The organism is Rhodococcus parequi (genome assembly GCF_046042785.1).
GTDB lineage: Bacteria > Actinomycetota > Actinomycetes > Mycobacteriales > Mycobacteriaceae > Prescottella > Prescottella parequi.
Genome location: NZ_JBDLNV010000004.1, coordinates 1 through 113143 on the forward strand (window position 1 = coordinate 1; position 113143 = coordinate 113143).

The following is a 113143-nucleotide window of genomic DNA, read 5'->3' on the forward strand; positions in this document are numbered from 1 at the left end:
GCGGTGTCGGCGGCCGCCTGCGTGATGGTGGTCGCGGCCGCCCTGGGCGCGGTCGTCGGCAGCGCGGTCCACGACGCGGCGTCCGCCGGCGGGTCCACGCTGTGGCCGATGGCGCTGGTGCTCGCGATGTCGGCGTTCGTGGCCGTCGCGGCCTTCGTGGTCGACGCGCTTCGCATCGGCCCGCCCGGCGCGTTCCTCCCACTGCTCGCGGTGGAGATCGCGTCGGCCCTGCCCGCGGCCGGCGTTCCCGTCGGCCACGTCGTCGGCTGGACCGCGATCGGCGCGGTCACCGCGGTGCCCGTCGCGATGTCGGGGTGGGTGCTGCGGCCGCGGACCCCCGAACGCACCGCGGTCGCGTCGGCGATCGCGGCGGTCGACGCCTTCGACCACGATCGGACGTCGCCGGGGCGACGCCACGCCGCCGTCAAGGCCGTGCACGCCGCGTGGCAGTGCCTGCACGACGCGGACATCGCCGCCCGACGCGACCACCCCCTCACCCGGGACCTGCTCACGGCTCAGGACCGCTGCGTCTCGCTGCTGCACGGCACCGCGGCGGTCCTCGATGCCGACGGCGAGGACCTGTCGCGGCGCGTCCCCTCTCCCCGCCCGACCCTCCGATTCCGGTTCGGTCGCGCGGCACACCTGCGGGGCCGGTCGACACTGATCGTGGTGCGCCTGCTGGTCGCCTGTCCGGCGGCGGGCGGGATCGCGATGATTCTCGATGTCGCACGGCCGGATTGGGCGGTCATCACCGCGGCCATGATCCTGCACCAGGGTCCGGACCGGATCCTGGGGACATATCGGGCGGTGCATCGCTTCGCGGGGACGGTGCTGGGCCTGGTCATCCTCGCCGCGCTCACCCCGTTCGACCCGAGCGGCGCTGCGCTCGTGCTCGTGCTGGCCGCGTCGATGGCCGGCATCCAGGCATACCTCGTCCGCAACTACGGACTGGCGATGGTGTTCATCACGATCCTCGCGCTGTTACTCGGCGCTCTCGGGTCGCCGGACGACCTGACCGGGGTGACCCGCGATCGCCTGCTCGAGACGGTGATCGGTGTCCTCGTCGCGGTCGTCGTGCTGTGGAAGACGCTGCCCTCGTCGTACCGCCGGATCCTCGACGACGCCGACGCTCGGGTCGCGGGCACGATCGAACGGATCGAGTCTGCCTCCACGCCCGCCGAGGCGCGTGAACTGCGACGCGGGCTCGAGTTCGATCTGCACTCGGCGACGACGGCCGCGCTGGTGGCCGCGCACACCGACCCCGGATGGACCGAGACGCGGTGGGCACGCCATCACGCCCTCAACGAGGCCGGCTACCGCGCGCTCGCACCGTCCGGCGACGGCCCCTCGGGGTGAGCTGGGCGATGACCAAGCTGTCCCGGGGAGAGCGGCGTTGCGCTTCGGCGAGGCCGGTCCCGGCCAGGCCGCGCGGTGGTGGCGCCGCAGCACGATCGCGGATCGGACCGGTATGTCCGAGGGACGGCGTCGGGGCCGCGCGGCGAACCACGCGGCCCCGACGACGGGTCGAATCTAGGTGCCCGACGGCACGATCAGGACCGGGCAGTCGGCGGTGTGCAGCATCGCCCTGCTGGTGGAACCCAGCAGCATGCCCTTGAAGCCGCCGCGGCCGCGGGTACCGACGACGATCAGCTGGGCCTGCTCGGCGTACTCGCTCAGCACCCGCACCGGACGGTCGCGCGCGACGACCCGCTCGACGGTCACGTCCGGGTAGCGCTCCTGCCAGCCCGCGAGTCGCTCGGCGAGCACCACTTCCTCACCGGTCTGGATGCGGCTCCAGTGCGGGTCGTCCGGCGTCGCGCCGAGCGACGGCTGCACGCTCACATCGCTCCACACGTTGACCGCGACCAGGGTGGCACTGCGCATCGCGGCCTCCTCGAACGCCGCCGCGACCGCGGGCTTGCAGGACTCGGAACCGTCGACGCCGACGACGATCGGGCCTTCGGTCGGCGGATGCCCGTCGAGGGTGCGGCCGCGGACCACGGCGACGGGGCACTCGGAGTGCGCGGCCACCGAGGCGGTCACCGAGCCGACGACGAGGCCGGTGATCTCACCGTGGCCGTGCGAGCCGAGGACCACCATCCATGCCTGCTTCGACAGGTCGATCAGCAACGGCGAGGGCCGGCCCTCGAGCTCCTCGGTGGTGATCTCGATCGACGCCAGGTCCTCGGCCGACTGCTTGGCCAGCACCAGCGCGCTGTCCAGGCGCGCGCGGGCGGTGTCGTGCAGTTCGTCCTGGAAGCTACGGGCCAAGTAGGGCTCGGAGTAGTAGAACGCCGGGATGTGCACGGCGGTGACGATGTGGAGGCGACGCTGGTGGGCGGCGGCGGCACGAGCCGCCCACGCCACCGCGTTCGATGCCGCCTCGGAGCCGTCTACGGCGACGACGATCGCATCTGTTGCGCTCATGGATTCTGCTTCTCCTTCACACCCGCGGTGTGTTCGGTGACCTGTCGAGACCCATTGTCCCGATTTCTCGTCGTCGGGGTGTGGGTCTTCGGTCCCGGGCGAGCCGTGACGCTGGGCACGTCCCGGCTCGCCCGTAACGCTGTCAGTCGACGATTGCGCGCAACTTCTCGATGAGCGCGACCCGCCCGGCGCGGTCCGCGGCCAACGGCATCACGTTGAGCGTGGTGGCGCCGGCGGCGGCGAAGGCCGCGACCCGTTCCTTGACGAAGCTCTCGGTGCCGATCAGGGAGATCGCCCGCACGAGTTCATCGGGCACAGCCGCGGTGGCCTCCGCCTTCTTGCCGGCCAGGTACAGGTCCTGGATCTTCTCGGCCTCTTCCTCGTAGCCGTAGCGACACGCGAGGTCGTTGTAGAAGTTCTTGCCCTTGGCGCCCATGCCGCCGATGTAGAGCGCCAGGTTCGGCTTGATCCACTCCAGCATGGGCTCGACGTCGTCGCCGATCGCGAGCGCCGGGCTCGCGTAGATCTGCAGGTCGCCGAGGCTCGGATCCCGCTTCGCGGTACCCGCCGCGAGCGCGTCCCCCCACACCGACTGTGCCTTCTCCGGATGGAAGAAGATCGGCTCCCAGCCCTCCGCGATCTCCGCCGTCAGCGCCACGTTCTTGGGCCCGAGCGACGCGATGACGATCGGGATACGTTCGCGCACAGGATGGTTGATCAACTTGAGCGGCTTGCCGAGTCCCGTGCCCTGATCGGCGGGCAGCGGGATCTGGTAGTACTTGCCCTGGTACTGCACCTTCTCGCGGCGCCACACCTGACGGCAGATGTCGACCAGTTCACGAGTGCGGCCGAGCGGGGCGTCGTACTTGACACCGTGGAAGCCCTCGATCACCTGCGGCCCCGACGCTCCGATGCCCATCACGAAGCGGCCGTTCGAGACGTAGTCCAGCCCGGCCGCGGTCATCGCGGTGAGGCTCGGGGTGCGGGTGTAGATCTGGAAGATGCCCGACGCCAGTTCCACCGTCGACGTCTTCGCCGCGAGGAAGCCGATCTGGCTGACCGCGTCGAACGAGTACGCCTCGGGGACGAAGACGATGTCCAGGCCCGCCCGTTCCAGGTCGGCGACCTCCTCGACGGTCTCCGTGAATCCCCCGCTGTAGTTCAAGCCCATGCCGATGCGCACTTCGCCGACCCCATTCCGTATTTACCTGTGACGGACGTTACGCAGTGGACTCTACGACCGCTCGGGCCGAACCACCATCACGGGGCACTGCGCCTTCTGGACCAGCTCGTTACTGGTGGAGCCGAGCAGCAGTCCCCGGAATCCGCCGCGACCACGGCTACCGACGACCACCAGCTGCGCCTTCTGTGACCATGCCAGCAGGTGGGTCCGCGGGCCGTCGATGTAGAGCTCACGCTGAACCTCGACGTCCGGGTAGCGATCGCGCCAGCCGGCGAGACGTTCGGAGAGCACCTCACGTTCGGCGTCCTCGAAGGCGCGCGGATCACGGATAGCGCTCCGCCCCCCGGCGAGGGTGCCGTGCGGGGTGTCGCTCCAGGCATGGATGGCGACCAGCGGTACCCCGCGCAGGGCCGCCTCCTCGAACGCGACCGCGGTGGCGCGCTCACTGGTCTGGCTGCCGTCGATACCGACGACGACCGGTCCTTCGCTGGGGACCTCACCGTCGCGCTGATGCACCACGACGACCGGGCACACGCCGTGGCTGGCGGCGTTGACCGCCGTCGACCCGATGCCGCCCGCGGCACCGCTACCGGACGCCCCGAGGACGAGCGCGCGCGAGTCCTCCGACAGCGACACCAGCCAGCGAGCCCCGCCCATCGTGGAGATCTCGGTGGTGATCGTCAGATCGGCGGCGACCTCACGGGCCGCGGCGGCCGCACGGCCGAGGATCTCCTTGCCCTCGTCCTCCATCCAGTCGTAGATGCCGGCGACGTCGAGGTACGGCGCACCGTAGGTGTAGGGCGAGAAGTTGAGGGCGTGGATGATCCGCAGGGTGAGGTTGCGCTCCGCGCACATCCGCGCGGCCCAGACGACGGCCGCCTGCGCGGCGTCCGATCCGTCGACGCCGACGATCACCGAGTTCTCGTCCCGTGCGACCGACGGCTCCTCGACGCCCTGCTCCATGCCCTGTGCGGTCATCCCGCTCACCCTCTTCCGTTTGCGACGAATCGGTGTGGCATTCGTGGTCGATCCTGCCTCGGATCGATCCGATCGAGGTGCCGCCTTCGACGTTAGTCACTCGGACCGGTTTACGTAGGGATGCGAGAGTCCCGAGTAGTTCGGGACCAAGGTCCCGTGTGCACGGGGCCAAGGTCGGGACTCGAGGTTCGAGGGCGCGACACACGTCACATTTAATTGGAATCCCATATTCCAATTTCCTACGGTCGAAGCATGCAGCTGACGCAGTTCACCGATCTGGGACTGCGGATCGTCATGCGCCTGGCCGCCGGCCAGGCCGGATCCGCCGCCCCCAGCACGCGGACCGTCGCCGAGCAGCTGGCCGTCTCGTACACCCACGCAACCAAAGTGGTTGCGCGCCTGAACGAGCTCGGCGTGGTGACGACCCGCCGCGGGCGCGGCGGCGGCCTCGCGATCACCGAACTGGGCCGCACCGCCTCGGTGGGCTGGCTGACCCGTCAGCTCGAGGGCGACGGCGAGGTCGTCACGTGCGAGGGCGACAAGCCGTGCCCGCTGCGCAACGGGTGCCGGCTGCGGTCTGCACTGCGCGACGCGCAGGGAGCGTTCTACGCCGCGCTCGACTCGATGACCGTCCGCGACCTCACCTCCCCCGCAACCGTGCTGCCGACACCCGGGGTGCCGGCAGTGATCGAACCCTAGAAACCCGACCGACAAGGAGAATCCGATGCTCTCGGAGGCCTCGAAGGAAACCGTCCGCGCGACCCTGCCCGCCGTGGGCGCGGCGATCGGCGACATCACGACGCTGTTCTACCGCAAGATGTTCGACGCCCACCCGGAGCTCGAGCGGGACCTGTTCAACCGGGGCAACCAGCGCCAGGGCGAGCAGCAGAAGGCCCTCGCGGGAGCCGTCGCCGCGTTCGCGACGCTGCAGCTCGACCCCGATCCGGAGCGGGTCGATGCGATCCTGTCCCGCATCGCGCACAAGCACGCCTCGCTCGGCATCACCGCCGACCAGTACTGGATCGTCCACAAGCACCTGTTCGAGGCCATCGTCGAGGTGCTCGGCGAGGCCGTCACGCCCGAGGTGGCGTCGGCGTGGGACGAGGTCTACTGGCTGATGGCGAACACGCTGATCGCGATGGAGGCCGGACTGTACGAGAAGGCCGGGGTCGACGCCGGTGACGTGTGGCGTGCGGTGCGGGTGACCCGCCGGGACCACCAGTCCGCGGACACCGTCTCGTTCACCCTGGCCTCGGCGGAGCAGACTGCACTGCCGACCTTCGTACCGGGCCAGTACATTTCGGTCGCCGTGCATCTGCCCGACGGCGCGCGCCAGATCCGGCAGTACAGCCTCGCGTGCGGTCCCACCGACGACGCGTGGCGGATCACCGTCAAGCGCATCGCCGGCCAGATGCTGCCCGACGGCACCCCCGCACCCGACGGAGAGGTGTCGAACTTCCTGTACGACAACGTCTTCGAGGGCGACGAGCTGACCGTGTCGCTGCCGTTCGGCGATCTGGTGCTGCCCGACGACGACGCGCCGCTGCTGCTGGTCTCGGCCGGCATCGGCTGCACTCCGATGATCGGGATGCTCGAGCACCTCGCGTCCACCGAGGACAGGCGCAGCGTGTCCGTGCTGCACGCCGACCGCTCTGCCGCTCAGCATGCACACCGCGCCGAGCTCACCGAACTGGTCGAGAAGCTGCCGTCGGGCGTCGTGCACCGTTGGTACGAGGACCTGGGAGCACGTGAGGCGTTCGACGGAATCCGGGTGGGCCGTGCGGATCTGACCGACGTCACGCTCGAGCCCGGAACCCGCGCGTTCCTGTGCGGTCCGCTGCCGTTCATGCTGGCCATGAAGGAATCGCTCCTGGCCCGCGACGTACCCGAGGAGAACATCCACTACGAGGTGTTCGGCCCGGACAGCTGGGCGGGCGCCACCGCGTAGCCGCCCCGCACCCCCACACGGCCGTCGGCGACATCACGTCGCCGACGGCCGTGGTTCGTGGGCGGCACCGGGACGAGTGTTCTAACGTAAGGCGTGGCCCGATCTCAGTTGATCCTGACGCCGCTGACGCCAGCGGCGATCTTTCTCGTGCTCACCATCGACGAGGGCGGGGAGGATACCGTCCGTGACCTGCTCTCGGACGTCGACGGTCTGCGCAAGGCCGTCGGATTCCGGGTGGCCGACTCGGGATTGGTGTGCGTCGCCTCGATCGGGTCGTCGGCGTGGGATCGCCTGTTCGACGGCCCGCGTCCCGCGGAACTGCACGAGTTCGTCGAACTCGACGGCGGTCGGCACCGCGCTCCCGCCACACCCGGCGATCTGCTGTTCCACATTCGCGCGGTGTCGATGGACCTGTGCTTCGAGCTGGCGTCGAAGATCGTCGGACGGCTGCGCGGCGCCGCGACCGTCGTCGACGAGACGCACGGCTTCCGCTACTTCGAGCAGCGCGACCTGCTCGGGTTCGTCGACGGCACCGAGAACCCGGAGGACGTCGAGGCGGCCGAGGCCGCGCTCATCGGGGACGAGGATCCCGACTTCACCGGCGGCAGCTACGTGATCGTGCAGAAGTACCTGCACGACATGGACTCCTGGAACGCGATCTCCACCGAGGAGCAGGAGCGCGTCATCGGCCGCACCAAGCTCGACGACATCGAATTCGACGACGACGCGAAGCCCGCGAATTCCCATGTCGCGCTGAACACGATCACCGACGAGAACGGTGACGAACGTCAGATCCTGCGCGTCAACATGCCGTTCGGCAGCCTCGGCGACGGCGAGTTCGGCACGTACTTCATCGGGTACGCGGCCACGCCGGCGGTCACCGAGGAGATGCTGCGCAACATGTTCATCGGCAAGCCCGAGGGCAACACGGACCGCATCCTCGACTTCTCGACCGCTGTCACCGGCGGCCTGTTCTTCTCTCCCACCGTCGAGTTCCTCGACGACCTCCCGCCGGCGCCGGGCATCCGGCAGGCCGGCACCGAAGACGCGAGCCCGTCCCCCGCCGCTGACGGATCACTCGGAATTGGCAGTCTGAGAAGGAGTTCCACACGATGAACAACCTCTACCGCGGTCTCGCCCCGATCACGGACGCCGCCTGGGCGTCGATCGAGGAGGAGGCGACCCGAACGTTCAAGCGGCACATCGCGGGACGCACCGTCGTCGACGTCTCCGGCCCGCACGGCACCGACTTCTCCGCGGTGGGGCTGGGGCGCACCACCATGATCGAGGCCCCCGCCTCCGGCGTGATGGCCCGGCAGCGCCGGGTGGCCCCGCTCGTCGAGTTGCGGGTGCCGTTCACGCTGTCGCGCCAGGAGATCGACAACGTCGAGCGCGGCGCGCAGGATGCCGACTGGGACGCCGTCAAGGAGGCCGCGAAGAAGATCGCGTTCGCCGAGGACCGCGCGATCTTCGAGGGCTACGCCGCCGCCGGCATCGACGGCATCCGGGCGAGCTCGTCGAACCCACCGCTGCAGCTGCCCGAGGATGTCCGCGACGTCCCCGAGGTCATCAGCCAGGCGCTGTCCGAGCTACGCCTGGCCGGCGTCGACGGCCCCTACTCGGTGCTGCTGAGTGCCGAGGCGTACACGCAGGTGAGCGAGACGTCGGATCACGGCTATCCCATCCGCGAGCACATCCGCCGCCTCATCGACGGCGACATCATCTGGGCCCCGGCCATCGACGGCGCGTTCGTGCTCACCACCCGTGGTGGCGACTTCGACCTGCAGATCGGGCAGGACCTGTCGATCGGCTACCTGTCGCACGACTCGGAAACCGTCGAGCTGTACTTCCAGGAGTCGCTGACCTTCCTCACCTACACCGGCGAGGCCTCGGTCGCACTGTCGGCACGCTGATCGACGCCGGAGTCGTTGCTCACACGAACGAAACACGGGGTTGACAGTGCGCCGGGAGCGAAGGCTAACCTAAGCTCCGTTGCCTGAACGGTGACGGAGGACCCGGGCCACCGGGGGTACGAGGAGCAGCTTTCGTGATCGAGGACCTGATCGAACTCGCCCATTCGCAGGGCGTCGTGCGTGAGACGCTCGCCGGCCCCGACGGGTGCGACGGATACATCCTCGCCTGCGCAGACGGTGTCACGTCGATCCGGTTGTGGGTGCGCCCCGACGGACGGTTCTCCCGCGCCGACGGCAACGCCGGCTCGCTGAGCCTCGGCCAGGTCATGACGGTGTGCGGGCTGTCCTACTCGTCCCGCACGGCTGCCGCGCCGGCCGCCTGACCCACCGCTCACCGACGACTCGAACGAGAAAGTCCCCGCCCGGATGGGCGGGGACTTTCCTTCGTTTCGGGGTCGGCTCACATGGTGGCCGAGGCGCCTCGCCAGGTGACCGCGACGCCGCGCTCCTCGAGCCACGAGGACGGGTCGATCTTGGCGCCGCCCGGGCTCCACACCTCGAAGTGCAGGTGCGGGCCGGTGGACTGGCCGCGATTGCCGACGGTGGCGATCTGCTGCCCGGCGACCACGTGCTGGCCGACGTTCACCTGGTAGTCGTTGACGTGCCCGTAGACCGTGGTGGTGCCGTCGTCGTGCTTGACGCGCACCCACAGGCCGAACCCGGACGCCGGTCCGGCGTCGACCACGACGCCGTCGGCGGCCGCGTAGACCGGGGTACCGATCGGGGCCGCGATGTCGAGGCCACCGTGGTGGCTGCCCCAGCGGGGCCCGAAGTCGGAGGTGAGCGTGCCGGAGACCGGCTTCACGGCACGTGCGTTGCTGTTCCCCACCGAGCCGAAGGCGGCCTCGGCGGCGGCTGTGAGGTTGTCGACGACGTCCTGCACCTGGGGAAGCTCGGCCGGGATCTCGATCGCCCTGGCCTGCTGGATCAGCTGCTGCGCGGAGGGCAGCACCGGTGCCGCAGGAAGGGCCGGCAGTTCGAACTGAGGAAGCGGCAGTTCGACGCCCGCGGGCAGCAGCCCGGCGGGGATCTGGAGCGGCGCGGGAGCCGGGGCGGGGTCGGCGGCTGCGCTGCCGGCGCCGAGCTGGGCACCGGCGGTGATGATCGCGCCCGTTGCGGCGGCGACCGTGGCGGCCTTCAGGCCTGCCCCCGGACCGGAGGTCTCCTCACGGTGGCGGCCGCGCCGGAGCGTCGGGTCGAGCTCGATGAGAACAGCGTCTGCCGACGTCCGGTGATGGCGTCCCACAGTCAATTACCTCGTCAATCGGTTTCTTCGGCCGCACACTCCGGAGTGCACTCGATCTTGCTGCCGGGCCAAGGTAACAAATCCATATACGTCCCCGCCAGCGTTACCTGATCTTTATTTTCGAGTCTCCGCATCGGCGCTGGGAGTGCAGGCGATCGCAGCGGGGCCGCGCCCCGGCCACCGGGCGTGTCGGCACGCGGCGCCACGCCGCCCGCCTGTCGGGCGTTCCGCGTGTTCACCCCTTCACGTCGGCGGCCCGACCGATTCATCGCGGACGGCCTCCGGCCGCTACACTCCCTAACTGCGGAACAGCGCGAACCCTGTTCGCCTCCGCCCCCGCCCTCGTAGCTCAGGGGATAGAGCACGGCTCTCCTAAAGCCGGTGTCGCAGGTTCGAATCCTGCCGAGGGCACATAGTTTATGCAGGTCAGAGGCTATATCTCGCCTCAGTTCCGACCTTTGCGCCTAACGCGTGCCGAATCGCTTTGCGTTCGTGCGTCCAACAAGAACGGCCCCAGCAGGTGCTACCAACACCGGCCAGGGCCTAGGACCACGACGGAAGTAGCCGCCATGAACCGTTCCACAAGTGTATCCACGCACCCTGACAAGTCGCTATGCGCGCGTGACATTGCCGCCGCCACCCTGTGCCAGGTCTGCGACCACGCCGAGGCACTGCACTCCCCCGACTCTCACGCATTCGTTGCGCCGCCCCACATGAGCACCGTCGAAGTCCTCGACGCCATGAGCGCCCACCTTGGCGCTGACCCGTCCGGCCACCGTGCGTTCCGACTCCTGTCGATGCTTGCCGTCGATCACCCGGACGCCCTACTGGGCACCATCGCCACCGCTGAACGGCTCTACCCGCAGTAGTGGCCTGCCCCGTCAATCACGGTCCTTGTGCCCGTGATTGACGGAGTGGGTCACTGCCCGCGCGTCGTTCAGAGTGCCGCCCGACGAAAAGACCAGCGGCACCCGGTGTTCTCAATCCTGTGAACCGGCACAGGCGCTCACTTGCTGGGGTGCACACATTCAAGTGGGTTCGACACTTCCGCTCGCTCACTTCACGTGGGCGGGCTACGGGTGTTGGCCTGACGCGGTCAAGGGATGGGTTCCGTGGGTTGTTCCGGGGTGGGGTTCAAGCTTCTGCCGCCCTTGGGCGTCCGCTCGGTCCGGCCAGCCGCCGTCAGGCGTCCGCTGCGATACTCACCGCACCAACCAACATTGAAGGAATCATGCTCGTCACTCACAGCACTACCAGCACGTTCGATCCGTCTGCACGCGAGGACGGCAACGACGTGACCCTGACTCTCAGCCCTGACCTGTCCGTTGATCTGACGCGGGCGCAGGCTGCACACTTGCACGCGATCCTTGGTGAGGTGTTGAACCGCTAACTGATTCGCACGCTGAGACACGAACGGCCCCGCACCGATAGTCAGGTGTGGGGCCGTCTTGCTGTTGCCGGTAGGGCTACGCGACGAATTGATCCGTCCAGACCTTGACCCGCGCCTCGCGGTCCTCACTCCGCTTGCGAACTAGTTGAGCTACCGCACCCGAGAGGACTGCACCCCACACCGCAGCTAGCCCCACGTCGAACCACCCAAGCTGACGGTCCCCGACCAGCACGAATGAAATAGCAATAAGAACAAGGGAAATGACGGGCAGCCAGTAGCGCATGACATGGCCTCTCTTTTGGTCCTGCTATCAGGTTACTTCACGGCAACAGCCGGACATGCAACGCGAAGGCCGCGCACTCAGCACGGAATGCCGTGGGCGGCCCGTGTATCAAGGCTGTCGGGGCATGCCGCTAGCGTCGACAGCTGGTAGGTACGAGTTCGCGCGGGAGCGCCCACACCCAGGAGTGCACATGTCGGCATGGCGGCCACTATCCGAACGATCCTCCGGTAGGCCGGCAGAAGCCCTCTATGAGGGAGTCCCCCCTCACCTTGCCCCCAGCCTGATCTACTACCTCCAAGGCAGATTCGGATACCGCACGCCCCCTAAGGGTGGCCGGTCAGCAATGGACGATTCCTTCATGCTCGGCGTTGCCGTTCGCGCAAAGATCCGGGTAGCAGTCGATACTTCTCGGACCGAGCTCATGAACAGCCTCCTGCAGCAGTGTCTCAATGACCAGGACAAGTTCCTCGACGTGATCGATGCGGTACTGAGCTTCAGGCCCGACACCTACCGCAAAGGACTGGCTCGCACACTCCTTGATGCTGGCTCAGCATGGACCGTATCGGCTGAGGGCGATTCCCTTGAGCGGCGCGTAGACGCCACCGCGCGTGAACAATTCGAACTAGCATCCAGCCCCGACGACGATGCGGCACGGGAACTGCGTGAAGCGTGGGCACAGGCATACGGCCTCACGCCTGACCCCTCCGACGCTTGGGACCATGCGATCAAGGCAGTTGAGGCGGCCCTCTGGCCCCTAGTAGTCCCTAAGAACCCCACGGCGACGCTGGGGACGATCGAGAAGGCAATCGTTGCCAAGCCCTCCAAGTGGAATCTTGCACTCGAAAGCAACAGCATTGGCGGCGTCGAAACGCTCCACGCTCTCCTCAAGATGATGTGGCCGAACCCTGACCGACATGCAACCGGAGCAACTCGAGTGCCGACCCAACAGGAGGCCGAGGGCGTCGTTCAAATTGCCGTGCTGATCGTCCAGTGGGTCAGAGCAGGCATGTTTACCTTGGAGAACGCTCCCGCAGGGGCGGGGCCACTCTCCAATCCTTCTGTCCCTGTGGTCTAGCAATCGAAAACACACGCCTCCGACCGAGGCAGCAGTGAAGCTAAGCTGCCACACGCCTTGCTGCACCTCAACCACCTGCCCCACTCCACGGGTGAGTATCACCCGTCCGTTGTGCCTTGACTTGACCTGTTCCACATTCAGTTCGGACGACGCAGGAGAGCCCTCTAGACCATGAAAAAGTCCGTCAAACCCAGCGCAACGAACCTCTCCATAGGCCAAGTGCTACCGGATGAACTGACTGCGATACTCCGGCTTGCTGCGGACAGTGCGGACAACCTGCGGATCGATGCTCGCTGGAAAGACGGGCACGACGCGCACACGAACGACCCCGCGGAAATCGCCCCAATCGAGGACGCCGCAAACCTCAAGCTCATCGAAGGCAAGTTCGAGTACGCCGACCGCTCATTCCTCTATCTGAAGCTCACTGATCGGGGCCTGGAACTGAGCGCAAAGGGGGAAACCGCAAGGGACCGCCTTACGACGATCACTGAGCGTTGGGAGCAACTCCCAAAGCGCGGCAGGCTCTCTTGGAATCAGCACCACCTCACCCTGATGCCTGCACTGACCGGCCTGACAGGTGGCGTGTTCGTCTGGCTTGTGCTGCGTGCCGCCACTATGGACACATCAGGCGGGAGTTGGCTCGTGTTTGGAACGCTTGTCATCGCAGTGTTGTCGTGCCAGATTGCCGCCCGGCTGAGCGTTCCCGCGCGGACAGAGCGCAGGCTCGTCATCTTGGCCCGTCGGCCAGGACCGAGCTCCTCAGTGGTTTGGACCGCTCTTGGGGCCATCTTCTCTGTGGGATCATTCGCAATCGCGGCACTTGCATATCTAAAGACCTAGCAGGCTCGAATCCCCGCGATACCACGAGAATCGAAAAACGCCCCCTACAACCCAATTGGGAAGCAAGGGGCATCTTCATGCGGACGCGAACCGACGCGAAAGGGGGGAAAGCCGTCAGCTCACGTCAAGCTCACGCCGCAGCAGTCGCAACCTTCACGATCGACAGCGGATGATGGATCGACGCGTTGAAACGACCCTCGACACGGACACGAACCTGGTTACGGGCGAAGTCGTCACCGACCGCCTCAGACCACTTCACGTCAACGTGCCCATCAGTGTCAACCAGCGTGTGCGCGGTATCGAGCAGCAGCGCAGAGTTCGCAGGCACAGCGTTCGAGACGACAATCGGCGTACCCCACAGCCGACGCGCCGCACGATCAACGGCAGCGTGTCCAAGGTCCAGCTGACCGGACGTGTTGCGCGTCAGTTCGAGGGCCTGCCAGTCGTCAGGTGAGAGCACGAACAGCGACGGCACGTAACCGGCAACCTCAAGTTTCGTCATGGCCGCGCGAGCAGACGTGAGAACGTCCGTATCGAACGCCTGAGCCTGAATGCCACTCGTGTTGAGGATGCCCGTGAACTCGTCGTTGCCGTCCACCACCGCGCCGGTGCCGGTGATGAGCTGACGCTCAACCTCCGTGCGGAGACCGTAGGTCATCTCCGACTCAAGGAAGCGGGTCAGGTTAACGCCGTCAGCGAGCGTGTAGCTATCGACAGGCTCACTGACATGCGCAATGACCTTCAACGCTATGTCCACCGTCTCAAGCCCATAGAGCGAAGTCGGCTTCAACGCACCAGGCGCGACGCCCGCAGCGTTGTTCTCGCGGAGCGTCTGACGCTGAATCTTATAGACCGGCGGCCGCACAACCGTCGTGAGTGCTTCAAGCAGCGACAGCGCCGGACGCCCGTCCTCGATCTGAGACGCGTTGAGCAGCGGGACGTTGGTCACCACGTCGCCCGTCTGCGTGAGCGCCTTCATTCCGGTGCCGACGTCGCCCCGCATGGTGCGTGACATGTCTTGCGCGAGCGCGCGGCCCTTGGTGCCAGTCAGGGTGAGGTGTCCCGTGGACCCTTCCGCCGGGCCTGTGAATTCAGACGGCCCATCCCAGCCGGGAGCGGGCGCGTAGTCCGCTGCACCGAGACCCTTTAGGGCATTCACAAGTGCCTCACCTTCGCGGGCCTTGGCGAGGTGGGCGTCATAGCCCTTCACTTCCTCAACCAGTGCCGCGAACCGGGCGGCGTCGCTGTCGCTCATGTCGCGGCCCTTGGTGCGGGAAACAATCGCCTCAGCCTGCTTGACGGCAGCAGAGCGCTTCTCAGAAATCGTAGTCATGTGTTTTCCCCTTTCGTGGGAATGTGTAATATCCGCAGGCCGCAGTTGGCACGCGCAGCGCCAACCCAACCCACGATCGAATCGCATTCGAACCGGCACGACACCCTAGATTTAGGGGATTTAGAATCCGAGTTCGCGCCGTAGAACCAACTCGGATTTAGCCTAGCAATCGCCCGTAGTATGTTTACGGTTCCTCTTTCCGGTTACGGCTTCGTGGTGACACCTATCCCGGAACGCACGTGCCGCATCCAGGGACCGCGACTCATACAATCGGCCACCGCCGACCTTTCGCGTCGTCAACAAGCCCCTCAGCCGCCAATCACGCAATGTCCAGCGAGAACGCGTGACCCGCTCACACGCCTCATTTTCTGTTAGCCAGGTGGAACGAGTCGGGTCCAGATAATCCGGCTGGAATCGAGTGTCAATCATGGCGCGTCATGCCAAACCTTGTCATCCCAATGCGCCGCATGTTCGACCGACACGTCTATACACCTACCGAGAACACGGCTACGCACAGTCATGCGGGAAACGTCCCCTTCATGGTCGTGCTCGTCCTGCGCCGTGTCTTCACCGGCCACGGACACGCGGTCGTAGCCGGTAGACCGATCCGTCATCAGCAGAATCCTTCGTTAGTCCAACCGCTCACATCTATCCAGGCAGGCAGCCGACACCTCGCGCGCGTGATGGGGTACCCCAGGCGGGGGGAAAGACCCTGACCCCGCCCGAAGGGGGCCAGGACCAGCGCTTTCTAGTGATGTTTGGCCCCTACCCCCGGGGTTCCTCTCACCATTGGCGGGTTTGCCGGCCAAGCCCGAACAGGGGCGCACGATTGCCGCGTGCCTTGTTGCAAGTGGCGTGCGAGGGGCGCAGGTTCGCCGGGTCTTCCGCGTGTTCCGGGTGAGTGCTGACCGGGTGAAGGTGGTCAGGTTGGAACGCCTCGGGATGGTCGCGCGGTAGGTCGTAGTCGATTGGCTGCCCGCATAGCCAGCACGGGTGGTTGGCCTCGGCTGAGCGTGCCCGGAACTGAACTTTGAGCTTGCGCCACCGTCGCGTGTCTCTACCCGCTACCATTGCCGCCCCATTTGCCCGCTAAGCGACTTTCACGCTTCACTTGAGGAATTGCTTTAGGCTTCGCGCTTTCGAGTAGGTAGCGGTCACTACCGCCGAAGCGTTGCCGCGTCGGCTTGATACCCGGTCTGATTGGTGGGACTGTCCAGTCCACGTTTCCTCATTCCTGCCAGAGTCGCCCGCCTGCATTGCCCGACGTAGGCACGGCATGAGGCTTTGGTATTTCGCGTGCGAGCCAGCTTTCAAATGCCATATCCCAGTCCTTGCGCGCCCAGTCGTGCTCTACGACGTAGCTCTTGAAGTACGCGGCTACAGCTTCGAGGTCTAGGCATCTCTTCTTCGCCTGTTCTCGATGCTTGGAGTTGGGTTCCCAGTCGTCAGGAAAGGGCGCTGGTCCCTGCTGGTAGTTCTTTGGGTTTAGTTCATACCCCGCAGCCGGGGGCACCCTCCCCCCGGTCACGGGGGCACCCTTACCCCCGCCACGGGGGTACCCCCTGAGCAGGGTGATAAGGCTTGACGTTCGTTCCCGATGTGTGTCGCTACGCTCGAAAGCGACGTTCCCGCTCGTGTCTTTCCACCTGTGCTGAACCTTGAGGAGACCGGCGGATTCAAGCTCTCGCAAATACTTGTCCACGCTGTCGGGCTTGCTCATTCCAAGCCCTTTGGCGAGAACCGCACGTGACGGCCAGGCTTCCCCTGTTGCCGAGTCTGCGAACTTCCCGATGAACGCAAACAGCTTGAAAGCGTGCGAGGAAATACCCGAGTCGAACACCTCGAACGGGATGGTCACGAATTGCTCAGTCAAGGCTGACCCCCGAAAAGCGTTGGTGCGTGTTCATCCACACGCCAACGCTCCAATCCCTGTCCGGGGTAAGTGGCGTAATCAGATTGTGCGCTTCGAGCTCTTCCAACCCCTTGAGTACCTGCTTGCGCGTCATCCCGGCCTCACGTGCGAGAACTTCCACAAAGTCGTAGGTATTGCTCATGCGTCCGCCACCGCCTTGGCCAGCTTTTCCTCGTGTACGTCAATCGCATCATTGAGGGTATCGCGCAATTGATATGCCTCGGTTTCCGTCAGCCAGAACACCGTTCCATTGATCGTCTTGTCACGGAGCCGAAAGCATCTTCCGTCGGGGCGCTTGTTGAGGAATGCACACAATCGTTCGTCGTTCACTTCTAATTCCATCCTACGAATCGTCTTGCTTACGACCACGACCAGGGAAAGGGCGTTCCATGTAGCGCCTCACCTGTTCCAGTTCGCAAGCCTCAAGTGACTCGCGTTCGTACCGCCACTGACCGAACAGCTTTTGAGCCTTGACCTCACCCTGGTACCGCCAACGCCTCAACGTGCTTGGTGCGCGACCAACTACCCGCAGCGCCTCAGCCTCGGTGAGCCACATTGGACGCAAGCGCATTCCCTCAGCGAGTAGATCGTCGGGTTCGCGGATCACGCGCGGGAACCCATCGGGCGCATGACCCGATCAAGTTCGCTGAGGTCAACGCGGATGACGCGCGGCCCAACGCGGTATGCCGTGAGCTTCCCGGCTGAGATGTAGCGCCGGATAGTGCGTGTGCTGACGCTCAGCGTTTCGGCAGCTTCACCGAGCGTGGAGTAACGTGTTTTGGACATGGGTGTACGCCTCTGCATTGCATTCGTTGGACGCCCCAGACTTCCCGCTGAGGCTTGAGAATGGCGGCGTACCCACCCGGCTACCTAATTAGGTCTCGTGCCGCTTAGTGGCGTCGTGTCCGCTCTTGCCATGACAGTAACACCCAAAATCAGGACCAAACTGGGCCACAATGCGGATTCCCGCGTGGGCGGGCCAAGAATGTAAAAGCCCGTCCTACCGTGTCCAACATTGGGTAACAATCCACAGACAGAACAGAGACGCAGATCACAGAAGTTGTGACCGCTCTACGTCCACAGACCCTCAACCAGTGCCCTGTTCCGCGACGCCGTGCTGTGCGTGTACCGAGCACTCATTGCCGAGCTGGTGTGCCCCATCAAGACCATGTGATCGGCCAACGTCGCGCCAGCCTGAGCGAATAGCGTTGCCGCAGAATGCCGCAGGTCATGGAACCTCAGCGCCTCGTGCCCGATCTCCTTCGCAGCCCGCTTGAAGTGGGGTCGCACCGCGTTGTCGTGGACCACCTCGCCATTCACAGACGGGAACGCCAGGCCAGCCCGCCCAGGCAAAGCGAACTCCTCGATAAGCGCCGCAATGATCGGACGCAACGCTGACGGCAAGGGGACCGTTCGCAGCGCCGCACGAGACTTGGGCGCGCCAATCACGAACTCACCCTTCATTCGCACCACGGCACGCGACACCGTGACCGAGCACTCGTCAGCCTTAAGTACGAAGTCCGACCGCCTGAGGGCCACCAGTTCACCCCAGCGCAGCCCCGAGAAGCCCGCCACGAGGACAAGCGCCCGCCACCGTTCCGGCATCGCAGCGGACAGCTCGCGAACCTCGGCCGCGCTCAATGCGATTGGCTCAAGCACCCGGCGCTTGACAGCCGCCCGCTTCACTCGGCACGGGTTCGCGGCAATCAGTTCGTCATCAAGCGCCTGGTTCAGGATCGTTCGCAGTAGCGAGTAGGCGTTCGAGTTCCGCGTCGGGAACGGCTCAAGGCCGGCAAACCATGCCCTCACCTGCTGAACCGTCAGCGCGGTAACGGCCACCTCGCCCAACTCAGGAAGAATCACGTTGTCGAGGTAGCCCTTGTTCAATGCGCGCGTGCGTGGCTTGTGACGGCCTTCCGTCTCGGCATACCAGCGTTCGGCATACACAGCCAGAGTCAGCGCCGACTCAGGGTCAGGTGCACTGGCAACGAGTTCTCGGGCCTCTGGCGGGGTCCATGTGTCGAGGTCAATCCTGCGCCGTTCGGCAGCTAGCCAGGCGACCGCATCGTCATATGCGCCGAACGTTGTCGCGGCTTTGTGCGGCAATCCATCGGGTCCGGTGTATCGAGCCTGCCAGCGGCCCGACGTCAGTTTTCGGGGCGCGCCGAAGCCTCGCTTTGGTCGATTGCCTGCCATACGTGCCTCACCCTGCGCCTAATACGTGCCAAACCAGCGTAGCGACGTGTCCACTTGTGCCTAATCATGACCAAAGGTACAGTGTCCAATCACCAGGTGAAACACTCAGTTTCCCCAGGTGGAGGCACTGAACGCGGATAGCATGATCACAGGTTCGAATCCTGCCGAGGGCACCAGAGCCCGCGAGAACACTTACTCAGCAGCTACGTTGTCGACGGAGTCGACGTACCACCGGACCGTGGAGCGGATTTGCTCTGCCAACTGGTAGATGTCGACGACGGTCTCGATGTCGTGCCGGGTACCGACCTTGTTGCCATCTTCGAAGGTCGTCACGAACTTCACGGACTTCCCGTTCAGGTGCAATCGAATGATCGGCTTCCGGTTGTTGTCGTCGAGAAGCACCGCGCAGTAGCTCTTCGAGTCGCGGTACACCACCCGGTGAGGCGCCACGTCCGCAACAGCGATCGCGCGAACGATGTTGAACCCTTCGAGTTCTTCTTCGGTGGTGACGATCTCTGGATCTGGTGCCTCCGGCGCCACAACGTCGTCGCGAGGGATCACATCCACGACTTCGACTCTCGAAGTCGCGATTTCGTCGCGTCCGACTCCTTCGCCCAGCGCGTTCTTCAACCGATCGTTGACTTGGTCCGCAACGTACTGGCCCGTCGCCTTCGAGACGAGCCCACGGAACTGATCGACAACTCGCTGCGTGGCCTTACCGTCGTAAACCCTCGCTACGAAGTACCTGATCCAGTCGTCCGTCGGCTCCTTCATCTCGTTCGCGAGTGCTCGCTTGACCAAACCGATGTACTTCAGTTCCTCCGCAGCACTGATCACCGATTCGAGGTCGAAGGATTCCTTCGACAGCTTCTGAACCTCGGAGATCAGCGAACGATCGACGTCAAGAAGGTCGAACACGAGGAAGGGCTTCTCATCCATTCGATTCGGAGCGTCGCCGTCGGTGTAGATCTGGTACACCTGGCCGTTTGTCAGGATCGCGATTCGAGCGGACGTAACCGCGAAGTACCGGAAAAGTTGGGATGCATGCTGCAGGCTGAGTGGCTCCCCGACCTTCTTGCACTCGATGAGAATCTGGACCTCGCCGTTCTTCATGATGGCGTAGTCGATCTTCTCTCCCTTCTTGACGCCCACGTCCGCAATGAACTCCGGGACGACTTCGGACGGGTCGAAGACGTCGTAGCCGAGTACCGATGAGATGAACGGCATGATGAGCGCGTTCTTGGTCGCTTCCTCAGTGGCGATCTCCGCTTTCCTGGCGCGCACCTTGCCCGCGAGTGTGCCGATCGCTTCCGCGAATGTCATTCCCTAGCCCCCTGGTTCACGAGATATTGACCTCGAGCAGGAAGTAGAGCACAGGGGGAAGGACAAAAGCGCCAAATTGGTGAAAGCACCGATGGAACGAGAAAGGCGCGGGCACGAGCATCCATTCCGTCTCCTGACGCCGACGATCGTGAAGGAATCCTCTCGGTATCCGCCGGAAATCCTTCAGGCTCACAGGTTCGTCGGACTGCTAGTCGACCCGCACCTCGGCGACACCGCTGAACACCGCTACCCCGTCCTGATTCCGGGTCGTGAGCGCGAGATCCGCGACCGTTCCGCCGTCGTCGCTCTTCCGGATTGCACTGATCTCGACGCGGACGGTGAGGGTGTCCCCCGGCCACACCTGCGAGATGATCCGTCCACCGAACGACAGGACGTTCGCGTGGCCGAACCGGTCGGTGACTGCCCGGCCGGCCATGCCCATCGTGAGCATGCCGTGCGCGAAGACGCCCGGATGCCCGCGATCGCGCGCGTAGACGTCGTCACTGTGCAGCGGATGGAAGTCGCCGGACGCTCCGGCGTACATGACGATCTGTGCGCGGGTGAGAGCGTCGACCACGACGACGGTCCACGAGCTGCCGACCGCGAGATCCTTTGCTGACGAACCGACTTCGACGTCCGTGCCGGCCGGATCCGGCGAACGCTCCACCTCCGCGCTGGACGCGGGCGCGTCGGGCTTGCGTTCCACCATGGCAGAGACCCACCGCGCACTCGCGACGAGGTCGCCGTCGGAATCGCGAAAATCCGTGAGGGTCTCGGTGAACGTCATGGTTCCGGCGCGGCGTCCGCGCTTCTCCCACGTGGCGCCGGGCCGCGCATCCGCGGCCAGGACGTCACCGGCGCGGACGGGGCGGTGGAAGGTGAAGTACTGCTCCATGTGGAAGCCGGACTGCTGCTCACTGCCGCCCCGGCGCGAGCCGAGCCACGACGCTCCCGGACGCGGACGGCGCGCGTAGGTGGGATCGAAATGGTCCGCCGCCATCAGGAAGGTCGGCGGCGCGACGAGCGCATCCGGACCGGTGGCCGCCAGCCGCTCGACATTCTCGAAGGCGGGATCGGCATCGCCGATCGCGCGCGCGAACTGCATGAGATGGGAACCGTGCACAACCAACTCGAACATGCCACCTGCTTCCTGAGGGGGACGCACCGTCTACGCGAACGTGCTTCCGACAACGTCACACAGCGCGGGTGTGGCCCGCGGTTCGGGACTCGGTGAGTGGGATCGCGGCCTCACGCCCGCGTGACCGGTTGCTGCAGTTCGGTGAGTGCGCGGAGTCGTCGGCAAGGCTCGATCCCGTCACGCGCCAGCCGGGCCATCAGCCCGGGGCTGGTGCCCGGGTGTCGAGGACCAAGGACCCGGCAGTCAGGACACCTGGTCTCCGGTCTGCAGTACCACCGGATCGACCGCCTCGTCACACGCCGCGACGACGAAGGCCTCGTGTGCGAGCGCCGCCTCTTCCTCCGTTGCGTACCAACGGCGCTCGAGGGTGACGTGGTCGCGATCGAACACCGCCGCCTCGAAAATGCGCGGGGGTCCGGGTTCGCCGTCGGCGTCGAGATCGAGACCGATCCACGCCGTCGAGACGTCGCGGGCCCAGTCCAGGTCCGCCATGTCCAGGATCGTGGTCGACCCGACCCTGTCGTAGCCCGGCTGCCCGAGCAGGCGTTCGGCCTCCTCCGCCGGGATGGGACGCCCGGATGGGTCGTACCACTGCCGGTTCGCGCCCACTCCATCCGCCATCGCCACCTCCGTCGCCCGAACCGGCGCGGAGAGCCGCCCGGTCCTCCGAAATGTACCGGGAGTCGGGAAACCACTGTCATCCAAGCCCTTTCAGGGCGACACCGTGGTCAGCAGCGACAGACCGAACACGAGAAGCCCACTGACGAACCCCGCGACCACCACCAAGCCCGACATCGGGTGCTCGAGCAGCGAATCCGCCTGCACCTCCGCGCTCGACACCTCTGCACTCGACCTCGACACCGTCTCCATGACTCACCACCGATCCTCACGACTCCAACGACCGGACCGGTCGAACGGAAGAGCACTAATCTATGCCCTATGGTATAGATTTACTAAGCGAAACACTTGAGACAAGGTGCTCGGCACCAGATAGGAAAGCGACGAACTGCAGTTCAACGACGCGGACACGGCACGTCGAGGCCGAGGATCGCGACCCGCCGGCACGGTTCGGTGGCCCGACAGAGAGACGAGCGACATGGCACGCAAGCACGAGTACTTCACGGACCTCTACACCGACGCCCTGATCGGTTTCGCCGCGTTCACGCACCTTCCGGCGTCGGTCGTACGGACCGCCTCCGGTTACGCGATCCGTGCCGACGCCGGATTCGGGCGCATCCTGCTCGCCACGAACCACGAGGACGGCCTGGCGGACATCCGCAGCGAACTCGATGTGTGGACGGTCCAGGTCCTGCAGAACTCCCCCGCGGGACCGCAGCCGCTCACGGAGGAAACCGACCGCGACCTGGTCGCCGCGTACGGCCGTGCGGTGGAACGCCTCGAACTCGAGGGCTCGTGGTCGCCGGTGGAAGTCACCCTCGACCGGCCCGTCAGCGTGGTCGAGGGCGCAGCGTAGACCGGCGCGATCAGGCCTCGGCCAGCGCGTCGACCGGCGACCTCGTGAGTTCCCCGAACTTGGCGTCGGAGTCGATCCACTTCGGCGAACGGCGCAGGGCGTCCAGTGCCTGGTCGAAGGCGTCGGCCAGCCATTCGTCCCGGGCTTCCTCGAGCAATTCGTCCCCGGACTCGCCGTCGGACTGCTGGAAGAAGGCGACGTGCCAGGCTTCGATCGCGTCGACATCGCTGGTCAGACCGTCGCCGGAGTTGGTGGCCAGAACGTAGCGATTGAACTCGAAGTCGACGCGAATGGCATATCGGCCGAGGACGTTGACGATGTTGGCCGGACGATGGGTGGCGGCTGCGAGCGCGATCAGAGCATCGGTGTATCGATCGGTGTGTTCCTGCGTGCGGGGCATGTGCCCTCATCTCTGATGTGAAGTGGCCCCCGCGGTGCACGGTGGCAGCCGGCGCACAGGGGCAGCTCCGAGCTCCCCCTTGCGTTTCGCCCGATCGATCGTAACGGCTCCGACGACCATTTCCGCAAGTCACAGCACAAAGCTGGCTCGACCGAAGGAGGTTACCTGTGTAGACGAGAAACAGATTTCGACCACAGGATCCGCATGCCTGACCGCTGGGATCGCGTCCCACGCACGGTCACAGCCCTGTACGAAGCGGAGGATTCGATGCGCACCCATACTCACGAGCGGACCAACCGCTCCTCCAGCCCGACGGCCGCCCCCGTCGACCGGGGCGTGTACAGCATCTCGGTGACCGCCGAGCTGTCCGGAGTCGGCCCCCAGACCCTGCGCCTGTACGAACGCCGGGGCCTGCTCGACCCCGACCGCACCGGCGGCGGCACCCGACGCTACAGCCGCGACGACCTCGAGCGGCTGCGCCGCATCACCGAACTCGTCGAGCTCGGTGTCAATCTCACCGGTGTCCGCGAGATTCTCACCCTCGAAGACCAGCAGTCCGCACTGCGCGCGGAGATCGCACAACTGAGCCACTCCTCGCCGGGACCGAGCGGCCGCTGATCGCCGGTTCAGGCGTCTTCCAGCCGGACGTCGGCGGGTGTCTTGTCGTCCCGCAGTCCGCGCCACGCCGGGTGTCGCAAGCGCCCGGCGTCGGTGCGTTCCCGATATCGCACCTCCCCCACGACGCTCGGCGCCACCCACACGGTGTCCCGGTCGACGTCGGGTACGTCACCGGCGAACGGGCTGGTGTCACGTTCGAGAGGGACCAGCAGCTCCGACAGCCGCTCCAGCTCCCGCTCGGTGAACCCGGTGCCGACCCTCCCGATGTAGCGCAATCCGGCGTCCTCGGGGACCCCCAAGAGCAGTGACCCTATGCCGGCGCCGCGAGCACCGCGGCCGCGCCGCCATCCACCGATCACCGCCTCCTGCGTGAGCCAGTTCTTCGTCTTGATCCAGGCCGAACCCCGCCGACCCGGTAGATAGATCGAGTCTCGGCGCTTCGCCACGACACCCTCGAGATCCCTGCTCGCTTCGACCACGTCCGCCACGTCGCCGGTCAGTTGCGGGGGCACCTCGAGGCCGGTGGTGGCCGCGGCCAGTGCCTCGAGGATCCGTCGGCGGTCGTCGTAGCGCTTGCGGAGCAACGAGACCCCGTCGAGGTACAGCACGTCGAACGCCCGGAACTGCGGCGCGCCGCCGGCTTGCAGAGCGGGAAAGCTGGCCCGTCCGCGGGCGTCCAGGCTCACCACTTCACCGTCGAGCACCACCCGATGACCGTCGAGCGTCGCGGCGAGCTCCTGCAACGCCGGATAGCGATCCGTCACGTCGTTGCCCGCGCGTCCGCGCAATCGCACTGTCTCGCCGTCGAATTCGACGATCAGGCGAATGCCGTCCCACTTGCCCTCGAACGCCCACTGCTCGGGGTCCAGCCCGTCGAGGGTGCCTGCGGTGGCGAGCATCGGGGCGAGCCCCCGCGGCACCTCGGACGCAGCGGCGTCGTCCTTCATCAGGTGCATCAGCCACTGGTCGCCGTCGGTACGGATAAGGGCATACCGCCCCTGGGCTCGCTGCCCGAACAATCGCACGATCACCTCGTCGTCGCGCCACTTCTCGAGTTCGTACGTTCCCGCGTCCCAGATGCTCACGGTCCCGCCGCCGTACTCGCCCTGGGGGATCGAGCCCGCGAAACTCGCATACTCGAGCGGGTGGTCCTCGGTGTGGACGGCGAGTCGGTTCTCCTTCGCCGATGTGGGTAGTCCGCGCGGGACGGCCCACGAGACCATCACGCCGTCGCGTTCGAGCCGGAAGTCGTAGTGCAGTCTGCGGGCGTGGTGCTCCTGGATCACGAACGAATTGCCCTCGCCGCCTTCGGCCGCGGTCTGCGGTATCGGCTCGGGTGTGCGGTCGGCGTCCCGCTTTCTGCGGTACTCGGTGAGTGCATCCATCCGCGGGTCGAGCTCGGCGATGAGGTCCCCGTCCCGCCGGTATCGGTCGAGCACCTCGTCGAACCTCAGATGCCGCAGCCCGGGATCCTCGAGTTCGTCCCACGTCCGGGGCGCCGCGACCGTGGGCTCGGCGCGCCCGCGCAGGGAGTACGGCGCGATGGTGGTCTTGGCCGCGTTGTTCTGGCTCCAGTCCACGAAGACACGGCCCGCCCGCACCGATTTCGCCATGGTCGCCGTCACCAGATCGGGATGCAACTGTTCGAGGCTGTCCGCGACCTTCCTCGCCACGGTCGACGCCCCGCCGGGCGCCAACGTACGGTCCAGCGGCACGTAGACGTGGATTCCCTTGCTACCGCTCGTGACCGGGAACGCCGTCCACCCCAGTGTCGCCACGATGTCGCGCACCGCGGCGGCCACCCGCGCGCATTCCGGAAGGCCGACCCCCTCGCCGGGATCGAGATCGAACACCAGACGTGTCGCCGGCCCCGGCTCACCGTCGACGAACCGCCACTGCGGTACGTGCACTTCGAGAGCGGCCTGCTGGCCGACCCACACCAGGGCGGCGGTGGAGTCGATCACGGGGTAGCGCACGGTCCGGTCCTTGTGGTGGACGGCGTAGCGCGTCAGCCAGTCCGGCGCGGACGCCGCGAGGTTCTTCTCGAAGAACGACGGCTCGTCCACCCCGTTGGGCCAGCGCTTGCGGGTGACCGGCCGATCCGCAACATGCGGCAGCATCGCGGGCGCGATCGCGGCGTAGTAGTCGATCACCTCGCCCTTCGTCACCGCCGGCCCGGTCCCGGAGGCCGGATAGAGCACCTTGTCGAGGCGGCTCACCGCCACCCGACGCCCGTCGATGGTGCGCGTCGGCATCTCTCACCTCCCGTCGCAGATACGCACATTGTGCGCCCGCGGGCACCCGTCTTGTCGCATTCCGGGCACGAAGGCATGATGGCTGCGGTGTTGACCCCTCGACGACGCTCCGCGGTCCTTGCCGCGATCTGTCTCGCCGTCGTGCCCGCCACCGCGTGCACCATCGCCGATTCCGCCGACGCGGCAGACACCTCCGCCCCCGCGAACGCCGCATCGTCGTCGGGTACGTGCGGCCCCGGCGGCGGGCTGACCTGGGCGCCCGGTGTTCTCACGATCGCGACGGACGAGCCCGCGTACGCGCCGTGGATCGTCGACAACGATCCGGCCAACGGTCTGGGCTACGAGGGCGCCGTCGCGCGTGCGGTGTCGGAACGGCTCGGGTACGCCCCCGAACAGTTGCGCTTCACCCGGGTGGGGTTCGAGGAGGCCATGGCCCCGGGCCCCAAGAACTTCGACTTCGACATCAACCAGGTCACGATCGCCGGCGACCGCCGCGACAGCGTCGACTTCTCATCGCCGTACTACGCGGTGGCGCAGTCGGTGATCGCGCTGTCCACCAATCACGCGGCGAAGTCGCGCTCGCTCGCGGATCTGACGGAGCTGAGCCTGGGCGCGCAGAGGAATTCGACGAGCCTGGCCGCGATCGAGGGCACCATCCGACCCCTCCAGGCACCGACGTCGTTCGACACCACCGACGCGGCGAAGGCCGCGCTGCAGTCCGGTGAGGTCGACGCGATCGTCGTGGATCTGCCCACCGGATTCCACATCACCGAGGAGCAGATCCCGGGCAGCGTCATCGTCGGACAGTTCCCCCGCCCCAACGACGTCACCGAGTTCTACGGCGCGGTCCTCGAGAAGGACAGTCCCCTCACCGGGTGCGTGTCCGCCGCCCTGGACGGTCTGTACGACGACGGCACCCTCGACAAGCTGATCGCGCAGTGGCTCACCGACAGTGCCGGCGCGCGGGTGCTGCAGTAGCAGCACCCGCGGCCGGCCCCGCCGATCGGCTCACAGCTCGAGATCGCGACCGATGATCTCCTTCATGATCTCGTTGGATCCGGCCCAGATCTTCGTGACGCGGGCGTCCATCCACGCGCGGGCGACGCGGTACTCACGCATGTATCCGTAACCACCGTGCAACTGCACGCAGTGGTCGAGCACCTCGTTCTGCACCTGCGCCGACCACCACTTGGCCTTGGCCGCGTCGACGGCGCTCAGGCCCGCATCGGAGTGCTCCGCGACCGCGGCGTCGATGTACGACTGCGCCACCTCGATCTTGGTGACCAGCTCTGCCAGCAGGAACTTGTTGTGCTGGAACGAGCCGATCGAGTTGCCGAATGCCTTGCGCTCCTTGGCGTACTCGATGGTCTCGAGCAGGATCTGCTTGGCATGCGCCACGTTGGTGACGGCGGCACCGATCCGTTCCTGCGGCAGCCGCTCCATCATCGAGACGAAGCCGGTTCCGGGCTCGCCCAGCATCGCATCCGCGGGCAGCCGGACGTCGTCGAAGAACAGTTCGGCGGTGTCCGCCTCGGGCTGGCCCACCTTGTCGAGCTTGCGCCCCCGCTCGAAACCGGGCAGTGACGTGTCGACGAGGAAGAGGCTGATGCCCTTGGACCGCTGGGTCGGGTCGGTGCGCGCCGCCACGACCACGACGTCGGCGGTGTAGCCGTTGGTGATGAAGGTCTTGGAGCCGTTCAGAATCCAGTCGGATCCGTCCCGGACGGCGGAGGACTTGAGGTTGGCGAGGTCCGAGCCGGCGGACGGCTCGGTCATGCCGATCGCGGCGACGGCCTCACCCGCGGCCATCCGCGGCAGCCACTGCTGCTTCTGCGCCTCGGACGCGAGATCGACGACGTACGGGGTCACGATGTCGAAGTGGATGCCGAAGCTCGACGCCAGCGCCATGTTGACCGCGGCCAGTTCCTCGGTGGCGACCGCGTTGAACCGGTAGTCGCCGGCCTCGCCGCCGCCGTACGCCTCGGGGATCTCGAGCCCGAGGATGCCCTGCTTGCCGGCCTCGTGCCAGACCTCGCGCGCGATGAGCTTGTTCTCGGCGTACTCGTCCACGTTCGGCACCACATCGCGGGCCAGGAAATCGCGGACGGCCGCACGGAACTCCTCGTGATCGGCCGTGAATACTGATCTCTTCACTTCGCAACCCTTTCCGGCTGAGCACCATCAGCTAAGCGTTCGCTTAGTCTGCGATGAGAGTGTGCGAAAGTCAACGCGGAAAACGTCGACACCGGGTCGGCGAAGCGGGCGGAGGTCGGAACAGATGACATCGCGAGCAGGAACCCGTGCGGGCACGCCGGAAGCCGACCGCCCGGCGGTCGAGGCCGAACAGCGACTGCTCGACGCTGCACGCGACGCCTTCGCCGCGAAGGGCTACCACGGCACGAGTACGCGGGAGATCGCCGCGGGGGCCGGCATGAGTCCCGCCGCGATGTACATCCACTTCCGATCCAAGCAGGACGTGCTCGCGCGGCTGAGTATCGAGGGGCACATCTCCGCCCTCGCCCATCTCAGGGCCGCCGCCGACGCACCCGGATCGCCGACGAAATGCCTTCGCGCAACGGTGTATGCGTTCGCTTACTGGCACGCCGAGAACACCACGACCGCCCGCGTGGTGCAGTACGAGTTGTCGCATCTCGACCCCGACAGCCGCGCCCGGGTCGTGCGGTTGCGGCGCGATATCGTGGCCACGGTGCGCACGATCGTCGCGGACGGCGCGCGACAGGGCGCGTTCGCGGTGGCCGACGTCGACACCACGACACTCGCGGTGCTGTCGCTGTGCATCGACACCGCCCGCTGGTACCCGTCACGCCGCCTCGACACCCCCGAGGCGGTCGGCGCATCGTTGGCCGCGATGGCGGAGCGGATGGTCGGAGCAGATGGCCACAGCGGGCGCCCGAGTCCGCCCACTCCGACCGAGCCCTAAGCGATCGCTCAGGCGCTGGTGACGGAGTACTCGCCAACAGCCCGACCGGTCAGCCGCCATCCCCCGTCGACCGCGGTGAGGTCGACTTCGGTGACGTTCACCGTGTTCACCTGCGGACGCTCGGCGCCCGGGTACCAGGCCTCGACGCGCCCGGTGCCGACGCCGCGGAATCCGTTCGCCGTCACCTCGGTCAGTCCCGGCACGGCCCGCGGGTAAGCCCGGGAGAGCGGCTCCGCGAACCCCTCGACCAGCCCCTGCTCATCGCCCGACGGGCAGTCGATGCGGTTGAGGTTGCCCTGCGGTTGGGCCGTGTTGCCGTCCTTCACCGCGTGGGGGTCACCACACGCCTGGGTCCACGACCACCACGCGCCGCCGATCCGGTGTGTGTTCATCGCATCGACGAACCGGTGGACCTCCCCCGCCTGGTCGTCCGGTTCACCGAACCAGCCCCATTCGCCGGTCCACAGCGGCGCGCCGTACCAGTCGGCTGCCGCAGCGGCGATCCGGAATCCGTCTTCGATCGAGGGGAATTCGCTGCTGACGTTGATCGACTGGCTGTAGAGGTGCGGCGAGAACACGACCAGCGGATCGGCGAGATAGTGCCGCGGCGGCAGCGCGTCGAAGCCGAACGCCGACCACAGCGCGCTGGGCTCGAACATCACCAGGTGCGGGAAGCCGCCCGTCTCCGCCTGCCGGATGGCCGCGATCGCCCGCTGGTAGAAGCGGCCGATCTGATCGGCCGCGGTGAACGGGTCCCGCAGACCGGGGTTCGGTTCGTTGAGCAGGTCGTAGCCCACCACCGCGGGTTCGTTCTTGAACTCTGCGGCCAAGCGCGCCCAGGTCTGTACCAGGTGACCCTGGACGCCCTGTTCGTCGTCGTAGAACGCCTGGAATGCCCTGGCCACGGCCGGCGATGCCTCCCGCTGACCGCCGATGTTGCACGTCGTCCACCCGCCGGTGAGCGTCGCCCATTCGGGTGCCCCGTCCCACCCGATCCCCCGCTGCAGGAGCGGCGGGCAGTCCTGGCCCTCGGGCGTTCCGACGTAGGGCCCCCACGCGTCCTGGTGCATGTCGAGGACGGTGTAGATGCCGTTGTCCTTCGCGTCCTGCACGGCCTCGCGGATCCGGCCGACGTAGGCGGCGTCGAAGGCGCCGGGAGTCGGCTCGAGCGCCGACCACGCGACGTTCAACCGCACCACGTCGAAGCCGAGCGCCGCCATCCCTTCGAAGTCCGTCCGGTCCAGCGGCGCGACCGTCGGCAGCCCGGTCCCGTTGGACGCGTAGTCGTTGAGCCCGTTGACATTCGCGCCGCGCAACAGGACCGTCCGGCCGTCCACGTCCTTGATGGTGCCGTCTTCGACGGTCAGCCGCGGAAGCGTCCAGCCCCCGGCGTCCGGCGGGACCGGGGCGGCTGTCGCGGCCGGCACGGCCTGGAGTGTCAGAGCCGCGAGGGCGACCATCAGCAGTGCGCGCACGAGGAGCCTTCCTGTACAACCGTCCAAGTCAACGAGAGCTTAGGTCGGCGCCCGACGCGGTACGGGTGAATCGTCCAAAGTGCCTTCCACGGGCCGCGTCTCGTCAGTAAGTCACACCAGCTCGCGCTTGAGGATCTTCCCGGTCGCGGTCATCGGCAGGTGCTCGACGAGCCGGACCTCGCGCGGATACTTGTAGCTCGCCATCCGTTCCTTCGACCACGCGATGAGATCCGCGGCGGTGACCTCGGTTCCGGGTGCCGGAATCACGTAGGCCCGCACCTCCTCGCCGTGCCGCTCGTGCGGCACGCCGACGACGGCGGCCAGCGACACCGCGTCGTGCGTCATGAGGACCTCCTCGATCTCACGCGGGTACACGTTGAACCCACCGCGCACGATCATGTCCTTCGCGCGGTCCACGATGTAGTAGAAGCCGTCCGCGTCCCGGCGGGCGAGATCGCCCGTGCGGAACCACCCGTCCCGCATCGCCTCCGCGGTCGCGTCGGGGCGACCGAGGTAGCCCTTCATGACGTTGTGGCCGCGGATGGCGATCTCGCCCACGGCGTCCGCGCCCTCGACGGTGTTCCAGTCCCGGTCGACCAGACGCACCTGAACGCCCCACAGCGGGACGCCGATCGATCCGGCCCTGGGATCCTGCTCCGGATCGCTGAACAGCGCGACCGGTGACGTCTCGGACAGTCCGTAGCCCTCCAGGATGCCGACCCCGAACCGGGACGCGAAACGCTCGAGGATCTCGACGGGCAACGCGGCTCCTCCGGAGATCGCTTTGCGGAGGTTCGCAGCGATCCGCGCGACGTCGACCGAATCGTCGACCGCGCCGAGCAGAGCCCAGTACATCGTCGGCACACCCGCGAACATGGTGATCAACTCCCGTTCCATGATCTCCAGCGCAGCGCCGGCGTCGAAGCGCGGCAACAACACCAGCGTCGCACCCACCGAGAACCCGGCGTTCATGTTGATCGTCTGTCCGAACGAATGGAACAGCGGAAGGGTGAGCAGATGAGTGTCGGGCCGGCTCGGCGTACTGTCGAACAGTCGGTTGGCGGCGATCGCGTTCATCACCATGTTCGAGTGGGTGAGCTCGGCGCCCTTGGGCTGCCCGGTGGTGCCGCTCGTGTAGAGGATCACGGCGGTGTCCGTCGCCTCGCACGGCTCGGCCTCGAACGTGCTCGGCTGCAAGGGAAGAACCTCCGACAGCGACGTGGCCCCGTCCCCGCCGGCGCCGTCGATGACGAACATCGTGCGGCACGACTCCACGGCGTGGAAGCCCTCCCTGCCGTACTCCCCGATCGGCAGCTCCGGCCCGCCCTCGAAGCAGAAGTACGCCGCCGCCCCGCAGTCCTCGAGGTGGTACGCGATCTCCCGCCCCTTCAGCAGGACGTTGAGCGGCACGACCGCTGCGCCTGCCTTGAGGATCCCGTAATAGACGATCGGGAACCACGGCAGGTTGGGGCACGAGATCGCCACTCGGTCCCCCGGCCCGATCCCGGACGCGACGAGGAGGTTCGCGATCTGGTTCGCGAGACCGTCGGTCTCGGCGTAGGTGAACCGGGCATCCCCTAGCACCAGCGCGTCGCGGTCCGGGTACTTGCGGGCCGAGTCTTCCAGGAACATGGACAGATTGAGCATCGAAACGTTCTTCTCTCGGGCGGCGATCGTGACGGTCAGTTGCTCGGCGCGGGCGCGGCGCCGATCGAGGTGAGCAGTTCGTCGAGGAGTTCGCCCGCGCGTGGCCATTCGCCGTAGCCGGAGGCCGGATTGAGGTGCCCCACCTCACCGAGGTCGACGAGCCTGCTGCCCCACGCGTGCGCGAGATCGACCACGGCAGTGAACTCGGCGAGCGGATCGTTACGGCTCGCGGCGACGATGCTCGAGAACGGCAAGGTGCTGCGCGGGACCGGGTTCCAGCCGTTCGCGTCGAGATCCGACAGCGCCGGATAGCCGGCGGGCAGCGGCGTGGAGAAGTCCGGCGGGGTGGCCAGGATCGCGCCCGCGACCGGGCGGCCGTGTCGGGCGGCCCAGTGCACGGTGATCATCACCCCGGCGCTGTGCGCAACCAGCACGACGGGGCCGTCGATGTCGGTCAGGACGGCATCCAGCGCGGCCACGCGTGCGTCCAGGCTGAGCCTGTCGTGCTCGAGCGGCGGGACTATGCGGACGCTGTCCAGTCCTGCCGCCAAGAGGGTCTGCCAGTGATCCTCGACGTGATCACGCAGTCCGGGAACGATCACGACGGTCGGGGAAACGGAGCTGCTCAACGCATGCCCTCCAGGTGAAATCGATGTGGACGGACGGGGCGGGGACACCTGTGGGTGCCCCCGCCCCACCGAGGGGTGCTGTCGCAGACGGGTGACAGCGGGTCAGGCGTGCTGGGTGAAGCCGACCTGGCCGGGCTGACGGTTCGGTGCGTAGCCGAGCTTGGCGAGCGTCTCGTCGGCGTCCTTGTAGGTGGTGCCGATCCTGTAGATGTCGCGGGCCTCCTTGCCGGTAGCCACCTCGCGGCCGAGTTCCTCGGCAAGGCGTACCAGCTGGCGGACCTGCTCGGCGGAGGTGATCTTGACCTCGCCGTTCGGCTCCCACAGGTTGTCCTCGTTACCGCAGCGGGTGTGCAGACCCATCGCCATCGCCATGGTGTTGACCGGGAGCACCGAGCGCATGAGCGTCTCGAGGGTCAGGCAGGCGCCGTCGGGGACCCGGTCGATGAACTGCATCATGTTGTACGGGTTGGGGCCGTCGAAGCCACCGCCGATCGCCACCCACGTCAGGTTCAACGGGCCGGTGTAGACACCGCGGCGGATCAACCGTTCGACCGTCTCGAGCTGCGGGATGGACGAGAGCTGGAAGTGCGGCTGGATGCCGGCGGCCTGCAGACGACGCAGGTGCTCCTCGACCCATTCGGGGCCGGCGGGAACGGTCATCTCGCGGTAGGTCGCGGCGAGGTCGGCATTCTCCAGCGAGGTGCCCTTGATGTCACCCGGCGTCATCAGCTCCATGATGTTCATCTGGCTGGTGTTGATCGCGATCGTGACCTGGTCCGGCTTCGGGTCCAGCTCGGCGAGCATGTGGCGGACGTTGTCCGGCAGCCACTTCGCGTCGGCGCCGTCACCTTCCGGCGCGAACGAGATGGAGCCGCCGACCTGGAGGATCATGTCCGGCACGGCCTCCCGGAGACGACCGAGGAGCTCGTTGAACTTCGACAGCCGCTTGGAGCCCTTGCCGTCCTCCTCGCGGACGTGGATGTGCAGCACGGTCGCGCCGGCCTCGTAGCAGTCGACGGCCTGCTGGACGTGCTCGTCCATCGTCAGCGGCAGGTCCTCGGGGAAGTCCTCCACCGCCCATTCCGGGCCGTACGGCGCGACCGTGATGACGAGCTTGTCCTGGTTCTCGGGGAAGAGTGCATCGTCGTGGAAATGCATTGCGTAACTCCGTTTCTGAATAGGTGTAGGGCTGAAGCAAGACTCAGAAGGGACGGTCTCCGACAATCCCGGCGCGCTCCATCTTCCGAACCGCGGGCCAGTAGTCCTGGACCGCGTAGTGCTGCGTCGAACGGTTGTCCCAGATCGCGACGCTGTTCGGGGTCCAGCGCCAGCGCACCTGATACTCCGGGATCGTGGCCTGGCTCTGCAGGTATCGCAGCAGCTCGCCGGCCCCGGGTGCGTAATCGATTCCGCACCGGACGTTCTCGGCGGTGTGGAAGTTCGTGAGGTGCGTCGTGAAGCTGTTGACGAACAGAATCTTCTCCCCCGTCTCCGGGTGGGTGCGGACCACCGGATGCTCGGCGTCCGGGAAGCGCTCCTTGAGTTCGAGGCGCTGCTGCATCGGCAGTCGCGCGCCGAAGGACGCTTCGATGCTGTGCCGTGCCCGAAGGCCGTCGATCCGTTCCTTGACCTGTTCGGGCAGGCGGTCGTAGGCGAGCGCCATGTTCACCCAGATCGTGTCGCCGCCGACTGCGGGGCCCTCGACACACCGCAGCACGCAACCCATCGGCGGGTCGGTGCGCCACGTCGCGTCGCAGTGGTAGGCGTTCTCGAACGCCTCGGGCGCGCTGTCGAGATCCTTGTAGATCCGCACGAGACCGGGATGGTCGGGATCGCTTCCGACCACAGGGTGGTCCTCGAGTGGGCCGAACCGCTGCGCGAGCGCGACGTGCTCGTCCCTGCTCATGCCCTGGTCGCGGAAGAACAGCACCTTGTGCTCGAGCAGACGTGACTTCAGTTCGGCGAACAGGGCATCGTCGCGGGACACGTCCGCGAGGTCGACACCGTGCACTTCCGCGCCGATGCTGCAGGTCAGGGGTCGTGCATCCATCGGCACGACGGCCGTCCGGCCGTGTTCGAGGCTTTCGACGATGGTCATCACTCTCTCCTGTTCATGCTCGAATGACGGATCAGAACGAGAAGACCGAGGAGCCGATGCTCATGCCCGACTCCAGGTCTCGATGGGCCTGTTCGGCTTCCTCGAGCGCGTAGTGCTGGTTGATCTCGATCGCGATGCGGCCGGCAGCGACGTGCCCGAACAACTCTCCGGCGAGCTCGGCCCGTTCCGCCGGGTCGGCGATGTAGTCGGCGAGCGCCGGCCGGGTCACGAACAGCGAGCCCTTGACCGCGAGCTCCATGGCATTGATCGGCGGGATCGGGCCGGACGCGGTACCGAAAGCAACGAGCAGGCCCCGGCGCGCCAGCGAGTCGATCGACGACTGGTAGGTGGTCTGCCCGATGCTGTCGTAGACGACGGGTACACCCGCCCCGTCGGTGAGCTCGCGGACACGATCCGCGACGTTCTCCCGCGTGTAGACGATCACCTCGCCGCAACCGTGGGCGCGGGCCACTTCGGCCTTCTCGTCGCTGGATACGGTGCCGATGACGTTGACTCCCAATAGCTTCGCCCACTGACAGAAGATCAGCCCGACACCGCCGGCAGCGGCGTGCAGCAGCACGGTGTCGCCCGCCTCCAGCGTCGGACAGATCCGGCGCAGCAGGTACGACGTGGTGAGTCCGCGCATCGTCATCGCCGCCGCAGTCTCGAAGGCGATGCCGTCCGGCAGCGCGATCAGGTGCTCGGCGGGCATGACGCGCTCGGTGCTGTACGCACCGAGCGGGCTGCCGGTGTAGGTGACTCGGTCCCCCTCCGCGAAGCCCTGTACCCCGGCGCCGACCGCCTCGACGACGCCCGCGGCCTCCACACCCATTCCCGCAGGCAGGGGCGCCGGGTACATTCCGGTTCGGAAGTAGGTGTCGGCGAAGTTCAGGCCGACGGCCTCGTGCCGGACTCGCACCTCGCCGGGGCCCGGGTCTCCGACCTCGACGGCCTCCCACTTCAGGACTTCCGGACCGCCGGTCTCGTAGAAGCGGATCGCTTTCGCCATTGTCTTCTCCTTGATCCCGAGCCGACCTCGACAGGTCGACTCGCTTGCGCTGCTGCCGAAACAATTGGCGCGGCATTACTTTTCGACGTTCACCCCTTGCCGATCCGGCGACCCGGCCGAGAGCGGCGAACGAATCGCCGGGGTGAACCCGTGTGACTCAGCTGACACGACACTATCGACTCGTGACGCAAACCACATGCCCTGACGGGACATATTTCTGTCCATTTCGGGACATGCATGGGCGCCGAGAACTATGACTCACGACATAGCTCCGGTCGACGCCGGCCGGTCACGCACTTACCCTTGCGGGACATCACGACCAGCCCGAGGAGAGTGATACGGGTGGCCAAGCCCCTCGCCCGCTACGCCGCTCTGACCGGATACATCGAGGTCAGCCGCATGCTGGGCATCGATCCGGTGCAGCTGCTGCGGACCGTCGGCCTCGATCCGTCGAGCCTCGACCTCCAGGATCGATGGATCCCCGCCGCCTCCGTCGCGCGACTGCTCGAACTGTCGTCGGCGGCCTCGGGCCGTCCCGACTTCGCACTCAAGCTCGCCGAGCACCGCCGGCTGTCCACACTCGGTCCGCTCAGCGTGAGCATCCGCGAGGAACCGGACGCCCGGAGCGCGCTCCGGATGCTGATCCGGTACCAGCACATGTACAACGAGGCGCTGCACATCCGCATGACCGAGCGGGACGGACTGTCCGCGATCCAGGTCAGCATCGAACCCGGCGAGGCGATCCCAGTCCGACAGTCGGTCGAACTCGCGGTGACTGTCGTCCACCAACTGCTCCGCAACCTACTCGGTGAGCACTGGCACCCGGTCTCCGTGTGCTTCGAGCACGGCCGGCCCGCAGACGATTCCACGCATCGCCGAATGTTCGGGACACCGCCGACCTTCGACAGCGACTTCAGCGGCATCGTCACCTATACGGGCGATCTGAACGAGCCGAACCGCCTGTCCGATCCCGGCCTGCGGACCTACGCCAAGCAGTTCCTCGACACGCTTTCCGACCCCGCCGAGCCGACGATCGAGGGGCGCGTCCGCGAGCTCGTCGAGCTACTGCTCCCGACCGGTCGATGCTCCATCGACCAGGTGGCCCGCAGCCTCGGTGTCGACCGGCGCACGGTCCATCGTCATCTCGCGAAATCCGGCCAGACCTTCACCGCCGTCCTCGACACCACCCGCGCCGAACTCGCGAACCGCATGGTGCGCGGGTCCCGCTACTCCTTCACGGAGATCTCCGAGATGCTCGCCTTCTCGACACCGAGCAGCTTCTCGCGCTGGTTCCACCAGCAGTTCGGCGCCAGCCCGCGGGACTGGCGCAAGCAGGCGGCGCCGAACGCCGCCGTCGAAGTCGGTCACCCACGGACGGACATGTCCCGAGATGCACAGAATGACGTCCCGGAGGGGTAATTAATCTCCCACGAGTCGATATAGCGTGATGTGCGCCACCTTCCATCGCGCGCTGTAACGCGCACCACATCCACATTCGACTTTTCGGTGAAACGAGCGCTGCCATGACCACGAGCCCCGAGCCGACACTCACCCCGACGATCGACCGCATGCAGCGAGAGGGAAACTGGAACCCGCTGTGGGGCAGACTCTCCCAGTGGGATCCGGAATGGACCGAACAGTTCATGGCAATGAACGCGACGCCGATTCGACGTGAGGTGTTTCCACCGGAGTTCGTCGAGTTGCTCAGCATCGCGATCGACGCCGCGGCCACACACATGTACGCCCCCGGCGTTCGCCGGCACATCCGCGCGGCGCTCGAACTCGGCGTCACCCGCGAGCAGATTCTCACCGTGCTCCAAATGGTCAGCGTCCTCGGGATCCACGCCTGCAACCTCGGCGTGCCGATCCTCGAGGAGGAGCTGACCGCGTTCGAAGCCCGTTCCTAGGGCATCCCCGCCGCGACATCGATCCCCGAACCCTCGATCGCCGCGCTCCCACCAGCCCGTTCGCCTCAGGAGCCACCATGGGACCGTTCCCCACGTCTACCGAACCCCTTGTCGGAACAGCCGAACCCGCACCCACCGGGCAGACAACCACCTCCACACCCCGCAGCGTCCGATCCCGGAGCTATCCGTGGATCGTCGCCGCCCTGGCGTTTGCACTGCTGCTGTCGGACTACATGTCCCGGCAGGTCCTCAGCGCGGTCTTCCCGATGCTGAAGACGGAATGGGCACTCTCCGATTCCCAGTTGGCGTCGCTGACCAGTGTCGTCGCGCTGATGGTCGGCCTGTTGACGTTCCCGCTCTCCCTGCTCGCCGACAGGTGGGGGCGGGTCCGGAGCCTGGTCCTCATGGCCGTGATGTGGAGCCTCGCGACCCTGTGCTGTGCGATCGCGTCCAACTACGAACAGATGCTGGCGGCCCGCTTCTTCGTGGGCGTCGGCGAGGCGGCGTACGGCAGTGTGGGCATCGCCGTCGTCCTGAGCGTGTTCTCCCCCCGGTTGCACTCGTCGCTCAGCGGCGCCTTCATGGCCGGTGGCTCCTTCGGTTCCGTGGTCGGCGTCTCGCTCGGAGGCGTGATCGCCGTGAACGTCGGGTGGCGCTGGTCCTTCACCGCGATGGCGGTGCTGGGCCTCATTCTCGTCGCACTGTTCCGGGCCGTGGTCACCGAGTCCCGCCTCGCGAAATACGCCGTGCACGACGAACCCGTCACCCCGTCCGACGCCTCCGCCCCGTCCGCGCCGGTCATCCGCGTCCCCGTGTCGACCCTGTTCACGAACCGGGCGGTGTGGTGCGCCTACCTCGCCGGTGGTTTCCAGATGTTCACCGCCGCCGTCCTGCTGTCGTGGACGCCCAGCTTCTTCAATCGGTACTACGGCATGGCACCCGACCGGGCCGGTGCGGTCGCCGCACTGTTCGTCCTGTTGGTCGGTACCGGTATGGTGTTGTGCGGCATGATCACCGACCGCGTGAGCCGCACCGATCCCGCGCGTAAATGGATGACTGCCGTCGTGTTCTGCACGATCGCCCTCCTGTCACTCGGCATCGGGCTCCGGCTGGGCACCGGGGCACCTCAGCTGATCCTCCTCGGCATCGGCGCCTTCTTCTCGGCCGGCTGCTCGGGACCGACGGCCGCCATGGTCGCCGGCCTCACCCACGAATCGGTCCGCTCCTCGGCGCTGGGTACACTCACCATCGCCAACAACGTTCTCGGTTTGGCGTTGGGCCCCTTCGTCGTCGGCATCCTCGCCGATCGACTGGGTCTGCTCGAGTCGCTGCAGCTCGCGCCACTCTTCTACGTCGCCGCCATCGTCGCGCTACTCGTCGGCAAGCGTGTCTAGGCCGCGGGACTGCGCAAGCTCGCAGCGCAGAGCACTGCATCCGTGTGACCCCACGATCACCGAGACATTCGGAGACGGAAAGGTATCTATGAGCAAGATCTACGCATCGGCCGCCGCGGCGGTGGCCGACATCGAGTCCGGAGCATCCCTGGCCGTCGGGGGATTCGGGCTGTGTGGCATCCCCGACGTCCTCATCGCCGCGCTGGCGGCCGGCACGGAAACCGCCTTCGAGGTGTTCTCGAACAACTGTGGCACCGACGGACACGGACTCGGAATCCTGCTCGAGGACGGCAGGATTCGCCGCGTGACGGCGTCGTACGTCGGCGAGAACAAAGAGTTCGCGCGCCAGTATCTGTCCGGGGAACTCGAGGTGGAGCTGACCCCGCAGGGCACACTCGCCGAGAAGATGCGTGCGGGCGGAGCGGGGATCCCGGCGTTCTTCACCCCGTCGGGGGTCGGCACGCCGATCTCCGAGGGCGGCCTGCCGTGGCGCTACGGCCCGGACGGTTCGGTGGCGCTCGCGTCGCCACCGAAGGAGGTGCGGGCGTTCGGCGGTCGCGACTACGTCCTGGAGGAGGCGATCACGGCCGACTTCTCGTTGGTGCACGCCATGGTCGCCGACACCGCGGGCAACCTGGTGTTCAACAAGGCGGCGATGAACTTCAATCCGCTGGCCGCGATGGCGGGCCGGGTGTGCATCGCCCAGGCCGAGGTGATCGTCGAGGCCGGCGAACTCGATCCGGAGCAGGTGCATCTGCCGGGCATCTTCGTCGATCGGATCGTCCACATCGGACAGCAGGACAAGAAGATCGAGAAGCGGACCGTCTCGGCCGCGGAGGAGGGCACGCGATGACCGCACTGGTGGAGACGCTCGGCTGGACACGCGAGCAGATGGCCGCGCGGGCCGCGCAGGAACTGGTGTCCGGCGAGTACGTCAACCTCGGAATCGGGCTGCCCACACTGATACCCAATCATCTGCCCGACGGCGTCGCCGTCACCCTGCACAGCGAGAACGGCATCCTCGGCACCGGCCCGTACCCGACCGAGGCCGAGGTGGACCCGGACCTGATCAACGCAGGCAAGGAGACCGTGACCGTCGAAGCCGGCGCGTCGTTCTTCGACTCTGCCATCAGTTTCGGGATGATCCGCGGCGGCCACATCGACACCGCGGTGCTCGGCGGCATGCAGGTATCCGCCGCGGGTGACCTCGCGAACTGGATGGTGCCGGGCAAGATGGTCAAGGGCATGGGCGGGGCAATGGATCTGGTGCACGGCGCGCGCAAGGTCATCGTGCTCATGGAACACACCGACAAGACGGGGGCGTCGAAGGTCGTCGAACGCTGCACCCTCCCCCTCACCGGCCGCGCGGTGGTCGACCGGATCGTCACCGATCTCGCGGTGATCGACGTGACAGAGGCCGGTCTCGTGCTTCGCGAATGCGCTCCGGGAGTGACCGCGGACGCGGTCCGCGCGGCCACCGAGGCCGTCCTCCTCTGACGACGCGCGGGTGGGCTGCGCACGGACGACGCAGCCCACCGGGCGTCAGCCGGCGGCGCGGCTGCGCATCGCGTCGACGAACACGCCGGGGATCTCGGCGGGCGTGCGTGCGACGTGGCTGGTGCCGCCGGTAGCGGCCGAGATCTTCTGCAGAACAGCCGCATCCGCGTCCTCGGTGATGCCGATCGTGACGATGATGACCGGGTGCGCGGGATCCTGCTCACGTTTGAGCGTCGCGAGCAGTTCGTCCAGCGAGATCGTCGACGGGTCCTCGTTGGCCCCGTCGGTGAGCAGGATGACGCTGTTGATCGCGGCCGGATCGTAGCCCTCCTTCACCTTGCGGAACGCGGCGAGCGTCGTGTCGTACAACCCGGTGCCGCCCTTGACGAGCGTGGGCAGCGTGCGGACGGCGTCGGTCAGGCGCTGCCGGTGGCTCGTGCCGTCGACCGTCTCGTCCAGGCGGCGGATCGGGGCCAGCTCCTTGTAGTCCTTTCCGTTGCCGCCGAGTCCGATCGAGAACGCCCACAGCCCCAGCTGGGCGTTGTCCGGGAACAGCCGGGCACCGGTCTCACTGGCCTGGACCGTCAGCGCGATCCGGGTCTCCGGACCGGCCTGCTCGGCCATCGAGCCCGAGACGTCCTCCACGACGAGTGCGCGCGACGGAAGTGCAAGCACCGCATAGCGCTTCAGCACCTGGGCGGTCTCGGCGGGATCGGAGACCGTCAGCACCGCGACGTCACCGACGCCTCGTCCGGCGTCGAGCGGGGCCTTGTCGGGGCCGCGGAACCCGCGCTGCGCCAGTGCGGTTCGGCCGGCCTCGGCCCCCATCGCCTCGGCCAGCGCGACACCCGCCTCCCGGGCGTCGTCGTGCTCGGCGCCCGTCGCGGTGGCTACCACGGGATAGTCGAGGAACACCGCACCCGAGTTCGGGGTGGTCGCCTCCAGCCGCACCGCCGAGTCGCCCGCGTTCTGGCCCGCCACCTGCTGCTCGGTGGCGATGCCGATGCCGCCGTCCGACGCGACCGCCGCGAGCCGCGCGGACGGGTCGGTCTGGTGCATGTTCGCGGCCTGTGCCTGGGCGAGCGGGACCAGCGCACCGGGCACCGCATCGGCCGCGATGGTGCCGGCGGCCGCCTCCGACAGGGCGCCGACGATCGGTGCGCCCGAGACGGTGCTGGTGAGCGGGTCGCCGATCCGCAGGCCCGGCAGTTGCAGCGCCGTCAGCCACGTCGCGAAGAACGGCATGTCGCCCTCGCGCGCCGCGATGACGACCGGGGTCGAGGCGATCGACTGGGCGGCGACGTCGAACAGCGTTCCGGTTCCGCTGCTCGCCTTCGCGACCCACTGCGACGAATCCGGGATCCACAGGTCCGGGCCGGCCTGCTGCCCGGGCGCCCCCAGCGGTTCCATGCCGGACGCGGCCTCGATCCGGTAGCTGCGGCAGCCGAGATCCTCGGCCGACGCCGCGGTGGTGACCTCGGTCAGGACCGGTGAGATCGACGGGTCCGCGGCCACCACGTACTCGGTCACCGAGTCGCACCCGCCGCCCATTCGGTCGACGACGAGGTAGGCCCCGACACCCACGACGAGCGCCGCCGCGAGACCGATCGCCCCGTACTTCACGAGGGGCGACGTCGCCGCCGCGGTTTTCGCGCGCGGCGCGCTGTGACGTCCGGCCATGTCTTCGAGACCTCCGTGGGGATCGCGATCCGGCGGGGGCGCGGGTCGCGTTGTGCGGGTTCCGCCGGATCAGGCGTAGAGGGTGACGAACTTCTGGAGTGAGCCTTCGATGTCGCCGCGCAGCGCCTTGGCCACGCCCGAACCGATGGGGCCGAACAGCGGCGCGCCACCGAGGTCGATGTCGAGGGCGACGACGGCGCCCACCGCGGAGGGCTCGACGCTCAGGACCAGGCCGAGCTTGACGCCACCCTTGCCCTCCCCCTTCAGGACCAGGCTGCGCGGCGGGTTGTACTGCTTCAACGTCCACTTCACCCGGTTGCGGAGGCCCTTGACGGTGACGACCGAGCTGACGACGGTGCCGGCGCTCAGTTCCGCCGGGAGGTCGCTGCGCCAGCCCTCGTGGATGCTGAGCCACTGTTCGAACTCGCTCAGGTCCGACGCCCTGTTCCACGCGTCCTCGGGGCTCATGGGCACGTCGACGGACACCTTCAGCTTGGCCATTGTCGGATCGTAACCAAAAGGTGACGTGCACGACAGTGCGCCCCGCGACGCGACTGCGTCACGGGGCGCACCGGGCGATCGTGCGGCCGCTCCTGCGGAACTAGTGCGCGACGGCCTTCTCGACACCGACGCCGGTGAGCGAGCGGACCTCCATCTCCGCCTGCTTGAACGGATCCTCGAGCTTGTTCCTGCCGACCCAGGTACCGACGATGCCGAGCAGGAAGGCCAGCGGGATCGACACGATGCCGGGGTTCGCCAGCGGGAACCAGGCGAAGTCGACGTTCGGGAACATCGACGTCTTGGCGCCGGAGACGGCCGGCGAGAACACGATCAGCACGAGGCAGCTGATCAGACCGCCGTAGATGCTGAACAGCGCGCCGGTGGTGTTGAACTTCTTCCAGAACAGCGAGTACAGCAGGGTCGGCAGATTCGCCGATGCCGCGACCGCGAACGCCAGCGCGACCAGGAACGCGATGTTCTGTCCCATCGCGAGGATGCCGAGGACGATCGCGACGATGCCGATGACGACGACGGTGATCCGCGAGACCCGGACCTGCTCCTCCTCCGACGCCTTGCCGCGCTTGATGACGCTCGCGTAGATGTCGTGGGCGAACGACGCCGACGCGGTGATCGCCAGACCGGCGACGACGGCGAGGATCGTCGCGAACGCGACCGCCGAGATGATGCCGAGGAAGATCGTGCCGCCGAGTTCGAACGCGAGCAGCGGCGCCGCCGAGTTCTCCTTGCCGGGGGCGGCCAGGATCGTGTCGGGGCCGACCATCTTCGCGGCGCCGTAACCGAGGACGAGCGTGAACAGGTAGAACGCGCCGATCAGTCCGATCGCCCACGTCACCGAGCGGCGGGCCTCCTTCGCGGTGGGCACCGTGTAGAAGCGCATGAGCACGTGGGGCAGACCGGCCGTGCCGAGGACGAGGGCGATGCCGAGCGAGACGAAGTCCAGCCGCGACATGTCGCTGATCCCGTACTTGGCGCCCGGTGCGAGCACGTCACGTCCGGCGACGGCCTCGTTGGCCGAACCGTTGACCATGCTCTGCGCGTCGGCCAGCAACTGCGAGAAGTTGCCCTTCACCGCGAACAGCACCAGGACGAACATGATGCCGGCGCCGGCGATGAGCAGGACGGCCTTGACCATCTGCACGTACGTGGTGCCCTTCATGCCGCCGATCAGCACGTACACGATCATCAGCACACCGACGACCGCGACGACGATCGCCTGTCCCGCGAAGTCCTTGATGTTCAGCAGCAGGGCGACCAGGCCACCCGCACCGGCCATCTGCGCGAGCAGGTAGAACAGCGACACCACCAGCGTCGACAGCGCCGCCGCCATGCGCACCGGACGCTGCTTCAGCCGGAAGCTCAGGACGTCGGCCATCGTGAATCGTCCTGTGTTGCGCAGCAGTTCGGCCACCAGCAGCAGCGCGACGAGCCACGCGACGAGGAATCCGATCGAATACAGGAAGCCGTCGTAGCCGTACACCGCGATGGCACCGGCGATACCGAGGAACGACGCCGCCGACAGGTAGTCACCGGCGATGGCGAATCCGTTCTGCGGACCGGAGAACTGGCCGCCGCCGGTGTAGAAGTCCGACGCCTTCTTCGTCGACTTGCTGGCGCGGATCACCAGCGTCATGGTGCCGACGACGAAGGCCACGAAGATCGCGATGTTGAACAGCGGATTGCCGACATCGGTGGCCGGCGTGGAGGTCGTCGCCGCCTGGGCGAGCGTGGTGATCACTGCGCCGGTCCTTCCAGTTCCTCGCGGATCGCCGACGACCGCGGATCCAGCTCACGGTTCGCGAACTTCACGTACAGGGCCGTGATCACGAACGTCGTCACGAACTGTCCGAGCCCGAGCACGATTCCCAGGTTGACGTTGCCGAACACCTTGGTGGCCATGAAGTCCGCCGCGTAGGTGGCCAGCAGGACGTAGGCCGCGTACCACGTGAGGAAGAACGCGGTCATCGGAAAGACGAAGCGCCGCAGCCGGTGCCGGAGCTCCTGGAACTCCGGGCTCGCCTGCATGTCGAGAAACGCCTGCGCGTCGGGCGCGGGCCGCTGCGGCGGCGCTCCCGAACCGAGGTCGGTAGTGGTCATGATCGGGCTCCTCCGATGGCGGGCGACACGCGTCGCGGGGTGTGCCAAGCGACGCTAGTGAGAGCCAGGTCACAGGAGAAGGGTGTGGTGCCAGTCACACGCCGAGCTGTCGCCGCGTGCGCCGAACGGTCGGTCGGCAGCGACGAACGGCCGTCCGCGAGCGACCGCCCGCCGAACGAACGAACGGCCGATTTCGCATCTCACTGACACCATGTCCAGTTAGTCTGACGACTGTCATCGAGATGGATGACGTGCCGGTCGACGGTCAGCGAGGAGTGGATATGTCGTTCTCTCTTGTGATCTCCAACGGGACAGTGGTGGACGGAACCGGCGGCGATCCGTACGTCGCCGACGTCGGCGTCCGGGACGGCCGGATCGTGGCGGTCGTCCCCGGCGGCCGGCTCGCGGACGCGGACGCCGACGAGGTCATCGACGCGACCGGGCTGCTGGTCACCCCGGGGTTCGTCGACATCCACACCCATTACGACGGCCAGGTCACGTGGGACCCGATGCTCACGCCCAGTTGCTGGCACGGCGTCACCACCGCGGTGATGGGCAACTGCGGTGTGGGATTCGCGCCGGTGGCGGACGCCGACCGCGACTGGCTCATCGGGCTGATGGAGGGTGTCGAGGACATCCCGGGCGCCGCGCTGTCCGCTGGGATCCGGTGGGGCTGGCAGTCGTTCCCGCAGTACCTCGACGCACTCGAGCGGCTGCCGCTGGCCATCGACGTGGGGACGCACGTCCCGCACGGAGCCGTGCGCGCGTACGTGATGGGCGCGCGTGGCGCCCGCAACGAGGCGGCCTCGACCGAGGACATCGCATTGATGGCCAAGCTGGTCCGCGAGGGCGTCGAGGCCGGCGCGCTCGGGTTCTCGACGTCTCGCACCATCGTGCACCGGGCGATCGACGGGGAACCAGTACCGGGAACCTTCGCCGCCGAGGACGAGTTGTTCGGGATCGGGCAGGCGCTGGCCGCCGCGGGCACAGGAGTGTTCGAACTGGCGCCGGCGGGCATCATGGGCGAGGACCTCGCCGCGCCGGACCGGGAACTCGACTGGATGGTGCGCCTCGCCGAACTGACCGGCCGGACAGTGTGTTTCGGCCTGATGCAGCACGACAACGCTCCCAACGACTGGAAGCGTCTGCTCGACGCGGCCGCCGCCGTGTACGAGTCCGGTGTGCCGCTGCGACCACAGGTCCCGGCACGCCCGCTGGGCCTGTTGACCGGATTGCAGACATTCAACGCCTTCCACACCCGCCCCAGCTACGTCGCGGCCGCCGACCGCGCCGGCGGCGACGTCGACGCACTGGTGGCTGCACTGCGCGACCCCGCCACCCGCCGGGCGATCCTCGACGAATCCGATGCGCCCGACAACCGGATGCCGTACCTGAGCAGGCTCGACCGGACGTTCGGCCTCGGTCACCCGCCGCAGTACGAGCCCGATCCCGACACCAGCCTCGCGCGCGAGGCCGCGCGAGCCGGCAGGGATCCGTTCGAGTACGCCTACGACCTCATGCTCTCCGACGAGGGCCGCGCGTTGTTCTTCCGGCCACTGCTGGGCTACTCGGACTTCACGCTCGACCCGATCCGGGAGATGCTGATGCATCCCGCGACCGCGATCGGCCTCGGCGACGGCGGCGCCCACGTCGGCGCCATCTGCGACGCGTCGAACACCACGTTCATGCTCACCCACTGGGCGCGCGACCGCAGTCGCGGCGACCGGATCCCGCTGGCGACCGCGGTACGGAAGATGACCCTCGACACCGCGACGATCTACGGGCTCGGCGATCGCGGCGTGATCGCCGAGGGCAAGAAGGCCGACCTCAACATCATCGATTTCGAACGGCTGCAACTGCAGTCGCCGACGATGGTGCACGACCTGCCCGGCGGGGCCCGGCGGCTGCTGCAGGGCGCCGACGGCTACCGCGCGACGATCGTGTCCGGCCAGGTCGTGCTCCGCGACGGCGTCGACACCGGTGCCCGCCCGGGCGCCCTGGTCCGGGGAGCGCGCTGAGCATCGCGCCGCTCACCCGGTGACCGGCCGGCTCACCACCACGCGTTCGCGGCCCGGACCGGACGACCGGTGGGCGGGGCGTCGGACCGCTGCAGATACAGCAGTCCGTCCCGCTCCTCGGTCGTCCACGACCGGATCGGCAGGAGCTTGGGCGAGCCACCGACGCACTTGCCCTTCCCGTTCCAGCGCCAGCGGTGCGCCGGGCAGTCGATGGTGTCGCCCACGATGCGGCCCTTGCTCAGGTCGGCGCCCATGTGTGGACAGCGGGAATCGAGGATGTGGATGACCCCTGCCCGGTCGGAGTAGGCGACGAGGTCGGTGTCGAACGCCCGCAGTGCGTGTGGTTTGCCGTCGCGGTAGTCGTCGGCCGTTCCGAGGCAGTACCACTCCGACACAGCGTCTCCTTCTTCCTGGGCGTGCACAGCGGAAGCACACGCAGCGTGGTCACGTTCGCCGACGCCGACGACCGCCGTCAATCTGCAGACCCACCCACCGGAACCGGGACGTCACGTCGACCGCAGGTCGCCCTCGCGGTCGCGGCCCATTCCGAGGCGTTCCGGAGCATGCATGCGGGTGAAGATCCGGCCCACGTCGCGCGGGATCTGGCCCCGGGTCGCGAGGCTGACGAACACCATCGCCGCGAACGACAGCGGGACGCTGACCACGGCCGGGTAGCCGATGAGCACCGACGGCCAGCCGTTCCAGAGATTCTCGGACGGCACGCCCAGCACCGCGAGCAGCGCCGCTCCCCCGCCGGTCACCAGGCCCACGACCAGCCCGGCCGTGGCTCCCGCCGCGGTCAGCCCACGCCACCAGATCCCGAGAATCAGCAACGGGCACAGCGTCGACGCCGCGACCGCGAACACCAGCCCCACCGAGCGGGACAGGTCGAGGGACGCGGCACCGAGCGCCAGGGCCAGCGGCACCGTGCCGGCGAGCACCGCGGCGACCCGGAAGTCCCGGACCCGTCCGCGCAGCACGTCGGTACTCAGCACACCCGCCATGCTCACCAGCAGCCCCGACGACGTGGACAGGAACGCCGCGATCGCGCCCGCCGCGACCAGCGCCGCGAGCAACTGTCCTCCCCACCCGGAGAACACCGAGACCGGGAGCAGCAGCACCGCCGCGTCCGATGTTCCGGTGATGAGCAACTGCGGGACGTACAGGCGCGCGAAGACTCCCAGCAGGACCGGGAAAAGGTAGAACACTCCGACGAGGGCGATCACGACCAGCGACGTCAACCGGGCCGCGCGCCCGTCCGGGTTGGTGTAGAAGCGCACCAGCACGTGCGGCAGTCCCATCGCACCGAGAAACGTCGCGAGAATCAGCGAGTACACCTGGATCATCGGATGGGGGCCACCGAAACCGCCGCCCGGATCGGCCCACCCGGCACCGTCCGCGGGCGCGCCGGCCACCACGGGAACCGGCGATCCTGCCGGTAGCACCAGCGTCGTGCCCTTACCCAGTTCGTGCCGGCCGACACCGAGCCGGACGTCTCCCGACACCGCTCGGCCGTCGAGTTCGCCGTGCACCGTCACCTCGGTCGCGGTGGCCACCTGCACCACGACGTCGGTGGTGATGTCCACCGACGTCTGCGCGGCGACGGTGGGCGGAGCGGGCGCGCCGACCGGTCGCTCGTCGGCGAAGAAGTGCCCGGCCAGCACCAGCGCCGGGACCGCGACGGCGGTGAGTTTGAGCCAGTACTGGAATCCCTGCACGAACGTGATCGACCGCATGCCACCGCCCACGACGTTGCCGATCACGATGACCCCGACCACGACCACACCCACCCAGCCGGGCACACCCAGCAGGATGTTCAGGGTCAGGCCGGCGCCCTGGAACTGCGGCACCATGTACAGCCCGCACACCAGCGCGACCACCACCATCGCGACGCGGCGCACCCGCACCGAACCGAGCCGGAACTCAGCGAAGTCGGGCACCGTGTAGGCACCGGACCGCCGCAGCGGCGCGGCGACGAACAGCAGCAACCCCAGGTAGCCGGCGGTGAACCCGATCGGATACCACAGCGCATCCGCACCGTACTTCGCGATGAGCCCGGCCACGCCGAGAAACGATGCCGCCGAAAGATATTCACCGGAGATCGCCGCCGCATTCCACCGCGGCCCGACGCTGCGCGACGCGACGAGGAAGTCGGACGTGGTGCGCGCCAGGCGAACCCCGTAGATGCCGATGCTGACGGTGGCGACGGCGGCCGCGACGAGCGCGAACACCGTCAGGAGGGGAATCGGCTGTCCGGTCATCGGCGCGCCTCAGTCGTCGACCAGGTCGGCGAAGTCCTGTTCGTTGCGCTCCGCGGCGCGGATGTAGAACCAGCCCGCCCCCAGCAGGACCGGGAGCGGGACGATCGCGGCGAGCAGCCACGGCAGTCGGACACCGAACACCACGGCGTCGGCGACGTCGGGGAAGGCGAGCAGTACGACCGGCACCACGCCGAACAGCAACCCGACCGCCGCCGCGACCCGCAGTGCAAGACTCAGCTGGGCGCGGACGAGGCCGCGGATCATCGCGTCGCCGACCTCGGTCTGCTCCTGCACCTCGACGCGCGTCCGCACCATCCGGGCGCCGCGCCGCTTTGCGAGCACCACTCGCTCACGGGCGGGCGGGACGGCGCCCGGCGACGTCACCTCGAGGTCCAGTTCTGCCGCGGACCGCGGATGAGTCTGTCCTTCAGTTCCCGGGTGTGCCGACGGCTCACCGGCAACTCCACCGACGGCGCCGGGCCCTGCGGCCGCAGGCACACCACCAGTCCAGAACCGACGCTGCGGATGCCGGTCACCTCGGCGAGCGACACCAGGTACGAGCGGTGCACGCGCAGGAACCCGGAGTCCGCCCAGCGGCTCTCGAGCGCCGAGATGGGGATGCGCACGAGATGCGATCCGGTGGCGGTGTGCAGGCGGGCGTAGTCGCCGTCGGCCTCCACCCACTTGACCGTCGACCGCGGCACGAGCGTCGTGACGCCGCCGAGTTCGACGGGAATCACCTCGTCGGCCGACGCGTCGTCGTCCGCGGCGTCCACGGTGCGGCGTCGCCGCTCCACGATGCGGCGCACCGACTCGGCGAGCCGCTCCTCGCGCAGCGGCTTGAGCAGGTAGTCCACGGCCCCGAGGTCGAACGCAGCCACGGCCCGGTCCTCGTGCGCGGTCACGAACACCACCGACGGCGGGTTCGCGAACTGGGTGAGGATCCCGGCCAGTTCCAGGCCGTCGAGCCCGGGCATGTTGATATCGAGGAAGACCGCGTCGACGCCGCCGTCGCGCAGGATGCGCAGCGCGGTGGTCGCATCCCCCGCAGTGAGGATCCCACCGATCTCGTCGCGGGCACGGAGCAGAAAGGCCAGCTCGTCGAGGGCAGGTCGCTCGTCGTCGACTGCCAGCACGGTCAGGAGGCCGTCGGAGGGCCCGTCAGAGATCTCGTTCACAACGGATCCATCGTGCCATGTTGCGCGACCCCTCCGGACCGGACAGGCCGACAGCGCCTCCCGTCAGGCCCGGATGCCCGGCCGAAACTTCGGCACCCGCATGCTGACCTTGGTTCCGGCGCCGGGAGCCGTCTCGACCACCAGGCCGTAATCGTTGCCGAACGCGGCCCGCAGCCGGTCGTCGACGTTCGCCAGTCCCACGTGCGCCGCTTCCGACGCGCTCGGTCCGCCGGTGCCCGACGCGACGGCGTCGAGTTCTCCGGACCGGAGCAGTTCCGGATCCATCCCCACGCCGTCGTCCTCGACGCTGATGACGCAGTCCGGCCCCGCATCGGACGCCACGATCGAGACGGTGCCCCCGTCGGTCTTGCCGGACAGCCCGTGCCGCACCGCGTTCTCCACCAGCGGCTGCAACGCGAGGAACGGCAGGACGACGCTGAGGACCTCGGGCGCCACCTGTAGCCGCACCTGCAGGTTGTCGCCGAAACGCGCGCGCTCGAGCGTGAGGTAGCGGTCGATGTTGCGCAGTTCGTCGGACAGCACGGTGTACTCGCCGGCGGAGCGGAACGAGTAGCGCGTGAAGTCGGCGAACTCGAGTACCAACTCGCGCGCACGTTCCGGGTCGGTCCGCACGAACGACGCGATCGTGCCGAGCGCGTTGTAGATGAAGTGGGGGCTGATCTGCGCCCGCAACGCGCGCACCTCGGCGCGGTCGAGTCGGGCGCGCGACGAGTCGAGGTCGGCCAGTTCGAGTTGACCGCACGCGTACCGCGCGACCTCGGTGAGCGCGCCCAGCATCGCCGGGCCGGGTTCGGTGGTGGTGACGGCGACGAGCGCGCCGACGACGCCGGTGCCCTCGATCAGCAGCGGCTGTGCGACGAGGGCGCGCACCTCGTGGTGATCGGCGCCCCGCTCGAGGTCGGCGTGCCCGACGAGCACGCGCCGGCCGCCGTCGACGGCCCGCCCGGCCGCGGCGGTCACCTGCGCCGACAGCGCTTCGTGCGGCCCCGTCCAGGCCAGCAGTCCGCCGTCCGGGCCGACGATCGCGAGCGACTGTGCCCCGGTCAGCACCCGCAGGTGCGGCGCGGCCTCGCGGGCCGAGGTCTCGTCGAGGCCGCGGCGCAGCGGCCGCGCGGCCAGCGACGCGGTGTGCAGGGTGTCGTGCACGGCCCGTTCGGCGGGCGTGGTGAGCACGCGCCGGGTCCGCATCGCGACGTACGTGAGCGACACCGCGACCACGACGACGATCGCGATCGATACGAGAGCGGTCACCGCGGCGCCTGTCCCACGCACGTCGTCGGCGCGGGGGTGCCGGTGAAGCGGTCCGCGATCCAGTCGACCGCCCCCGGCAACGCCTTCGAGTCGGCGTGCACGTCGTCGGGTCGATAGCGCAGTTCGACCACGTCACCCTGCCCGCACGCGCGTCCGACGGCCGCGGTCGTCCAGTCGGGCCGGATGAGGTTGTCGCGTCCGGCGACCACCACCAGCAGTGGGCCGGTCGCGGGCTGCTGCGGCAGGGCGTCCGCGGTGAGCCACTCGTGCATCCGTGCGACGTCACCGTCGCTGCGCGGCAACGTGTCCGCCGGCGTGAGATTCAACGCGACCGACAGCTTGCGCGACGCGAGCGCGCCCGTGCACGACCGGATCACGTCACGGTTGTCCGCGAGCGGCCCTCGGATGTAGGCGCCGGCGTCCAGGTCGGGGTGCGACACGGAGAGCCCGTCGAGCAGCATCGGCAGGAAGATCTGCTGCGGTACATCGAGATTCGGCGTCCCGCCCGACACGATCGGGCTCAGGTCGGCGGGAGGCGACAGACTCGCGGCGCCGACGAAGTCGAGCCCGTCGCCGTACTCCCCCGCGCGTTCCGCGGCCGCCCACGACGCCTGCCCGCCCTGGGACACCCCGATCGCCGCCCAGCGCGTCGACGCGTCGGGCACGAGGTTCCGTGCGGCGCGGACCGCGTCGATCACGTTGTACGCGGCCGTGATCGGTTCGAGGTAGGGGTGCGGGCCGTCGGTACCCAGGCCCTCGTAGTCGGTGACGGCGACGACGAATCCGCGCGCCAGCAGGTCGCGGACGAGCCCGTCCGAACCGAGCAGGTCCGCGTGCCGCGACGGCGCGCACTCGTCGAGTAGTCCGGTGGTGGGATGGCCGACGGTGACCACCGGCCACCCACCCGAGGGCGCCTGACCGGGCGGCACGAACACCGTGCCCGACACCTCGGTCCCGCGCCCGTCGATCCCGGACGTCGACCGGTACAGGATCTTCTGCCCGGACAGCCCCTTACCGGTGAACGGTTCGGCTGCGGTCACGAGGCCGCGGTCGGCGGGGTCGGGGGGAGGCGCGGTCTGCGAGGTCTGCGTCGCCGTGGTCCGCGGAGTCTGGTCGTCGGCGGTGGCCGAGCAGCCCACCGAGACCGCCGCACACAGCAGCACCGCGAGGATCGCACCGGTTCGGGTCACGGATCGATTGTGCCCGCCGCGACGCCGGATCGGCCACGACATCACCCGCGACGCCGTCGCACGCGCTGTTCGGCGGCGGCTTCCTCGATGTCGCGGGACTCGAGTTCGGCGCGCAGCACCTCGTCGTCGAGTACACCCTCGTCGCGGGCCGCGATCAGCGCGCTGCGCTGGGCCTGCAGGACGCGACGGCGCACCGAGTCGAACAGCGCGCCCGCCTGCTTCAGCGTGGTGTCGTTGCCGTCGTCGTCCCCCTCTGCCTCCTCGACCTGAGCCTGCGCGCGGATCGACATCCGCACCCGGTCGAGTGCCCGCACGAACTGGTCCGTATCGATGCCGGCGGGCGGACCGGCCGCGACCTCGGCGATCGCGCGATCCGCGGCGTCGGCGGCAATCCGGCGGGCGATCAACGTCTGCTGGTGGGTTCGTTCGAGTTCGGCGGGGTCGGCGACGTCGAGACGCCGAATCATGAGCGGGATGGTCGCGCCCTGGATGAGCAGCGTGCCGACCGCGACCACGAACGCGATCGCCTGGATCACCCCGCGGCCCGGGAACGGATCACCCGACGCGGTGAGCACCGGGATACCGCCCGCCGCGGCGAGGGTGACGACGCCGCGCATGCCCGCCCACGACACCACCAGTTTCTGGCGCCAGTTCAGGGTCGGCCCGGTGGACCCGGTGCGCCGCGGGGCGAACCGCAGGTGCGTCGGACCCCAATTGAGGAACACCCAGATCGGCCGGACCAGGATCACGACCACCAGCACCGCGAATCCGTACGCGAAGATGTGGTGGACCGGCAGGCCCTCGTCCGCGACGTCCTCGATCACGAACTTCAACTGCAGTCCCATGTAGGCGAACACGAACATCTCGAGCAGCAGGTCGAGGGTCGTCCACAGCGACCGCTCCTGCAACCGGGTCGGGATCGAGACGTTGGTCGCGTGATGGCCCATCGCGAAGCCCGCGACGACGACCGCGAGCACGCCCGAGGTGTCGAGCGACTCGGCGGCGAGATACGCCGCGAACGGGAGCACGAGTCCCAGAACCGTTTCCAGCGGAGTGTCGTACATGCGGGCGCGCACCCACCGCACGACGGTGGCCATCACGACGCCGACACCCACGCCGCCGGCCACCTCGTACAGGAAGAAGAGCACGGGCTGCTCGACGACGACGCGGGTGCCCGCGACCGCGGCGACACTCACCGTGAACAGTGTCAGCGCGGTCGCGTCGTTGAGCAGTCCCTCACCGGTGAGGATCGCGAGGACGCGTTTGGGCAGTCCGAGCTTGCGGCCCACGCTGACCGCGCTGACGGCGTCGGTCGGCGAGACCACCGCCCCGAGGACGAGGGCCGCGCCGAGCGTGAACTCGGGCACCAGCCAGTTTGCGAAGAAGCCGACCGCGAACGCCGTCACGAGCACCAGACCGACGCCGAGCCGGAGGATCGAGGCGAAGTTGCGGCGCAGGCTCGCCATCGAGAAGTCGAGCGCCGCCGAGTACAGCAGCGGCGGCAACACGACGCCGAGGATGATTTCGGGATCGAGTTCGAGCCGCGGCATCCCCGGAATGAAGGACGCCGCGGACCCGAACGCCACGAGGACGAGCGGAACCTGCAGGTCCCGTCGTTTCGCCAGGCTCGTCACCGCGATGGCCACGATCATGACGAGCAGCACGAGTGTCAGATGCACCCGTCGATTGTGCCGCCGGTTACACCCCGGACGGCACTCGGATCACATTCCGATCATTCCGACTATTCCTTGGGCGGAACGACCTTCTTCGCAGCCTCGGCGGCCTTGTCGATCTTGTCGCTGTACTTGCCGCCGGTCTTGTCGTCGGCAAGGTCCGCGGCCTTGTCGATCACGTCCTGCACCTTGTCGGAGTGCTCGGCAGCGAGTTCCTGCCCCTTGTTCACCAGGCCCTTGACCGAATCCATGAATCCCATGGACACATTCTCCCCCATCCGCGCGGGGGCGGCCCGAGCGTCAGGCCGGGCCGGGGACCGGCAGCGCGCCGGAGCCGTCGGTGGCCCGCGCCCACCGCGGCAGGATGAAGATGCCCTCGGCCTCGATGCACACGCCGTCGGCGCCGGCGATGTGGCCGGTGACGAACGTCTTGACGCCCTCGATGCGGTCGACGCAGGCCTCCACGTGCAACCGGCCCAGCGGAGTGGGCTGCCGGTAGCGCAGGGTCAGCGTCGCGGTCATGCCCGGCGCGCCGCCGTGCTCGGCCGCCTCACCGAGAACCTGGTCGAGCAGCAGGGCCGAGATGCCGCCGTGGGTCAGTCCGGCCGGACCCTCGTACTGCATCCCGAGCTCGACGTCCGCCCACACGCGTCCGTCCGGCTCACGCTGGATGAGCAGCGGCGGCGCGACCGCGTTGCGCAGACCGACGACGGCATTGCCCCACGCCCGGCGGCTGCCCGATGCGTTCCACCGCACCCCGTACGGATGCGGTCGGGTCTTCTTGGCCAGCAGTTCCTTCGCAGCCTCGAGGTGTTCCCGCGCGCGCCGGACGTCGTCGTCGTCGGACTCGGTGGCCAGCGCGAGTTCGACCAGGTCCCGGACGCTTCCCGTGAGGTCGCCGTAGAACTCGGCCTCCCGTGCGATCTCCTCGTCCGTCAGGTCCTCGAAGACATAGAGACCCTGCTTGCTGTCGACCGATTCCGTCACCAACGCCTCATTCCCGCATGCACTCGATGTGCATCATGCACGTGACGTGGACAATACCGAGGGCTGTGTCACACCGGCTCGGCGCACCAGCGAGCGGAACTCGCCGACAGGATCCGGTCGTGGCGACCGGCGGGAACGATGCCCGGAAGCAGCACCTGCCACATCTCCTCCACGCGCCCGTCCAGGTCGGTGAACCAGGTCCGCACCCGGGACACCAGCTGAGCGCCGGTGACCGCGCCGATCAGATGGCGAGCGAGCATCGGGGGCGACACGGTCTCGACGATGTCACCCTCTTCGACGGCCCGCGTCGCCAGACGCGTCGCCCATTCCGTCCACGGCAGGAACGGGTCCGCCGGTGCGTCGCCGAGGGCATCGGCGGGGCCGAGTTCGACGGTCAGGCGGATCCCGGCGCGCATGAGCGGATCGGTCGTCTGTCGCGCCATCTCGTGGCACAGCATCACCATCTGCTCGAGTGCCGACGCGTCGGTGGACTCGATGGCCTCGAGCGACCGGACCGCGAGGCGTTGCTGTTCACCGATGATGTGTCGGGCCAGTCCGTCCTTGGACCCGAAGTGGAAGTAGAGCGCACCCTTGGTGATGCGCGCGCTCTCGACGATCTCCTCGACCCGCGCCCCGTAGTAGCCGACCCTGTCGAAGACCTCCGCGGCGCGGAGCACGATCTGTTGCTGGGTCGCGACGGCACGCGCCTGTCGTGCCACTACGTACCTCCGCCACGTCCCGGGAGCCGATCGGTCGCTCGGGACCGTACCACCCGACACGTGTCCATGCACCTGCCCACTCCGGTGAGCGAGGAGCCGTCAGTGCACGCCGGGCAGGTCCTCGCTCGACGCGAACAGGCGACGGTGTTCGCCGTGGATCCGCCCGGTCACCCACCACGCGATCTCCACGAGCACGACGCCGACCAGACCGATCACGAGAGCCCCGGTCGTCGCGGCGACGTTCGACGGGTCGAGCTTGAAGAACTCGCGGGTGAAGGAGAACCCGAACAGGATCACGTAGCCGAGGACCGAGCACACGATGAGCACGATCTTCCACCACGTGTACGGACGGGCGACCACCGCGAGCACCCACAATGCGATCATGATCAGCGTGATGAGCGCGGTCGTGCCGGCCTGTTCCACCTGCTGTTCGGTCGCGTCGGGGCCCGCGTAGGCGAGCAGGTACGACACGTACGTCGCGATGCCGATGATGACGCCGGAGGGGATCGCCAGCCGCATGACGCGCGAGACGAACCCGGTGCGCGCCCGTTCGTTGTTCGGCGCGAGCGACAGGATGAACGCCGGGATGCCGATCGTGAACCACGCGGCGATCGTCACGTGCCGCGGCAGGAACGGGTAAGGCAGCGGATCGAAGTCGAAGATCTGCGCCACCAGGCCGGAGACACCGATGAGGAACGCCAGCAACACCGAGTACACGGTCTTGGTCAGGAACAGGTTCGAGACGCGCTCGATGTTGCCGATCACCCGGCGACCCTCGCCCACGACGTACGGCAGGGTCGCGAACTTGTTGTCCAGCAGCACGATCTGCGCCACCGCACGCGTCGCGGGGCTGCCCGAACCCATCGCGACGCCGATGTCGGCGTCCTTGAGCGCCAACACGTCGTTGACGCCGTCGCCGGTCATCGCGACGGTGTGCCCACGGGACTGCAGCGCTCCCACCATCGCCCGCTTCTGGTCCGGGCGGACCCGGCCGAACGTGGTGGCCTCGTCGAGGGTGTCCGCCAGCTTCTCCGGGTCCTCCGGCAGCTTGCGGGCATCGATCGCGTTGTCGCCGCCGGGCAACCCGAGCGACGTCGCGACGGCACCCACCGACACCGCGTTGTCGCCGGAGATGACCTTGACGTCCACCTTCTGGCTCGCGAAGTACTCGAGGGTCTCGCGGGCGTCGGGGCGCACCTTCTGGTCGAGGATCACCAGCGCACGCGGTGTCACGGCGCCGGGGGCGTCGGGCGCGTCGACGGAGCGGTCGCTGCTGCCGAGCAGCAGCACGCGCAGCCCCTGGGCGCCGACCTCCTCGGCCTGCCGGGCCATGTCGCTGTCCGGGTCGAGCAGGACGTCGGGGGCGCCGAGCAGCCAGTTGCCGTTGTTGCCGTAGGACTGACCGCTCCACTTCTTGGCGGACGAGAAGGGCGCCACCGCGGTGGGCTCCCACCCGGGGTCGTCGGACAGGGCCTCGCGGATCGCGAGCATGCTCGCGTTGGGCCGCGGGTCGTCGGCGGCCATCGCGGCGAGCGCGCGAGCGGCCTGCGCGTCGTCGGGCTTGGCGGTGCGCAGTTCCGCGAGCTTCATGCCGTTCTCGGTGAGGGTGCCGGTCTTGTCGGCGCACACGACGTCGACGCGGGCCAGGCCCTCGATCGCGGGCAACTCCTGCACGAGGCACTTGCGCTGGCCGAGGCGGACGACACCGACGGCGAACGCGATCGAGGTCATCAGCACGAGGCCCTCGGGGACCATCGGCACGAGCGCGGCCACCATGCCGTTGAGGGCGGGGCCGAGCGCCTGACCGCTCGAGAACAGCTGGTTGTAGATGATCAGCAGACCCGCCGGGATCATCAGGTAGGTGATGAACTTGAGGATCTTGTCGATGCCGGAGCGCAGCTCGGAGTGCACCAGCGTGAACTTGCTGGCCTCCTCGGCGAGCTTGGCGGCGTACGCCTCGCGGCCCACCTTGGTCGCCCGGTAGGCGCCGCTGCCGGCGACGACGTAGCTGCCCGACAGCACCTGAGCCCCGATCGGCTTGTGCACCGCGTCGGCCTCGCCGGTGAGCAGCGACTCGTCCACCTCGAGCGCCGACGCCTCCACCACGATGCCGTCGACCACGATCTGGTCGCCGGGGCCGAGCTCGATGATGTCGTCGAGCACCACGTCCTTGGGCGCGACGGGCGCGGCGGTGCGGTCGCGGCGCACCACCGGTTTCGCCTGGCTGACGATCGCGAGCTGATCGAGTGTTCGTTTGGCGCGGATCTCCTGGATGATGCCGATCCCGCTGTTCGCGATGATCAGCAGACCGAACATCCCGTCGATGATCGATCCGGTCGACAGCACGATGACGAGCAGCACGCCGAGGATCGCGTTGATCCGGGTGAACACGTTTCCCCGGACGATGTCCTTGACCGAGCGGCTGGCCCGGTCGGGGACGTCGTTGGTCTGCCCGTTCGCGACCCGCTGCGCCACCTCGTCGGCGGTGAGGCCGTTCTCGATGTGCCGGGGATCGGTGTCCAGAGTGCCGACTGCGCCGCCGTCGGCCGGATCGTCCGTTGCCATGACACGAAGGCTATTCCAACTGCTCGACGACACGACGGAAGGTCCGCGGTCCGGCCGCGTGCCGGGGCATGCTGTCCCCATGACGATGCGCGAGCAGGTGTCACTCACAGCCGGTGCCGACTTCTGGCACACGCACACCCCTCCCGTGGCGGGACTGCCGGCGATCATGCTCACCGACGGTCCTCACGGCGTCAGGAAACAGGCGGCGACCGCGTCCGGCTACTCCCCCCAGTCCGTGCCCGCGACGTGCTTCCCGACCGCGTCGGCGCTGGCCGCGACGTGGGACGTCGAACTCGTCGAGGAGGTGGGCGTGGCGCTCGGCACCGAGGCGCGGACCGAGGGGGTGAGCGTGTTGCTGGGCCCGGGCGCCAATATCAAGCGCAGCGCGCTGTGCGGGCGCAACTTCGAGTACTTCTCGGAGGATCCGTTCCTGTCGTCCCGGATGGCCGCGGCGTGGATCCGCGGTGTGCAGGGCACCGGTGTCGGGGCGTCGCTCAAACATTTCGCGGTCAACAACCAGGAGTTCCGGCGCTACAGCGTCGACGCCGTCGTCGATGCCCGCGCGCTGCGGGAGATCTACCTCGCGACCTTCGAGCACGCCGTGATCGACGCCCGCCCAGCGACGGTGATGGCCGCGTACAACCGGGTGAACGGTACCCACTGTGCCGAGAACCACTGGCTGCTCACGACGATCCTGCGCGAGCAGTGGGGGTTCGACGGACTGGTCGTCTCGGACTGGGGTGCGGTCACCCGGCGCTCGCGCTGCCTCGCGGCGGGCCTCGACCTCGAGATGCCGGGCTACGGCGGACGCGGCGACGACGCGGTGCTCGCGGCGTTGGAGGCCGGTGAGCTACCTCCGGCCGCGGTCGCCCGCGCCGCCGACGCCGTCACGCGCCTGATCGAGCGCACGGAGCCCGCGCGGGCCGCCGCCCCCGGGTACGACGCGGCCGCACACCACACGCTCGCGCGGCGGGCGGCCGAGGCGGGCACGGTGCTGTTGAAGAACGACGGCACCCTGCCGCTGGCGACGTCGTCGCGCATCGCCGTCGTCGGCGAATTTGCGAAGCAGCCGCGCTACCAGGGCGCGGGCAGCTCCGGCATCAACCCGCACCGTCTCGACGACGCGTGGACCGATCTCGTCGAACGTCTCGGCACCGAACGGCTCACGTACGCCCCGGGCTACCGGCGCGGCTCGGGGCGGACCGACCCCGCTCTGCTCGACGAGGCGCGCGCCGTCGCGCGGGACGCCGACGTCACGGTGGTGTTCGCGGGACTGCCCGACAGCTACGAGACCGAGGGCGTCGACCGCGCCGACCTGAGCCTGCCCGCGGGACACGACGCGCTGATCGCCGCGGTCGCCGAGGTGTGCCCCCGCGTGGTCGTGGTGCTCGCGAACGGGGCGCCGGTGACGATGCCGTGGCACGACGACGTCGCCGCGATCGTCGAGAGCTACCTCGGTGGGCAGGCCGCGGGCAGCGCGATCTCGCGCATCCTCACCGGCGACGCCGAACCCGGCGGGCGGCTCGCGGAGACGTTTCCCGTACACACGTCCGACAATCCCGTGCACGTGTGGCCCGCTGGTCCCTCGGTGGTCGAGTACCGCGAGAGCATCTACGTCGGCTACCGCTACTACGACACCGCCCGGATCGATGTCCGCTATCCGTTCGGCCACGGGCTCAGCTATACGACGTTCGCGTGGTCCGAGCTCGAGATCGCCGACGTGTTCGACAGCACCGCCGACGACACCGAGCAGCGTTTCGACGTCTCGGTCCGCATCACCAACACCGGGGACCGCCCGGGCAGTGAAGTGGTGCAGGTGTACGTGCGGGACGTCGAGTCCACGGTGTACCGGCCCGAGCAGGAACTGGCCGCCTTCGCGAAGGTCTTCCTCGCGGCCGGGGAATCCCGCCGGATCACGGTCCATGTGGGTCGTCGCGCGTTCTCGTTCTGGGACACCACGATCGACGACTGGTCGATCGAGTCGGGTGATTTCGAGATCCGGGTGGGCGCATCGTCGCGCGACATCCGGGAGTCCGCGATCGTCCATCTCGAGTCCGACCGGAGCGGCTTCGATCCCGGCCCGGACGCCTACCACGGCTCCCCGGTCTTCGAGCGCACCGCGTTCGCGGAGATGTACGGAAAGCCGCTACCCCACAACGACGTCGACGCGCCCGGCCACTACACGGTCGATACTCCCATCGCCGACATCCGGCATCCCGCGGCGACACTGCTGACCCGGGTGCTGCGCCGCAAGGTCGCGGCGATGGCGCCGACACTCGACGAGGACGACCCGCTGTCGCTGCTGGCCGAACGGTCGCTGCAGGAGTTGCCACCGCGGATGATGCCGATGCTCACGCAGGGCGCGGTCACCGCGGACGCCACCGCGGCCTTCGTCGACATCTGCAACGGGCACGGTGTGCGCGGCGTCCGAGCGCTGGTCACGGCGCTGCGTCGAAGGTGACTTGTCCTGCGGCGCAAATCAGCCCAGCGCTTCCCACCACTGCTTCTGCTCGGGCGGCCGCAGGCCGTCGACCCGCTGTCCCACCATCGGAATCGCCATGTCCACCTCCGCGGCGGCGGCCGCGTCGAGCAGGCGGGTGATCGGCTCGCCCCACGGATGGAACGCGAGGTTGAAGGTTGCCCAGTGGATCGGGATCAACAGTGCGCCACGGACATCCTGGTGGGTCCGCACCGCTTCCTCGGGGTTCATGTGGATGTCGGGCCAGCGCTCGTCGTAGGCCCCCACCGGCAGCAGCGTGACGTCGAACGGTCCGTACCGGCCGCCGAGATCCACGAAACGCGGCGTGTAGCCGGAGTCGCCGCCGAAGAACACCCGGTGCCGCGGCCCGGCGATCACCCAGGACGACCACAGCGTCGTGTCACGCGCCAGGCCGCGTCCCGAGAAGTGCCGGGCCTCGGTACAGGTGAGGGACAGCCCGTTCACCTCGGCGGTCTCGTCCCAGTCCAGTTCGACGACGCGATCGTCGGGGACGTTCCACCGTCGCAGGTGCGCGCCGACACCGATCGGCACCACGAAGACGGTCTCCTGAGTGCGCGCCAGTTCGACGACGGTCGCCTGATCGAGGTGATCGTAGTGGTCGTGGGAGATGACGACGGCGTCGATCGGCGGGAGATCGGCCAACGCCACCGGCACCGGGTGCATCCGAGCGGGCCCGACGACAGCGGACGGCGAAACTCGTTCGCTCCACACGGGATCCGCGAGCACGCGGCGGCCGTCGATCTCGATCAGCACGCTCGAATGACCGAACCAGGTGACGGCCAGTTCGCCGGCCACGGCCGGGGCCAACGGTGTCGCGAGCGGAATCGCCGCGCGCGGACGCCCGGTGCTGCCGCGCGTGAGGAACGCCTTGGCGAGCCCGGACTGGGAACCGGCCGGCAACGACGAGCTGGGGTCTGAGTTGTGAAAGCGACTGTCACGGTAGCGCGGTGACGCGCCCGCGTACGGTTCGATCGCCGCGCGTGAAGCCCCGAGCGCGGGCACCGTTCCCCAGGCGGCCCGGGCCACCCAGCCGGCCCCGGCGGCGGCCGCCGCGACGAGCACTCCCCTGCCGATCATCGTCCGCCCCACTTCCCTACCGTCCCCGGAACTCGGGTGCCCGCTTCTCGAGGCGCGCGGCCCGCGCCTCCTGCGCGTCGTCGCTGCCCCACGCCTCGTACAGCGCGGCGAGCTGTTCCTCGGTCTGCGGTTCGCGGGTGCCGTCGTCGTTGAACACGAGCTTGAGATGGCGCAGCGACAGCGGTGCGAGCTCCGAGATGGTGCGCGCCCATTCCTGCGCGGTCACGAGGTCTCCGAACTTGTTCGCCAGCCCGCGCGCGTATGCCTCCTCGGCCGAGATGGTCTCGGCCCCGAACATCATGGTCCGGGCCGGACCGCCGCCGACGAGGGACACCAGGCGGCGCACCGTCCACTTGTCGACGGTGATGCCGAGCTTGGCCGCCGGCACCCCGAACCGCGCCTCCGGACTCACGACCCGCAGATCGGCGGCGAGCGCCAACTGGGTGCCGGCGCCGATCGCGGGCCCGTTGACGGCCGCGATCACCGGGACGGGAATCGAGTCGATCGTGTGCAGCATCCCGAGTAGGTGGTCGGTGAAGCCCTCGGCGTAGACATCGCCGGACAGGTCGGCGCCCGCGCAGAACGCGGTGCCCTGCCCGGTCAGCACGATCACCCGCGCCTCGTCCGCGACCGCCTTCTCGAGCGCCTCGCGCAGCTCGATGCACAACGCAGCGCTGAGAGCGTTGCGCCGCTCCGGACGCTGCAGCTCGAGCGTCACTACGTGGCCGTCACGGCTGGTCCCGATCATGTGGGTCCACTCGCTTTCTCGGGTGCGGGCCCCGTCTCTGCTGACGGGCCCGGCGGGTGCGATCCGAACAGTACCTGTAACGCAGCATCCACAGACACGCCGAGTTCGGTGGAACAACCGACACATCGGCAGCGTTGCGGCAGATTCAGGCTATACAGATCGGAGCAGCATGGACACCGAGCTCGACGTCGTGGTCATCGGGGCCGGACAAGCGGGGCTGTCCACCGCCTACCACCTGCGCCGATCGGGTCTCGCACCGAAACGCGAGTTCGTGGTGCTCGACCACGCTCCCGGCCCCGGCGGGGCGTGGCAGTTCCGCTGGCCGTCGCTGACCCTGGAGACCGTCAACGGTGTGCACGACCTCCCCGGGATGCCGTTCGCGGAGACGCTCGGCCCCGACGTCGACTCCGTACAGGCCGCCGATGCCGTCCCGCACTACTACGGGCTCTACGAGAAGCGGTTCGAGTTGCCGGTCCACCGCCCGGTGCACGTGCCGGTCGTGTGCGACCACGGCGGGCGACTGGCAGTGGAAACTCCGGAGGGGACCTACCTGGCCCGCGGGCTCGTCAACGCGACCGGAACGTGGGAACGGCCGTTCGTCCCGTCGGTGCCCGGCGCCGAACGGTTCGAGGGCCGGCAGCTGCACACCCGCGACTACCGCAGCGCCCGGGACTTCGAAAGCGAGCACGTGATCGTCGTCGGTGGCGGCATCTCGGCGGTGCAGCTGCTCGACGAGATCTCGTGCGTCACGACCACCACGTGGGTGACCCGGCGCGAACCGCAGTTCCGGGAGGAACCGTTCACGCCCGAGATCGGCCGCGCCGCCGTCGCGCTCGTCGAGGATCGGGTCCGACGCGGACTGCCGCCGGGTTCGGTCGTGTCCGTGACCGGCCTACCGGTCACCCCGGCGATCCGTGCCGCACGCGAACGTGGAGTCCTGCACCGGCTCCCGATGTTCTCCGAGATCACCGCAACGGGTGTCCGGTGGGCCGACGGTACCGAGCAGCGCGCCGACGTCATCCTGTGGTGCACAGGGTTTCGCTCGTCCCTCGACCATCTGGCACCGCTACGGCTGCGTGGTCCCGGCGGCGGCATCGCGATGACGGGCCGCCTTGCGACGCAGGTCGCGGCCGACCCGCGCGTGCATCTCGTGGGATACGGCCCGTCGGCGTCGACGATCGGGGCCAACCGTGCCGGCCGCGCCGCCGCCCGCGAGCTGACCCAGTTCCTGAAGCGGTGACGGCGGGTCAGCCGTTGCCGTCGACCTTGACGATCGGCGGCATCTCGTAGCTGCCGTCGAACACAGCCTTGTCCGGAATGTACATGCGCAGCAACGGGCGGAACGGTCCGGCCGGCGTGGGCAGCCAGTTGGCGCGGGCAACCGGATCCGTCGGCTCGGTGGCACTCAAAGTCAATGTCAGCGAACCGTTGTCGCCGTAGACGAGACCCGGTGTGCGATCACCGATCGAGTACCGCTCGATCGGATTCGACACGAGGTAGAAGTGCGGCATGCTGTACATCGTGATCGACCAGAAAGCCTCCACCGGCGGCGGTGAGGCGAAGGTGATCGCGTAGGTGTGCTCACCGGTGAGTTGAGCGCCCGTCGCATCGGTGTAGATCTGGCTGTACGCGGCCTCGTAGCCGTGATTTCCCCACAACCCGCCCATCGCAGCGGCCGCACGGACACCGATTGCCTTGCTCCGGTCCTCGATTCGCCATTCCGGACTGTCGATGGTGCCGATCTCGAAGAAGTCGTCGTTGTAGTCGAAGATGTGGAACGCCTGATGCCAGCCGTTCACGGTCGCGTCCGCACCCGACTTCAGCGCCTGTTCCACGCGCGCTCGCCCCTGCGCGGCGCCCTCGACGAGGACCTTCGCCAGCGCCGGGTCGGGATCGACGTACGGCGACGATCCGGACTCGAGCAGCCCCAGAGGTGCGAACGCCTGTTGGAGGGCCACGTCCCGGGACGCCGGCGGAAACGCCTGCAGGTAGAGGCGCAGCTTCTCCCAGAAGACCAGTTCCTCGGGGACCGCCGGGTCCGGCGCCGGGAGGCCCTCCGGATCCTTCGTCGCGAGCGGTGTCAACGAAATCTGTTCCTGGAGGTCGCGGACCCGGCCGAGGTCGTCGGGCCCGTCGCACGCCCACCGTCCGACGATCGACACGATCCGCGTCGAGCAGTGCACCGCAGTGGCGTCCGAGGGTAGCTCGCCCGGCCAACCCGGCGGAACCAGAACGTAGCGACCGGCTTTCGTCCCGGTTGCCCGCTTTCCGATATAGGCGAAGTTGTTGGTCCACGCGTCCACGAACTGCAGCACGAAGTACGCGTCAGCGGTGTCCGGCACGTCCAGGATCAGGGGGCCGACGCTCAGATCCAACTGCGCCATCGAATAGATGGTGTCGTTGTTGATCGAGACGAACGTGTCGTCGGGTCCCGCAAGGTTGCCCGCGTGACTGAAAGAGTTGAACGGCGCCGCGGAATTCGAGCCCACTCCCGTGGTCACGAACCGCTCGACCTGAGACAGATTGAAGACCGGAGCGAATCCGTAAACGAACGCGCTCACTGCCGATTCGACGCTCACTGCCGAATCCGAACCGACTTCCGAATCTCCACTCGAGTGGGTCATGCGGCCATTTCACCATCACCGGCGGACCTACGCTCGCGATACGGCAACATTGGGTTCATCATGGTCTCGTGACCGATTTTCCCGAGTGGGCTTCGAGCCTCGATCTGGCGCCGCACCCCGAGGGTGGCTGGTACTCCGAGACCTGGCGAAGCGACATCGAGTTGCCCGGCGTGGCGCTGCCGAACATGTTCGGCGGGGCACGCTCGGCGGGTACCGCGATCCTGTTCCTCCTCGCGCCCGGAGAGCAGTCCGCGTGGCACACGGTGCGCGGCACCGAGATCTGGCTGTACCACCGCGGCAGCCCGATCCTGCTCGAGATCGGCGGCGACGGCAACTCCCCCGACGCCGTCACGACACATGTAGTAGGGCCGGACATTTCGGCCGGACAGCGGCCACAGGTGATCGTGCCACCCTGCGCGTGGCAGCGGGCGCGGCCGATCGGCGACGAGGCCGGCCTCGTCAGTTGCGTCGTGGTCCCCGGCTTCGACTTCGCAGACTTCCGCGTCGAGGGCCAGAAGTATCCGATGCCGTCACCCGCGCAATTCTGACGGGCCGGTCGGGGACGTTGTCGGCGATGACGACGCCGTCGACGCAATTCCAGTCGCGTGCCCGCGTGGACGGCTCGATGCACGTCTCCCGCCCGGCGCGCTCGGTCCTCCCGGGGCATTCGCCGGAAAAGGTTCCAGATGCCTCCAGGTTCGGCAGTGCCACACTGCCTTGCGTCGAGACCCGGGCGGTGACTGCAGTGCTGGTCGGAGTAGGTCGGTTGTGGTGTCGCGCGGTCGGCGCGCTTCGGTCGGATGGCTAGTATCGCCGGATGGCCGGATCATCACAGAAAGCCGCCGTACTGACCTCGCGGGACGAGGACTTCCCCCGCTGGTATCAGGACGTTCTGAACAAGGCGGAATTGGCCGACAACGGGCCAGTTCGCGGGACGATGGTGATCCGGCCGTACGCGTATGCGTTGTGGGAGCACATGCAGACGGCGGTGGACGCGAGGATCAAGGCAGCCGGTGCCGAGAATGTTTATCTCCCGTTGCTCATCCCGCAGTCGTACCTCGAGCGGGAAGCTGAACATGTCGATGGCTTCAGCCCCGAGTTGGCGGTAGTCACTCACGCCGGCGGGAAAGACCTCACCGAGCCCGCTGTCGTGCGGCCGACGAGCGAAACGGTGTTCGGTGAACTGATGGCCAAATGGATACAGTCACACCGCGATCTGCCGATGCGGCTGAATCAGTGGGCCAATGTGGTGCGGTGGGAGATGCGGCCTCGGATCTTTCTGCGCACGAGCGAGTTTCTGTGGCAGGAAGGCCACACAGCACATGCCACCAGGGACGAGGCCAGAACATTCGCCCGCCGGATTCATCTCGACGTCTATCGAGACTTCCTCCACAACATGCTCGCCATCCCCGTTCTCGTCGGAGTCAAGACCGAGCGGGAGAAGTTCGCCGGTGCAATGAGCACGATGACGTGTGAGGCAATGATGGGTGATGGCAAGGCGCTGCAGATGGCCACCAGTCACGAGCTGGGCCAGAATTTCGCCAAGGCATTCGACATCAGCTACACCGACTCGGCCGGCCAGTCACAAATATGCTGGACCACCTCGTGGGGCTCGAGCACGCGGATGATCGGTGGTCTGATCATGGCGCACGGCGACGATCACGGGCTTCGCCTCCCGCCGCGTGTCGCGCCGGTACAGGTCGTGGTGATCGCAGTCAAGAATGACGACCGAACCGTCACCGCGGCATCCGTTCTCACCGATTCCCTCGTCACCGCCGGCGTGCGAGCACGACTGGATGCTCGCACCGACCAGGGATTCGGGCGCCGCGCGACCGAATGGGAACTCAAGGGTGTGCCACTGCGCGTCGAGGTCGGTCCTCGCGATCTCGACCACGGTGAGTCCACCGTGGTCAGGCGGGATACGAGACAGAGGTTCACGGTCGGACGCGATTCCACGGTGACGGCAATTCACGAGCTGCTCGACGAAATTCACACCGCCATGTTCGCCGCCGCCGGCGATCGGCTCGGTCAGCGCACGATCGACGTCGACACCTTGGACGCGGCGGTCGACGCCAGTAGCACCGGGTTTGCCCGTATCCCGTGGAGGGTCCTCGGCGAACACGGGGAGCGGCAGCTCAACGCACACGCGGTCACCGTCCGGTGCCTGCAGACGGTTGACGGCGCCCTTCCGGATGGCGAGACACCGGAGGAACTCATGGCAATCGTCGGCCGCAGTTACTAGTTGCCGGGTACGCGCCGTGGGGCACCGCGTTGCCGGGTGCACAGCCTTGCCAAAACGCTCTGCGTGACCGGACAGTCCTCCAGTGACTGCATGCAAGCCATTGACTCGAACATCAGTTCGAACTAAACTAGCTTCATGAATCCGGGGGGACTCAACAATCCGAGCATCGCAGTAACCGCACCGCGGCCCGAGGACATAGGCGCGCTGCCCGAAATCACACTGCTGCAGACCGCGCTCGACATCTTCCACGCAATGGAACAACTCGACACCCTACGGGTGGTTGCCGTCGCTGAAATCGACGCGCGCGCTGTCTCGTTCGACACCCTCGGGTTCCGCAGCGTCAAGCAGTGGCTGGCTGCGAACACATTGTTGGAAGTGCCGGCCGCGGCACGGATCCTCGCGTTGGGCAAAATGCTGAGCCGGCAACCCGAAATTGCCGACGCCTTCAACGACGGCGCCGTCTCGGCCGAGCACGCCGCGTTGATCGGCAAATTCTGCGAAACCCCACCCCGCGGCATGCCTGTAGAAGCTTTGGATTCGTGCCGGAAAGTGTTGCTGGACGCCGCCACTGGCCCTGCCGCGACCACCATGACCGTGCGCACCTGCATCGCCAGGCTCGAGCGGATCTTCGAATCCGACGAACTCCCACCCAGCGAAGACACCGAACGCAACGAATTCCACGCCTCGAAAACCCTGAACGGACGCGTCGCCGTGAAAGGCGATCTCGATGCCGTGACCGGGGAAATGCTGTTGACGGCGCTTTCTGCATTGACCAAGCCGGGGAATCCGGCCGACGACCCCGCCGGCTCGCGCACCCCGGCGCAGAAGCGGGCCGACGCGTTCGCCGAGATCCTGCGCCGCTACCTCGACAGCGGCGACGCACCCATCGAAGGTGGAGAGAAGCCGCACCTCTCGCTGCACGTGAACGCCGCCGACCTTGCCCGCTCCGGGGCGGATCATGGCCAGTTCGATCAGAGTGACGACCAGGATTCCGGTCGGAAGACCAGTCCGGACATGTTCGGCGACAAGGATGTTGCACGCATGCCGCACTTGGGGCCACTCACCATCGCCACCGCCCGCCGACTCGCCTGCGACTGCCACCTCACCCCGATCGTGATGCAGGACGGGGTCCCCATCGACCTCGGCCGCACCAGCAGAACCGTCTCCAAGAAGCAACGCCGCGCACTGATCGCCCGCGACCACGGCTGCGCCTTCCCCGGCTGCGGAGCACCACCCGCCCACTGCGAAGGCCACCACATAAAACACTGGGCCGACGGCGGACCCACCGACCTCGACAACCTCGTCCTACTCTGCCGCTACCACCACAGGCTCCTCCACCACAGCCACTGGCAAGTGAAGATCGGCACCGACCGCCACCCGTGGTTCACACCACCATCGACCGTCGACCCCTACAAGAAACCGATGCCGGCCCACAATCGGGCGGGACCACAGGCCGCGTGACGCTGCAGCCGACACCTCGAGGCGAGGTGTCGGCCGCACCTCGCCCTTTCGTCACCGGTATACGCCGACCAACTCGCCACAGCCCGGTATCACGTGCCGCGTCGATGCTTTGGCGGTGCGAAGACCAGCGAGCGGACGAAGGAACCTTGCAACGGTGGCCAGTTCCAGGGTTCGTCACTGCTGCCACCGGACCCGGCTCCGACTATCCGGCCTCTATCCGTGAGCTCCTGGAGGAATACATGCCTGATGCCATCGCCGACGCAACACCTCCGAGCAGCGACGCATCGCCCGACACTGGTTCGAGTGAGTGGTGAAACGGGCTACGACAAATCGACGAGCGCGGCCAACCACAAGCGGACCGCCGACCGAAGCGGTTCGGCCTTCACCGACGAGCCGCTGTCTGTCATCGCTCGCGACCCGTACACCGCGTCGAACACCAACCCCTCCAGCAGGCTGATCAGATCGTGCGCCGCCACGCGCGGATCGCGCGCCCCGAGCGCCTCCGTCAGTCCGGTCGCCCTCTCCAACGAGAACAGACATCCCGCGAGTGCGGGCCGCAGCTCCTCGTCGGCGGAGGCATCCACAGCGAGCGCGTAACGAGCCAGTACGTCCCGGCGCCGATCGGTCAGCAGCAGAACGATCTGGCCGGCAATCACATCGGCAGCGTCGTCGATCGAGGGCGCCGAATCCTCGACGTGCGCTTCCAGGAACGCCGCACGGGACCGTTCGGTCAGGCGCCGCACCGCGGCCCCGACCAGGGCATCGCGTGTCCGGAAGTAGTACGACGTCGAACCCTTCGCGAGACCCAGGTGTCTGTCGATCGCCTGGTGCGTAACGGCATGGTTACCGCCCTCGGCAGCGAGGTCGAGGGCGGCCTCGCAGATGGCTTCACGACGCGACGGACGGTGACTCATGTCTCGATCCTGCCAGACTCTACGATGATAGAGTTCGGTCATGCGGTGGCGAAGGCGCGTGTCCAGCCCGGTTCTGTCGGTACCCGCCGGGGCATTCGACGACGCGGCGCGAGCGCAGGGGTACGCGATCGATGACGCTCAACGACAGGCGATCTCGCAACTCCGCAATGCCACCACACGGGGTGTCTACCTCTGGGGACCGGTGGGCCGCGGCAAGAGTTGGCTCATGTCGACGTATTTCACGGCTCTGCCCACTGAACACAAGCGACGCATGCACTTCCACGAGTTCTTCCGTGAACTGCACGCCGAGATTCGCCGGCACCGCAACGATCTGGATGCAGCACTCGATGCCATTGTCGGCGATATCCGCGTCCTGTGCTTCGACGAGTTCCACGTCCACGACATCGCGGACGCGAAGTTCGTCGAACGGCTCCTTCCGGCCCTGTTCGCCAGACATGTCACCCTCGTCGTCACGTCGAACTATCCCCCGAACCGGCTGCTGCCGAACCCGCTGTTCCACGACACCTTCCTGCCGACGATCGAGCTGATCGAACAGTCACTGGATGTCGTCGTGGTCGACGGCCCCCGGGACTACCGGGCCGTATCAGGCCACTCCTCGGGATTCGCGTCGGGCCGCTGGGTCGCCCCGGGTACGGCCGAAGAACTGTCCGCTCTCGGACTCGAACTCCCGGCACCGGACGAGCGGCGAATTCTCACGCCGTGCGGGCACCCGATCACCGCGTTGCGATCGGACGCGCGTCGGCTGTGGCTCGACTTCGCGCACGTCTGCGAGCACACGACGGCACCGTCCGACTACCTCACGCTGGCCGCACAGTTCGACCACTGGGTTCTGAGCGGGATTCCGGACCTCGGTATCGCGGGCCGCGAACCAGCACAACGTTTCGCCAACCTCGTCGACGTCCTGTACGACAGGGACGTTCCGACGGTGTTCGTGGCTGCGCGTCCACTGGAATCGCTCGCGGCCGCGGAACGTTTTCCCCTCGACATCGACCGGATACGAAGCCGGCTCGGCCAGCTACAGCCCGTACCCGCGGCCTGACCCGGAGGAACCTGACCCGGAGGAAACGGAGGAGGCGCAGCCGACCGGGGTCGGCTGCGCCTCCTCTCTACGTCGCTCGTCAGTGGGACGTGCGCACCGACTCACCGTCGGTGCCCGCGGGCACCTCCTGCTCCGTCGGGCCCTTGCGCGGATTGACGAAGAACATCACCGCGACGAATCCGATCAGCAGCGCGACGGCAGGCAGCATCGCCGACTGGGACATTGCGGTGGAGAACGGCTCGCGCACCATCTCCGGCAACTGACCCACGTGGGAGCCCTCCCCGACCTTCGCTCCCCCACCGGGTACACCGAGGGTCGACAGCTCGGCGGTGATGCGCGACGTCATCAGCGCACCCATCGCGGCACTACCGAGAACCGCACCCACCTGACGGGTGGTGTTGTAGACACCCGAACCGGCTCCGACGTGCGCGGGCGGTAGGTTGCGCGTCGCCGTGGCAGCGAGCGGCGCCCAGATGAACGCGTTCGAGGCGCCGATGATGGCCATCGGCAACAGAATCTGCCAGACCGGAGTGGTCGGGGTCAGCCGCGTGGCCAGCCACGCGGTCGCGAGCGCGAACACGAGGAAGCCGGGCCCGGCGATCATCCGCGGGTGCGCCTTGTCGACGAGGCGCCCCACGAACGGCGCGAGGATTCCGGTGACGATCGCCATCGGGGCCATCAACAGTGCGGACCGCGTCGGGGACAGCCCGGTCACGCTCTGCGCGTAGAACATGAACGGCAGCATGACGCCCGTGATGGAGAAGCCCATCGCGGCGATGCCGACGTTGGCCACCGAGAAGTTGCGGTCCTTGAACAGACCCAGCGGCACCAGCGGCTCGTTGCGGTTGACCTTCTGCCACCACACGAAGGCGACCATCACGACGAGGCCGCCGGCGATCAAGCCCCACGCACGGGCGTCCCAGTCGTACGAGTTGCCTTCCTGCAGGCCGAAGACGATGCAGAACAGGCCGATCGCGCTGAGCGCGACACCGATCATGTCGAACTTGTGGTTGTTCGTGGGCAACGACGGCACGAGGCGCCACGCGAGCACGAAGCCGACGACACCGACGGGCACGTTGACGAAGAAGATCCACTGCCAGCCGAGGTTGTCGAGGAGCACACCGCCGAGGATCGGCCCGACCAGCGTCGCGACGCCGGCCACCGAACCCCACAGGCCCATCGCGGTTCCGCGCTTGTCGGGCGGGAAGATCCGCGTGATGACCGCCATCGTCTGCGGTGTCATCATGGCCGCGCCGAGGCCCTGGAAGACGCGGGCGACGATGAGCATCTCGACGCCGCCGGACAGACCGCACCACAGCGACGCGAGCGTGAACACGACCAGGCCGATCAGGTACATGTTCTTGGGGCCGAACCGGTCGCCGAGGCGTCCGGTGACGAGCAGCGGCACCGCGTACGCGAGCAGGTAGGCGCTCGTGACCCAGATGACGGCGTTGACGTCCGCGTTCAGTTCCGCGGTGATGACCGGATTCGCGACAGCGACGATCGTGCTGTCGACGAGGATCATGAAGAAGCCCAGACAGAGGGCCCACAGGGCCGGCCAGGGCCTTACTTCGGTTTTCATGCGTTGCCCTTCTCATGTGCGAGCCGTGTGGATTCGAGGTGTTCTTCGGTGACCCAAGGGATCTCGCCACGGCGGACGCGATCGACGAAGGTGCGCAGCCAGTCGAGTTCGGCCTGCGCCATCGCCCGGGTGTATGAGAACGGGATGGTGAACAGTTCCGGCACCTCGCGGGCGAACTCCGCCAGGTCGTCGAGCGCGGCGAGTTCGGTGACGAGTGCCTCGCTCCGCCGCTCGAGCAGCGCGAGCGCGTCGGCGGATTCCAAATTGTGCAGTTCGGCGAGTCCGAGGGTGAACCGCGGATACTCGGGCGTCGGCGCGGCGACGGTGTCCGAGACCCACTGGCGCATCGCGGCGCGCCCCGCCGGCGTGATCTCGTACGTCGTCCGTTCGGGTCGGTTGCCCTGCCGGTCGGTGCCCGACGCGACCACCAGACCGTCACGGTCGAGGCGCTCGACCGTGTGGTAGAGCGACCCCGGCCGAACCTTGACGACCCGGTCCTTGCGCCGGGTGATCAGCACTTGGCACATCTCGTACGGGTGCATCGGCCGCTCGAACAGGAGCGCGAGCACCGAGACACCCAACGGTGTGACGGAACGCGGCAGCATTCCCCACCCCACTTCCACGCCGTATATTCCACGTGGAATATACGGCCGCGTCAACCGGGCGGGCAATGCTGTTCACCGCCCGTGACGAATGCCACCGGCACGCATCGGATCAGCCGAAGGTCGCCGGATCCGGTCCGAGACGCCCGTCCGGCGAGTCGAGGGACCCGATCGCGAACATGTCGTCGGCGGTCAGTTCGAAGTCGAAGACGTCGAAGTTGCTCGCGATCCGCTCGGGCGTCACCGACTTCGGGATCACGACATTGCCCAACTGGACGTGCCATCGCAGGATCACCTGCGCGGGTGTGCGTCCGTGTGCGTCGGCGATCGCGCGGATCGTCGGGTCCGCGATCGTCGTCCCCTGCCCCAGCGGGCTCCATGCCTCGGTGACGATGCCCATGTCGGCATGTACGGAGCGCAGGCGCGCCTGCCCGAAGCCTGGATGCAGCTCGATCTGGTTCAGCACCGGCGTCTCCCCGACCGCCTCGACGAGCCGTTCCAGATTCTCGGCGGTGAAGTTCGAGACGCCGATCGAACGGATCCGACCGTCCGCCTTCAGCTGCTGGAATGCCTTGAACGTGTCGATGTAGCGATCCTGCGCGGGCGCCGGCCAGTGGATCAGGTAGAGGTCGAGGTACTCGAGCCCCAAACGCGCGAGGCTGGCGTCGAACGCCCGCAGCGTCGAGTCGTACCCCTGGTCCTCGTTCCACAGCTTGGTGGTGACGAACAGCTCCTCGCGGGCCACACCCGAATCGGCGAGCGCGCGCCCCGTGCCCGCCTCGTTCTCGTAGATGCGTGCGGTGTCGATGCTGCGATAGCCGACACGCAGCGCCTCGGCGACCGCGTCGTACGCCTGGTCGTCCGGCACCTGGAACACCCCGAAGCCCAGTTGCGGAATCGTGTTGCCGTCGTTCAGTTCGACGGCCGGTACAGAACTGATGGAGGTCATCTACTGGGCAACAGCGCCGAGACGCCGACGTGTTCCCGGGTGTCTCGAGGAGTGGACCCGACGATGTCGTTGCGCGGTGTGCGGACGCGGGCCTAGGTTCGTTCCAGGTGGTCTGATCTCCCGGAAGGGGCGGGCAATGAACCTCGGGTACCGGTTGGCGTACCGGCTCGGCTTCACACCGTGGGAGAACGCCGGACGCTCCGTCTTCGCCGAGCAGCTGAGCCACCTGCTCGACGCCGGACCCTCTCCCGGTGTGGGCGCCACGGCTCTCGATCTCGGCTGCGGGACCGGTGAACACTCGATCGATCTGGCGCTCCGAGGCTGGTCCGTGACCGCCGTCGACTCCGTGCCGCTCGCGATCGAACGGGCCCGCGACAAGTTGCCCACGGCCGGGGCCGACGTGACGTTCGTGCTCGGTGACGTCACGCATCTGCCGGCGTACGTCGACGACGGCTACACCTTTGCGCTCGATGTGGGCTGTTTCCACGGCCTCACCGACGAGCAGCGCACCGCGTACGGCGACGGCCTGACGGCGGTGACTGCCGCGGGCGCCCAGCTACTGATGTTCGCGTTCTCTCCCGGCCGGCGCGGCCCGCTGCCGCGGGGAGCGGCGCGCGAGGACGTCGAGCGTGCGCTCAGCGGGTGGACGGTGGTCGCCGACGACGCCTTGGACACCAGCGGGGCCCCGGGCCTTCTCGCGAAGGCCGGGCCACGGTTCTTCCGCCTGGTCCGCAACTGACGGAGCGGCCCACCACATCGACGATGTGGTGGGCCGCTCCGAGTCGATCCGTCAGGCCTCGACGGTCCGTTTCGCAGCGTCGTGCGCCGCGATGTAACCGAACACCAGACCCTGGCCGATCGTCGCGCCGGCGCCCGGGTAGGTGTGTCCGAACGCGTTGGCCGCGGTGTTGCCGATCGCGTACAGGCCCTCGACCGGGCTGCCGTCCTCACGCACGACGCGCGCCCGCTCGTCGGCCTGGACACCGCCACAGGTGCCGAGGTCGCTGAGCGTCATCTTCACCGCGTACAGCGATCCTCCGGTCAGCGGCCGCAGGTTGGGATTCGGCTGCTGGGTGGGGTCGCCGTAGTAGCGGTCGTAGGCGCTCTGGCCGCGCTGGAACTCGCTGTCGGTTCCGGTGGCCGCGTCCTCGTTGAACTTGCGGAACGTCTCCGTGAACGCGTCCTCGGGCAGACCGGCCTTGCGGGCCAGCTCGGCCGGGGTCGACGCCTGGTGGGCGATACCCGCCTTGTACCAGGACTCCGGGAGCGGCTGACGCGGGAACAGCCCGGCCGCGAAGATGTAGCTGTTGCGGTACTTCTGGTCGAACACGATCCACTGCGACTCGATCGGGTCACCGGCGCGCTCACGCTCGAGGACCTTCTGTCCGTAGGACATGTAGTCGATCGACTCGTTGATGAACCGGCGACCGGTGTGGTCGACGATGAACGAGCCGGGCAGCGAACGCTCGGCGAGCATCACCGTCGGCGGACGACCCGGCAGCGCTGCCACGGCGGGGAACCACCACGACTGGTCCATCAGGTCGGTCGTCGCTCCGACCTCCTGAGCGATCCGGATCGCGTCGCCGGTGTTGCCCTCCGCACCGAGGCTCTCGTGGTCGCCGAGCTGCTCGGACTGGTACTTGTGCCGCATCGCCATGTCGTGGTCGAAACCGCCGGCGGCGAGCACGACACCGCGACGCGCGGTCACGGTGACCTCACGGTCGCCCTGCGTGACGACGGCGCCGGTGACGCGATCGCCCTCGGTCACCAGGCGCACCAGCGAGGTCTCGGTCCAGACCGGGATCCCGGCGCGGACCACACCGGCGAACAGACCGGCGGCGAGCGCCTGGCCACCGGCCATGTACTCGCGACGCAGCGCGAGGCCGCCGACGCCCTGGGCGAGACGCTTGACGACACGCGGGATGCCCTTCTGGGGCACGCGCGCCATGAGGTTCATCCACTTGTAGTCGGCGCCCGTGGTGGGCATCGGCATCGGGGCCTCCATCAGGCCCGGACGCAGCCGCGGACGCTCCGGTCCCAGGACCGAGGCGTCGAACGGACGGCATTCACAGGTGCGGCCGATCGCCGATCCGCCCGGCAGTTCGGGGTGGTAGTCCGAGTAGCCCTCGGCCCAGAAGAACTTCATCGGCGTCGTGCGCTGCAGCAGCTCGACCGTGGCGGCCGAGTTGTCCACGAACGCCTTGCCGCGTTCGGCGGGTGCGGTGCCACCGACGACGGCGCTGACGTAGGTCTGCGCCCGCTCGTGGGAGTCACCGGCGTTCGCCTCACGGAGAATCGGGTTGTCGGGCAGCCAGAAGGCGCCGCCCGAACGTGCCGTCGATCCGCCCACGTACTTCGTCTTCTCGACGATGAGGGTGGACAGTCCCAGCTCCTTCGCCGCAAGTGCTGCGGCCATTCCGGTGCCGGCGCCGACGACGAGCAGGTCGACGGTGATGTCGCGCGCGGTGGGGGTGACCGCTGCAGGACTGGTGGCCATGAAAACTCCTTCGCCTGGTTGTGGGAGCACGCTAGGGATGTCCGGCCGGGACAGAAAGCTGCAATCCCATTCGGTGGGAGCAGCGCAGGTGGACTCGCCCCTGCGCGGACCGTCGGGCGAGCGCCCGGACGCCGGCGATCACATCGCGTCGTGCCCGGTCAGTTGCCGTCCGATGATGAGTTTCTGAATCTGGCTGGTGCCCTCGTACAGGGTCAGCACTCGCGCGTCGCGCAGGTACTTGCCCATCGGGTACTCGTCGATGAATCCGTAGCCTCCGAAGACCTGCAGGCAGTTGTTGGTCACCCGCACCGCGGTCTCGCTGGCGGCCAGCTTGGCCATCGACGACGGCAACGTCAGCTCTTTCGCCGTCGCTCCCCCGTCGACGAGAGCGGCCGCCCGCCAGGTGAGCAGGCGGGCCGATTCGATGTCCACCGCGGAGTCGGCCAGAAGCTCCTGGACCAATTGCTTGGACGCGATCGGCGCGCCGAACTGGGTGCGTTCGGTCGAGTACTTCACCGCCGCGTCGAGAGCGGCCTGGGCGACGCCGACACTGCCCGCGGCAACCGAGATGCGTCCCTTCGCCAACGCCGACAGGGCGATACCGAAGCCCTTCCCGACCTCGCCGAGCCGCGCGGTGTCGGGCACGCGCACACCCTGGAACGACAGCCCCGCGGTGGCCTGCCCGCGCAGCCCGAGCTTGCCGTGGATCGTGGTGGCGTCGAGGCCGTCGGACGCAGTCGGTACGAGAAACGCGGTGATGCCCCGGCCGCCGTCGTCGGAGGTGCGGGCGAAGACCAGCGCCACGTCCGCCCAGGTGCCGTTGGTGATGAACATCTTCTCGCCGTCGATCACCCAGTCGTCACCGTCGCGGCGCGCCCGGGTGCGCAACGACCCCGCGTCCGAACCGCTGTCCGGCTCGGTGAGCGCGAAGCAGCCCAGCGACTCACCGCTGGTGAGGCGGGGAAGCCACTGCTGCTTCTGCGCATCGGTGCCGTAGGCGTCGATGGTCTTGGTGACCAGCCCCAACGAGACCGAGACGATGCCACGGACCGAGGAGTCGCCCCGGCCCAGCTCCTCGCACACCAAGACGTACGAGAGCATGTCCACGTCGGTGCCGCCGTACGCTTCGTCGACGGTGAGGCCGAGGAAGCCGAGTTCACCGAGGCGCTCGACGATTCCCAGGTCGACCGACTCGGCGCGGTCCCAGTCCCTGATGTGCGGCACGATCTCCGCATCGACGAAGTCCGCGGCCATCCGCCGGATACTTCGCTGGGTGTCGGAGAGCGAGAAGTCCATGTGCTCGGGCCCTTTCAGTCGAACAATGTCAGTCGAACAATCGTTCAGGTCGTGTTCCGATGTCGCGCAGAGACATTCCCTGCTCCGCACGCTCGCGCAGCCATCTGCTCGCGCGGTAGCGGGGATCACCGGTGTAGCTCAGGAGCTCGTCGAGGATCCGCAGCACGAGCGCCGGCCCGTACTTGTCCCCCAGTTCCAGGGGGCCGAGCGGGTAGCCGAGTCCGGTCCGCGCCGCGAGGTCGATGTCGTCGGGACGGCCGATGCCCTGCTCGGCGAGCGCGCACGCGAGGTTGACGATGCACGCGAGGATCCGCTGAGCCACCGCCGCCGGCCCGTCCGCGGTCGCGGTGACCGCGCGACCGGTGGCCGCGAGAACGCGGAGGGCCGCCCGGCCCGCGCCCGGATCGAGGAGGGCGGGCACCGTCACCGTGAGCCGCGGACCGGCGAGGGACAGCGGATCGATGCCGACAGTGCGTGACGCGTCCAGCCCGGCACGCCCGGCCGCGCGGTAGGTCGGTTCGCCGACCGGCAGCACGACGGCGACCGCGTCGGCGGCGGGCGCGTCGACCACTGCGGCTCCTGCCGCCCGCAGGACGGCCGCGAAATCCGGATGGTGGTGCACGTAGATCCGTGTCGCGACGGGGTCGGGCTCCACGCCGAGTTCCGGCGGAGCCTGCTGCTGCCCATCGCTGGAGCGATAGAACCCGGCACCGGTCTTGCGCCCGAGAAGGCCGGCCGTGACCCGGACGGCCGCGAGCGCGGAGGGACGCAGGCGCGGTTCACCGTAAAACCCGGCCGAGACGATCTCCATCACGGCGTGCGAGACGTCCAGGCCCGTCAGATCCATCAACTCGAACGGGCCCATCTTCAGCCCGACGGTGTCCCTGACGATGCGGTCGATGTCGGCCTCGGACGCGATCCCCTCCGACAGGAGCGCCAGCGCCTCGGTGGGCAGCGCCCGCCCGATGTGGTTCACCAGGAATCCCGGTGTGTCGGTCGCGACGACCGGGCGGTGCCCGACGGCCTCGACGAACCGCAGCGCCGTGGCGACGGCGTCCGGGTCGGTCCGCAGCCCGGGAATCACTTCGACGAGCTTCATCAACGGCACCGGGTTGAAGAAGTGCAGACCCAGCAGGCGAGAGGGGTCGTGCAACGCCGACGCGATGGTCGTGATCGGCAGCGAGCTGGTGTTCGAGGCAAGGACCGCATTCGGAAGGGCCGTCTCCAACTCGGTGAAGAGCGCCTGCTTCACCGCGAGGTTCTCCACCACGGCCTCGATCGCCAGATCGACGTCGGCGGCGGGTGCGGTCGGGCTCGCGCCGCGGTGCAGGAGGGCCAGCGCACGTTCGGCCTCCTCGACGGTGCGCTGTCCCTTCTCCACGGATCGGCGCACCATGGCACCGACGAAGTCGAGACCCGCGGCCACCGCGTCGTCGGACACGTCGGTGAGTTCGACCGAGAACCCTGCGAGCACCGCGATCTGCGCGATGCCGCGTCCCATCGCTCCCGCGCCGATGACACGAATCCTTGTGGTGCCCATCATTTCCCCTCGTAGACCGCGTCACGCCGGTCCAGGAACGCCTGGATTCCCTCGGCGTGGTCGACGGTGTCGAACAACAGCTGGAACGTGGTGCGCTCGAGCTCGATCGCGGTGCCGAGCGGCGCTGCCTCGGCGTGCCGGGCGACCTTGCGGATCGCGCGGACGTTCAACGGTGGCGCCGCCGCGATACCGGCGGCCAGTTCCACCGCCACCTCGGCGGCACGCCCGTCCTCGACGATGTCGCTGACGATGCCGAGATCGCGAGCAGTGGTGGCGTCCACCGGTTCGCCGGTGAGCACCATGCGCAGCGCCCGGGCACGCCCGGCCCGCTGCACGAGCCGGCTCAGCCCGCCCGCCCCCGGGATCAGCCCCACCCGGATCTCGGGCTGGCCGAACTTCGCCGACGCACCGGCCACCACGAAGTCGCACGCCATCGCGAGTTCGCATCCGCCGCCGTACGCGTAACCCTCGACCGCCGCGATCACGGGGGTGCCCAACTCGTCGAGCACCGTGAAGACGCGTCCGGTGTTCAACACCAGGTGATCGGTGGGGGTCACGGTCGCCATCTCGGCGAGATCGGTCCCGGCGACGAAGGATCGCTCGTCGCCCGTCAGCACGATGGCACGCACCGTGGGATCCGCATCGGATTCCGCGAGAACGGCCGCGAGCAGTTCCTTGGTCTCGCGGTCGAGCGCATTACGCTTGGCCGGCCGGTTGATTCGGACCACGCGCACACCGGCGTCGCCACCGGTCGTGTCCTCGTACGTCACAGGGGCTTCGTTCATCGCAGGTGTTCGTTCATTGCAGTCGCGCCTCTTCCCGTCGGGTGGAACGTCAGAGCTTGCTTTCCAGTTTCAATGCCTGCCGCGCGATCACACCGCGCATCACCTCGGATGTGCCGCCACCTATCGTCTCGAGAATGGCCTGACGCCACATGAATTCGACGTCGGTTCCACGGATCAGGGCCTCGGGTGAGCCGAATTCCATCGCCGCGCGAGCGATGTCCTGGCACAGCACCGTGCCGGCGAGCTTGTGGTACGCGGCCGCGACCGCGGATGGCTCGCCGTTGCTGATCTCGTCGAGCAGAGCGAGCGCGAGGGCCTCGACCTCCATCACCTTCACGGCGAGTTCGGCCAGGCGCTGGGTCACGACGGGGCGGTCGGCCAGCCCCGCGGACTCGACCCACCCGACGAGATCCTCGAGGTCGCGGCGCACTCGCTTCGGGGGGAACTGCACGTGTCGCTCGACGGCCAGCGCGGACCCGACGACCTGCCAGCCCGCGTTCTCCTCGCCGACGCGGTCGGCGACGGGCACCTCGACACCGTCGAAGCGAACCTCGTTCAGTCGACCCCCCTCGAGCGTCGGGATCGGGGAGACGGTGATGCCCGGCGTGCCCAGCGGAACGATGAACACACTCAGCCCTCGTGAGCGGCTGTCGGAGTCCCCGGTGCGCGCCAGGAGCCAGATGTTGTCGGCCCAGTGCGCGTTGGACGTCCAGCACTTGGCGCCGTCGATGCGGTACACGTCGCCGTCCCGCGTGGCCCGCGTGCGCACCGCGCCGAGGTCGGAGCCCGCGTCCGGCTCGGAATAGCCCAGGCAGAAGTTCAGCGTTCCGGCTCGCAGCGCGGGCAGATACCGGTCGTGTTGCTCGGGCGAGCCATGAGCCATCAACGCCTTCGCAACCAGCCCCGGGCCCATCGGTGGACGCGCGACCCGCGCGTAGGCCATCTCGTCCCACAGGATGAACTCGTAGACCGGCGGAAGGCCGCCGCCCCCGAACTCCGTCGGCCACGACAACGAGAGCCAGCCGCGGGCGCCCAACTCGCGGTACACCTCCTTCACGGACTTCCAGGCGTCGATCCCGCGGTGGAAGTACCCGTCGACGCCCCGGTACTGCTCGAGCAGATCGAGCACGTCCCGCCTGAATTCCTCTTCCCGCGGCGAGAAGCCGAAGTCCATGTCAGGCCTCCGGTCGGGTGGCCGTGGTCCACCGGGGCTCACGACGTTCGCTGAAGGCGCGGGGCCCTTCCTTCGAGTCCGGATGGCCCCAGTGCATCCGGAGCAGCGCCCACCCGTACTCGCAGGCCTGCGTGTAGCCCATCTCGAGTGAATTCCAGATCGCCTGCTGGGACAGCGAGACGGCGGCCGGCGAGTTCCGGACGATGCTGTGGGCGATCTCCTCGGCCGTCGCCATCACCTGATCGGGCGCGACGAGTTCGTCCACCAGCCCCAGTTGGTAGGCGCGTTGGGCGGGCAATCGGTAATCGCGGCCCATCAGCGTCATCCGCAGGGCCGTGCCCAGCGGCAGTCTCTTGGCCAGACCGATGTTCTCCATCGCCCCCACCAGACCGACGTTCACGTGGGTGTCCATGAAGCTGACCGTCTCCGACGCGACGACGATGTCCGCGTCCACCACGAAGTGGAGTCCGGCCCCCGCGACGAGACCGTTGGCGGCGCAGATCACCGGTTTCCACACCCGGTTCTGCCGCGGCGACCAGTAGACCTCGTCGGTGAGCGGACCGGTACCGGTGCTCATGCCACCACGCGAAGCGACCGCGTCGACGTCGGCGCCGGTGCAGAAGTGCCGTTCTCCGGCGCCGGTGACGATCGCGGCACGGATCGACGGATCGTCCCGCACCTCGCCCCACACCTCCTTCATCACCGGCATCATCGACCCGGTCAGCGAGTTGCCCTTGTGCGGGCGATTGAGGGTGATGTATGCGATGTGATCGCGCTTCTCGAACAGCACCTCGGGTGCCGTCGACGTCACTGCCTGCTCGGCTTGCTGAGTCATCGCTCTACCTCTCTGCGGAGAATGTCGACAGAACTCGCTGCGCGAGTTCCGATTCCGCATCCGTCACCAGCGTCGACTGGCGGATGCGCTGTGTCACGAGGCCGATCGGGCCCTCGACGGAGTACCCGACGGCGCCCAGCGTCTGGTGAGCGGCGAAGGCCGCATTCATCGCCGCTCGTGAGGCGGACAACCGCGCCGCGGCCACCACACTGCGAGCGTCCTCGTGTTTCGTGTCGACCGCGTGGCCGGCGACGATCGAGAGCTTCTCGGCGGCCTCGAGTTCGAGGCTCGCGTTCACCAGCGGATGCGCAACGGCCTGGAAGGATCCGATGCGGCGTCCGAACTGCTCACGGGTACGGGCGTGTTCGATCGCAGTGTCCAGGACTCGCCGGCCCGCGCCGATCCCGTATCCCGCCACCGCCAGGTGGAACAGGTCCCCCGCGGCGGCGACGCGGTCGAGCGCACCGACCCGCTCGGTTCGCACCCGCCCCCACGGTTCGCCGCCGAGCGTCTCCACCGGCTCGACGTCACCGACCCGTCGCAGCAGCCAGGCCTCGTCACCCGTCCATTCGATGAAGACGTCGGCAATCGGCGCCCACGGCATGAGCGAGGGCACGCCCACCGATACCAGTGCGGTTCCGTCGACCAGGCTTCTCGCCTGACCCGCGGCCAGCACGTGCGCGGCGAAGCACGTGGCCGCGACGGGCCCCGGGACCGCAGCTCGTCCGAGTTCTGTGCTCGCCGCGACGATCTCGCCGCCGCCGCCCTCCTCGTCCGGGGCGGCGAGGGCGAAGACTCCGACGTCTGCCAGGCCGGTCCAGAAGTCGGCGGGGAACGAATCGGCAGGTGCTCGCCGGACGGCGTCGGTGCACCGCGCGCGGCAGTATCCGCGCACAGCCTCGGCCAGCGCCTCCTGTTCCGAGGTGAACGCGGCAGGGCGCTTCACGAGGCCCATCGCGCGGCCGTCGCATCTCGTCGGTGCCCACGCAGCCCACCGAGTTCGGTCCTGAGGGCCTGAAGTCGCAACGTGTAGAGATGGAGATCGTGCTCCCGGGTGAGCCCGATGGCACCCATGATCTGGTGGGTTTCGCGGGTGAGCTTGTGCAGGGTCGCCATCGTGTGCGCCGCCGCGATCGCCGCCGACTCCGCGGATGCACCCCGGAAGGCGGCCTCGTAGGTGAGCCACCGTGCGCCCTCCACCAGGATCGTCAGCTCCGCCAGCCGGTGCTGCAGCGCCTGGAAGGATCCGATCGCCCGCCGGAACGCACGCCGGTCCTTCGCGTACTGGACGGCGATGTCCAACGCCTGCTGCATCATGCCGATCGCCTCCGCGGACAGACCCACCCGCCACCAGGCGAGCATGCCGGCGGCGGTGGCGGCAGTCACCACTTCCCCGGTACCCGGCTCGATGCGACCCAACGAGAAGCCGTACGCCGACGACAGAGCCCCGTGCGGCGCCGCTGTCGCCAGTGTGCACCGGGTGCGCCCGGCGACCAGGATCGAGGTGGCCTCGGCTCCGAACCGGACGGGGCCCGCGTCCCCCTCCCTCGTCAACGCGACTGCACCCTCGACGGAGTGCAACCCGAGCGCGGGCAGCACCAGCAGGTGCGCGGTGGCCGCGATCGTGCCCAGGTGGGAACCGATGCGTTCGATCGCGAGGGTGGCGCCGAGGGGCCCCATGCTCTCCTCGGCGAACAGGTCGAAGAATCCCCCGGCGCGCAGTTCACTTTCGAGGGCATGGTCGTACCCCTCGACCGAGGAGAGCTTGCGGCACCGCTCGACACCGGCATGGCGGCCGAGCAGGGAGTCGAGTGCGTCCAGGACCGGGCGCTGTGTCTGCGAGAGTTCGAAATCCATGTCTATTCCTTCGGCATTCCCAGGATCAGGCGGGAAATCAGGTTGAGTTGAACCTCGTAGCTGCCGGCGGCGATGCCGGCGCCGAGGGAATTGCGGAACTGCGTGTCGCCCAGCGAGTGCTCCACGAGGGCTTCGCTGCCCATCACGTCGAGCGCCAGGTCCCCGACCGCGCGTTCGGCCTGCACCATCGCGGCACGGGCCTGGTAGGCGCGCGGCGACGGTTCCTTCTGCTTCGCGCGTTCGTCGATGACGCGGTAGACGAGGACACGCGCCGCCTCGCACAGTGCGCGCGCCTCGCCGAACTGCTCGGCGATACCCGGGTCGTCCAGCCGACCGTGGTCGCGCGCCCATTCGGCGAGCCCGTCGAGCACCAACGCCGCACGGGCGTAGCGGGGAGCACCGACCCGTTCGTACGCGAGCGTGCGCCGCACGATGTTCCAGCCGTTGTTCTCCTCACCGAGCAGGGCACTGCGCGGAAGCCGGACGTCGGTGAGGAACACCTCGTTGAAGGAGTGATCTCCGACGAGGCAGTCGATACGCCGCACTTCGACACCCGGGGTGTCCATCGGCAGCAGGAACACGGAGATCCCGTCCCGCCCGTCGGCCGTCGACCCGGTGCGCGCCAACAGGAAGCAGTAGTCGGCCGCGTTCGCATACGACGTCCAGATCTTCTGTCCGTTGACGACGTAGCCGTCACCGTCGCGTACCGCGCGGGTCTTCAGCGACGCCAGGTCGGTGCCGGCCTCCGGCTCCGAGAATCCTTGGCACCAATACACTTCGCCGCGGGCGATCGGTGGAAGCAGGGTCTGCTTCTGTTCCTCGGTGCCGTACTTGATGATCGCCGGACCGACCCAGTTCACGTTCATGTACTGCGGGCCGCGGGGCTCCCCCCGTTTCCACATCTCCTCGCCGAGGACGAAGTGCTGCCAGGCTCCCTGGCCGCCCCCTCCGTACTGCTCGGGCCAGTGCGGTGTCAGCCACCCCTTCGCGGCGAGCTTGCCCACGAACGATCGCGAGAAATCGGTGTAGACGGCGCTACCGAGGCCCGTTCCGTCCGCGCGGTGCCATCCGTCGGCCAGTTCGGTGTCGAGGTAGTCGACCAGGACGTCTCGAAAGGCCTTGTCTTCCTTGCCCCATGCGAATTCCATTATCGACTCCCGCCGTATCCGCTCGAACAGTCCGGGCCGGGGGGTCGGTGGTCTCGATTGCGTTCCACGTTGCTCCTAACACTTGTCGGCTGTCGACACTGGGTGTGAGTGGTTCACCGCGGAGGATCCGAACGCCTCGCACGCCGGTGCCGTTGGAAACCTCAGACCGTGCCATAAAACCGTATACTCAATACTGAATTCTCGGCAAGCGCGCTTCCCACCGAGAGGGAAGCGACGGCGGGCCCGCTCCTCAACCACCTCGATACTGCCTGAGATCAGCAGTTGTCGCACGATGACATGGCGTCCCGGAGACGAACCTGCAAGAACATCTTCCGGAGTCCCGCTTAGATGGGTACACTCAATCGGCGTCAGCCGCGGTAGCTTGGACACCGTCGGACGCGGCGGCCGGAAAGGGCCGCAGCGGAAGGAGAATGCGCGTGCACGGAGCACTGACGCTGCCGTCATGGCTCGGAGCCATGGGGAGACAGCCTCACGGAACACATCGGAGAGCCCTCCGGGACGACCACGGCGAGATCACCTTCGCCGAGCTCGTCGAGGGCATGGAACGGGTGGGTGCGGGCCTACTGGAGGCCGGTCTCCGCCCCGGCGAACGAGTAGTGACCGCGATGGAACCGTCCGTCCCGCACACCATCACACTTCTCGGAGCGATGGCGGCCGGAATGGTGGCCGCTCCACTGAACACGCGACTCACCGCCGGCGAGGCGAGGGCGTACCTCACGAGGCTGGCCCCGAGCGTCGTCGTCGCGGACACCGCGCACGCCGAGCTCGCCCGCGCGACGGGTCGTCGAGTCGTCGAACTGGCGTCGGCGTCCACCCGCGCCCCGCTGTCCCGACGCCTGTCGCCGCTGTACGCGGACCCCGCGACGTTGCCACCCGTGCCGGAGGACGACGCCGCGATCATCTTTCCGACCGGAGGCACGACCGGGTCCCCCAAGGGCGCGTTCCACACGCATCGCAGCCTGTGGCTGTGGCTCAACACGTGCGCACACGGAAACCCGCGCACCCCGGCCGACGTCGAACTCTGCTTCTCCCCCTTCTTTCACATCACGCTCGGAACCAATTTGCTGACGGCACTTTTCGCTGGTGGCGAGGTGTGGATCCAGCGCCGTTTCGACGCGGGCGCGGCACTACGGGCGATCGACGCCGGCGCCAGCCGGCTCATGGGCGCACCGACGATGTTCGCAGCCCTGCGCGCACACGAATCCTTCGCCGCCACCGACCGGGGCGGCGTCACCGCTGTCCGGTACGGATCCGCACCGTCCACGGGAGACTTCGTCCGAGACCTGTTGCGGGACTTCCCCAACGCACGCATCCGTGCCGGCTTCGGAGCTACCGAGCTCGGATCGGTGATCGGCTTCGACCACGAGGATCTGCTGGCCGGTCGGTTCCGCGGGGTGGGGCGCCCCCTGCCCGGGGCCACCGTCAAGGTCGTGACCGAGGACGGTACGGAGGCCGCCCCGGGGCAGGTCGGCGAGCTCGTCGTGTCCTGCCCGTGGCAGGCGCACGGCTACTTCGGACTGCCCGAGGCCACCGCGGAGACGTTCCGGACCGATGGTGTGCACCTCGGTGACCTGGCCACCCGGACCGACGACGGCTGGTTGGCGATCGTCGGCCGGAAGAAGGAAATGATCATCAGCGGCGGCGAGAACGTCTTCCCTCGTGAGGTCGAGGAAGTGGTGCTCGGCCACCCCGCGGTCGCCGACGCGATCGTCTACGGGATGCCCGACGAGTTCTGGGGAGAGCGGGTCGAGGTGGCTGTCGTGCCCGTACCGGGCGCCGACATCACCGCCGACGCACTCCGCCGACACTGTCGAGACCACCTCGCCGGGTTCAAGATCCCCAAGACCGTCCGCTCGTTGAGCTCGATCCCGTTGACCCCCAACAACAAACCCGATCGACGCGCGGTTCGTGCGGCGGCGCTCGCCGACCCCACGGCGACCGCACACACCTGACCACCCCAGCCTCCACCCACCTGTTGCTCTCGGTATACCCAGGCCCGTTCGGTGATCCGAACAGGTCTCCCTGTCCTGCGCTCGGCACACCCATCCTCCAGATCGGACACATGCCCATGCACACCGATATCTCACCCGAGAACCCGAACCCCACCGACTCCACGGAATCCGATCAGCGTGGCTGGACGCCACGACTGATCGGCTCACTCGTGACCATCGTGCTGCTGCTCGAAATGCTCGCCGTCAGCTACATGATGATCTCGATCGCGCTTCCCGAGATCGCCGCCCACTACCGGACCACCCAGTCGGCATGGCTGCTGACGGCCTTCCTCCTGGTGGGCGCCGTCTCGTGCCCCCTCGTCGGCAGGCTCGCGGACATGCACGGCAAACGGCGGATCCTGCTCGGCTGCACGCTGGGTGCCGCACTCGGGTCACTCGTCTCGGCACTCGCGCCCACGTACCCGATCCTCATCGCGGGCCGCGCGCTCACCGGCCTGCTGACTCCCTGCCTGTTCCTCAGCTACTCGCTGATCCGGGACGTCTATCCCAAGCGCACGGTGCCGATGGCCGTGAGCATCGCGACCAGCGGTATGGGCGTCATCACCGTCGCGGCCCCGTTCCTCGCGGGCTGGCTGATCGACGGCTTCGGATTCCGCAGCATCTTCTGGTTCGCCGTCATCGGGCTCTCCGTACTGGCCGTGCTGCTCGTTCTCACGACCGACGAGTCGTCGGTGCGCACTCACGCGCGACTGGACCTGGTCGGCGCAACACTCCTGAGCGTCGGGCTGGCGGGTGTCCTCGTGGCGATCAGCTTCGGCCCCAAGTGGGGCTGGACGGCGCCGGGGACACTGGCATGTCTCGTCGGCGGCGCACTCCTCGTGGGCGGTTGGCTCGCCTCGGCACGACTCGTCCGGGATCCCCTGATCGATCTCCGGGTCCTCCGCACGCGTTCGGTCGCACTCACCACGCTCGGAGCTGGAGCCTGCTACGGCGCGGGGGTCGTCTACTCGCTGATCCTGCCCCTGATGTGCATGACGCCGGCCGCCCTCGACCTCGGCTACGGGTTCGGCGTCACGGCAAAGGGATTCGCCGTCTTCCAGGCGCCGTTCGGCGCCGCCACGATGGTCGGCGGGATCGCTGTCGGCCTCCTGGTGCCTCGGATCCGCCCGCGGCAGCTGATGACGGCCGGCCTGGTGCTCGAGACCGTCGCGGCGCTACTGTCGGCGGGCGTGCACGACCAGAAGGTGTTGCTCATGGTGTTCATCGCGCTCTTCGGGCTCGGCCAGGGCCTGATCTACGCATCGATCCCCAACCTGGTCATCGAGGCTGTCGCGCCGCAACTGCAGGCCACCGCCGCCAGCATCGTCGCCGTCGCGCAGAGCCTGGTGTCGGCGGTCGTCCCGATCCTCGCCTTCACGATTCTCAACTCCCACATCGCTCTGGTCGCCGAGGGTAGGGCCTTCTACGCCGATCTCGGCATCACGCTCGTCTTCCTGCTGTCCGCGGGCGTCGCCTTCGTCGGAGCGATCGCCGCGTATGCACTACCCCGAAAGATTCACGCACTCACACTCGATCGGGGCAGCGCCACCGGGCCGGCACCCTCGGTCGCCACCGCCGGACGTGGATAGCCACTCACCTCACACCACCAGAGGAGCCATGATGACCACATCCATTCCCACGATGCGTGAACTCGGACGGCAGCTCGGCAACTGGGGCCGCTGGGGCCCCGAGGACGAGCGGGGAACCACGAACCTCATCACGCCGGAGCGCGTGGCCGCCGCAGCGCGGCTGGTCCGGACCGGCGACGTCTTCGATCTCGGAATCCCCCTGGACCAGAACGGACCTCAGCCCGGCGGATATCGGATCAACCCGATCCGCCTGATGTCCGAGACCGGGCAGGAACAGGTCTTTCCGGGCGGATTCAAGTACGCGGACGACTACGTCTTCATGCCTCTGCAGGCGGGCTCGCAGTACGACTCGCTCGCCCACGTCCACTACGACGACCGGCTCTACAACGGGCATCCTGTGTCCGGGCTCACCGTCAAGGGCGCCGACAAGTGCGGCATCGACACCCAGGCGCGGGGCATCGCCGGCCGCGGGGTGCTGCTCGACATCGCGCGCTTCCGTGGGGTGGACTGGCTCGAATCCGGCTCGGCCGTCGGCCCGGACGAACTCGACCGCGTCGCCGCCGCTCAGGGGGTCGAGGTGGGACCCGGCGACATCCTGCTGATCCGAACAGGTTGGCGTGCGAGGTTTCTCGCCGAACACGACGCGGCGTCGTTCATGGCGGGCGAACCCGGGCTGGGGCTGGGGTGTGCTGCGTGGCTGCGCGAGCGGGATGTGGCGGTCGTCGGCTCGGACAACTTCGGCGTGGAGGTGATGCCCGGTGAGAACCCCGGGGCGATGTTCGAATTGCACATGGTGTTGATCCGCGACATGGGCATGACGCTTGCCGAGATGCTCGACCTCGAGGATCTGGCGGAAGCCTGCGCGACGGACGGGGTCTACGACTTCTTCTACACCGGATCGCCGTTGAAGTTCACCCGCGGCGCCGGTTCCCCGATCAATCCGCTCGCCATCCGCTGAGCCCCGTAGCGCCCCAGCGACGACCGTGGCCCCGCCGGATCGATCCGGCGGGGCCACGGTCGTCCGGAGGCGTTCCGGTGGCCCGTGTCAGTACTTGCCGAGGCACCGGCCGCCGTCGATGACGAGTTCGGTGCCGGTGACGTATGCGGCGTACCCGCTGAGCAGGTAGCTCGCGGCCTGCGCCACCTCGCTGCGGGTCGCGAGCCGCCCCACGGGAATCGTCCCGAGTGCTTCCTGGAAGGCATCGTCCGTGGTGTGCAGTACCTGCGTGCCGGCGGTGTCGTCCGTGACTCCCGGGGTGAGCACGTTGAGACGGATCCCGTACCTGCCCCACGCCGCGGCAAGGGATTTCGTCATCGTCTTCACCCCGGCCTTGGCGCTGGCCGAATGAACCGTCGTGGCACTGCCGTGTTCGGCCATCGTCGTACCGATGCTGAGGACGGATCCACCCCGGCCGCCGGCGATCATCGCCTTCCCCGCGATCTGGGTGCAGTTCCAGGTGCCGTCGAGCACGATGCCCGTCACAGCCTGCCAGGCATTCGGCGACATGGCCTCCGGTTCGACACGGAAGTTCCCGGCCGCGCAATTGACGAGGTGATCCACCCGGCCGAATCGATCGATCACGGAGTCGACCACTGCCTGGACGCGGTCCCGGTCGCGCACGTCCGCCGAGAATCCCACGCCGCGGCCCCCGGCCGACCCGATCTCCGCCGCAACGGCGTCGAGTTGTTCCTGACGGCGCCCGATCAGGGCCACGGTTGCGCCCAGCCGGGCGAGTTCCCGCGCGATGGATTCGCCGATTCCCGAGCCCCCGCCCGTGACGATCGCGACTCGACCGTCGTATGTTCCCGATGGCAGCATGTTTCGGACTTCCTCATTTCTCTGACGAATGAATGAACACGGGCGGCCTGCCCTCGAAGAAGGCGCGGCGCCCCTCCGCGAAGTCCTCCGATGCCAACCGCCGGATCTGGGCGTCGGACTCCGCGGCCAGGACATCCCCGAGGTCGCGCCACGGGCTCCTCAGGATGCGTCTCGTCGCCTCCACCATCGCGGTGGATGCCACGCTCAACCGGTGGGCCCGTGCCGACGCGGCCTCCACGGTCGCGCCCGCGGCCACCACTTCGTCGACCAGCCCGATCGACAGCGCCTCCGCCGCGTCGACATCGTCGCCGAACAGCAGCAGCCTCCGGGTCCGTGCAGGCCCGATCCGGCCGACCAGGCTCCAGAACAGCCCCGTGTCCGCCACCAACCCCAGGCGCCCGAACGACGCCGTCAGGCGCGAATCCTCGGCAGCCACCACATGATCGCAGGCCGCGGCGAGCGACAGGCCGAGCCCGGACGCCCCGCCCTCGACCGCCGCGACGACCGGCACCGGGGATTCCACGATGGCACGCGCCAGCCGGGCCAGGACGGTCATACGCGCGCGAAGCGCCTCGGGTTCGGTGGACATCGACGCCACATCGCCACCGGCGCAGAAGAACCGGCCGCTACCCGTCAGCACGATCGCCCTGATCCCCGGGTCCGATCCGGCCGCGACCAGCTCGGCGACCAGCGCACGCCGCGCGTCGTCGTCGAGCGCGTTGCGCCGGGCCGGACGGTTGAGAGTGAGCGTGAGGACCGCCCCCCGGCGTCTCCTCAGCACCGCGGAACCCGAACCGTCACGAGTGCTCATGCGATCGCGATCGGGCGGATCGGCGAGCCGGTTCCACCACGGATCGTCAGCGGCAGTGCGACGAAGAGGAAGCCGGCGACCCCGTCGGCGGCCAACTGCTCGCAGTTCACCCACTCCATGATGTGAATCCCTCGCTCCTGCAACAGATACAGATGGACCGGAAGCGGGTTTCCGGGCACCGTGGAAGGCCGGACCTCGAAGGACATCGTGTCCGCGCCCACGTGCCGAACTCCCCTGTCGGCGAGCCACCGTGCCCCGGTGATGTCGACGCCGCTTCCGCCGCACTCACGCGCGATCCGGTCGGCGTCCGGCCAGTACCGCATCTGGCCGGTGCGCACCAGAACCGTGTCACCGGCGACGACCTCGACGCCGGCGCGCGTCGCGGCATCCGCCAGATGTTCGGCCCCGACCGCGAATCCGGCAGGGAGCGCGTCGATCCCGAGCAGTCCCGGTATGTCCAGGAGCACGCCGCGCCCGACGATCGGCGCGAGCGCCGACGCGTCACCGGCGGTGGCGCCGTAGTCGCCCACGCCGTCGGTCGCCGAGACGCCCCCGTGCCACTCGTCGTTCGCGCCCTGCGTCACGTGGCAGAGCGCGTCGATGTGGGTTCCCGTGTGCAGGCTGCCGGAGATCAGTTCGGACACGTAGCCGAACTCGACCTCGTTCGATCCTCCGTCCGCGAACGGAAAACGCCGCTCGGCCCGCTGACCGCCCGGCGAGTTGTAGGTCACCACCTCGAACCTGGGGTACCCGTCGAAGTTCGGCATGTGACGCCACCACCCGGAGGACAGGTCGTAGATCGCACCCTGGCGAGGCAGGCGCAGACTCGCGAGGACTGCAGCGGCCCCGGCCGTTCCCGTCTCTGCGTTCATGGAGTGAGTCCTTTCAGCTGGGAGACACTCGATCGCGGACAGAGTTCACTGTTTACGGCGGAGTCGCGGTGGCCTGCAGGGGCCTGCCACGTCCGCGAACCGGCGCCGCGTCGAGCCTGCTCGAAAATATAGTGCACTTATGCTCAGCCGTCGAGAGTTCGGGATACGCCGCTCCGACCGGCGCGAAGTGGGCACAAAGTTGCTGGCACCGAACATTGTTCACCCCGCAGTTCGCGGGACTCGCGGGCGGGGTTGCGTCGCCACCCACGCATCGCGTGTGCACTCGACCACCCTGTTCAGTGTCCTCTTTACTGTTCGGCCGTCGGTTGCGGCGCGCCACTGATCCGTACACTCAACGGGCGCACCCAGGTAGCATCGATCGCATGGCAGTTGGACAGAAGACCAGCACGGCGAACGACGGTCGCGGCGGTCGGCGCTTGGCCGAGACGGTGGCCGCACGCATCGAGAAGGACATCATCGCGGGCGGCTGGCGCACCGGCACGATCCTCGGATCCGAGCCGGAACTCATCGAGCGCTACGGCGTCAGCCGGGCGGTCTTCCGGGAGGCCGTCCGGTTGGTCGAACACCATCAGATGGCCAGCATGCGGCGCGGACCGGGCGGCGGCCTCGTCGTGACCGAGCCCGACCCCGGCGTCGTCCGCCACGCGGCACGCGTCTATCTGCGGCATGCGGAGGTCACCCGCGAGCAACTGTTCGAGGCGCGCATGGCCCTCGAGCTGGCCGGTGTGGTCGCTGCGGCCGAACGCCTCACCGAGGACGGGATCGGCCGGCTCACCGAGTCCCTCTCCACGGAGCAGCAACTCGTCGACGAGGGCGTCACGCTCGGTCACGCACGCAACGTGCACAGTGTCATCGCGGAGTTGACGGGCAATCCGGCGATCAGCCTCTTCGTCGAAGTCCTCACGCAGCTCGACGAGGAGATGGTGCAACAGAGCTGGGACACGGAGAAGCCCGGCGTCGATACGGCCGAGAGTGCGTCGGCCTCCCACGAGGCGCACGAGGCGATCGTCTCCGCGATCATCGCCGGTGATGCCCCACTCGCGCAGCACAGGATGCGTCGTCACTTGCAGGCGATCTCCGAACTCATCGAGTGAGTTCACCCCGAGCACAGCCGGCGGCTCCGGGCGGAATTCGAGTCCCGGCCAGTGGAATCGGGGGCGTTTTGCGATCCACGTCACACCATACTCGGGACCATCTGAGCTGAACGGACCACTGTTCAGGCAGTTCATTCCCGACCGTCGGGATCGAAAAGCGAAGGGACCGATACATGATCGACGCAGCCAAGTACGGGCCGTGGGCCGTCATCGCCGGCGGCTCCGAGGGTGTCGGCGAGGAGTTCGCCGTCCAGCTCGCCGAGGCCGGTCTGAACCTGGTGCTCCTGGCCCGCAAGCCGGAGCCGCTCGAGGTGGCTGCAGAGAAGGCCCGGGCCAAGGGGGTCGAGGTCCGGACGTTGTCCGTCGATCTCACCGCTGCCGACATGCTCGACAAGATCCGCAGCGTCACCGACGGTCTCGAGGTGGGCCTGCTCGTCTACAACGCGGGCGCCAACACCTACGGCCACGAGTTCGTCACCGGCGACCTCGACCGCTTCCAGCAGGTCATCGACCTCAACATCACCGGTCAGCTCAAGCTGATCCAGCACTTCGGCGCGCCGATGAAGGATCGTCGCCGCGGCGGCCTGCTGCTGGTCGGCTCGATGGCCGGCTTCCTCGGCGCCTCCCAGATCAGCATCTACGCCGGCGTGAAGTCGTTCTGCCGCACCTTCGCCGAGGGCCTGTGGCTCGAGATGCGCGAATACGACGTCGACGTCCTCGAGATGGTCCTCGGCGTCACCCGCACCCCGGCGATGGCCCGCGCTGGACTGAACATGGACATCCCCGGCCTGAACGTCTCGGAACCCGCGGACGTCGCGGCGCAGGCACTCGCCAACCTGGGCAACGGACCCGTGGTGGTCGCGAAGGGCAACGAGTCGGCCGTCGAGAAGCGCAGCGGCGGCAACCGTGGCGAACTGTTGCTGGCCGCGCAGGCCGCGTCGAAGGCGATGCTGCCCCCGGCCAGCAAGTAGCGAACAGCGGCACGAGAAACACCTACGCCAGCGCAGATTCGCACGACGAGGGGATCGAATCATGATCGACATTGCCAGGTACGGGCCGTGGGCCGTCATCGCGGGCGGCTCCGAGGGCGTCGGCGCGGAACTCGCCGTCCAACTCGCCGAGGCGGGGCTGAACCTGGTCCTGCTCGCCCGTAAGCCGGAGCCGCTCGAGACGACTGCGGAGCGGGCACGCGCGACCGGCGCCGAGGTGCGCACACTGTCGGTCGATCTCACCGAGGCAGATGTACTCGACAAGATCCGCACCGTCACCGACGATCTCGAGGTGGGCCTACTGGTCTACAACGCGGGCGCCAACACCTACGGCCACGAGTTCGTGACCGGCGACCTGGACCGTTTCCAGCAGGTCATCGACCTCAACATCACCACCCAGTTGAAGCTGATCCAGCACTTCGGCGCGCCCATGAAGGAGCGTCGGCGCGGTGGCCTGATGCTGATGGGCTCGATGCAGGGCATGTCGGGGTCGGTGCGGATCAGCATCTACGCGGGTGTGAAGTCGTTCTGCCGCACCTTCGCCGAGGGTTTGTGGCTCGAGATGCGCGAATACGACGTCGACGTCCTCGAGATGGTCCTCGGCGTCACCCGCACGCCGGCCATGGATCGGGCCGGACTGAATATGGACATCGACGGCCTGCACGTCTCCGAACCGGCGGACGTCGCGGCGCAGGCGGTGGCGAACATCGGAAACGGGCCCGTGTTCATCACCAAGGGCAACGAGGAGAAGGCCGAGCGCCGCAGCGGCGGCGATCGGATCCAGATCCTGCTCGACGCGCACAACGAGGCGCTGCAGATGCTGCCACCGGAAACGGTGTAGCTCAGCCGTTTCCGGGGTCGGCCGCGCAGTTGCGGCCGACCCCGGATTCCGTTTCAGCGGCCGACGAGTTGCCCGGACAGCTCCCACAGCGTCGCGGCGGTCACCGGATCGAGGGCATGACCGGACGCCCTGCCGACGGCGCAGTCGGCGAGATAGGTCCCACCCGCGGAGTCCAGTTCCGCAGCGGTCGCCGCCCACACCGACGTCGCGGCTGCGGCCGGAACGGACTTGAGATTCGTCAGCAGGCCCGGCTTCCCGGCGCTCATCGCCTTCATCTCGGCGAAGTCGTCGCGGGACATGTACCGCGACAGCCCGGTCGCACACACTCCGGGATGCACCGCGTACGCCTGGATCCCACTGTCCGCGTGCCGCTTCTGCAGCTCGACGGTCATGAGGACGTTGGCCGCCTTGGACTGCGCGTACGCCACGAACTTGTCGTAGTCCCGCTCCCGGAAGTTCGGATCGTCGAGATCGACGGCGTGTGCGCGGTGGGCGTCCGACGACACCGTCACCACCCGGGACGCCGTGCCGGATCCGGTGGCCGCGGCCTCCAGGTTCGGCAGCAACAGTGTGGTGAGCAGGAAGTGGCCCAGATGGTTGGTGCCGAACTGCAATTCGAACCCGTCGGCGGTGCGTTCGAACGGGGTGTACATCACTCCGGCGTTGTTGATCAGCAGGTCGATCGGCTGCCCGTCCAGGCTCGCGGCCGCGGCGCGGACGCTCGACAGGTCGGCCAGATCGAGTGCCGTGACGAACAGTTCGGCACCGGGTGCGACTTCGCGGATGCCGTCGGCCACGACCGCGGCGGCGTCACCGTCCCGGGCCGCGAGGATCACCGTCGCGCCCGACGCGGCGAGCGCCCGGGCGGTTTCCCCGCCGAGACCGCTCGTCGCCCCGGTGACCAACGCGGTCCGGCCGGTCAGGTCGACACCGGTGAGCACGTCGTCGGTGGTGGTGTCGGGGCCGAAAACGTTCATGTCCAAGGCAATTCCTTCCAATCGGTGGATACCCGCGCAGTCCAGTCGGGGTCGCGTCGATCGAGGAAGGCGCGCACACCCTCCGCCGCGTCGGCGGTGCCCATGACCCGGTGGTGCAGTTCGGTCTCGTGCTCGGCCACCTCGCGCGGCGTGAATCCGTGACGGGCCGTGTCCCACAGCAGCCGCTTGCTCAGCGCCGCCGACATCGGTGCGACGTTGGTCGCGATGTCCCGCGCGATGGCGAGCGCGGCGGGCAGGACCTCGCCGGCGGGCAGAGACCGGCTCGCGAGCCCCGACCGGACCGCCTCGGGGCCGTCGAAGGTACGGCCGGTGAGCAGGATGTCCGCGGCCACCGCCATGCCCGCGACGCGAGCGACGGTCCAGTGCGACATCATGTCGGGCACCACGCCGCGCCGCACCTGTGGGATCGCGTACTTGGCGTCGTCGGCGACGATGCGGATGTCGGCCTGCATCGCGAGGGTCAGCCCGATGCCGATCGCGTGCCCGTTGACGGCCGCGATCACCGGCTTGCGGATCTCGAAGGCGGCCGGGCTCACCGGGGACGCGGTGAACCCGGCATCCGTCGGGGACGCGAAGGTCTCGCCTTTCGGAGTGAGGTCGGCGCCTGCACAGAACGCGGGCGGTGTTCCGGTGAGCACGACGGCCCGAACGGTGTCGTCGGCATCGAGCTCGCTGTACAGATCACCGAGACGGCGGCCCATCTCGCCCGTGAACGCGTTGCGCGTCTCCGGCCGGTTGAGCGTGAGAACTGCTACGCCACGGTCGATCTCGACCAGCACGTCACTCACGGCGACGTCAGCTTCTTCACGGCCGCGACCAGATCGGCAATGTCCTCGTCCCGGATCGGATAGCCCGGGAAGTAGCAGCACACGCGGGCGCTGTACCCGCCGAAGCGCTCGACGATCTCGGCCGCGCACTCCTCGGGGGTGCCGTGCACCGCGAGGGTGGTGAGCATCTTGTCGTCGATCAGGTCCGCCATCGCAGCGTATTCCCCGACCTTGGAGAGAGTGTTGAGTTCCGGTTGCAGATCGCCCCAGCCCTCGACGTCGAGCACGGGGCGGTAGGCGGGCGTCGATCCGTAGAACGCGAGCAGACTCCGCACACCGCGCGACGCCGCGGCCAACTCGTCCGACGTGCGTCCGGTCCCCACGATCACCTGCGGGTAGATCGCGAGATCCGCAGCGTGGCGTCCGCCGCGCTCGAGCCCCTCCTCGATCGCCGGCAGCGTGCGCTCGCGGTAGTGCCGAACGCTGTTGAAGGGCATGACGAGCAGCCCGTCGGCCACCTCGGCTGCCGTTCGGGTCATCACCGGCCCGAGCGCACCGAGACAGATCGGGGGCGGACCGTAGGGGTTGGGACCCGGATCGAACGTGGGCGGCATCAGGGTGTGCGTGGTGAACTCGCCCTCGAACCGCAAGCGCGAGTTGCCCTCCCACGCCTCGAAGATCGCCTTGATCGCGAGGACGGTCTCGCGCATTCGGGCGGCCGGGCGCGACCACTCGGCGCCGTAACGCTTCTCGATGTGCGGCCGAATCTGCGAACCCAGCCCGAGCCGGAACTTCCCGCGACTGAGCGTCTGCAGGTCGTAGGCGGTATGTGCGAGGTGCATCGGGCTGCGCGGCAACGCGATCGCGACGTTCGTCATGAGATCGACGTCGACCGCGCCCGCGGCGGAGACCAGCGGAAGGAACACGTCGTGCGGCCCCTCGAACGTGAACAGTCCGTCGACGCCGAGGGCGGCGAGTTCCCGTGCGCGAGCCGCAGCGTTCTCCGGGCGGCCGTCGAGTTGGATGTCGATCTTCATCACTTGCTCTCCTTCACCTCTGCAGCCAGTTCGTCGCCGTGCGCGGCCAGCACGTGGAGCGCGCCGGCGAGGGCAGCCACGAAGGCACCGACGTCCGCGTCGCCCTGGGTGAGTCCTCGGATCGACGTCGTGCCGGTGAGGATCTCGAACAGTGTTGCGGCGTCCACGGGCCCCGGAATCTCCCCACGGTCCACTGCGAGCTCGATTCGTGCGGCGAAGGCCTCCCGGACCGGGTCCTGCAACGAGAGCAATCTGGCGCGGTCCGCGTCCGACCGGATGTCCGCCAACAGCCCAGGGACGCCCGCCCGGGCCGCGGGGCTCGCCGAACGGGCCAGGAACGCCCGCACCCATGTGGCCAGGTCCGCGCGTAGATCGTCGGTGGCCTCGGGCAGGTCGTGCGCGCCGGGTCCGTGGACGGCGTCCTCGAGCAGGGCCTCCCGGGTGGGCCAGCGGCGGTAGATCGCCGGCGCGCTCACGTTGGCCCGGCGGGCGATCGCCGAGATCGTGGTCTGCTGGTAGCCGACCTCGCGGAGCAGTCGCCGCGCCGCGACGAGGACCGCGTGATCCTTTCCGGGGTCACGCGGCCGACCGATGCGGGGCGAGGTGTCAGTCATTACGTTTCAGGTTAATACGTTACGTTTGTCCCCGGGCTCGATTCGCGATCTTCACCTACCCGACGCCCACGACCGCTTCGCGCGGGTCGGCGTCGACCTGGGACAATCGACCCGTGACTGCAACACTGCGTATCTCCGGCCTCTCCGCGTCCCGGGGCGAGCGCACGCTCTTCTCCGACCTCGACCTGACGGTCGCCCCCGGTGACGTGATCGGCCTGGTCGGCGCCAACGGGGCCGGGAAGTCGACGCTGCTCACCACGCTCGCCGGGGTCGGGAGCGCCGACGTCGAGGGCACGGTCACGCTCAGCCCGCCCGACGCGACCGTGGGCTACCTCGCGCAGGAGCCCGACCGGATCGCGGGCGAGACGATCCTCGAGTTCCTCGGCCGCCGGACCGGCGTCACCGCGGCGGAGAGCACGATGAACGCTGCGGCCGAGTCGCTCGCGGACGGCGGGGAGGACCTCTATTCCCCCGCGCTCGACAAGTGGCTCGCCCTCGGCGGCGCGGATCTCGCCGAGCGTGCCGAGAAGGTGCTCACCGACCTCGGGCTGGACGTCACAGGCGACGCCCACATGACGGACCTGTCCGGTGGCCAGGCCGCGCGGGCCGGCCTGGCATCGCTGCTGCTGTCGCGCTACGACATCCTGCTCCTCGACGAGCCCACCAACGACCTGGACTTGCCCGGCCTCGAGCAGCTCGAGCAGTTCGTCGCCGAGACGCGTACCGCACTGGTCGTCGTCAGCCATGATCGGGAGTTCCTGGCGCGCACCGTGACCGGGATCGTCGAACTGGATCTCGCGCAGCAGCAGATCGCGGTGTACGACGGCGGCTACGAGTCGTATCTGGCCGAGCGCGAGGTGGCTCGGCGGCACGCGCGTGAGGCCTACGACGAGTACGCGGGGAATCTGTCGGCACTCGAGGACCGCGCGCAGATGCAGCGCAACTGGCTCGAGCACGGTGTCCGTAACGCTCGACGCAAGGCCAAGGGCGGCGACTCGGACAAGATGGGGCGCAAGGCCCGCGCCGAATCCACCGAGAAGCAGGCCGCCAAGGCCCGGCAGACGCAGCGCCGGATCGAGCGACTCGAAGTGGTCGACGAGCCCCGCAAGGAATGGGAGTTGCGGATGGAGATCGCCGCGGCCCCACGCAGCGGCGCCGTGGTCTCCACGGTGAACGGCGCCGTGATCCGTCGTGACGGCTTCACCTTCGGGCCGGTGACCGCACAGATCGAGTGGGGTGACCGCATTCTCGTGACCGGACCGAACGGTTCCGGGAAGTCGACTCTACTGAAGGTGCTGCTGGGCAAACTGCCACCGGACGAGGGCACCGCGACGCTCGGTTCGGGCGTCGCGGTAGGCGAGATCGACCAGGCCCGTGGACTTTTCGAGGGCGACGAGCCGCTCGCCGATGCATTCGGCGCGCTGGTGCCGGACTGGCCCGAGGCCGAGGTCCGGACACTGCTGGCGAAGTTCGGGCTCAAGGGCCACCACGTGCTGCGGTCGGCGTCGTCACTGTCGCCGGGCGAACGCACCCGCGCGGCGTTGGCGCTGCTGCAGGCCCGCGGCGTCAACCTGCTGGTGCTCGACGAGCCCACCAACCACCTCGACCTGCCGGCCATCGAGCAACTCGAGCAGGCGATGGAATCGTTCACGGGCACGCTACTGCTGGTCACCCACGACCGCCGGATGCTCGACACCATGCGGCACACCCGACGCTGGCACATGGACGGCGGCCGGCTGACGGAGGAGTAGGCGCTTCGCACCCGTGCGCCTTTTCGGTAGCTGGAACCACCGGAAAGGCGCACGGGCGACGAAGTCGCCTAGGCGAGCAGACCCTGCCCCAGATACTCGCCCTTCCGGCAACCGGGCAGGATCGCGAACACCGCCGAACCGATCGGCGTCGACCACTCGTTGAACATGTCGGCCTCGGCGAGTCTGCGCTGCACCGGAACGTACTGGGTGTCGACGTCGGCCTGGTACGCAACGAAGATCAGCCCCGAGTCGGACACCCCGATGCCGTCGGGGGCCTCGTCGTAGTTGTACGCCCGACGGTGGAACCGCTCCCGCGGTGCCATCGGCCGAGCCCGCGCGACGTGCGAGAACTCGGGGATGATCTTCAACCCTCCCGGGCCGGCCGCCTCGAAATCCGGTGCATCGTGCTCGGATTCGCCGGTCAGCGGGGCCCCGTCGGACATCCGCCGGCCCATCACCTCGTCCCGGCCGGGCCGGTCGAGTTCGTCCCACCCGTCGAGATCGAGGTGGATCCGGCGGATCACCACCGCGGTGCCGCCCGCGAACCACGGCTGCTCGGCGCCGTCGTTCCACACCACGTCCGCGAAGTCGGCGCTGCCGGACGTCGGGTTGACGGTGCCGTCGACCTGTCCCATGAGATTGCGCATCGTGGTGCCCTCGGGTTCGCTCCCCCGGGCGCGCCGGAACCCGCGCTGGACCCAGCGCACCGCCGCGGTGCCCCGCGCGGCCTTGAGCAGTACCCGCAGCGCGTGCGCCACGGTGACCGGGTCGTCCGAGCCGACGTGCAACAGCAGGTCGCCGTCGTTCCAGCGGTCCTCGAGCTTGTCGATCTCGAACGGCGGCAACGGCTTGCACCACGACGGTCGCCTGTCGTCGAGTCCGGCGGCGCGGAACGCGCCCGGACCGAAGCCGACGGTGACGGTGAGCCGTGCCGGTGCGGTCGCGAGGTCGGGTTCGGTGTCGGCGAGGGCGCCGCGGCCCTCGGTGAGGCGTGCGGCGTCGTCGGTCCACACCCGCATCAGGCGCACGAGTGCGGACCGGTCGGTGCCGGGACGCAGGTCGAGGCCTACGAACGTGGCGTGCGCCTGCGGGGCGGTCTCGACCCCGGCCTGGTGTTCACCGTGGAACGGGACTGTTTCCGCGACGACGTCGGCCTGGGCGGGGCGCGCGACCACCGCACCCGCACCCAGACCGAGGCCGACACCGCCGACAGCAGCGGCGCCGACCCCGAACAACTGCCGTCGGCTGAGGTCAGCCACCGTGCGCCTCACCCTGGCTGTCGTGCTGCATCTCGCCCTGCGTGTCACCGTGCGAGGCACCGTCGCCGTAGTCCTCGCGGGCGCCGGTGAAGTCGCGGACCTGCGCGGTGAACTGCGCGGTGGCTCCGTCGGCGAACGTGAACGTGAACGGGACGTCGCTGCCGGCCCGGACCGGCGCCGGCAGGTCGAACAGCATGATGTGGTCGCCGCCGGGTTCGAGCTCGTACGAGCTGTTCGCCTCGACGACCACGCCGCCGTCCTTCTCGCGCATCTTCATCGCGCCGGTGCCGTCGGGTGCCATCTCGTGCAGCTCGACCCGCGGCGAAACACCGGTGGTGACCGAGGTGAGGGTGACGTCGGAGCCCGAGTCGTTGACGATCGTGCCGAACATCGCGGTCATACCGCTGTCGGCCGCCTTGACCCACGAATCCTCGAACGAGATCGCGGAGGTGTCGGTGGTCGAGCCCGACTCCTCGGAGTTGCTGCAGCCGGTGAGAACGAGAGCGGTGGCCGCGGTCGCGCCGATCGCGAGGGTGCGGGCGCGGGTGAATGCCTTCATGTACGTGTGCCTTTCGAATGCGGGCGCGCGGCAGCCGTCGGCGGCGGGCGGCCCACGAGGTACGGGAGGACGCGCGTCGACGGCACGAGGGGCCGGGACGCGGTGAGTTGAGGAATCAGGCGCGGGCGGGCGGGCCGCGGCGTGCGATCGACCCGACCTGCACGAAGGCGTGCACCGGGCGGATGTCGGCGACCACGTGCGGCAATGCCGGTTCCAGGCGGACCGGCACGACGGCCACGATCCGGGGCAGGACGCGGCGCAGCGCGGCGGCGACACGGGGTCCGACGAGTTCGGCACCGGCGATCAGGACGGCGCACGCGGCGACGGCGGCCGAATGTGCGAGCAGCATCGGCACCGTGAGATGCGAGCCCGAGTGCATCGAGCTGTGGGCGTCGCCGAGGGACAGTGCGGTATGAGCGAGCACCTGCCCGGTCGCGAGCACCGGGACGAGCCATCGGCGTCCGGTGGCAAGTGAGGGCACCGCGATCACTGCGGCCGCCAGCACCGCGGCGACCCCGCCGAGCAGCAGGAGCGTCACCCCCTGTGGGGCGCCTCCTCCGGCCAGTCCGTGCGCGCCGATCGCGAGGGCGATCACGGATGCGGCGACAGCGAGGCCACGCACCTGGCGTGCGAGCTCCTCACCTGGGCCGATCCGCATGCCCCGAGATTACTACAGGCCGTCGTACGCGCCGTGCGTGAGCATCGTCGAACATTCGCTCGATTTGACACATTGTTGGGTTTTTACAACGATTAGTTGCATGAGCCCGGTGCGACGTGGGGTGAGCCTCCCCATCTTCAATCGCATCGCCGTGCTGCGCGCCGAACGCAAGATGAGCCGCGCTCAGCTCGCCGAGTCGATCGAAGTGAATCCGCAGACCGTCGGCGCGCTCGAACGGGGCGACCACTACCCCAGCCTCGACCTCGCGCTACGGATCTGCGCGGTGTTCGAGCTTCCGGTGGAGGCCGTGTTCTCGCGCACCGAGTTCGGCCCGCTCAGTACCGAGTTGTACCGACCCGAGACCCGAGGAGGTGACGACCGTGCCTGACGCCACCGTCCTCGACCGGTATCAGGACTTCCGCACCCGCCGTTTCCTGAAGCACGAAGAGCAGTTCGGGCATTGGCTGCCGGGATGGCGGACACAGGCCCGCCGGCGATCACTCGTGGTGGCGCTGGCCGTCATCTTCGTCGGCATGTTCGCGACCGCGGTCGCCTCGTACTTCGCGGAGGCGGCCGCCCTCGGATGGATCGCCGTCATGATCCTGTTCCTGCCGATCTGGACCACCCTCCAGATCGTGTCCAGCCGCCAGTCCGAGGCGCCGCGGTACGCACTCGACGAACGTGAGATCGCCGAACGCAACAGCGCCCGATCGATCGGACTGTCCGTCCTCCAGTGGCTGCTGCTGGTGCCGATCTTCGCGCTGACCTGGGGCGCCGGCTTCGACGGCATCGACCATCGTGCGCTCGCGTACGCCGGCGGCGGCACCGCCCTCTCGGCACTGCTGCTCGGCGGCTGCCTCCCCGCGATGATCCTCGCCTGGACCATCCCCGACCCCGACACCGACGACCACGAGGAGCCCACATGACCGGCCAGACCCTCACCTTCGACGGGATCGCCAAACGCTACGGCGACGTCGTCGCGCTCGAGAACCTGAGCTTCGACGTCCGCCCCGGCGAGATCTTCGGATTCGTCGGCAGCAACGGAGCCGGCAAGACCACCGCGATGCGGATCGCCCTCGGAGTGCTCGCAGCCGACAACGGCGAGGTGCGTCTCGGCGGCAAGCCGGTCGACCTCGAGGTCCGCCGCTCGATCGGGTACATGCCCGAGGAACGCGGCCTCTACCCCAAGATGAAGGTGGGCCGCCAGCTCACGTACCTGGCTGAACTGCACGGCCTTTCACGCTCCGAGGCAGCCGACTCGATGAGACGGTGGACCGAACGGCTCGGCATCGCCGCGCGCGTCGACGACGCCGTCGACGCCCTCAGCCTGGGCAATCAGCAGCGCGTGCAGCTCGCGGCCGCGCTGGTGCACGACCCCGCCGTCCTCATCCTCGACGAGCCGTTCTCCGGACTCGATCCGGTGGCCGTCGACGTCATGAGCGACGTCCTGGTGGAGAAGGCCAACTCCGGTGTCCCGGTGATCTTCTCGAGCCACCAGCTCGACCTGGTGCAGCGGCTGTGCGACCGGGTCGGGATCATCGCGAAGGGACGGATGAACTCCATCGGTACCGTCGACGAACTCCGCGGCAGCGGCGACGTGCTCCTCGACGTCCACGCGCCCGCCGCGCCGCCCGGGTGGGCCGACCACCTGTTCGGGGTGACGACCGTCAGCCACGCCGACGGCCGCACGGTGCTGTCGCTGGGCGCCGGCGTCGACGACCAGGCCGTCCTGCACGCCGCACTGAAGACCGGACCCGTGCACGAGTTCGCGGTCCGCAAGCCGTCCCTGACCGAACTGTTCCGAGAGGTGGTGTCCGCGTGAGCGAGCGCAGCGGACTGAACCCGACCCGCGCCATCGCACTGGTGGCCCGGCGCGAATTCCTGACCCAGGTGCAGAAGAAGAGCTTCCTGGTCAGCAACGTCATCGTCCTCATCGCGATCATCGGCGGCATCGTCGCCGCCTCGATCTTCTCCGGAAAGGACGACGACTCCCGTTCCGAGGTGGGTCTGGTCGGCGACCAGTCGCTGAGCGCGGTGCTCGTCTCCACCGGCGAGGCGGTCGGCAACCCCGTCGAGGTCACCGAGATCGGCGACGAGCAGACCGCCCGCGCCCAGGTCGAGAACGGCGACCTCGACGTCGCCGTGGTGCCGGGCAGCGGCGGCGCCGTCACCGCGATCACGAAGTCGGAGATCGACACCTCGCTCCGCGTGGTGCTCGACGGCGCCGTCGCCGCGCAGGCCCAGAGCGCCGCGCTGGCCGCCCGGAACGTCGACGCCGCGCAACTCGCCGAGAGCACGAAGTCGGCGGTCGTCACGGTCGATGCGATCGATCCGCCCGATCTCGAACGCGGACAGCGCATCGCGCTCTCCACAGCCGTCGTGATCCTGCTGTACATGCAGATCCTCGCGTTCGGCATGTACGTCGCGATGGGCGTCGTCGAGGAGAAGTCCTCCCGGGTGGTCGAATTGCTGTTGTCGACATTGCGCCCGCTGCAGCTGTTGTGGGGCAAGGTGATCGGCATCGGCGCGGTCGGGCTCGCACAGTTGACGGTGTACGGCGTGGTCGGTGTCGGGGCCGGCGTCGCGACCGGCGTGCTCACTCTCGGCGGCACCGCCTGGGGCACCCTGATCGGTACCCTCGGCTGGTTCGTCCTCGGCTTCGCGTTCTTCGCGGTGCTCTACGCGGCGACCGGATCGATGGTGTCGCGCCAGGAGGACGTCAACTCCACCGCGATGCCGCTGACCATCCTGATCATGGCGATGTTCTTCGCCGCGTTCAGCGCCGTGCAGAACCCGGAGGGCACGTTGTCGAACGTGCTCAGCTGGATCCCGCCGTTCTCGGCGATCCTCATGCCGCTGCGTATCGCCGCGGGTGTCGCGAGCGCGACGCAGATCGCGGCCACGGTCGTGCTGATGCTGGTCGTCACCGTCGCGATGTCCGCGGTCGCGGCCCGCATCTACCAGCGTTCGATCCTGCGGATGGGCAAGACGGTCTCGTGGCGTGAGGCGCTCGCGCGGTAACTAGGGTGGAACCGTGACAGCGGCCGCCGCCTGGTCCATGGCGGTGGCCGCTGATTCGTACGAAGTGGAGGAAACTCGTGCCCGCGAAGAAGCTCTCGGCTCGTGAACTGATCGGCCAGGTGTTCGACGCCGACAGCTACATCTCGTGGGACACCACGCCTCTCGACGTCTCCCCCGACGCGAAGTACCGGGCCGAACTTGACGCTGCCGGCGAGAAGTCGGGCATCGACGAATCCGTTCTCACCGGCACCGCCCTGCTCGGCGGGCGGCGAGTCGCGGTCATCGCGTGCGAGTTCTCCTTCCTCGCCGGGTCCATCGGAGTGGCCGCGGCGGAGCGGATCGTCACCGCGATCGAGAGGGCCACCGCCGAGGGGCTGCCACTGCTCGCCTCGCCCACGTCCGGTGGCACCCGCATGCAGGAAGGCACCGTCGCGTTCGTCCAGATGGTGAAGATCGCCGCCGCGATCGCCGCACACAAGTCCGCCCACCTGCCGTACCTCGTGTACCTGCGCCACCCGACCACCGGCGGCGTGTTCGCCTCGTGGGGATCGCTCGGTCACGTCACGATCGCCGAACCGGGCGCGCTCGTCGGCTTCCTCGGCCCGCGCGTGTACGAGGCCCTGTACGGCGGCAAGTTCCCCGAGGGCGTGCAGACGTCCGAGAACCTGTACCGCAACGGCGTGATCGACGGTGTGGCGTCGACGGCCCAGCTGCGCGACCTCGTCGACCGGGCGCTCCACGTGCTCGTCGACGCCGCGGGAGACGACGACGGGATCCCGGAATCCACCGATGTGCAGGACATTCCGGACGTCCCGGCCTGGCAGTCGGTGATCACGTCTCGTCGCGACGACCGCCCCGGCGTCCGCGAACTCGTCCGGCACGCATCGTCCACGCGGGTGCCGCTCAGCGGCACCGGCCAGGGCGAGGTGGACTCGACCGTGCTGCTCTCGCTGGCCCGGTTCCACGGTCAGCCGTGCGTGCTGTTCGGTCAGGACCGTGCCGGCCAGTCGGCCCTCAACACGATGGGGCCGGCCGCGCTGCGGGAGGCCCGCCGCGGCATGCGGATGGCCGCCGAACTGCGTCTGCCGCTGGTGCTCGTGATCGACACCCTCGGGGCGGCACTGTCCAAGGAGGCCGAGGAACGCGGCCTGGCTCCCGAGATCGCGCGCTGCATCTCCGATCTGGTCACACTCCGGACCCCGACGGTGTCGGTGCTGCTCGGCCAGGGCACCGGCGGCGGCGCCCTCGCACTGCTGCCCGCAGACCGCGTCCTCGCCGCCCAGAACGGCTGGCTCGCACCGCTTCCGCCGGAGGGCGCGAGCGCCATCGTGCACCGCGACACCACCCATGCGCCCGAAATGGCGGCGGCGCAGGGCATCCGGTCCCTCGACCTCCTACGAGACGGTGTCGTCGACGCCGTCATTCCCGAAATGCCCGACGCGGCGATCGAGCCGGTCGAGTTCTCCCGGCGCGTCGGGGCCGCGATCGCCCGCGAACTGGTCGGCCTGCGGGGCGTCCCCGGCGACGACCGGATGACCGCGCGAATCGCGCGCTACCGCACGCTGGGACTGCCCGCGGACTGACCGGTGGATCGCGTCCGTTACCGAGGCGTGACTACGCGGTGGTTCGCTGATTCCGGGCGGCGGACCACTGCGCCAACTGGTCCAGCGCGGTTCGCGCGAGCGCCGCGGCCTCGTCCCGATTCACCCGGGACAGCAGCAGCGCACTGATCGACAGCGACGTCAGGAGACGGGTGCGATGGACGATCCGGTCGGGCGAGGTCTCGGGATCGAGGGCCCGCAGCGCGTGGGCCAGCGCCGCGGCCAGCTCCGCCCGGTAGGCGTCGACCACCGCACGCTGGGCGTCGTCGTGCGCGGCGAAGCCCGCGGCGCTGTTGAGAAGCAGACAACCACGCCCCGCGTCGTCGTCGGGCAGCGACTCGATCGCGTCGGCGACGCTGCGGTAGTAGCGCGCGGCGGCATCGGGGGCGGTCGGCTCGTCGGTGAGGATGCGCAGCCGCGGGCGCACGACACGGTCGAGATAGTCCTGCACCGCGGCGTCGAACAGTCCGCGTTTGCTACCGAAGGCGTTGTACAGGCTCGACCGGTTCAAGCCTGTCGCGCGCTCGAGGTCGGGCACGGATGTCGCCTCGAACCCCCTGTCCCAGAAGAGGTCCCGAGCACGCCCGACCACGGCGTCGGTGTCGAACTCCTGCGTCCGAGGCATGACGGCCCTCACTTCCCATTGTGGAACGACCATTGCAGTATATATTGAAACGATCAGTTCAAAATAAGGAGGAGTGACCATGGTCGTCGCAGGACTGGTCTTCGCCGCCCTCGCCGGCGCGCTGCACGTCTACATCTTCTTCCTCGAATCCCTGCGCTGGACCGCCCCGCGCACCCGCGCGACGTTCGGCACCAGCGCCGAGGAGGCCGCCGCGACCAAGGAACTCGCCTTCAACCAGGGCTTCTACAACCTCTTCCTGGCGATCGTCACGGCCGCCGGCATCGTCGGTGCCCTGGTCGGCGCGACGGCGGTCGGGTCGGCACTGGTGTTCGCGGGAACCGGATCCATGCTGCTCGCGGCGCTCGTGCTGCTGCTGTCGTCGCCCGACAAGGCCCGCGCCGCGATCACCCAGGGGACCCTTCCCCTCGTCGCCGTCGTCCTGCTCGCACTCGGACTGATCCTCTGACCCCCGCACACCCACGAAGGGACCGACCCATGTCGACCAGCACCCAGATCCAGCTCATCGCCCGCCCGGTGGGGTGGCCCACCCCCGACAACTTCCGCACCACCACCGTGGAACTGCCGGATCTCGCCCCCAACCAGGTACGGGTGGCCAACGAGTTCCTCTCCGTCGATCCGTACATGCGCGGCCGGATGAACGACGTGAAGTCGTACGTGCCGCCGTTCGTCCTGGGCGAGACCATGACCGGTGGCGCGGTGGGCCGGATCGTCGAGTCGACGTCGCCCGCGCACCCGGTCGGCGCGGTCGTCGTGCACGATCTGGGATGGCGTGACGTCGCGCAGGGCGACGCAGCGGGCTTCCGTGTCGTGGAGGAGATTCCGGGTGTGCCGGTGTCCGCGTACCTCGGCATCCTCGGTCTCACCGGGCTGACCGCATACGTCGGGCTGATGCACATCGCCCAGCTCAAGCCGGGTGAGTCGGTGTTCATCTCGGGTGCCGCGGGTGCCGTCGGTACCGCCGCGGGGCAGATCGCCCGACTCGAAGGCGCCGCCCGGATCATCGGGTCCGCGGGGTCTGCCGAGAAGGTGGAGCTGCTCACCGATCGCTACGGGTACAGCGCGGCGTTCGACTACAAGCGGGAACCCGTGCGCAAGCAGTTGCGCGAGATCGCCGGCGACGGCATCGACGTGTACTTCGACAACGTCGGCGGCGACCATCTCGAGGCCGCCCTCGACGTGATGCGCGACGGCGGCCGCGCCGCGCTGTGCGGCGCCATCGCGGCCTACAACACGACCGAGCGGACCCCCGGCCCCGACAACATGGCCAACATCATCACCCGCGGACTGACGCTGCGGGGCTTCACCCTCGGCAATTACACGCACTTCTTCCCCGAGTTCGCCGCGAAGATGGGGCCGTGGCTGGCGTCCGGCGATGTGGTGTTCGACGAGACGGTCGTGGACGGAATCGACAACTCGGTCGACGCCTTCCTCCAGCTCATGCGCGGCGGAAACATCGGAAAGATGCTCGTGAAGATCTGAACCGCCCGCTGCTCCCGAATGTCACATGCGTCCACTTCGACTGGATGCATGTGACATTCGGCCGAAGGGTGATTCTCCTGTACCGACGCGACGCTTACCTCCCGGCAGCTGACCGGTCGTCCTGGGCGTCCGCTCCCTCCGCAGCCGCGCGGGTTCCCGCCCGGTAGAGCGAGGAGTGGTCGCTCAGGACGAGCCGGCCGCCACTGCCGGCACCATGACGGCCACGAAGACAGCACTGTTGATCGCGTCGACCGCCTTGCGGACGGCAGCACCGGCCCACTCCCCCTGCGCGATGTCCTTGGCGCGCCTGCGGATCGCTTTGCGGTCGGTGTCGGGGAACACCTTCGCCGCCGCGTCCACCGCGGACAACAGCGAAATCAGTGCCGCGGCGCGCGGGGCCGGATCGAGGCCCTCGACCAGCACACCGCCGAGCTCGTGTCGCACCTCACGCTCGTGGCTCTCGTCGACGGGCGGCCAGGTCTTTGCCGGAAAGATGCCGAGCACCTTGCGGCGGCTCTCCCGGATCCAGCCGCGCTCGATCACCCGCTCGAAGAGTGCAGCACGCATCTCGGTGTCGAGTTTCTCGATCGCCGCCTCGGGCTTCATGGGCCGACGAGCCTGCGCGATCACGTCGACGGCGCGGGCGAGGATCGGATCCTCCGGGACCTCCTCCCGCCGCACGGCGAGACGACCCTTCCTGACGTCCTCCCCCTCGTCGGCCGGCGACACGTAACCGTCGAGTGCCAGCTCGAGCAGGACCGCACCGGCGAGCACCCTGGGCAGCCGGGTTCCGTCGACGAGTGGGTCACCCGATTCGTCGTCGAGCAGGAGCAGCAACAGGTCTTCGGCGATGAGTGGAGCCATGGTCTCCACCGTACGGACCGAGCGTCAGGTACCCGACGGCGCGAACTCGCCGTAGGTGGTGCCGTCGCCCCGCCACCAGTCCGAGGCCCGGAGTTCGTTCAACACTGCGTCGAACGCATCGACCAACCATTCCCGGTCGGCCACCGCGAGCCGGACGTCGGACCGGCCGAAGAACTCGACCGTCCATGTTCCACCGCCGCCGTCCGCCGCGGTCGCGAGATCGCCGCCCGCGTTGGTGGCGAGCAGGTAACGACCCAACTCGAACTCGACACGGATCGCGTACGCCCCACCCAGGTTGACGATGTTCGCCGGTCGCTGCGTCGCCGCGGCCAGCGCCACGAGCGCATCCGCATACCGCTCGGTGTGCTCACGAGTCAGCGGCACAGCGATCCACCTGTCGAGCGTGTTCCGAAGTTGTCCGCGTGCACGGCACCGACCCCTCGAACGATGCTGCGCAACCGATCGATTCGCGTGCCTATCGGACTTTTCCCAACGCTCTCACCCTCTCACGAAAAACCTACGCGGTGTACCTGCTCTCCCACACCGTTAGACGTTCCGAGATCACCGAACCGAACACCGCAAGAGTGTGATGTGTCGCACATTTCCGGCAGCCGTGGTCCCGCCCCTGGTCATTGGCGGTCGCGTCCGCCGACCGAGGTAGAGTCTGCGTGCCTCACTCCCGCGACGGCTTCGACGGGAGGAGTGTATTCAGTGACCGAACGGGCCGTGGACGGGCCGACAGCGCCCGACCATGCCTTGCGCCGGGACGGACATCCCGGCGAGACCTTCGCGAGCTTCGTGGAGCGATACGACAGCGAGTTGCGCAGATACTGCCGGCCGCTGGCGCCTGACGAGGCCACCGCCGAAGACGTCGTCCAGGAGACCTTCATCGCCGCCTGGAACCAGATGGCCTCGTTTCGCGGCGATGCATCGATCCGTACCTGGTTGTTCGCGATCTGTACCCGGAAGATCCTCGACCTCCACCGGCGCCGGCGACCCGACGTCGTGGACGACGAGATACTCCACACACTGCCCGACCGGCGCGAGCACGAGCCTGCGTCGGTGGCGTCGAGCAATGCGTTCCTGCAGGCCCTCGACGGCGCATTGCGGCAACTTCCGCTGCGACAGCGAGCATCATGGGTGATGAGAGAAGTGGAATCCATGACTTTTCCGGAGATCGGCAGAGTGCTGGGGCTGAGCCCCGACGCGGCCCGCGGGCAGCATCGGCGCGCGGCGGCCACGCTGGCCGTTCTCCTGGAGGAGTGGCGTTGATTCCGTGGCACAGGAGGAGGCCGGCTTCATGGTGCACATCGAGCCGTTGACAGAAGCACGAACGACGGACGCGACGGCACGGGCCGCCGAACCCGTCGCCGACGTCGGTGACGTCGTAGCAGTCGCGGAGCAGGCCGATCTGTCGCCGACCGCGCTCGCCTCTCTACTGGTGTCCCTCGGCGAGAGCATCACCGACGAGGACGACCTGGCGAACCTGCTGGAGCGGGTCTCAGAGGTGGCGCACGACGTGGTCGACGGCGCGGACAGCACAGGTGTGACGGTGGACTTCGGCGGGCGCACCTACACCGCCGCGTACACGGACGGCCGCACCCTGCGGGTCGACCACGAGCAGTACGCGGCCGGCGAGGGCCCGTGCCTTGAGGCGTCGCGGACCCGGCAGACGGTCCTCGTGGACCTCGACGAGGCGACGGATCGCTGGCCGGCGTTCACGGAAGCCGCTCGTGCGGAGGGGATACGCAGCTTCCTGGCAGCTCCCCTGTTCGTCGACGACCGCACCCTCGGCGCGCTCAACCTCTACGGCCGCGAGCCCGCGGCCTTCGACGCGGTGGACGCCGACGTCCTCGAACTGCTCACCGGCACCGTCTCCAGGGCGATCGGCGAGTTCGCACGGTTCAAGTCCGCGCGCGACGCGGCGGACGCCCTGCAACGCGCGCTGGAGACGAGGGCGCCCATCGAGCAGGCGAAGGGCATATTGATGGTCCTCCACCGCATCGACGCGCACCAGGCCTTCCATCTGCTGCGCAGGCAGTCGCAGACCACCAACACGCGCCTCCGTGACGTGGCGATCGACCTCGTCGAACGGCTGAGCACCGGGGACGGGTCCGTGGCCGACGAGACCGCGTCGTGAGGTCGGCGGGCACCGCGGACGACGTGATCGCCGCCCTGTCCGAGGCCGCTTCCCCCGACGAC

Annotated in this window: 112 protein-coding genes and 1 tRNA gene (1 of these 113 cut by a window edge); 43 read left to right on the top strand and 70 right to left on the bottom strand. The window is 68.2% G+C overall.

Going from position 1 to position 113143, the window contains the following annotated elements; genetic code table 11:
- Positions 1–1356 (top strand): FUSC family protein (locus tag ABEU20_RS11650; RefSeq protein ID WP_420164586.1); only part of this gene is annotated, 1356 nt, incomplete at its 5' end.
- Positions 1357–1530: 174 nt separating this feature from the next.
- On the opposite strand, the gene ABEU20_RS11655 is transcribed toward ABEU20_RS11650, so the two are convergent.
- From ABEU20_RS11655 to ABEU20_RS11665, 3 genes are all read right to left on the bottom strand, one after another.
- Complete coding sequence (locus ABEU20_RS11655) at positions 1531–2427, bottom strand: universal stress protein (protein ID WP_420164587.1); 897 nt, start codon at positions 2425–2427, stop codon at positions 1531–1533.
- 142 nt (positions 2428–2569) lie between these two features.
- Entirely contained in the window at positions 2570–3610 is a 1041-nt protein-coding gene (locus ABEU20_RS11660) for an LLM class F420-dependent oxidoreductase (RefSeq protein ID WP_420164588.1), read from the bottom strand.
- 51 nt (positions 3611–3661) lie between these two features.
- Positions 3662–4588 (bottom strand): universal stress protein, encoded by a 927-nt coding sequence (locus ABEU20_RS11665; protein ID WP_420164589.1) that lies wholly within the window; start codon positions 4586–4588, stop codon positions 3662–3664.
- 252 nt (positions 4589–4840) lie between these two features.
- On the opposite strand from ABEU20_RS11665, the gene ABEU20_RS11670 reads away from it, so the two are divergent.
- From ABEU20_RS11670 to ABEU20_RS11690, 5 genes are all read left to right on the top strand, one after another.
- Positions 4841–5287: an RrF2 family transcriptional regulator gene (locus ABEU20_RS11670; RefSeq protein WP_420164590.1), complete on the top strand. Its 447-nt coding sequence runs from the start codon at positions 4841–4843 to the stop codon at positions 5285–5287.
- A gap of 25 nt (positions 5288–5312) precedes the next feature.
- Positions 5313–6536, top strand: a complete 1224-nt coding sequence (locus tag ABEU20_RS11675) for a globin domain-containing protein (RefSeq protein ID WP_420164591.1) — start codon at positions 5313–5315, stop codon at positions 6534–6536.
- A gap of 93 nt (positions 6537–6629) precedes the next feature.
- Positions 6630–7652 carry a Dyp-type peroxidase gene (locus ABEU20_RS11680; RefSeq protein ID WP_420164592.1) on the top strand — a complete coding sequence of 341 codons (1023 nt, stop codon included), beginning with the start codon at positions 6630–6632 and terminating at the stop codon, positions 7650–7652.
- Positions 7649–8449 carry a family 1 encapsulin nanocompartment shell protein gene (locus ABEU20_RS11685; protein ID WP_420164593.1) on the top strand — a complete coding sequence of 267 codons (801 nt, stop codon included), beginning with the start codon at positions 7649–7651 and terminating at the stop codon, positions 8447–8449. Before ABEU20_RS11680 ends, ABEU20_RS11685 begins: the two co-directional genes overlap by 4 nt.
- Positions 8450–8583: 134 nt before the next feature.
- Positions 8584–8832 (top strand): hypothetical protein, encoded by a 249-nt coding sequence (locus tag ABEU20_RS11690; RefSeq protein WP_420164594.1) that lies wholly within the window; start codon positions 8584–8586, stop codon positions 8830–8832.
- A 77-nt stretch (positions 8833–8909) separates the two neighbouring features.
- Here ABEU20_RS11690 and ABEU20_RS11695 read toward each other — a convergent pair whose 3' ends face one another.
- A complete protein-coding gene (locus ABEU20_RS11695; protein WP_420164595.1) occupies positions 8910–9755 on the bottom strand; it encodes a M23 family metallopeptidase in 846 nt (281 codons plus the stop codon).
- A gap of 338 nt (positions 9756–10093) precedes the next feature.
- Here ABEU20_RS11695 and ABEU20_RS11700 point away from each other — a divergent pair.
- Positions 10094–10166 (top strand) — tRNA-Arg (locus ABEU20_RS11700).
- 200 nt (positions 10167–10366) lie between these two features.
- On the opposite strand, the gene ABEU20_RS11705 is transcribed toward ABEU20_RS11700, so the two are convergent.
- Positions 10367–10570: a hypothetical protein gene (locus tag ABEU20_RS11705; protein ID WP_420164596.1), complete on the bottom strand. Its 204-nt coding sequence runs from the start codon at positions 10568–10570 to the stop codon at positions 10367–10369.
- A 1201-nt stretch (positions 10571–11771) separates the two neighbouring features.
- Between ABEU20_RS11705 and ABEU20_RS11710 the strand changes: the two genes are divergently transcribed.
- The gene (locus tag ABEU20_RS11710; RefSeq protein ID WP_420164597.1) at positions 11772–12503 is read left to right on the top strand and encodes a hypothetical protein; all 732 of its coding nucleotides are present in this window, start codon (positions 11772–11774) and stop codon (positions 12501–12503) included.
- Positions 12504–12674: 171 nt separating this feature from the next.
- Positions 12675–13343, top strand: coding sequence for a hypothetical protein (locus ABEU20_RS11715; RefSeq protein WP_420164598.1), 669 nt, complete (start codon positions 12675–12677; stop codon positions 13341–13343).
- A gap of 130 nt (positions 13344–13473) precedes the next feature.
- Here the strand turns inward: ABEU20_RS11715 and ABEU20_RS11720 are convergent, their stop codons facing one another.
- From ABEU20_RS11720 to ABEU20_RS11775, 12 genes are all read right to left on the bottom strand, one after another.
- Positions 13474–14676 carry a phage major capsid protein gene (locus tag ABEU20_RS11720; RefSeq protein WP_420164599.1) on the bottom strand — a complete coding sequence of 401 codons (1203 nt, stop codon included), beginning with the start codon at positions 14674–14676 and terminating at the stop codon, positions 13474–13476.
- Between the two features lie 783 nt (positions 14677–15459).
- A complete protein-coding gene (locus ABEU20_RS11725; RefSeq protein WP_420164600.1) occupies positions 15460–15747 on the bottom strand; it encodes an HNH endonuclease in 288 nt (95 codons plus the stop codon).
- A 157-nt stretch (positions 15748–15904) separates the two neighbouring features.
- The gene (locus tag ABEU20_RS11730; RefSeq protein WP_420164601.1) at positions 15905–16534 is read right to left on the bottom strand and encodes a helix-turn-helix domain-containing protein; all 630 of its coding nucleotides are present in this window, start codon (positions 16532–16534) and stop codon (positions 15905–15907) included.
- Between the two features lie 7 nt (positions 16535–16541).
- Positions 16542–16730, bottom strand: a complete 189-nt coding sequence (locus ABEU20_RS11735; RefSeq protein WP_420164602.1) for a hypothetical protein — start codon at positions 16728–16730, stop codon at positions 16542–16544.
- Positions 16727–16918 (bottom strand): hypothetical protein, encoded by a 192-nt coding sequence (locus ABEU20_RS11740; protein ID WP_420164603.1) that lies wholly within the window; start codon positions 16916–16918, stop codon positions 16727–16729. Before ABEU20_RS11740 ends, ABEU20_RS11735 begins: the two co-directional genes overlap by 4 nt.
- 13 nt (positions 16919–16931) lie before the next feature.
- Positions 16932–17159 (bottom strand): helix-turn-helix domain-containing protein, encoded by a 228-nt coding sequence (locus ABEU20_RS11745; protein WP_420165117.1) that lies wholly within the window; start codon positions 17157–17159, stop codon positions 16932–16934.
- Positions 17160–17191: 32 nt separating this feature from the next.
- Positions 17192–17392 (bottom strand): excisionase family DNA-binding protein, encoded by a 201-nt coding sequence (locus ABEU20_RS11750; protein ID WP_420164604.1) that lies wholly within the window; start codon positions 17390–17392, stop codon positions 17192–17194.
- A gap of 267 nt (positions 17393–17659) precedes the next feature.
- Positions 17660–18784 (bottom strand): tyrosine-type recombinase/integrase, encoded by a 1125-nt coding sequence (locus tag ABEU20_RS11755; RefSeq protein WP_420164605.1) that lies wholly within the window; start codon positions 18782–18784, stop codon positions 17660–17662.
- 192 nt (positions 18785–18976) lie between these two features.
- Positions 18977–20107, bottom strand: coding sequence for a type I restriction endonuclease (locus tag ABEU20_RS11760; RefSeq protein ID WP_420164606.1), 1131 nt, complete (start codon positions 20105–20107; stop codon positions 18977–18979).
- Between the two features lie 208 nt (positions 20108–20315).
- On the bottom strand, positions 20316–21245 hold the full coding sequence (locus ABEU20_RS11765) for an FAS1-like dehydratase domain-containing protein (protein WP_420164607.1): 930 nt from the start codon (positions 21243–21245) through the stop codon (positions 20316–20318).
- Positions 21246–21488: 243 nt separating this feature from the next.
- Complete coding sequence (locus tag ABEU20_RS11770; RefSeq protein ID WP_420164608.1) at positions 21489–21866, bottom strand: hypothetical protein; 378 nt, start codon at positions 21864–21866, stop codon at positions 21489–21491.
- Positions 21867–21956: 90 nt separating this feature from the next.
- Positions 21957–22085, bottom strand: coding sequence for a hypothetical protein (locus ABEU20_RS11775; protein ID WP_420164609.1), 129 nt, complete (start codon positions 22083–22085; stop codon positions 21957–21959).
- Positions 22086–22341: 256 nt separating this feature from the next.
- Here ABEU20_RS11775 and ABEU20_RS11780 point away from each other — a divergent pair, with 256 nt between their 5' ends.
- A complete protein-coding gene (locus tag ABEU20_RS11780; protein ID WP_420164610.1) occupies positions 22342–22719 on the top strand; it encodes a hypothetical protein in 378 nt (125 codons plus the stop codon).
- A gap of 10 nt (positions 22720–22729) precedes the next feature.
- On the opposite strand, the gene ABEU20_RS11785 is transcribed toward ABEU20_RS11780, so the two are convergent.
- The gene (locus ABEU20_RS11785) at positions 22730–23119 is read right to left on the bottom strand and encodes a hypothetical protein (protein ID WP_420164611.1); all 390 of its coding nucleotides are present in this window, start codon (positions 23117–23119) and stop codon (positions 22730–22732) included.
- Positions 23120–23386: 267 nt separating this feature from the next.
- Here ABEU20_RS11785 and ABEU20_RS11790 point away from each other — a divergent pair, with 267 nt between their 5' ends.
- Entirely contained in the window at positions 23387–23737 is a 351-nt protein-coding gene (locus ABEU20_RS11790) for a MerR family transcriptional regulator (protein ID WP_420164612.1), read from the top strand.
- Between the two features lie 8 nt (positions 23738–23745).
- Here the strand turns inward: ABEU20_RS11790 and ABEU20_RS11795 are convergent, their stop codons facing one another.
- Positions 23746–25992 (bottom strand): ATP-dependent DNA ligase, encoded by a 2247-nt coding sequence (locus ABEU20_RS11795; RefSeq protein ID WP_420164613.1) that lies wholly within the window; start codon positions 25990–25992, stop codon positions 23746–23748.
- Between the two features lie 78 nt (positions 25993–26070).
- Here ABEU20_RS11795 and ABEU20_RS11800 point away from each other — a divergent pair, with 78 nt between their 5' ends.
- The gene (locus tag ABEU20_RS11800; protein WP_420164614.1) at positions 26071–26970 is read left to right on the top strand and encodes an ABC transporter substrate-binding protein; all 900 of its coding nucleotides are present in this window, start codon (positions 26071–26073) and stop codon (positions 26968–26970) included.
- Between the two features lie 30 nt (positions 26971–27000).
- Here ABEU20_RS11800 and ABEU20_RS11805 read toward each other — a convergent pair whose 3' ends face one another.
- On the bottom strand, positions 27001–28146 hold the full coding sequence (locus ABEU20_RS11805) for an acyl-CoA dehydrogenase family protein (protein ID WP_420164615.1): 1146 nt from the start codon (positions 28144–28146) through the stop codon (positions 27001–27003).
- A 124-nt stretch (positions 28147–28270) separates the two neighbouring features.
- Here ABEU20_RS11805 and ABEU20_RS11810 point away from each other — a divergent pair, with 124 nt between their 5' ends.
- Positions 28271–28933, top strand: a complete 663-nt coding sequence (locus ABEU20_RS11810; protein WP_420164616.1) for a TetR/AcrR family transcriptional regulator — start codon at positions 28271–28273, stop codon at positions 28931–28933.
- An 8-nt stretch (positions 28934–28941) separates the two neighbouring features.
- On the opposite strand, the gene ABEU20_RS11815 is transcribed toward ABEU20_RS11810, so the two are convergent.
- The 6 genes from ABEU20_RS11815 to ABEU20_RS11840 form a co-directional block, all read right to left on the bottom strand.
- Positions 28942–30408, bottom strand: a complete 1467-nt coding sequence (locus tag ABEU20_RS11815) for a glycoside hydrolase family 5 protein (protein WP_420164617.1) — start codon at positions 30406–30408, stop codon at positions 28942–28944.
- Positions 30409–30519: 111 nt separating this feature from the next.
- A complete protein-coding gene (locus ABEU20_RS11820) occupies positions 30520–32055 on the bottom strand; it encodes a long-chain-fatty-acid--CoA ligase (protein ID WP_420164618.1) in 1536 nt (511 codons plus the stop codon).
- Positions 32056–32090: 35 nt separating this feature from the next.
- Positions 32091–32684, bottom strand: coding sequence for an RBBP9/YdeN family alpha/beta hydrolase (locus ABEU20_RS11825; protein WP_420164619.1), 594 nt, complete (start codon positions 32682–32684; stop codon positions 32091–32093).
- 102 nt (positions 32685–32786) lie between these two features.
- Complete coding sequence (locus tag ABEU20_RS11830) at positions 32787–33842, bottom strand: BKACE family enzyme (protein WP_420164620.1); 1056 nt, start codon at positions 33840–33842, stop codon at positions 32787–32789.
- A gap of 43 nt (positions 33843–33885) precedes the next feature.
- Entirely contained in the window at positions 33886–34782 is an 897-nt protein-coding gene (locus tag ABEU20_RS11835; RefSeq protein ID WP_420164621.1) for a TauD/TfdA dioxygenase family protein, read from the bottom strand.
- Positions 34783–34813: 31 nt separating this feature from the next.
- Positions 34814–35791, bottom strand: coding sequence for a quinone oxidoreductase family protein (locus ABEU20_RS11840; RefSeq protein ID WP_420164622.1), 978 nt, complete (start codon positions 35789–35791; stop codon positions 34814–34816).
- Positions 35792–36133: 342 nt separating this feature from the next.
- Here ABEU20_RS11840 and ABEU20_RS11845 point away from each other — a divergent pair, with 342 nt between their 5' ends.
- From ABEU20_RS11845 to ABEU20_RS11865, 5 genes are all read left to right on the top strand, one after another.
- On the top strand, positions 36134–37210 hold the full coding sequence (locus ABEU20_RS11845; protein WP_420164623.1) for an AraC family transcriptional regulator: 1077 nt from the start codon (positions 36134–36136) through the stop codon (positions 37208–37210).
- A gap of 104 nt (positions 37211–37314) precedes the next feature.
- Positions 37315–37698, top strand: coding sequence for a carboxymuconolactone decarboxylase family protein (locus ABEU20_RS11850; RefSeq protein ID WP_420164624.1), 384 nt, complete (start codon positions 37315–37317; stop codon positions 37696–37698).
- A gap of 77 nt (positions 37699–37775) precedes the next feature.
- A complete protein-coding gene (locus tag ABEU20_RS11855) occupies positions 37776–39092 on the top strand; it encodes an MFS transporter (protein ID WP_420164625.1) in 1317 nt (438 codons plus the stop codon).
- 88 nt (positions 39093–39180) lie between these two features.
- Complete coding sequence (locus tag ABEU20_RS11860) at positions 39181–39945, top strand: CoA transferase subunit A (protein WP_420164626.1); 765 nt, start codon at positions 39181–39183, stop codon at positions 39943–39945.
- Complete coding sequence (locus ABEU20_RS11865; RefSeq protein ID WP_420164627.1) at positions 39942–40589, top strand: CoA transferase subunit B; 648 nt, start codon at positions 39942–39944, stop codon at positions 40587–40589. The genes ABEU20_RS11860 and ABEU20_RS11865 overlap by 4 nt, the downstream gene beginning before the upstream one ends.
- A 45-nt stretch (positions 40590–40634) precedes the next feature.
- Here the strand turns inward: ABEU20_RS11865 and ABEU20_RS11870 are convergent, their stop codons facing one another.
- From ABEU20_RS11870 to ABEU20_RS11885, 4 genes are all read right to left on the bottom strand, one after another.
- Positions 40635–42269 carry a VWA domain-containing protein gene (locus tag ABEU20_RS11870; protein ID WP_420164628.1) on the bottom strand — a complete coding sequence of 545 codons (1635 nt, stop codon included), beginning with the start codon at positions 42267–42269 and terminating at the stop codon, positions 40635–40637.
- 69 nt (positions 42270–42338) lie between these two features.
- Positions 42339–42770: a type II toxin-antitoxin system Rv0910 family toxin gene (locus ABEU20_RS11875; protein ID WP_420164629.1), complete on the bottom strand. Its 432-nt coding sequence runs from the start codon at positions 42768–42770 to the stop codon at positions 42339–42341.
- Positions 42771–42870: 100 nt separating this feature from the next.
- Positions 42871–44526, bottom strand: a complete 1656-nt coding sequence (locus tag ABEU20_RS11880) for a solute symporter family protein (RefSeq protein ID WP_420164630.1) — start codon at positions 44524–44526, stop codon at positions 42871–42873.
- Complete coding sequence (locus tag ABEU20_RS11885; protein ID WP_420164631.1) at positions 44523–44885, bottom strand: DUF485 domain-containing protein; 363 nt, start codon at positions 44883–44885, stop codon at positions 44523–44525. Before ABEU20_RS11885 ends, ABEU20_RS11880 begins: the two co-directional genes overlap by 4 nt.
- 281 nt (positions 44886–45166) lie before the next feature.
- On the opposite strand from ABEU20_RS11885, the gene ABEU20_RS11890 reads away from it, so the two are divergent.
- Positions 45167–46903 carry an N-acyl-D-amino-acid deacylase family protein gene (locus ABEU20_RS11890; RefSeq protein WP_420164632.1) on the top strand — a complete coding sequence of 579 codons (1737 nt, stop codon included), beginning with the start codon at positions 45167–45169 and terminating at the stop codon, positions 46901–46903.
- Between the two features lie 32 nt (positions 46904–46935).
- On the opposite strand, the gene ABEU20_RS11895 is transcribed toward ABEU20_RS11890, so the two are convergent.
- The 11 genes from ABEU20_RS11895 to ABEU20_RS11945 form a co-directional block, all read right to left on the bottom strand.
- Entirely contained in the window at positions 46936–47298 is a 363-nt protein-coding gene (locus ABEU20_RS11895; RefSeq protein ID WP_420164633.1) for a Rieske 2Fe-2S domain-containing protein, read from the bottom strand.
- Between the two features lie 111 nt (positions 47299–47409).
- On the bottom strand, positions 47410–49164 hold the full coding sequence (locus ABEU20_RS11900; RefSeq protein WP_420164634.1) for a sodium/solute symporter: 1755 nt from the start codon (positions 49162–49164) through the stop codon (positions 47410–47412).
- A 9-nt stretch (positions 49165–49173) separates the two neighbouring features.
- Positions 49174–49509: a hypothetical protein gene (locus tag ABEU20_RS11905; protein WP_420165118.1), complete on the bottom strand. Its 336-nt coding sequence runs from the start codon at positions 49507–49509 to the stop codon at positions 49174–49176.
- A gap of 35 nt (positions 49510–49544) precedes the next feature.
- On the bottom strand, positions 49545–50342 hold the full coding sequence (locus ABEU20_RS11910) for a LytR/AlgR family response regulator transcription factor (RefSeq protein ID WP_420164635.1): 798 nt from the start codon (positions 50340–50342) through the stop codon (positions 49545–49547).
- 63 nt (positions 50343–50405) lie between these two features.
- The gene (locus ABEU20_RS11915; RefSeq protein WP_420164636.1) at positions 50406–51635 is read right to left on the bottom strand and encodes a sensor histidine kinase; all 1230 of its coding nucleotides are present in this window, start codon (positions 51633–51635) and stop codon (positions 50406–50408) included.
- Entirely contained in the window at positions 51611–52804 is a 1194-nt protein-coding gene (locus tag ABEU20_RS11920; RefSeq protein ID WP_420164637.1) for a lipase family protein, read from the bottom strand. The genes ABEU20_RS11915 and ABEU20_RS11920 overlap by 25 nt, the downstream gene beginning before the upstream one ends.
- A 41-nt stretch (positions 52805–52845) precedes the next feature.
- Entirely contained in the window at positions 52846–54456 is a 1611-nt protein-coding gene (locus ABEU20_RS11925) for a Na+/H+ antiporter (RefSeq protein WP_420165119.1), read from the bottom strand.
- A gap of 89 nt (positions 54457–54545) precedes the next feature.
- Positions 54546–54737 carry an antitoxin gene (locus ABEU20_RS11930; RefSeq protein WP_225016307.1) on the bottom strand — a complete coding sequence of 64 codons (192 nt, stop codon included), beginning with the start codon at positions 54735–54737 and terminating at the stop codon, positions 54546–54548.
- 40 nt (positions 54738–54777) lie between these two features.
- Positions 54778–55464, bottom strand: coding sequence for a PaaI family thioesterase (locus ABEU20_RS11935; protein WP_420164638.1), 687 nt, complete (start codon positions 55462–55464; stop codon positions 54778–54780).
- 68 nt (positions 55465–55532) lie between these two features.
- Positions 55533–56183: a ScbR family autoregulator-binding transcription factor gene (locus tag ABEU20_RS11940; protein ID WP_420164639.1), complete on the bottom strand. Its 651-nt coding sequence runs from the start codon at positions 56181–56183 to the stop codon at positions 55533–55535.
- 99 nt (positions 56184–56282) lie between these two features.
- Positions 56283–58748, bottom strand: a complete 2466-nt coding sequence (locus tag ABEU20_RS11945; RefSeq protein WP_420164640.1) for an HAD-IC family P-type ATPase — start codon at positions 58746–58748, stop codon at positions 56283–56285.
- On the opposite strand from ABEU20_RS11945, the gene ABEU20_RS11950 reads away from it, so the two are divergent.
- Complete coding sequence (locus ABEU20_RS11950; protein ID WP_420164641.1) at positions 58747–61209, top strand: glycoside hydrolase family 3 C-terminal domain-containing protein; 2463 nt, start codon at positions 58747–58749, stop codon at positions 61207–61209. The genes ABEU20_RS11945 and ABEU20_RS11950 overlap by 2 nt on opposite strands.
- 18 nt (positions 61210–61227) lie before the next feature.
- On the opposite strand, the gene ABEU20_RS11955 is transcribed toward ABEU20_RS11950, so the two are convergent.
- Complete coding sequence (locus tag ABEU20_RS11955; protein ID WP_420164642.1) at positions 61228–62325, bottom strand: MBL fold metallo-hydrolase; 1098 nt, start codon at positions 62323–62325, stop codon at positions 61228–61230.
- A 16-nt stretch (positions 62326–62341) separates the two neighbouring features.
- On the bottom strand, positions 62342–63073 hold the full coding sequence (locus ABEU20_RS11960) for an enoyl-CoA hydratase (protein ID WP_420164643.1): 732 nt from the start codon (positions 63071–63073) through the stop codon (positions 62342–62344).
- 169 nt (positions 63074–63242) lie between these two features.
- Between ABEU20_RS11960 and ABEU20_RS11965 the strand changes: the two genes are divergently transcribed.
- Positions 63243–64313 carry an NAD(P)-binding domain-containing protein gene (locus ABEU20_RS11965; protein WP_420164644.1) on the top strand — a complete coding sequence of 357 codons (1071 nt, stop codon included), beginning with the start codon at positions 63243–63245 and terminating at the stop codon, positions 64311–64313.
- Positions 64314–64320: 7 nt separating this feature from the next.
- Here ABEU20_RS11965 and ABEU20_RS11970 read toward each other — a convergent pair whose 3' ends face one another.
- Positions 64321–65697, bottom strand: a complete 1377-nt coding sequence (locus tag ABEU20_RS11970; protein ID WP_420164645.1) for a DUF1254 domain-containing protein — start codon at positions 65695–65697, stop codon at positions 64321–64323.
- Positions 65698–65765: 68 nt separating this feature from the next.
- On the opposite strand from ABEU20_RS11970, the gene ABEU20_RS11975 reads away from it, so the two are divergent.
- The 3 genes from ABEU20_RS11975 to ABEU20_RS11985 all read left to right on the top strand — a co-directional run bounded on the left by ABEU20_RS11975 (position 65766) and on the right by ABEU20_RS11985 (position 69400).
- On the top strand, positions 65766–66245 hold the full coding sequence (locus tag ABEU20_RS11975; RefSeq protein ID WP_420164646.1) for a cupin domain-containing protein: 480 nt from the start codon (positions 65766–65768) through the stop codon (positions 66243–66245).
- 269 nt (positions 66246–66514) lie between these two features.
- A complete protein-coding gene (proS, locus tag ABEU20_RS11980; RefSeq protein ID WP_420164647.1) occupies positions 66515–67939 on the top strand; it encodes a proline--tRNA ligase in 1425 nt (474 codons plus the stop codon).
- Positions 67940–68074: 135 nt separating this feature from the next.
- A complete protein-coding gene (locus tag ABEU20_RS11985) occupies positions 68075–69400 on the top strand; it encodes an HNH endonuclease signature motif containing protein (RefSeq protein WP_420164648.1) in 1326 nt (441 codons plus the stop codon).
- A 320-nt stretch (positions 69401–69720) separates the two neighbouring features.
- Here the strand turns inward: ABEU20_RS11985 and ABEU20_RS11990 are convergent, their stop codons facing one another.
- The gene (locus ABEU20_RS11990) at positions 69721–70314 is read right to left on the bottom strand and encodes a TetR/AcrR family transcriptional regulator (protein ID WP_420164649.1); all 594 of its coding nucleotides are present in this window, start codon (positions 70312–70314) and stop codon (positions 69721–69723) included.
- A gap of 40 nt (positions 70315–70354) precedes the next feature.
- Here ABEU20_RS11990 and zapE point away from each other — a divergent pair, with 40 nt between their 5' ends.
- Entirely contained in the window at positions 70355–71374 is a 1020-nt protein-coding gene (gene zapE / locus ABEU20_RS11995; protein ID WP_420164650.1) for a cell division protein ZapE, read from the top strand.
- A 79-nt stretch (positions 71375–71453) separates the two neighbouring features.
- On the opposite strand, the gene ABEU20_RS12000 is transcribed toward zapE, so the two are convergent.
- The 3 genes from ABEU20_RS12000 to ABEU20_RS12010 all read right to left on the bottom strand — a co-directional run bounded on the left by ABEU20_RS12000 (position 71454) and on the right by ABEU20_RS12010 (position 74507).
- Complete coding sequence (locus tag ABEU20_RS12000; RefSeq protein WP_420164651.1) at positions 71454–72956, bottom strand: DHA2 family efflux MFS transporter permease subunit; 1503 nt, start codon at positions 72954–72956, stop codon at positions 71454–71456.
- Entirely contained in the window at positions 72953–73561 is a 609-nt protein-coding gene (locus tag ABEU20_RS12005) for a PadR family transcriptional regulator (RefSeq protein ID WP_420164652.1), read from the bottom strand. Before ABEU20_RS12005 ends, ABEU20_RS12000 begins: the two co-directional genes overlap by 4 nt.
- A 109-nt stretch (positions 73562–73670) precedes the next feature.
- On the bottom strand, positions 73671–74507 hold the full coding sequence (locus tag ABEU20_RS12010) for an aldo/keto reductase (RefSeq protein ID WP_420164653.1): 837 nt from the start codon (positions 74505–74507) through the stop codon (positions 73671–73673).
- Positions 74508–74643: 136 nt separating this feature from the next.
- Between ABEU20_RS12010 and ABEU20_RS12015 the strand changes: the two genes are divergently transcribed.
- Entirely contained in the window at positions 74644–75246 is a 603-nt protein-coding gene (locus tag ABEU20_RS12015) for a class I SAM-dependent methyltransferase (protein ID WP_420164654.1), read from the top strand.
- Positions 75247–75297: 51 nt separating this feature from the next.
- Here ABEU20_RS12015 and ABEU20_RS12020 read toward each other — a convergent pair whose 3' ends face one another.
- From ABEU20_RS12020 to ABEU20_RS12060, 9 genes are all read right to left on the bottom strand, one after another.
- Positions 75298–77004 carry a 3-ketosteroid-delta-1-dehydrogenase gene (locus tag ABEU20_RS12020; protein ID WP_420164655.1) on the bottom strand — a complete coding sequence of 569 codons (1707 nt, stop codon included), beginning with the start codon at positions 77002–77004 and terminating at the stop codon, positions 75298–75300.
- A 138-nt stretch (positions 77005–77142) separates the two neighbouring features.
- Positions 77143–78300 (bottom strand): acyl-CoA dehydrogenase family protein, encoded by a 1158-nt coding sequence (locus tag ABEU20_RS12025; RefSeq protein ID WP_420164656.1) that lies wholly within the window; start codon positions 78298–78300, stop codon positions 77143–77145.
- 28 nt (positions 78301–78328) lie between these two features.
- Positions 78329–79843, bottom strand: a complete 1515-nt coding sequence (locus ABEU20_RS12030; protein ID WP_420164657.1) for a 3-hydroxyacyl-CoA dehydrogenase — start codon at positions 79841–79843, stop codon at positions 78329–78331.
- Positions 79840–80625 carry an enoyl-CoA hydratase-related protein gene (locus ABEU20_RS12035; RefSeq protein ID WP_420164658.1) on the bottom strand — a complete coding sequence of 262 codons (786 nt, stop codon included), beginning with the start codon at positions 80623–80625 and terminating at the stop codon, positions 79840–79842. The genes ABEU20_RS12030 and ABEU20_RS12035 overlap by 4 nt, the downstream gene beginning before the upstream one ends.
- A gap of 49 nt (positions 80626–80674) precedes the next feature.
- Positions 80675–81799 carry an acyl-CoA dehydrogenase family protein gene (locus tag ABEU20_RS12040; protein ID WP_420164659.1) on the bottom strand — a complete coding sequence of 375 codons (1125 nt, stop codon included), beginning with the start codon at positions 81797–81799 and terminating at the stop codon, positions 80675–80677.
- Between the two features lies 1 nt (position 81800).
- A complete protein-coding gene (locus tag ABEU20_RS12045) occupies positions 81801–82634 on the bottom strand; it encodes an enoyl-CoA hydratase/isomerase family protein (RefSeq protein ID WP_420164660.1) in 834 nt (277 codons plus the stop codon).
- A 4-nt stretch (positions 82635–82638) separates the two neighbouring features.
- Entirely contained in the window at positions 82639–83580 is a 942-nt protein-coding gene (locus ABEU20_RS12050) for an acyl-CoA dehydrogenase family protein (RefSeq protein WP_420164661.1), read from the bottom strand.
- Positions 83577–84491: an acyl-CoA dehydrogenase family protein gene (locus tag ABEU20_RS12055; RefSeq protein ID WP_420164662.1), complete on the bottom strand. Its 915-nt coding sequence runs from the start codon at positions 84489–84491 to the stop codon at positions 83577–83579. The genes ABEU20_RS12050 and ABEU20_RS12055 overlap by 4 nt, the downstream gene beginning before the upstream one ends.
- Positions 84492–84493: 2 nt before the next feature.
- Entirely contained in the window at positions 84494–85639 is a 1146-nt protein-coding gene (locus ABEU20_RS12060) for an acyl-CoA dehydrogenase family protein (RefSeq protein ID WP_420164663.1), read from the bottom strand.
- Between the two features lie 437 nt (positions 85640–86076).
- On the opposite strand from ABEU20_RS12060, the gene ABEU20_RS12065 reads away from it, so the two are divergent.
- From ABEU20_RS12065 to ABEU20_RS12075, 3 genes are all read left to right on the top strand, one after another.
- Positions 86077–87612 (top strand): class I adenylate-forming enzyme family protein, encoded by a 1536-nt coding sequence (locus ABEU20_RS12065; protein ID WP_420164664.1) that lies wholly within the window; start codon positions 86077–86079, stop codon positions 87610–87612.
- A gap of 110 nt (positions 87613–87722) precedes the next feature.
- The gene (locus ABEU20_RS12070; protein WP_420164665.1) at positions 87723–89240 is read left to right on the top strand and encodes an MFS transporter; all 1518 of its coding nucleotides are present in this window, start codon (positions 87723–87725) and stop codon (positions 89238–89240) included.
- 31 nt (positions 89241–89271) lie between these two features.
- A complete protein-coding gene (locus ABEU20_RS12075) occupies positions 89272–90198 on the top strand; it encodes a cyclase family protein (RefSeq protein WP_420164666.1) in 927 nt (308 codons plus the stop codon).
- A gap of 87 nt (positions 90199–90285) precedes the next feature.
- Here ABEU20_RS12075 and ABEU20_RS12080 read toward each other — a convergent pair whose 3' ends face one another.
- Genes ABEU20_RS12080 through ABEU20_RS12090 form a run of 3 tightly spaced genes read right to left on the bottom strand, consistent with a single transcriptional unit; the run spans position 90286 to position 92742 of the window.
- On the bottom strand, positions 90286–91059 hold the full coding sequence (locus ABEU20_RS12080) for an SDR family oxidoreductase (protein WP_420164667.1): 774 nt from the start codon (positions 91057–91059) through the stop codon (positions 90286–90288).
- Between the two features lie 13 nt (positions 91060–91072).
- Entirely contained in the window at positions 91073–91870 is a 798-nt protein-coding gene (locus ABEU20_RS12085) for an enoyl-CoA hydratase/isomerase family protein (protein WP_420164668.1), read from the bottom strand.
- Positions 91867–92742: a cyclase family protein gene (locus ABEU20_RS12090; RefSeq protein ID WP_420164669.1), complete on the bottom strand. Its 876-nt coding sequence runs from the start codon at positions 92740–92742 to the stop codon at positions 91867–91869. The genes ABEU20_RS12085 and ABEU20_RS12090 overlap by 4 nt, the downstream gene beginning before the upstream one ends.
- A 383-nt stretch (positions 92743–93125) precedes the next feature.
- On the opposite strand from ABEU20_RS12090, the gene ABEU20_RS12095 reads away from it, so the two are divergent.
- The 3 genes from ABEU20_RS12095 to ABEU20_RS12105 all read left to right on the top strand — a co-directional run bounded on the left by ABEU20_RS12095 (position 93126) and on the right by ABEU20_RS12105 (position 95687).
- Positions 93126–93857: a FadR/GntR family transcriptional regulator gene (locus ABEU20_RS12095; RefSeq protein ID WP_420164670.1), complete on the top strand. Its 732-nt coding sequence runs from the start codon at positions 93126–93128 to the stop codon at positions 93855–93857.
- A 173-nt stretch (positions 93858–94030) separates the two neighbouring features.
- Entirely contained in the window at positions 94031–94828 is a 798-nt protein-coding gene (locus ABEU20_RS12100; RefSeq protein WP_420164671.1) for an SDR family NAD(P)-dependent oxidoreductase, read from the top strand.
- Between the two features lie 61 nt (positions 94829–94889).
- Positions 94890–95687, top strand: coding sequence for an SDR family NAD(P)-dependent oxidoreductase (locus tag ABEU20_RS12105; protein WP_420164672.1), 798 nt, complete (start codon positions 94890–94892; stop codon positions 95685–95687).
- A gap of 53 nt (positions 95688–95740) precedes the next feature.
- On the opposite strand, the gene ABEU20_RS12110 is transcribed toward ABEU20_RS12105, so the two are convergent.
- Genes ABEU20_RS12110 through ABEU20_RS12125 form a run of 4 tightly spaced genes read right to left on the bottom strand, consistent with a single transcriptional unit; the run spans position 95741 to position 99103 of the window.
- Positions 95741–96664 (bottom strand): SDR family NAD(P)-dependent oxidoreductase, encoded by a 924-nt coding sequence (locus tag ABEU20_RS12110; RefSeq protein ID WP_420164673.1) that lies wholly within the window; start codon positions 96662–96664, stop codon positions 95741–95743.
- A complete protein-coding gene (locus tag ABEU20_RS12115; RefSeq protein ID WP_420164674.1) occupies positions 96661–97473 on the bottom strand; it encodes an enoyl-CoA hydratase/isomerase family protein in 813 nt (270 codons plus the stop codon). The genes ABEU20_RS12110 and ABEU20_RS12115 overlap by 4 nt, the downstream gene beginning before the upstream one ends.
- Positions 97470–98489, bottom strand: coding sequence for a TIGR03617 family F420-dependent LLM class oxidoreductase (locus ABEU20_RS12120; protein WP_420164675.1), 1020 nt, complete (start codon positions 98487–98489; stop codon positions 97470–97472). Before ABEU20_RS12120 ends, ABEU20_RS12115 begins: the two co-directional genes overlap by 4 nt.
- Positions 98489–99103: a TetR/AcrR family transcriptional regulator gene (locus tag ABEU20_RS12125; RefSeq protein ID WP_420164676.1), complete on the bottom strand. Its 615-nt coding sequence runs from the start codon at positions 99101–99103 to the stop codon at positions 98489–98491. The genes ABEU20_RS12120 and ABEU20_RS12125 overlap by 1 nt, the downstream gene beginning before the upstream one ends.
- 113 nt (positions 99104–99216) lie before the next feature.
- On the opposite strand from ABEU20_RS12125, the gene ABEU20_RS12130 reads away from it, so the two are divergent.
- The gene (locus ABEU20_RS12130) at positions 99217–100854 is read left to right on the top strand and encodes an ABC-F family ATP-binding cassette domain-containing protein (RefSeq protein WP_420164677.1); all 1638 of its coding nucleotides are present in this window, start codon (positions 99217–99219) and stop codon (positions 100852–100854) included.
- Positions 100855–100922: 68 nt separating this feature from the next.
- Here ABEU20_RS12130 and ABEU20_RS12135 read toward each other — a convergent pair whose 3' ends face one another.
- From ABEU20_RS12135 to ABEU20_RS12145, 3 genes are all read right to left on the bottom strand, one after another.
- Positions 100923–102113 (bottom strand): Dyp-type peroxidase, encoded by a 1191-nt coding sequence (locus ABEU20_RS12135; protein ID WP_420164678.1) that lies wholly within the window; start codon positions 102111–102113, stop codon positions 100923–100925.
- Positions 102106–102672: a copper chaperone PCu(A)C gene (locus ABEU20_RS12140; protein WP_420164679.1), complete on the bottom strand. Its 567-nt coding sequence runs from the start codon at positions 102670–102672 to the stop codon at positions 102106–102108. The genes ABEU20_RS12135 and ABEU20_RS12140 overlap by 8 nt, the downstream gene beginning before the upstream one ends.
- Before the next feature lie 115 nt (positions 102673–102787).
- Positions 102788–103330 (bottom strand): hypothetical protein, encoded by a 543-nt coding sequence (locus ABEU20_RS12145; protein ID WP_420164680.1) that lies wholly within the window; start codon positions 103328–103330, stop codon positions 102788–102790.
- Positions 103331–103430: 100 nt separating this feature from the next.
- Between ABEU20_RS12145 and ABEU20_RS12150 the strand changes: the two genes are divergently transcribed.
- From ABEU20_RS12150 to ABEU20_RS12170, 5 genes are all read left to right on the top strand, one after another.
- The gene (locus ABEU20_RS12150; protein WP_420164681.1) at positions 103431–103718 is read left to right on the top strand and encodes a helix-turn-helix transcriptional regulator; all 288 of its coding nucleotides are present in this window, start codon (positions 103431–103433) and stop codon (positions 103716–103718) included.
- Positions 103711–104256: a hypothetical protein gene (locus ABEU20_RS12155; RefSeq protein WP_420164682.1), complete on the top strand. Its 546-nt coding sequence runs from the start codon at positions 103711–103713 to the stop codon at positions 104254–104256. Before ABEU20_RS12150 ends, ABEU20_RS12155 begins: the two co-directional genes overlap by 8 nt.
- The gene (locus ABEU20_RS12160; protein ID WP_420164683.1) at positions 104253–105152 is read left to right on the top strand and encodes an ABC transporter ATP-binding protein; all 900 of its coding nucleotides are present in this window, start codon (positions 104253–104255) and stop codon (positions 105150–105152) included. Before ABEU20_RS12155 ends, ABEU20_RS12160 begins: the two co-directional genes overlap by 4 nt.
- The gene (locus ABEU20_RS12165; RefSeq protein WP_420164684.1) at positions 105149–106351 is read left to right on the top strand and encodes an ABC transporter permease; all 1203 of its coding nucleotides are present in this window, start codon (positions 105149–105151) and stop codon (positions 106349–106351) included. The genes ABEU20_RS12160 and ABEU20_RS12165 overlap by 4 nt, the downstream gene beginning before the upstream one ends.
- Before the next feature lie 77 nt (positions 106352–106428).
- Entirely contained in the window at positions 106429–107934 is a 1506-nt protein-coding gene (locus tag ABEU20_RS12170) for a carboxyl transferase domain-containing protein (protein WP_420164685.1), read from the top strand.
- Positions 107935–107965: 31 nt separating this feature from the next.
- Here ABEU20_RS12170 and ABEU20_RS12175 read toward each other — a convergent pair whose 3' ends face one another.
- Positions 107966–108577: a TetR/AcrR family transcriptional regulator gene (locus tag ABEU20_RS12175; RefSeq protein ID WP_420164686.1), complete on the bottom strand. Its 612-nt coding sequence runs from the start codon at positions 108575–108577 to the stop codon at positions 107966–107968.
- A 79-nt stretch (positions 108578–108656) separates the two neighbouring features.
- On the opposite strand from ABEU20_RS12175, the gene ABEU20_RS12180 reads away from it, so the two are divergent.
- Together ABEU20_RS12180 and ABEU20_RS12185 are read left to right on the top strand one after the other, a co-directional pair.
- The gene (locus ABEU20_RS12180) at positions 108657–109043 is read left to right on the top strand and encodes a DUF1304 domain-containing protein (RefSeq protein ID WP_420164687.1); all 387 of its coding nucleotides are present in this window, start codon (positions 108657–108659) and stop codon (positions 109041–109043) included.
- A gap of 29 nt (positions 109044–109072) precedes the next feature.
- Entirely contained in the window at positions 109073–110077 is a 1005-nt protein-coding gene (locus ABEU20_RS12185) for an NADP-dependent oxidoreductase (protein WP_420164688.1), read from the top strand.
- A 183-nt stretch (positions 110078–110260) separates the two neighbouring features.
- On the opposite strand, the gene ABEU20_RS12190 is transcribed toward ABEU20_RS12185, so the two are convergent.
- A complete protein-coding gene (locus ABEU20_RS12190; protein WP_420164689.1) occupies positions 110261–110941 on the bottom strand; it encodes a GOLPH3/VPS74 family protein in 681 nt (226 codons plus the stop codon).
- Between the two features lie 24 nt (positions 110942–110965).
- The gene (locus ABEU20_RS12195; RefSeq protein WP_420164690.1) at positions 110966–111325 is read right to left on the bottom strand and encodes a hypothetical protein; all 360 of its coding nucleotides are present in this window, start codon (positions 111323–111325) and stop codon (positions 110966–110968) included.
- 327 nt (positions 111326–111652) lie between these two features.
- Between ABEU20_RS12195 and ABEU20_RS12200 the strand changes: the two genes are divergently transcribed.
- The 3 genes in view from ABEU20_RS12200 to ABEU20_RS12210 are tightly spaced (at most 28 nt apart) and all read left to right on the top strand, a layout consistent with a single transcriptional unit that may run on beyond the window.
- Positions 111653–112213, top strand: a complete 561-nt coding sequence (locus ABEU20_RS12200) for an RNA polymerase sigma factor (RefSeq protein WP_420164691.1) — start codon at positions 111653–111655, stop codon at positions 112211–112213.
- Between the two features lie 28 nt (positions 112214–112241).
- Entirely contained in the window at positions 112242–113081 is an 840-nt protein-coding gene (locus tag ABEU20_RS12205; RefSeq protein ID WP_420165120.1) for an ANTAR domain-containing protein, read from the top strand.
- Positions 113078–113143 carry the 5' portion of a DNA alkylation repair protein gene (locus tag ABEU20_RS12210; RefSeq protein ID WP_420164692.1) on the top strand. 696 nt of this gene lie beyond the right edge of the window, so 66 of the gene's 762 nt are visible here — the first part of the coding sequence; its start codon is at positions 113078–113080; its stop codon lies off the right edge, out of view. Before ABEU20_RS12205 ends, ABEU20_RS12210 begins: the two co-directional genes overlap by 4 nt.

Coding starts and splice junctions, on each gene's coding strand:
- ABEU20_RS11655 (WP_420164587.1), bottom strand. CDS start 2,427: ATGAGCGCAACAGATGCGATCGTCGTCGCCGTAGACGGCTCCGAGGCG.
- ABEU20_RS11665 (WP_420164589.1), bottom strand. CDS start 4,588: ATGACCGCACAGGGCATGGAGCAGGGCGTCGAGGAGCCGTCGGTCGCA.
- ABEU20_RS11670 (WP_420164590.1), top strand. CDS start 4,841: ATGCAGCTGACGCAGTTCACCGATCTGGGACTGCGGATCGTCATGCGC.
- ABEU20_RS11675 (WP_420164591.1), top strand. CDS start 5,313: ATGCTCTCGGAGGCCTCGAAGGAAACCGTCCGCGCGACCCTGCCCGCC.
- ABEU20_RS11685 (WP_420164593.1), top strand. CDS start 7,649: ATGAACAACCTCTACCGCGGTCTCGCCCCGATCACGGACGCCGCCTGG.
- ABEU20_RS11710 (WP_420164597.1), top strand. CDS start 11,772: ATGGACGATTCCTTCATGCTCGGCGTTGCCGTTCGCGCAAAGATCCGG.
- ABEU20_RS11715 (WP_420164598.1), top strand. CDS start 12,675: ATGAAAAAGTCCGTCAAACCCAGCGCAACGAACCTCTCCATAGGCCAA.
- ABEU20_RS11720 (WP_420164599.1), bottom strand. CDS start 14,676: ATGACTACGATTTCTGAGAAGCGCTCTGCTGCCGTCAAGCAGGCTGAG.
- ABEU20_RS11725 (WP_420164600.1), bottom strand. CDS start 15,747: ATGGTAGCGGGTAGAGACACGCGACGGTGGCGCAAGCTCAAAGTTCAG.
- ABEU20_RS11735 (WP_420164602.1), bottom strand. CDS start 16,730: ATGAGCAATACCTACGACTTTGTGGAAGTTCTCGCACGTGAGGCCGGG.
- ABEU20_RS11745 (WP_420165117.1), bottom strand. CDS start 17,159: ATGCGCTTGCGTCCAATGTGGCTCACCGAGGCTGAGGCGCTGCGGGTA.
- ABEU20_RS11750 (WP_420164604.1), bottom strand. CDS start 17,392: ATGCAGAGGCGTACACCCATGTCCAAAACACGTTACTCCACGCTCGGT.
- ABEU20_RS11755 (WP_420164605.1), bottom strand. CDS start 18,784: ATGGCAGGCAATCGACCAAAGCGAGGCTTCGGCGCGCCCCGAAAACTG.
- ABEU20_RS11760 (WP_420164606.1), bottom strand. CDS start 20,107: ATGACATTCGCGGAAGCGATCGGCACACTCGCGGGCAAGGTGCGCGCC.
- ABEU20_RS11765 (WP_420164607.1), bottom strand. CDS start 21,245: ATGTTCGAGTTGGTTGTGCACGGTTCCCATCTCATGCAGTTCGCGCGC.
- ABEU20_RS11770 (WP_420164608.1), bottom strand. CDS start 21,866: ATGGCGGATGGAGTGGGCGCGAACCGGCAGTGGTACGACCCATCCGGG.
- ABEU20_RS11780 (WP_420164610.1), top strand. CDS start 22,342: ATGGCACGCAAGCACGAGTACTTCACGGACCTCTACACCGACGCCCTG.
- ABEU20_RS11785 (WP_420164611.1), bottom strand. CDS start 23,119: ATGCCCCGCACGCAGGAACACACCGATCGATACACCGATGCTCTGATC.
- ABEU20_RS11790 (WP_420164612.1), top strand. CDS start 23,387: ATGCGCACCCATACTCACGAGCGGACCAACCGCTCCTCCAGCCCGACG.
- ABEU20_RS11795 (WP_420164613.1), bottom strand. CDS start 25,992: ATGCCGACGCGCACCATCGACGGGCGTCGGGTGGCGGTGAGCCGCCTC.
- ABEU20_RS11800 (WP_420164614.1), top strand. CDS start 26,071: ATGGCTGCGGTGTTGACCCCTCGACGACGCTCCGCGGTCCTTGCCGCG.
- ABEU20_RS11810 (WP_420164616.1), top strand. CDS start 28,271: ATGACATCGCGAGCAGGAACCCGTGCGGGCACGCCGGAAGCCGACCGC.
- ABEU20_RS11820 (WP_420164618.1), bottom strand. CDS start 32,055: ATGCTCAATCTGTCCATGTTCCTGGAAGACTCGGCCCGCAAGTACCCG.
- ABEU20_RS11830 (WP_420164620.1), bottom strand. CDS start 33,842: ATGCATTTCCACGACGATGCACTCTTCCCCGAGAACCAGGACAAGCTC.
- ABEU20_RS11835 (WP_420164621.1), bottom strand. CDS start 34,782: ATGACCATCGTCGAAAGCCTCGAACACGGCCGGACGGCCGTCGTGCCG.
- ABEU20_RS11840 (WP_420164622.1), bottom strand. CDS start 35,791: ATGGCGAAAGCGATCCGCTTCTACGAGACCGGCGGTCCGGAAGTCCTG.
- ABEU20_RS11850 (WP_420164624.1), top strand. CDS start 37,315: ATGACCACGAGCCCCGAGCCGACACTCACCCCGACGATCGACCGCATG.
- ABEU20_RS11855 (WP_420164625.1), top strand. CDS start 37,776: ATGGGACCGTTCCCCACGTCTACCGAACCCCTTGTCGGAACAGCCGAA.
- ABEU20_RS11860 (WP_420164626.1), top strand. CDS start 39,181: ATGAGCAAGATCTACGCATCGGCCGCCGCGGCGGTGGCCGACATCGAG.
- ABEU20_RS11865 (WP_420164627.1), top strand. CDS start 39,942: ATGACCGCACTGGTGGAGACGCTCGGCTGGACACGCGAGCAGATGGCC.
- ABEU20_RS11870 (WP_420164628.1), bottom strand. CDS start 42,269: ATGGCCGGACGTCACAGCGCGCCGCGCGCGAAAACCGCGGCGGCGACG.
- ABEU20_RS11875 (WP_420164629.1), bottom strand. CDS start 42,770: ATGGCCAAGCTGAAGGTGTCCGTCGACGTGCCCATGAGCCCCGAGGAC.
- ABEU20_RS11885 (WP_420164631.1), bottom strand. CDS start 44,885: ATGACCACTACCGACCTCGGTTCGGGAGCGCCGCCGCAGCGGCCCGCG.
- ABEU20_RS11890 (WP_420164632.1), top strand. CDS start 45,167: ATGTCGTTCTCTCTTGTGATCTCCAACGGGACAGTGGTGGACGGAACC.
- ABEU20_RS11900 (WP_420164634.1), bottom strand. CDS start 49,164: ATGACCGGACAGCCGATTCCCCTCCTGACGGTGTTCGCGCTCGTCGCG.
- ABEU20_RS11925 (WP_420165119.1), bottom strand. CDS start 54,456: ATGATCGTGGCCATCGCGGTGACGAGCCTGGCGAAACGACGGGACCTG.
- ABEU20_RS11930 (WP_225016307.1), bottom strand. CDS start 54,737: ATGGGATTCATGGATTCGGTCAAGGGCCTGGTGAACAAGGGGCAGGAA.
- ABEU20_RS11950 (WP_420164641.1), top strand. CDS start 58,747: ATGACACGAAGGCTATTCCAACTGCTCGACGACACGACGGAAGGTCCG.
- ABEU20_RS11945 (WP_420164640.1), bottom strand. CDS start 58,748: ATGGCAACGGACGATCCGGCCGACGGCGGCGCAGTCGGCACTCTGGAC.
- ABEU20_RS11955 (WP_420164642.1), bottom strand. CDS start 62,325: ATGATCGGCAGGGGAGTGCTCGTCGCGGCGGCCGCCGCCGGGGCCGGC.
- ABEU20_RS11960 (WP_420164643.1), bottom strand. CDS start 63,073: ATGATCGGGACCAGCCGTGACGGCCACGTAGTGACGCTCGAGCTGCAG.
- ABEU20_RS11965 (WP_420164644.1), top strand. CDS start 63,243: ATGGACACCGAGCTCGACGTCGTGGTCATCGGGGCCGGACAAGCGGGG.
- ABEU20_RS11970 (WP_420164645.1), bottom strand. CDS start 65,697: ATGACCCACTCGAGTGGAGATTCGGAAGTCGGTTCGGATTCGGCAGTG.
- proS (WP_420164647.1), top strand. CDS start 66,515: ATGGCCGGATCATCACAGAAAGCCGCCGTACTGACCTCGCGGGACGAG.
- ABEU20_RS11985 (WP_420164648.1), top strand. CDS start 68,075: ATGAATCCGGGGGGACTCAACAATCCGAGCATCGCAGTAACCGCACCG.
- ABEU20_RS11990 (WP_420164649.1), bottom strand. CDS start 70,314: ATGAGTCACCGTCCGTCGCGTCGTGAAGCCATCTGCGAGGCCGCCCTC.
- zapE (WP_420164650.1), top strand. CDS start 70,355: ATGCGGTGGCGAAGGCGCGTGTCCAGCCCGGTTCTGTCGGTACCCGCC.
- ABEU20_RS12000 (WP_420164651.1), bottom strand. CDS start 72,956: ATGAAAACCGAAGTAAGGCCCTGGCCGGCCCTGTGGGCCCTCTGTCTG.
- ABEU20_RS12005 (WP_420164652.1), bottom strand. CDS start 73,561: ATGCTGCCGCGTTCCGTCACACCGTTGGGTGTCTCGGTGCTCGCGCTC.
- ABEU20_RS12010 (WP_420164653.1), bottom strand. CDS start 74,507: ATGACCTCCATCAGTTCTGTACCGGCCGTCGAACTGAACGACGGCAAC.
- ABEU20_RS12015 (WP_420164654.1), top strand. CDS start 74,644: ATGAACCTCGGGTACCGGTTGGCGTACCGGCTCGGCTTCACACCGTGG.
- ABEU20_RS12020 (WP_420164655.1), bottom strand. CDS start 77,004: ATGGCCACCAGTCCTGCAGCGGTCACCCCCACCGCGCGCGACATCACC.
- ABEU20_RS12025 (WP_420164656.1), bottom strand. CDS start 78,300: ATGGACTTCTCGCTCTCCGACACCCAGCGAAGTATCCGGCGGATGGCC.
- ABEU20_RS12030 (WP_420164657.1), bottom strand. CDS start 79,843: ATGATGGGCACCACAAGGATTCGTGTCATCGGCGCGGGAGCGATGGGA.
- ABEU20_RS12035 (WP_420164658.1), bottom strand. CDS start 80,625: ATGAACGAAGCCCCTGTGACGTACGAGGACACGACCGGTGGCGACGCC.
- ABEU20_RS12040 (WP_420164659.1), bottom strand. CDS start 81,799: ATGGACTTCGGCTTCTCGCCGCGGGAAGAGGAATTCAGGCGGGACGTG.
- ABEU20_RS12045 (WP_420164660.1), bottom strand. CDS start 82,634: ATGACTCAGCAAGCCGAGCAGGCAGTGACGTCGACGGCACCCGAGGTG.
- ABEU20_RS12055 (WP_420164662.1), bottom strand. CDS start 84,491: ATGGATTTCGAACTCTCGCAGACACAGCGCCCGGTCCTGGACGCACTC.
- ABEU20_RS12060 (WP_420164663.1), bottom strand. CDS start 85,639: ATGGAATTCGCATGGGGCAAGGAAGACAAGGCCTTTCGAGACGTCCTG.
- ABEU20_RS12070 (WP_420164665.1), top strand. CDS start 87,723: ATGCCCATGCACACCGATATCTCACCCGAGAACCCGAACCCCACCGAC.
- ABEU20_RS12075 (WP_420164666.1), top strand. CDS start 89,272: ATGACCACATCCATTCCCACGATGCGTGAACTCGGACGGCAGCTCGGC.
- ABEU20_RS12080 (WP_420164667.1), bottom strand. CDS start 91,059: ATGCTGCCATCGGGAACATACGACGGTCGAGTCGCGATCGTCACGGGC.
- ABEU20_RS12085 (WP_420164668.1), bottom strand. CDS start 91,870: ATGAGCACTCGTGACGGTTCGGGTTCCGCGGTGCTGAGGAGACGCCGG.
- ABEU20_RS12090 (WP_420164669.1), bottom strand. CDS start 92,742: ATGAACGCAGAGACGGGAACGGCCGGGGCCGCTGCAGTCCTCGCGAGT.
- ABEU20_RS12095 (WP_420164670.1), top strand. CDS start 93,126: ATGGCAGTTGGACAGAAGACCAGCACGGCGAACGACGGTCGCGGCGGT.
- ABEU20_RS12100 (WP_420164671.1), top strand. CDS start 94,031: ATGATCGACGCAGCCAAGTACGGGCCGTGGGCCGTCATCGCCGGCGGC.
- ABEU20_RS12105 (WP_420164672.1), top strand. CDS start 94,890: ATGATCGACATTGCCAGGTACGGGCCGTGGGCCGTCATCGCGGGCGGC.
- ABEU20_RS12110 (WP_420164673.1), bottom strand. CDS start 96,664: ATGAACGTTTTCGGCCCCGACACCACCACCGACGACGTGCTCACCGGT.
- ABEU20_RS12120 (WP_420164675.1), bottom strand. CDS start 98,489: ATGAAGATCGACATCCAACTCGACGGCCGCCCGGAGAACGCTGCGGCT.
- ABEU20_RS12125 (WP_420164676.1), bottom strand. CDS start 99,103: ATGACTGACACCTCGCCCCGCATCGGTCGGCCGCGTGACCCCGGAAAG.
- ABEU20_RS12140 (WP_420164679.1), bottom strand. CDS start 102,672: ATGAAGGCATTCACCCGCGCCCGCACCCTCGCGATCGGCGCGACCGCG.
- ABEU20_RS12145 (WP_420164680.1), bottom strand. CDS start 103,330: ATGCGGATCGGCCCAGGTGAGGAGCTCGCACGCCAGGTGCGTGGCCTC.
- ABEU20_RS12150 (WP_420164681.1), top strand. CDS start 103,431: ATGAGCCCGGTGCGACGTGGGGTGAGCCTCCCCATCTTCAATCGCATC.
- ABEU20_RS12160 (WP_420164683.1), top strand. CDS start 104,253: ATGACCGGCCAGACCCTCACCTTCGACGGGATCGCCAAACGCTACGGC.
- ABEU20_RS12175 (WP_420164686.1), bottom strand. CDS start 108,577: ATGCCTCGGACGCAGGAGTTCGACACCGACGCCGTGGTCGGGCGTGCT.
- ABEU20_RS12180 (WP_420164687.1), top strand. CDS start 108,657: ATGGTCGTCGCAGGACTGGTCTTCGCCGCCCTCGCCGGCGCGCTGCAC.
- ABEU20_RS12185 (WP_420164688.1), top strand. CDS start 109,073: ATGTCGACCAGCACCCAGATCCAGCTCATCGCCCGCCCGGTGGGGTGG.
- ABEU20_RS12190 (WP_420164689.1), bottom strand. CDS start 110,941: ATGGCTCCACTCATCGCCGAAGACCTGTTGCTGCTCCTGCTCGACGAC.
- ABEU20_RS12205 (WP_420165120.1), top strand. CDS start 112,242: ATGGTGCACATCGAGCCGTTGACAGAAGCACGAACGACGGACGCGACG.